Below are 114,138 nucleotides of genomic sequence, written 5' to 3' on the forward strand. Positions count from 1 at the left end.
GAGACGAAGCATTCTTCGCCCAGCTCAACGAAGGTGCCAGCAACGGTGACGACGGAGGCTGGGGCACCTTCGAGAGCGGCTGGGATGCCATGTCCTTTGATGCGGCGATGCTGGAGGCGCCCAACGGTGAGGAGCGGTCGCGCCTCGTGGGCGACCTGATCACGCAGTTCTTCTCGGCCTATCGCAGCCTGGCGGGCAGCGGCGAATCTTTCGTGTCGCTCGACGATGGATTAAGCATCATGAGCCGGCATGCCCAGGCGCTGGGCTACGATGCCGTGATCCTGTTCCTGGACGAACTGGTGCTGTGGCTGGCCAGCCATGCCGCTGACGTCAACTTCGTCAGCCGTGAGGGCACGAAGCTGGTCAAGCTAGTGGAAGCAACCAACGCCGACCGGCCCGTCCCGCTGATTAGCTTCGTGGCCCGGCAGCGCGACCTGCGCGACCTCGTCGGCGAGAATCTGGCCGGCTCCGTACAAGTGCAGTTCAGCGACGTGCTCAAGCACTGGGAGGCACGCTTTCACCGCGTTACGCTGGAAGACCGCAACTTGCCGGCCATCGCCGAGAAGCGAGTGCTGCGCCCGGTGGACGAGGCCGCGCGGCAGGTCTTGCAGGGCACGTTCGACGATCTGCTGAAGATGCGCAAGGACGTGCTGGACACGTTGCTGACCACGACGGCGGACCGGGATATGTTCCGCAAGGTGTACCCGTTCTCGCCGGCCCTGGTCCAGACCTTGATTGCAGTGTCGGCTGCCCTGCAGCGGGAGCGCACCGCGCTCAAGCTGATGCTGCAGTTGCTGGTGGACCGGCGCGAGGATCTCGAGCTTGGCCAATTGATCCCCGTGGGCGATCTTTACGATGCCATCGCCGAGGGCGATGAGCCGTTCAGCGAAGGCATGCGCCTGCACTTCGAGAACGCGAAGCGTCTGTACAACCAGCGCTTGCTGCCGATGCTGGAGCGCCAGCACAACGTCACGTGGGAGGCCATCAAACTGGGGCAGGCCGACCCTGCGGCGGCCCGGAACCTGCGTAACGATGCCCGTCTGCTCAAGTCGCTGTTGCTCGGTGCGCTGGTGCCCGAGGTCGAGTCACTCAAGGCCCTGACTGCGCCACGGCTGGCGGCCCTGAATCATGGCACCTTCCGCTCGCCGATTCCCGGGCGCGAGGCGCAGGACGTGCTACGCAAGTGCCGTGACTGGGCCAGCGAGATCGGCGAGATCAAGATTACTGAGGACCAGAATCCGATTATCTCCATCCAGGTTACGGGTGTGGACATCGAGCCCATCCTCCGGGCGGCCGAGGCTAACGACAATCCGGGTAACCGCCGCAAACGGATTCGCGAGGCGCTGTTCAAGGAACTGGAGATCGAGGACACGGGCGATCTGTTCAACACCTATGCGTTCAACTGGCGCGGCACCCGGCGTGAGATCGAGATGCTGTTCGAGAACGTCCGCGAGATGACCGATGATCGCCTGCGTGGGCGTTCCGGTACATGGACTGTGGTGCTGGACTTCCCTTTTGACGATGCGCACTTCGGCCCGGCTGATGACCTGGCCCGGCTGACGGAATACCGTGGCGGCGACACCCGAACACTGGTTTGGATTCCTTCCTTCCTGAGCAACAAGGCACTCGCCGATCTGGGCCGGCTGGTGGTGCTGGACTTCATTCTCCAGGGGGAACGGTTCGACACGTATGCGGGCCACCTGTCGTTCGTGGATCGCGTACAGGCCAAGGCACTGGCCCGCAACCAGCTCGATCAGCTACGCATCAAGCTGCGCTCACAACTGGAGGTGGCCTATGGCATTAACACCGAGCCTCGCGATGCGGTCAGCAACCCGCTGACTGCGGATCAGCAATTCCGATCGCTCGATCCGACGTTGTCGCCGAGGCCACCTGTGGGAGCGGACTTCAAGGTAGCGTTCGAGAATCTGCTGGGCCAGTTGTTTGCACACCAGTATCCCGCCCACCCCGATTTCGACACCGAGATCAAGCCTGCCGTCATTCGCAAGATCTGGCCGGAGGTGCAAAAGGCCATCGAGGCCCCGGGACAGCGCGGGCTGGTGCAGGACGCCAGCATCCGCAAGCTGGTACGGGCGGTGGTTAATCCCTGCAAGCTGGGCCAGATGTCGGAGACCCACCTGCTGATCGAGCCGCATTGGCAATCGCGCTTCTCGCAATGCCATGCCCGTGACGGCGGTGGCCCGATAACCGTTGCCAGGCTGCGGCAGTGGATCGATACACCACAGCCCATGGGCTTGCCACTCGAACTGCAAAACCTGATCATCCTTGCGTTTGCCGCGTCCACCAACCGCCGGTTCACGATGCGGAACGGGCCGTATGAGCCGTCGGTAGACAGCTTGCCTGACGAACTGGAACTGCGCGAGCAATCATTGCCCGATCCTAGTCATTGGGAGATTGCGCTGCTGCGTGCGTCCAGCCTGTTTGGGCTAACCTTGGGTCAGACGCTCAATGCGGCCAACGTAGGCAAGCTGGTCGCAGAGATGAAGCAGAAGGCGGCCGAGAAGCGGGATGTGGTGACGCGGTTGGTGGTCAGTGTGCGAGATCGCGCTGGCCGCTACGCGGCCGGCGCGACGGGGGCTCGCCAGCAGACCGCCGAGTCTGCGCAGGCATTGTTGGCCGCTCTCGCCCAGGCCGCCGAGTCCGAAGTTGTCGCAACGCTAGCGACGGCGGATCTGCAAACCTCGGAGGCTGCGGTCGGGCGTACTTTGGGACAGGCGAAGGCATGTGCCGATGCACTGGATACGGGCAACTGGCAGCTCTTCGACGTGGTGCGGGAACTGGGCGATCACCGGGCTGATGCTGCGCAGATCATCGCGAAGCGCCTGGCCGAAGGCCTGACCAGCGATGAGCATGTGGTGGGCCTCAAAAGCAGGCTCGATGAGCTCCAGCGTGATGCCCTGCGGCTGCTGGCTGCGGCCGCAGCGGCGCCGGCGGCGGCTCCGGTTCCGGTTCCGGCTCCAGCGTCCGGCGGCGCACCAACGCCTGGCGGGCAGGCGCCTGCGCCGGCGCCCGTGGCGATGCCGGCTGTGCCTGGCAACCTCGCCCCGGAAGTCATCGCCGAGAAGCAGCAGTTGAACCTGATGGGCGATGCTGCAGTGGCGGCGCTGGAAGAATTGAAGGCGCGTGTCACTAGCGAGCGTGATCTGGAATTGACGCTCAGTTGGCGCCTCCAGCGCAAGGGCACCCGTCTATGAGCCTGTCGACGCCGCAGATAACGGCACAACTCGACCGGGTGCTGGCAAGTGACGTGACGGCACAGGCCGTTGCGATTCGCGCGGCCACCCGACAGGTATGGCCCGATGCCGTAACCCAACACGGGCGTCAGTTCCAACTGCGCTGGTGCGAGTCGTCGTTGGCCATCCGTGAGGCCCTGTGCGACATGGAGCAGCATGACCCCGCTGTTTCCGGCTTGGTGGTCCTCACGCCGTTGTCGACCCACGAGATCGCTGAGGACATCGCTGCGCGGCTAGCTCGGGCGCGCGTGTTCCAGCCGGAAGGTTGGGACATCGTTCGCCTAATGTTTGAGGCCAAGGAAACCGATGCTCGCTTAGGCAAGTATGCGTGGATGCCCCAGGCGTTGATCGATGGCGCATCGCAGGGGCCCTACCAACCCGTTGCCAACGGGTTCCTGGATCTGGAGACGGCCTGGCGGGAAGTCCTCACGCGGTTCCTCGGCATCGAGGCCGCGCGGCCCGACGCGGTGGCGCTGTTGCGGTGGTCGATAACGCCGGACGCCGCCGCGCGCCTGGGCCCGCTGCCCGCCGCAATGAGGTCGGACATTCTGGCCTGGCTGGCAGAAACCGCTGGTATGGCGGGAGCCATGGTGCTCGGTTGCGTCGAGGTCGGCCGTACCAGCGACGCATTGCCGTTGGGGTTGGTCAGCGGCGTGGTCTTTGCCGCCGATGGCGAGGGGCAGGCTGCACTGGGACAAGCCGCGATCCGCCTGGAGCGGTTCGTCAACGACAAGCATGTTGGCGTGACGGAGGGCCGCGCATGGGCAGCGGCGGCAGGGCAGGTTGTGCGAAGCCAGGGTCTTGAGACGTGCCGCCCAATGCTTGAGCGCGCGGACGGCTTGTTGCGTGATCTTCGCGTCCCGGAGTTCGCGCAACTGAGCGACGTGCTGCCGTCGGCGCTGGATCAACGCCTGAGGGCCTTTGCGCGGGCTTTGAGCGCGCACTCGGTCGAGCCGAGCGAGGTCAATCTCCGGCAGGTCGAAGCCCACGCCGACCGGGCACTCGGGCATGCGCTGCTGAACGACCAGAAGGCACGCATGGAGCGCGTCGAGATGGCACGTCGTTTGGCGCGCTGGCTGCTCGGCCCAATGCGCTCCGGTGCTTTACTGTCAGATTCGGTCGAATGGCAGGCTGATGAGGGCGCCTATGTCGACTGGGCCAGGTTCAGGCTTCTCGGCGGCGATGAACTGACTGAACTGTCCGAGGCCTATATTGAATGCCGCAAGGCGGTCATCGCCCGACGCAATGCATTTGCCAGACCATTTGCCAATGCCCTCGTTCAATGGAACGCAAATACTCCGGAGGACACCGGGCGCATCGTGCCCCTCGAGCGCGTTCTGGACAAGGTGTTGAGCCCTATTGTGGCAGCCCAGCCGACGCTATTGCTGGTGATGGACGGCCTGAGTAACAGTATCTTCCGCGAACTGTTCTCGCGCGTGGCCGGACAGGGGTGGCAGGAGTTGGTCCCCGAGGCATTGGGTAAGCCATTTGTCGGTGTCGCAGCGATTCCCACCATTACGGAAGTGAGTCGTGCCACTCTGCTGTGCGGCCGCCTGACGGTTGGCACGCAGGTGCAGGAAAGGCAGGGCTTCGCTGCCCATGCAGGCTTGCTCGCGCACAGCCGTGCCGAGCGTCCACCCAGGGTCTTTCACAAGGGAGATCTTTCCGATGCCGGCAGTCTGGCGCCAGAGGTTCGGGCAGCTCTCGCGAATCAGCACCAGCGCGTGGTGGCCGTGGTCTACAACGCGGTCGACGACCACCTCAGCGGTCCTGACCAGCTTAACCAGCGATGGGCGCTGGAAGACCTGCGGCTTCTGCTGCCTTTGTTGCGGGAGGCGCGGGAAGCCAGGCGCGCAGTGGTGATCACGGCGGATCACGGTCACTTGCTGGAAGATGGGACGACGCAAGTGCCTGGCGGCGAGAGTGACCGTTGGCGTTTGAGTAAGACAGCCGAGTCGCCCCAGGAAGTGGCGATCAGCGGGGGGCGTGTGGTGACCAGTGACGGTACCAACGCCGTGGCCTGCCTGTGGGGAGAGAGCAGTCGCTACGCAGGGCGCAAGAACGGTTACCACGGCGGACTTTCACCCCAGGAAATCACCGTGCCACTGAGCGTCTTCGTCCCGTTGGGGGCGAGCCTTTCGGGGTGGATACCCGCTCCCCCGAACCAGCCGGAGTGGTGGGAGCTGCCGCCGATTCTACCCACGCAAAAGCCGGCATCCGTGGTGCCGCCCCAACCGAGGCCTGCCCGCAAGAAGCCAGTGCAGACAGAAGCTCAGCCCGGGCTTTTTGCGCCGGTCGATTTGCCGCCTCTAACGCCCGAACCAAGGGAAGTGGACGCCAATGACTGGATCGGTGGGCTGCTGTCCAGCCCGATTTATGCGTCCCAGCGGCAACTGGCCGCGCGGGTGGCATTGCCGGACGAGAAGATGCGACTGCTGCTTCAAGCGCTTGCCGCACGGGGAGGAAAGCTATCGCGATCGGCACTGGCAAATCGCCTGGCGCTTGCGGAGGTGCGCATCGGCGGGCTGCTGAGTGCGGTTCGTCGCGTGCTGAACGTGGACCAGGCGGCGGTACTTACCGTCGATGAGACGGCTGGCTCGGTCGATCTCAATATTGCGTTGCTGCAGCAGCAGTTCAAGTTGCCCCGTCAGGGAGAGAGCCGATGATCAGTGCGGCACGCAGGGAGGATATCGTTGGCGCGCTGCGGCGCGGCACGGTACCAAACAATGGTCTGGATGTACTTGCCGTAGGCATCGACACGTTTGAGCCCACACTGACCGCGGAGCTCGATATCGTGGCCTCAGGCCGCGGCGGATTCAAGGCGGTACGCGGTGAATATGGCACCGGCAAGACGTTCTTCGGCCGCTGGCTGCAAGAGCGCGCTCGCACCCGCGGTTTCGCAGCGACCGAAGTTCAGATCAACGAAACCGAGACACCGCTTCATCGGCTGGAGACCGTCTACCGGCGCCTGGTGGAACACCTAGGTACGGCGGACATGGCCAGCGGCGCTTTCCGAGGTGTGATCGACGGATGGTTCTATGCTCTGGAGCAGGATGTCCTGGCTGATCCGGCGGTGAATTCCGACGATGCCCAGGGCTTGCTACAGCGCACGGATGCGCTGATGGAAGCGCGGCTTAGCGCCGTCAGCAAGACGGCTCCCGCCTTCTCGGCAGTGCTGCGCACCTATCGGCAGGCACTCACCGACAACGATGCCATGCTGGCGGACGGCCTGATCAGTTGGCTGGCCGGCCAGCCGAACGTGGCGGCCAGCGTGAAGCGCGCTGCAGGCATCAAAGGCGATCTGGATCATTTTGGTGCCAGCAACTTCCTGGTGGGCTTGCTGACCATTCTGCGAGACAGCGGCTACGCTGGCCTCGTGATGGTGCTCGATGAGGTGGAAACGCTCCAGCGCATGCGTACCGATACTCGCGAGAAAGGCCTCAATGCCTTGCGGCAATGGATTGACGAGATCGATGCGGGCCGGTACCCGGGTCTTTATCTCGTCATCACCGGCACGCCCGCGTTTTTCGATGGTCCCCAAGGTGTCCAGCGCCTCGCCCCGCTGGCGCAACGGCTGCACGTGGACTTTGGTACAGATCGCAGATTTGACAACCCAAGGGCGGTGCAAATCCGATTGGCGCCTTTCGATCATGGCTCTTTGCTAGCAGTGGGGCGCCGCGTGCGTGACATCTATGCGGATGGCCGCGAGAACGAGCAGCGCCTTCGGACTGTGGTCGATGACAGTTACGTGGACGTTTTGGCGCGGGCTGTGGCGGGAGGCCTCGGGGGGAAGGTTGGCGTTGCGCCGCGCCTGTTCCTGAAGAAGCTCGTTGCTGATGTTCTTGATCGCGTGGACCTGCACAAGGACTTCGACCCACGCCAGCACTACTCGCTGACCTTGGCGGAATCCGAAATGTCTGCCATCGAGCGGGCTGCGGCGAGCGCGAATTCCGTGGACGACATCGAGCTGTGAGCGAGTTCGAACAATTGCATCCGTCCCTCCAGTACCACGTGGTCAACACGTTGGGCTGGAGCACTCTGCGCCCCACGCAGTTGGCTGCAATTCCCGCAATTCACGCCGGCTCGCATTGCCTGCTGTTGGCACCGACGGCAGGCGGCAAGACCGAAGCGGCTGCCATTCCCATCCTGTCGCGCATGCTGAAGGAGTCCTGGTCCGCGACGAGTGTCTTGTACATCTGCCCCATCAAGGCGCTGCTGAACAATCTTGAGCATCGGCTGAGCCACTATGCGGGACTGGTCGGTCGCACGGTGGAGGTCTGGCATGGCGACATTTCGCAGTCGCGCAAGAGTAAGGCGCTAAAAGAGGCGCCTGACATCCTGCTGACGACTCCGGAGTCTCTCGAGGCGATGCTAATTTCCATCCGGGTGGACCGTCCCAGGTGGTTTGGTAACCTGCGCGCGGTCATCGTCGATGAGTTGCACGCCTTCGCCGCGGACGACCGTGGCTGGCACATGCGCTCGGTCCTGCAAAGGCTGGATCAATACCTCGAGCGACCGCTCCAACGAATCGGCCTGTCAGCGACTGTGAGCAATCCGGCGGAGTTGCTGGATTGGTTCGCGCCTGTTGGCGAACGGTGTGTGGTCGGCAGTGCCTCGGTGAGCACCGACGCCGATGTGACGATCGACTATGTCGGCAACCTCGAGAATGCCTCGACCGTTATCTCGCGCCTCCACCGCGGCGAAAAGCGCCTTGTGTTCTGCGACTCGCGCAGCAGCGCGGAGCAACTGAGCAGCATGCTGCGATCGAAGCAGGTGAGAACCTTTGTCAGCCATGCATCGCTCAGCGCATCGGAGCGCAGGCAGGCGGAAGCGGCGTTCGGCGAAGAGAAGGACTGCGTGATCGTGGCGACGTCGACACTGGAACTGGGCATTGACGTCGGTGACCTGGATCGCGTGATTCAGATTGACTCCCCATCGACCGTTTCATCGTTCCTGCAACGGATGGGGCGTACCGGCCGGCGGACGGGCAGCCGGCGCAACTGCCTGTTCCTCACCACGAACCGGGATGCCTTCCTGTTGGCGCTAGGTGTTACCCATCGCTGGTCTCAAGCCTGGGTGGAAGCCGCGCGGCCGCCCGAAGAGCCGTGGCCCATCGCTGCACAGCAGATTATCGCGGCTACGCTGGAACGCGGCGAGTGGCCCCTGAATGAAGCGATCGCACTGCTGACACGCTGCTTTCCAGAACTCCCGCGGGACGGGCTTGCGTCGTTGATCGAGTACATGATCCAGCAGGGCTATCTGGATGGTGCGGACGGTCTGGTCCGCCTCGGCTTGCGAACAGAGCACGAGTTTGGCCGTGGCCACTATCGAGATCTGCTGGCCTCATTCAGCGGTGCTCAACTTCTGACCGGGCGGCATGGCAGTGCGGAGATCGGCTACATCGACCCGACGGTACTGACGGGTGAGGATCGTCAGCGTCTGCTCCTGCTTGCCGGTCGCAGTTGGCTCGTCAAGGAGATCGAGTGGCCCAAACGCACGGTCTGGCTAGAGCCTGCAAAAGAGGGCGGCAAGGCGCGATGGATGGGTGGTGCGCGCAGCTTGAGTCGCTCGGTGTGTCAAGGTATCCGTGCTGCACTGTTCGACGGAACATCGCCTGCCGTTCACTTATCTCAGCGGGCGCGGCTTGAGTTCTCGGCCTTGGCCGAAGAGCTGGCTATCTCGGCAGGTGCCAGTTTCATGTCAAAGGTTGATGGGGGGCAAGTGCGTACCTGGACGTTTGCGGGTACGAAGGAAAACCGCACCTATGCCCGCACGGCTGCCAATGGCGGCGCACGCGTCAAGTTTGATGCCTTGAGTGTTCAGGCATCCGCAGCAGCTTTGGACACTGCGCTTCGCGGCGGCACGATCTCGGACCTGACAATCGAGGAGCAAAAAGCCTTTGCCGAAGGAATCAAGTTCGCGTCCGTTGTCACACCACAATTGCTTTGCCGGACGATATTTGCACGAAATTTCGCGCAAGTCCCTGCGTCTGGGTGAACCATCGACTTTTTTCATGGACTCTGCTGAGCCCAACCGGGGTGCCGAGAGGTGGCCTGTGCCGGTCCGTCGCCGATTCGTCGTTGGTCCGTCAACGCACTCGGTATCGCCCCCGCTCGATTCGGTCGAAAATTCTGCCTTCGGTTCCAGCACAACTGCACGGACATTGATTCCCTTCCGCGTGATCGTTCGGGAGGACGCTTCCAACTGAGAACTCCGGAAATTGTGCGAGGACGATCCGCCGAATCTCCGAGGTTGTTAATTCCCGCCCCTGGTAGTCGCGCATCGCCGCTGCGAGCATTCCATGGTTGCTGAGCTTCATGGCAGTTCTTCTGAAAGGCTCGCTCACCCGATCCGAAGTGCTTGCGGACCGAGCGCTTAACGAGAATTGCGCCGCATTAGGGATATGTATCGCGAATCGGCACGCCGGATGAAGTAGGTCGCGTGAGGGAAAACGTGACCGGCGTGTTGCGTTGGGAAGTAAATCCACCATTCGTCATCCCGTGCCACCAATTCATACAACTGCATTCCTAGGACTTGGGACGGCCTGGAAGCAAATCGCTCATTGAACTGGCGATGAAAATTGTGCGTTGATCCGAACGCGGTCAAGATTCTTGAGACGGCTTGCTGGGCGTCCAGGTAAGGGCTGACCATGACTCGAGCGCGGTCGATCTCTGCCCGAAGTGCATTCTCCGAGCGCGCATGCAAATCCGGGGCGTCGCTAGCAAAGGAGAAATACTCGCTCCAGTAAGGCTTGAGGATTGCTCGATCCAGATCAGGGCCGACTTCTGACCGGCATTCGATGTCGGTGATCATGTTCGCTCCATTTGCTAGAACTGCCGGCAGTCGCGCAGCGAGGCATCCATCGCCTCGCTAGAAAGGACTGCGGTATGGCAATAGAGGGATTTGACAGGTCCTCTCGAAAGATTTCTGTGCCCTAGAGCACCATTTTTGCATATTGGGGTCCGCTTCCCTAGCGCAAGGGTGGGGTGGCGAGCGTGCTGGAAACGCCTATGAAAACGCTCGTTCCGACCGCATCGGAATCGTGTCAACTAAGCAAACCGAAGCCATTGAAGCTGGCGCGGACGGCTCTAAAGTCGAGAAGACATCCCGTGTAAGACGTGATTGGTATGTAAAGGTGTCCATGTCGATGGGGCTAGCTACAGGTTTCGATTTACGAGGGATTGATTAGCGACGGGAGTGAACGTAGAGACTCGCCTCAATATGTCAGTGGGGTAGATTACTTTGGCCCATGGGTTTGACGGCCGGTCTTGTAGTGCCGCATACATCACATATAAGTCTGGCCACCAGGCTGACGGTTCATGAGGTCAACGGAGCGAAAAGCTTCTAATAAATAGGCGCTCGCTTCCTTGCAACCCGCACCACTACGTGCCTAGATCTTAAGCATTTTATTAGAAGCCATTCCCGGAAACCCGCGCCAGCATTGGCTTTCCGGGTGATTGCCGACCTGCATGGGGTGCAGGTGGTCGGAGGTTCAAATCCTCTCGCCCCGACCAAACAAGAAACCCGCGTAACTGGCAACGGTTACGCGGGTTTTGTCATTTTCGTGCACCGCGCAGAGATGCACGGTTGTGCTGGAAGCCTTTGAACGGCTAGCGGCTGTTGCGGTCCTTGTGCACGTGCTGCAGTCGCTTCAATCGGCAAGCGGAAATCCGAACGTGTCAGCAGCAAGGTCACGCTCAAAGGAAGCAATCCATGCCGCTCCATCAGCTGTCGCATATCGCTCGAACTCGCTTCCGACAACGCGTCCGACGCTGATGGTCCGTTGTGCATTAACCCCGCCATTTTCCACGTTCACTTCGAAGTCTTCCGCAACAAATCCATGTCGCGCGCAGGCGGCTTCGAAGGCGTCCCGTTCTTCGGCGGGCAGTTCGTGGTAGCGCTTCATGACCATGGGCGTCTCCCGGGCTCTTTCAGGCATCGTAGCACGCAGGCGCGGGTTTTCAGTCAGCCCCGCGAGCGTTCATGCGTTGCGGCGCGAGAGACGATGGACCAGTTCGGCATGGTCGGGAAAGCTTGCGGCCAGCCTGGAAGCATCCGCCAGTTCGAATTCGCTGAACTCGAACCCTGGCGCAACAGTGCAGCCGAGCAGGGAAAAATCATCACGCGCCGATGCCACGCGTTCGGCGGCGAACCAGTGGTTGGCGGGCACCATGGCCTGGAACACGGCGCCGGGATGTTCGAGCGGATTGCCGAGGCGATGGGTGACAAGCTGGCCGTTGCCCGTCAGTACATGCACATCCAGCGGCGCGCCGGCGTGGAAGTGCCATAGTTCGTCCGAGCGGATGCGATGCCAGGCAGAGAAGTCATTGCCGCGCAGCAAGTAGTAGATGGCGGTTGACGCGGCGCGCTGCCGGTCATCGCTACACCGGATGGCCTCCGTGCTTCGGTAGGTTTCGCGAAAATAGCCGCCTTCAGGATGGGGTTGCAGGCCTAGTGCGTGGATCAGTCGGTCGGCGGTGGTGTCGGCTTGCATGTTGTCGGCGCAGCGGGCGCGGGAGGGAACGTTCAGAGCAGGGCGAACTGTGCGCGGTCGGGGCCGATGAAGGCTGGTCGGCCGACCGGGTATCGGTAGTGGTTGCCGCTTGCATCGAACGACAGGAAATCCGGCGTCCAGCGCAGGCCTTGAAGGTGTCGCAGTTCGACGCCCTGCACGACGATGGCGCCGTTTCCGACGCTGACCTGCGCGCAGGGCAGGCGCATGAACTCGGCATCGTCACCGAAATAGTGCGCTTCCAGCAAGATGGAATCCGATTGATAGAGCGGCATGGCAGCGCCTCTTCGAATACTGTATGGATGTCCAGTATAAATGCCGTGCTGGCCTGCGTCATCTCCCTCGCCGATGATGGGTCCGGTGTGACAGACCCTGTCGTTGCGGCAACCGTGGCGGCGGCTGCGACTGCATTTCCGCCTTTGGTATAACCTGAACCAGATGCCGGCAGGAATGCCGCTCCACGTCGCTCTATGTACCGAGGGGGCTGCCATGGCGCATTGTCAAAGCAGGGCGTGCTGGTTTGGGCTGGGCTTGCTGTCCGGCGCTGTGGCGGCATGCCTGTATGCGTGGCTGGCGCAGGGTGTGCGCCGGGATGCGGGGACGTGTGCGGCTGCGGCCGGCCGGGCTGACCGGGAGTACGCGCTGGACACTGACCCACTAGCTGAAGCTGAAGCGGCGACGGACATCATCGAATATCGTGGCTTCGTGATTCATGTGTTCTGCCGTGCGTTGGGAGGCGGGCGCTTCAGGGCAGTGTGCGATATCTGGGATTCCGGGGCTGTCGCGCTGGAAGGCGGGTCGCCGCCGTCCACTTATCCCACGCCGGAGGAAGCGCGCGTGGCTACCATCGCCTGGGCACGCCAGTGGGTGCAGCACAATGGCTGAGACGTTGCATGCTGCCGGCGTGGGCGTGGCGATAACGGGAGATTCCGATGCATGCCTGTGATCTTTGCCATCAGCTTGTGGGCGAGCCTTCCACCGTGCCGCCTCACGAGAACCTGGCAGCCTCCGGCATCGGCGCCAGGAGCAACCGCTGCAAGGTGGACAGCCGCTGGCGCTGCACCGGCTGCGGCGCGTGGATGTACCAGAGCACGGCGCTGGGGGAGCCGCCCAATATGTGGCGCATGGGACGGCCGCCGGCCGATCTGACGGAAAGCTGCGGCTGAGTCCGGCCGGGGCGGCATGCCTGCCGGTTGCGCTGGCGGTGGCATTGCAGGCGATGAATGGATTGAACCCCTCGCATGTAGGGTCATTGCGGCGTCACTTTGCGCTCAAGTCACCACGCCACAGGCCGTTAGACAGGGCATGGAAATTCCCGACCTCCCTACCAAGTCAGCCGCCAACGCCGAACGGATCGGCTGGGCAGGGGCGTCGCCCCAGGTGATTGCCATGGTGCTGAATTCCGCGCTGGCCTCCCAGGACCTCTCCGGCTTTGCGGCGCTGCTTTCGGATATCGCCCGGGACCGGGGCCTGAAGGGCCAGCGTGCATCGCACCAGTCGATCTACGACATGCCCTACGCCAGCCTGCTGCCGCGGCAGAAGCACTTGCTCTCGGATGCATTCGAGCTGATGGTGCTGCTCGGGCTCGAGTTCCGCCCCCGCGAGCCTGACGCGGAAGCGGACTGAGCGAGCGGGCCCGCGGGCTTCAGCTGCGTTCCAGCATGCCGATCTCGCGGATGGCCACCGACAGCATCGACAGCCCCGTGGCGCCCGATGCACGCTGATCGGTCAGCATGCGGGTGAAGCGCTCCAGCGCGGTTTGCCGGCTGCTACGCCAGGCATCGATCAGCGGCTCGGCCCGATCGTAGTCGCCGGACTGCGCCAGCACGCTGGTCATCAGGGCGCGCTTCAGGCGGCCAAGATCATCGAGCGTGGTGGTACGGGCCAGCAGGTCCCAATGCGTATCGGAGGGCAGGGCCTGCGCGCGCTCCCGCAGCCAGTTGAAGCTGAGCTGGGTGTCGAGCGCGAAGTAGACGGCTGCCACCAGTTCCAGCGGACGATTGCAGGAAGCGGCCACTTCGGCGATGTCGAGCGCGGCTGCGGCGATGTCGCTGCTGGCCACCTTCTGGGCCAGCGCTGGCTCTGCGCCGGCATCGGTCAGCACCCGCGTACGCTCGGCCAGCGCCGCTGCATCAGCCTGCGGCAGCAGGGCCGGCAGCTGCGGCGTGAGCCATTGGGCCGCCTGCGTGAAGCGCGCCATGCCGGCTTCGGCACTGCCGCCGGTGCGCAGGTAGCGGATGAACCAGAGGCAGGCCCGCTCGAGCAACTGGCCGACAGCGCTGAACATCCGCGCCTGCTCCGCATCGGCCACGCGGTTGTCCAGTGCATCGATGTCCTGCCACAGGGTAGTCAGCCCGAACACGTCGCGCGCGATCAGGCAGGCACGCACGATATCGGCCGGCCGGGCATCCGTTTCCTCCATCATGCGATGCACGAACGTCGCGCCGATCCGGTTGACGAGCAGGTTGGTCAGGTGTGTGGCCAGGATCTCGCGGCGCAGCGGGTGGCGCTGCATGGCATCGCCGTAGCGCTGGCGCAGCGGCACCGGGAAGTAGTCGACCAGCAGCCCTGCCACCAGCGCGTCTTCAGGCACGTCGGACGCGAGCAGTTCATCGTAGAGCCACATCTTGCTGTAGGCCAGCAGCACCGCGCGCTCCGGCGAAGTCAGCCCGTCGCCTGCAGCCTTGCGCTCGGCAATCTCTTCATCGCCCGGCAGGAATTCCAGCGCGCGGTTGAGGCGGCCGGCACGTTCCAGCCAGCGGATCTGGCGTGCCTCGCCATCGAGCAGCGCGGCGCTGCTGCGGCCAGCCACCGACAAGGCCTGTGTCTGGAAGTAATTGTCCTGCAGCACCAGCAGTCCGACTTCATCGGTCATCTCGGCCAGCAGCTTGTTGCGTTGCTTCTCCGTCATCTCGCCTTCGGCCATGACCTGCCCGAGCAGGATCTTGATGTTGACTTCATGGTCCGAGCAGTCCACGCCGGCCGAGTTGTCGATGGCGTCGGTATTGATGCGTCCGCCACGGCGCGCGAACTCGATCCGGCCAAGCTGCGTGAAACCGAGGTTGCCGCCTTCGCCCACGACCTTGCAGCGCAGTTCGGCGCCATTGACGCGCACGGCGTCGTTGGTGCGGTCGCCGGCCTGCTGGTGGGTTTCCTGGCTGGACTTGACGTAGGTGCCGATGCCGCCGTTGTACAGCAGGTCCACGGGCGCCATCAGGATCGCGTGGATCAGCTCGGCCGGCGACAGTGTGCTTGCCGTGATGCCGAGCACCGCCTGCACCTGTGGCGACAGCGCGATGGTCTTGGCCGTGCGCGGGAACACGCCGCCGCCCGCCGAGATCAGCTTGGTGTCGTAGTCGGCCCAGCTCGATCGCGGCAGCGCGAACATGCGCGTGCGTTCCTGCAGGCTGGACGTCGGGTCCGGATTGGGATCGAGGAAGATATGGCGATGGTCGAACGCCGCCACCAGCCGGATATGCGGCGACAGCAGCATGCCGTTGCCGAACACGTCGCCCGACATGTCGCCGACCCCGGCCACGGTGAAGTCGGTGGTCTGCGTGTCGATGCCCATTTCGCGGAAATGCCGCTTGACTGATTCCCACGCGCCGCGCGCGGTGATGCCCATCTTCTTGTGGTCATAGCCGACCGATCCGCCCGACGCGAAGGCATCGCTTAGCCAGAAGCCATATTCGGCGGAAATCGCGTTGGCAAAATCGGAGAAGGTAGCCGTGCCCTTGTCGGCGGCGACGACCAGGTACGGGTCGTTGTCGTCGTGGCGAACCACGTCGGGCGGCGGCACGAGCGAGCCGGCCACCAGGTTGTCGGTCAGGTCGAGCAGGCCGCGCAGGAACGTCTGGTAGCAGGAAATGCCTTCCTGCAGGAAGGCATCGCGGTCCGCCGGCGGCGGTGGACGCTTGACGACGAAGCCGCCCTTGGAGCCGACCGGCACGATCACGGTGTTCTTCACCATCTGCGCCTTCATCAGGCCCAGCACCTCTGTGCGGAAATCTTCACGCCGGTCCGACCAGCGCAGGCCGCCGCGGGCCACGCGGCCGCCGCGCAGGTGGACGCCTTCCACGCGTGGGGAGTAGACCCAGATCTCGAACATCGGGCGCGGTTCGGGCAGGCCGGGAACCTGTGACGGATTGAACTTGAACGAGACGTAGGGGCGCGGCTGCCCATTGGTGTCGCGGTGGAAGTAGTTCGTGCGCACGGTCGCGCTGACCACGCCGAGGAACAGGCGCAGGATGCGGTCCTCGTCGAGGTTCGGGACCTGGTCCAGCGCGGCCTCGATGTCGGCCAGCAATTGCTGGCAGCGCGCGTCACGCGTGGTGGTCAAAGCCGGGTCGAAGCGCGCGATGAACAGCGCCACCAGCTTGGCCGCGATGGCGGGATTGCCGGTCAGCGCGCGTTCGATGTACGCATCGCTGAAGGTCGAGCCGACCTGGCGCAGGTACTTCGCGTACGCGCGCAGGATGGTCACGTCGCGCGCGGCCAGCTCGGCACGCAATACCAGGCGGTTGAGGTCGTCGTTCTCGATCTCGCCGTTCCATGCGCGTGCGAAGGCATCTTCGAACAGCGCCTTGATGCGCTCGATATCGACATCGGCGCCGCTCGTGCTGTCTGCGATCTCCAGCCCGAAGTCATGGATCCAGACCGGCGCGCCGCTGTCGGGCTCGATCAGGTAGGGCCGTTCCTCGTCCACGCGCACGCCAAGGTGCTCGAGCATCGGCAGGCTGAGCGACAGCGCGATCGGCTCGCCGGCACGGTAGACCTTGAAGCGGAAAGCGCCGGGTACCGCCTCGATCGGACGGTACAGGTTCATGGCGATGCCGTTGCGCTGCAGGGCCTGCTCCATCAGTTCGATGTCGCGCACGGCGCTGCGGGCCGGATAGTCCTCGCGATAGCCAGCTGGGAAGGAGCCGCCGTACTGGCGCAGCAGGCGGTTGCCTTGCTCCTCGCCACGGCTTTCGTGCAGTGCGCCGGCCAGGTCATCCTGCCAGCGGCGGCTGGCCTGGACGATGCGCGCTTCCAGTTCCTGCGTGTCGACCAGCGGCATGCTGCCGGGCTCGCCGCGCACGGTGAGCTGGATGCGGGCCAATGGGGATTCCGACAGCAATGGCGTGAACTCGCAGGCGTTGCCGTGGAAAGCGCCCATGAGGATTTTCTGGATCTTCTGGCGCAGGTCGGTGTTGTACTTGTCGCGCGGGACGAACACCAGGCAGGACACGAAGCGGTCGAAGCGGTCGCGGCGCACGAACAGGCGCGTGCGCTGGTGTTCCTGCAGGCGCAGGATGCCGATAGCGATGTCGAACAGTTCGTCTTCGTCGATCTGGAACAACTCATCGCGCGGATACTGCTCCAGGATGGTCGCCAGCGATTTGTACAGGTGGCCCTTGGTCAGGAAGCCTGCGCGCGCCAGGATATTCGCGCACTTGCGCCGCACCTGCGGAATTTCCGCGATCGGCGAGGTGTACGCGGTGGATGTGTACAGCCCGACAAAGCGCCGTTCGCCGAACAGCTTGCCGTCGGCATCGAGCAGCTTCACGCCGATATAGTCCAGGTAACCTGGCCGATGCACGGTGGCGCGCGAATTGGCCTTGGTCAGGAAGATCGGCGAACTGCCCTGGATGATTGACGTGGCGGCGGCCGGCAGCGGTGTCACGTCACCGGCTTCGGGCTGGCGCAGGCTTTCGCGCAGGATGCCGCAGCCGGTGTCCGGTATGCCGCGCAGGAAATAGCGCTGGTCCTGCGAGATGAGCTGGTAGTCGCGCTGGCCGAGGAACGTGAAGTGGTTGTCGAGCATCCATTGCAGGACGGCCCGCCCTTCGGTGCTGTCGGCGCTGTTGGCGTCGGGGGCCTGCGCCATGTTGCCGATGGTGGCCTCCGTGATGTCGCGCATGCGCTGCCAGTCTTCGACGGCGGCGCGTACATCGCCGAGCACCCGCGCAATGCCGCTGCGCAGTGCTTCCAGCCGTGCCGGCTCGCCGGTGCGGTCGACCTCGAAATGGATGAAGGATTCCAGGTGCGATTCGGCGTCGCCGCCGGCGCCGCCGAGTTCGATTTTCTCGATCCCGCCCTTGGCGCCGCGCCATACGCGGAACACCGGGTGGATCGCCGAGTGCAGCGCCAGCCCCAGCCGGTTGATCTCCATGGTCACGGAGTCGACCAGGAAGGGCATGTCGTTGTTGACGATCTCGACCACGGTGTGGTCCGAGTGCCAGCCATGCTCTTCCAGGCTGGGGTTGTACACGCGGATGCGCGCGGCGCCCGATACGAACTTCTGCGCGGTCTGCCAATGCGCCATCACGGCGCCATACATGTCGGCAACTTCCCGATGGATCAGGTCATCGGAATCGGTCTGGTCGTAGTAATGCCGCAGAATCGGTTCGAGCAGATCGAATCCCGCTGCTGGCAGTCGCTCCCGCGCGAATGCCAGCATTTCTTCCAGCAGGTGTGCGACTTTTTCTTCGTTCTCCTGCGGCATGTTGCCTCCTTGCGGTATCAGCGCGGGCGGCCCATGCCGCGCGTCTTCAACGCAGGCGGTGCATGTGCCGGTGCATGCTCATACTTTAGGAAAAAACAGCGCGGTGTGAGGGGAAAGTCAGGGGGAAAGTCGTCGCGGGCGCGAGCCCGTTTGCCGCCGTGGCCCGGCTGGCACCGGGCAGCGCCTTCCGGGGCCCCGGATCAGGCGCACAAGGGTTGGGTAGCGCCGGTGCCGGCAGGGGCCGCGTGGCTCGCACCAGCAGGCACAGCGACCGGCTCCGTTGCCGGGCGGCGGCTGCGGCGAGCAGTGTGATCGCTCAGTGTCAGCTTCATGCGCTGCAGCAGCGTGCCCAGCGCCACGCGCTCCTGGGTATTGAACGGCGATACCGAGACCGAGTGCAGGGCTTTCACCGCCTGCCATACGCGCTCGACACGGTCCTTGGCCCCGGCGCTGATCTGCGGGGCGGTGGTGTCGGAATATTCGACCCAGCCATCGTGCTGCAACTCGCTCAGCAGGCGTTCGGTACACGCGGCATCGATCAGCATGGCCCCCACAAGCGGCTCATGACGCACGAACGCCTTCTGTCGGATGGCACGTAGCAAGAGCCACTTGGCATAGTTGAGGCCGGAGGCCGAAAGGGTTTGTTCCAAAGCACCCTGCCAGGCGGTGACGGCATCCACCAGGGCAAGGACAACCGGCTCGTTGGGTTCGAGTGGTTTGGTTTGCATGAATTGGCGTCTCCTCGGTCTGTTGCCGACATTGCAACGCTCTTGGGCCGGAGCTTGGCCGGCCCGGGCGGCACAGGCGCCGCGCCTCGAAATCAGGGTCAAATCGGGGCGGTCTTTCCTGATGCGGCAGACACTACCAGAAGCGAACGCTTTTTGTATGTTTCCTAGGGTTTCCCCCTGCCGTGCCCGGCCTGACGGGTGCTTCCGCCGGGAATGGAGGCGGCATGGCCGTCACTGCACGTCAGTCCGGCTTCTATGAAAAAACCGACTGATTTCCATGAGTTTAAATCCGTGTGGGAATGTGGTGGCGTGGCTACACTGCCTTTCCAACACCCGACGCCATGAGCGGAGGGGGCGCACGGACGGAGCGGAACCGCCCGGCAACTGGAGATGAAGATGTACAAGGAACGCATTCGCCTGCCGAGGCTGCTCGACAAGGTTGTCTCGGCCGACACGGCAGCCGGGCTCATCCGCGACGGCATGACGGTGGGCATGAGCGGCTTTACCCGGGCAGGCGACTGCAAGGAAGTGCCATTCGCACTGGCGCGCCGCGCCGCCACCGAGCCGCTGCGCATCACGCTGATGACCGGCGCGTCGCTCGGCAACGACATCGACAAGGTGCTGGCACAGGCCGATGTGATCGCCCGCCGCTTGCCTTTCCAGTCCGATGAGACGCTGCGCCGCAAGATCAACGCCGGCGAAGTCATGTTCATCGACCAGCATCTGTCCGAAACCGTCGAGCAGCTGCGCTCCGGCCAGATTGCTCCGGTGGACGTGGCGGTGGTGGAATCGGTCGCGATCACCGAGCAGGGCGGCATCGTGCCGAGCACTTCAGTCGGCAACTCGGCCAGCTTCGCCATGCTCGCCCGCAAGGTGATCGTCGAGATCAACATGAACATGCCGCTGGCGCTCGAAGGCTTCCACGACATCTACTTCCCGGTGCAGCGCCCGTACCGGCAGCCCATCCCGCTGATTTCTGCGGAGCAGCGCATCGGCCTGCCGTATATCCCGATCGATCCGGAAAAGATCGCCGCAATCGTCATCACCGGCAAGGACGACAGCCCGTCCAGCGCGCTGCCGCCTGACGAAGGCACGCGCCAGATCGCCGGCCACCTGAGCGAGTTCCTCGGGCGCGAGGTGCGCGCGGGGCGCCTGTCGCCGTCGCTGCAGCCGCTGCAGGCCGGCATCGGCACGATTTCCAACGCCGTGCTGCATGGGTTGATCGAATCGCCGTTCCATGACCTGAAGATGTACTCGGAGGTGCTGCAGGACAGCACGATCGAGTTGCTCGACTCGGGCCGGCTCGCGTTTGCTTCGGCGTCGTCGGTAACGCTGTCGCGTCCGGTCTACCAGCACTTCCTGGCGAACCTGGAACGGTACCGGTCGCGCCTGGTGCTGCGGCCGCAGGAAATCAGCAACCATCCGGAGATCCTGCGCCGGCTCGGGCTGATCACCATCAACACCGCGCTGGAGTGCGACATCTACGGCAACGTCAATTCCACGCACGTTGGCGGCACGCACATGATGAATGGCATCGGCGGCTCCGGCGACTTCGCCCGCAATGCGCACCTGTCGGTCTTCGTGACCAAGTCGGTGGCAAAGGGTGGGGATATTTCCAGCATCGTGCCGATGGTGGCGCATGTGGACCACACCGAGCACGATGTCGACATCATCGTGACCGAGCACGGCCTGGCCGACCTGCGCGGCCTCGCGCCGCGCGAACGCGCCCGGCAAGTGATCGACAACTGCGCGGATCCGGCTTACCGCGACGTGCTGAACGACTATTTCCGCCGCGCCAGCCGTCTTGGCGGGCAGACGCCGCACCTGCTGGAGGAGGCGCTGTCCTGGCACGTACGCTACCGCGACCAGGGCACCATGCGCGAATCCCGGCCGCAGCATGCGATGGCCGCCTGAACGGCAGCGCCCATCATAAGCAAACAACAAAAACAATAAGCAAACAGCCCGCTCGCGCGGGCTGTTTTTCGTTTGCCGCCCGCTCAGGAGAGCGGGCAGGATGCCTTACTGCGACTTTGCCGCCGGCGCCTTGGCGCCATCGGTGTACGGGTCGTACTTGCCGGCCTTGGCGCCGTCAGTGTACGGATCGAACTTGCCGGACTTGGCACCGTCGGTGTTCGGGTCCACCTTCTTGCCAGCCAGGTCGGCCTTGGTCGACTGCTTGGCGCCGTCGGTGTACGGATCGAATTTGCCCGACTTGGCTGCATTCTGGTTCGGGCTCGCCTTCTTCTTGGCGTGGCTGCCGCTGTACAGGTCGCCGCCCTCCGTGTAGTTCTTCTGCGCGTAGGCAAGCTGGGTTGCACCGAAGGCAGCAAGCGCAGCAACAATCAGGGTCGGAACGGTCTTCTTGAGCATCTTCATCCTCGCGAGTGGCGGTCGCGCAGCGCCTGCGCGATCCGGTTGGGGCCGAGTTTAGCGGATCATCACGGCTACTGTACCGAGTCGGCGCTGGTCCGCAAAGTGAAACTTTCTTCTAAAGGTATTGAACGCCTTCTTGTCCGGGCCCGTCCTGTGCAAGGTCAAGGTTGACGCAGAATAAGTACCGGCACCCTGTCCATTGTGCGTGATGAGATACAAAAAAAGCCGGCTGATTCGCAGCCGGCTTTTTGCTGGGCGGATGCCCTTTTATTCGAGCGTGATGTTCTGGTCATGCGCAATCTTCTTGCGCAGGTCCAGTTCACGCTTGATCTGGGCGGCGTACTGCGCCGACGTGTTGCCGTCGGGGTATGCGCCGCTGTCCGCCAGGCGGCGTTTGACGGCCGGGTCCTGCAGGGCCTTGACGGCGGCATCATGCACGCGCGCGATGATGGCGGCGGGCGTGTTGGCCGGGGCGACCAGTCCATACCATGCCATATTGTTCATATCCTTCATGCCGGCTTCGGCGAAGGTCGGCACGTCGGGCAGGCCTTCCACGCGCTTGGGCGCGGCCACGGCCAGCGCGCGCAGCTTGCCGGCCTGGATGAACGGCATCGAGGACGGCAGGTTGTCGAACTGGACGTTGACCTGGCCGGCCAGCGTGTCATTCAGTGCCGGGCCCGACCCGCGGTACGGGATATGGACCATGTCGGTCTTGGTGATGTCCTTGAACAGCTCGCCATCCAGGTGCGAAATGCTGCCCTTGCCGGCCGACGCGTAGCTGTACTTGCCCGGGCTGGACTTGAGCAGCGCGACAAATTCCTTCAGTGTCTTGGCCGGAACCTTCGGGTTGACCGTCAGTACGTTCGGCACGTTCACCAGGTTGGTGATGGGCGCGAAGTCCTTGATCGGGTCATACGGGTTGCGGGCATTGGTGGCCGGGTTGGTGGCCATCGTGCTCACGGTGGCGATGCCGAGCGTGTAGCCGTCCGGCGCAGACTTGGCGAGCGCATCGGCGCCGATGACACCGCCGCCGCCGCCTCGGTTTTCCACCACGACCGGCTGGCCCAGTTCGCGGCCGAGCGCGTCCGAGACGGCGCGGGCCACGATGTCGGTCGTGCCGCCAGCCGCGAACGGTACGATCAGGCGAACCGGTTTGGTCGGGTAGCTCTGTGCCTGCGCGCCGGCGTGGAACAGGCCAAGGGCCGCGATGCAGGCTGCTGTGCCTGCTTTGAGAACTGCTTTCAAGGAGTGCCTCCGTTCTTCATTCACTGATTGTCGCCGGGGCCGGATACCGGGGGCGTTCTTCGGCGCGATTCTGGTTCGCCTGCGCTTGTCGGTGAATCCTCCGGCTTTGGCTTGGCAGGCTGGTCATCGTTGTGCGAAACCAGCCAACAACGTCGCGAGGATCTGATTCCGCGATGCGGAACTACGTTCCGTGTTGGCGCCGAGGGCCATTCAACAGGGAAAGGATGGCGAGTGGTATCGGGGAGAACCCGCGTATCAAGAAAAGAGGCGGGCTGCCGTATGGGGCGTGGAGCGGTCCGCCATCCATGATTGTGGCAACGCGTGAAAGCAGAAAGGCCAGCCTTGCGGCTGGCCTTGTTAGACAGGGTCTGCGATGCGGGCGAGGCAAAGGCTAATACTCAAGACGGGCATCAACATTCATGCGTTCATGGAGGATTCGTGCCACCCGGATTTCCTGATCGCCAATGGCGTACAGGATGAGATGACGCCCGATGCTGTAGATCCGGCACCCCTCGAACAGATCGTCCCGTGCGTTGCCCAGGTACGGGTTGGCGTGGAGTAAGTGCATTCCATCTTCGAGCTTGGCGGCATAGGCGACCATCTGCGCGTCGCCCCCAGGTCTCCAACGTGTACTGGAGAATGTCTGCCAGGTCTTGCTGGGTCAGTTCCGCAAGGACAATGCTCGCGTTACGGCGCGACAACAGGGTTCACCTTGCGCCCAAGCCTGGCGTTTTCCGCGGCAGCCTTCTTTGCTGCTTCCATATCCAGGGGAGCAGTCTTGCCCTCCTGAAGCTGGGCCATACCTTTATGCGCCTCTTCCCTGAAGAGTTCGTAACGGTCCCGCGCTTCCATGAGGCGCAACGCTTCCCGAACAACCTCGCTCGCGTTGTTATAAAGGCCGTTGGCGACCTTCTCCTTGACCATTTCTTCCAGTCTGGGCGTCAGATTGACGTTCATTGAAGCCTCCGTCACGCTACATATTGTCTTGTTCGAGCATATCAAGGATTGTCATAGATTGACAATCCTGGTCGAAAAGAGTCGTATGCGCCTCCTTGTATCGTCAGCACTGGCACGCTGCCGTCACGTTCCTGTCGCGGCGTGGAAAATGAAAAAGGCCAACCTTGCGGCTGGCCTTTTCTGGAATTCGCTGGTGGGGCGTGAGTGACTCGAACACTCGACCTACGGATTAAGAGTCCGCTGCTCTACCAACTGAGCTAACGCCCCAACGAAGAAAAAGATTCTAGCAAGGTATCTAGTAAGACGCAATAGGGGAGCCCAACTTTCTTTTCCGGCACTCGCGGCTACAATGCCGAGCTTCCCGATGCGCGTCGGATGCTGACGGCGCGACAACCAGACAACCGCCATGCATGCCCGGATCCTGCGCTATCTAGACGAGGTGGTACGCCGCGGTTCTATCCGCAAGGCGGCGGAGCATCTGCACGTGGCGCCAACAGCGGTTAACCGGCAGATCCTCGACCTGGAAGCCGAGCTGGGCGCACCGCTCTTCGAGCGCATCAACCGGCGCCTGCGCCTGACTCCGCTTGGCGAGATGGTCCTCGCGCACGTCCGGCAAACCTTGCGCGAGCACGAGGCGCTGCGCGAACGGATCGAAGAGTTCAAGGGCGCCCGGCGCGGCGAGGTGACGGTGGCGGCTACCGCGGGGCTGGCAGGGTCGTTGATGCCATCGCTGGCGCACGAATTCCGCCAGCGGTATCCGGGCATCGTCGTGCGCGTGGTGGATTTGCCGGTCGCCGAGATTGCTGCGGCCGTGGAGCAGGGCGAGGCCGACCTGGGCCTCGGCTACGACCTGCCCGACGCGCCGGCGCTGCGCGTACTGGCGACGAGCGACTGGCAGATCGGCGCCGTGGTGCCGCCCGGTCATGCGCTGGCTGCGCAACCGTCCGTCCTGCTCAGCGAATGCGTGGGCTATCCGCTGGTCCTGCCGGCGCCACCCCTTTCCATCCGCGCCATTCTTGATGATGCCTTTGCACGCAATGCGATCGACGTGACGCCCGCCGCCGAATCGACCTCGATGGCGCTGATCCAGCGCCTGGTCATGCTGGGCGGCGGCATTGCCTTGCTCAACCCGCTGGACATCATGGAGGAACGCGCGCGCGGTGCGCTGGTGCTGGTGCCGCTGCGCGACCGCTACCTGCGGCGCCAGACGCTTGCGTTGGTGGCTCGCGCGCACGGCGTGCTCAGCCCGGTGGCCGAGCTGATGGCGGGGAGTATCGGCGCAGCGCTGGCGGCGCTGTTCGCGCAGGGGCGCTAGCGATTCCGTTTCCGGCGCGTCATGGGGTGTCCACATTTTGTGGACAAGCCTGGCGAAATTCTGCGCTTTCGGATCAGCGGCACGCGTCTTAGACTCGCGCCATGCCAACCCGCCAGAGAATTGCCGATATGACCCTGATTGCCCTGAATGCCGATGTGCTGGTCACCATGGATGCGCAGCGGCGGGAGATTCCCGATGGCGCGCTGGTTGCCGACGGCCCCGCGGTGCGATGGGTCGGGGCGACGGCGGACTTGCCGCTCCAGTATCGCCGCATAATCGACGACGGCACGGCACAGGTCATCGACATGCGCGGCCACGTGGTGATTCCCGGCCTGGTCAATACACATCATCACATGTACCAGAGCCTCACGCGCGCGGTGCCCGCGGCGCAGGATGCCGAACTGTTTTCCTGGCTGACCAATCTCTACATGCTGTGGTCGCACCTGACGCCGGAGATGATCCGCGTCTCGACGAAGACCGCGATGGCCGAGCTGATGCTGTCGGGCTGCACGACCACGAGCGACCACCTGTATCTCTATCCGAACGGTTCGCGCCTCGATGACTCGATTGCCGCTGCGCAGGAAATGGGCATGCGCTTCCACGCCGCGCGCGGCTCGATGAGTGTCGGCCGCAGCAAGGGCGGCCTGCCGCCGGATGCGGTGGTGGAAGAAGAGGCTGCCATCCTGCGCGACAGCCAGCGCCTGGTGGAGCAGTATCACGACAGTTCGCGCCACGCCATGCTACGCATGGTGCTGGCGCCTTGCTCGCCGTTTTCCGTGTCGCGCGATCTCATGCGCGAATCGGCGGTCATGGCGCGTCACTATGGCGTGTCGCTGCATACGCACCTGGCCGAGAACGACAACGACATCGCCTATTCGCGTGAGAAGTTCGGGCTGACGCCCGCGCAGTACGCCGAAGATCTCGGCTGGGTTGGCCATGATGTCTGGCATGCCCACTGCGTGAAGCTCGACGAGGAGGGGATTGCGCTGTTTGCACGTACCGGTACGGGCGTCGCGCATTGCCCGTGCTCCAACATGCGGCTGGCGTCAGGCATCGCGCCGGTACGTGCGATGCGCGATGCCGGGGTCAAGGTTGGCCTGGGTGTCGATGGCAGTGCCTCGAACGATGGCGCGCACATGCTTGGCGAGGTGCGCCAGGCGATGCTGCTGCAGCGCGTCGGGTTTGGCCCGGCGGCCATGAGTGCGCGCGAGGCGTTGGAGATTGCCACGCTCGGCGGCGCGCGCGTGCTCAATCGTGATGACATCGGTGCGCTGGCGCCGGGCATGTCGGCCGATTTCGTGGCGTTCGACATGTCGGCCGTCGGCTATGCCGGAGGCGGGCATGACCCGGTCGCGTCACTGGTGTTCTGTACGCCTGCCAATGTGGCGACCAGCGTGATCAACGGGCGTGTGGTGGTTCGTGATGGGGAGCTACTGACCACTGACTTGCCGGTCGTGTTGTCGCAGCACCGCCGGCTCGCACGGACGCTGTTCGAGTGCGCTCGCGGCGGTGGCGCCTGAGCGTGCCGCGGCGCCTGTCAGCCGCAGGCGCCGAACAGGAAGTAGCCGGAAGAACAAGAGACCAAAAGACAAAAGGCCGGAAGCATCTGCTTCCGGCCTTTTGCTGTGTATTCGCTGGTGGGGCGTGAGTGACTCGAACACTCGACCTACGGATTAAGAGTCCGCTGCTCTACCAACTGAGCTAACGCCCCAACGAAGAAAAAGATTCTAACATGATTTTTGAATTTGTCAAACACCTGCATGCATCCGAGAGTTCGGGCGCGGACAAGCGCAGAGCTTGCGGCGTCGGCATCGCTCAGTGGGCGAATGGAACCGGCGCACCCATCCGGTGGTCACTCGATTGAGCGCATCTGCGAGGGTCGGCGCATACGATATTGCTCCGGCCATGTTAGGATGTTTCTCCACTTGCATATGGAGGGCTGCACCGATGGATATCAAGTTCCAAGAGCAAGAGCGCTACGACATCAACAATGAAGGCTTGTTGTTCCACGCCATCGTCAATGGCGAAAAGGTAACGTGCGTCGTGACACGCGAAGCACTGTGGGAAGGATTCAGCGCGGACCAGGTCCTGTCGCTGGAAGAAGCCTTCCGCGCCGGCCGCGACACGATCGAGCGTGCGGCGGTGGTGCTGATTGAGCAGGGCGTCCCGCAACCGGTCGTCGTCAAGCGCGCACACGTGGCGCCGGTCTGATCCGGATGGATGCCCCGGCCAGCCGCAGGCAAGCCGCGGGCGCCCATCTCGCATCAGTCGCATTCCGGTAGGGCGCTCTTCGCCACTGCCAACCCGTCTTACCCTGAGGCATCCGGTTATCTCCGGTGCCAGTCTCCCGCCTTCAACAAACCGGATCCTGGTTTTCTGACGCTGCCGTCACAGCGCTTCTGCGTGTGTTTGCGCGCCGGGGCGCTGCGCGCACTCTTCGAAGATGCGCGCGTGGCACTGCGCGCAGATATCGGGGGAAAGTTGCGCGATGATCGTGTGCAGTGCCTGACGCTTGGTCGAGAAGACATGGTCCGGTCCCAGCTTGGCGGTGAACCCGGTTTGTTCCCAAGTCTGCAGCACCTGCGTGCGCGGGCGGTGGAAGTACAGGTCGCCGCCGGCGGCGCGACGCTCGGCCAGTTCGGCTTCCCACATTTCCGCGCCCGCCAGGTCGATGAAGTTCATGCTCTTGGTCATGGCCAGCAGGTGCTTCTGGCTGGCATTGACGGTGCGCAGCCAGTGCAGCCGATCCGTCACGTACTGCACCGCGCCGAAATAGATGGCGCCCTCCATGCGCAGCAGCTTGAGCTGCGGACACTCCGGCTGCGGCCGCTGCAACTCGTCCAGCGGCGTGAAGCGGCGGCCCGGGTCGTCGGCGTCGGGCACGAGGCTGCGCACCGCGGGCCTTGACGTGCGGTACAGGTAGGCGACCAGCGAAAGGATAGTGCCGAGCAGCACCGCCATTTCCAGGCGGATCACCAGCGTGGCGGCGAAAGTGCCCACCGCGATGGCGAATTCGGTACGGCTCAGCGCGGCAATGCGGCGCAAGCGGGCAAAGTCGAACAACCCCCACGCCACGAGCAGCAGCATGGCGGCGATCGCGGCCAGTGGGATCTGCGCGAGCAGCGGTGCGCTGATGGCTACGAGCGCTACCAGCCACAGGGCCGAGAACACGCTCGCCAGCGGCGTCTTCGCGCCGGCTTCGAAGTTGGGCACCGAGCGGTTGAGTGAACCGCACGAGATGTAGCCGGAGAACAGGCCGCCCGCGATATTCGACAGCCCCTGGCCGATGAACTCGCGGTTGGCGTCGATATGCTGGCCCGAACGCAGCGCCACGGCCTTGGCAATCGAGATCGACTGGCCCAGCGCGACGATCGTCAGCGCCGACGCAATGCCGAGCAGGTCCGGCACGCTGCGCCAGGAGATATCGGGTACATGGAAGCTCGGGATGGCCGAGGGGATCGGTCCGACGACATTGACATGGTGTCCGCCACCCCAGCCGGTCCGGTTCAGCAGCAGGGCCACGCAGTATCCGGCCATGAGGCCAAGCAGCATGAACGGCAGCTGTTTGCCCAGGCGCTTGAATGCCAGCGTCGCGCCGAGCGTGACGGCGCCCACGGTGGCGGCGCCCCAGTTGATGGCATCGACGTTGTCGAACAGGAAGCGCAGCACACCGAACGCGCTGGTGCCCGTGGGCACTGCCAGGCCGAACAGGTCCTTGAGCGCATACAGGCCGATCAGCGTGGCCGCGCCGCACGTGAAGCCGAGCAGCACAGAAGGCGAGATGAAGTTGGCGAGCGTGCCCAGCCGCAGCGTGCCGACCGCCAGCTGCATCAGCCCGACCAGGATGGTGACCGCGAGCGCCAGCCCGATATACGCCGGGCTGCCCGCGAATGCCACGGGACTCAGCATGGCGAACAGTGCCAGCGAGTTGGCGTTGGTCGGCCCTGACATCACGTGCCAGCTCGATCCGAACAGCGCGGCGACGATGCATGGCACCACGGCCGTGTAGATGCCGTACTCCGGCGGCAGCCCCGCCAGCGTGGCAAAGGCCACGCCCTGCGGCAACACCAGCACGGCGCCGAGCAGTCCGGCCACCACATCCGCACGCAAGGTGGCTCGGGAGACGCGTTGTGTCCAGGGAAGCAGGTGCTGCAGCCGGGCGGCGGGGCTGGTTGCGGAGGCAGTCATTGGTTGGGCCGGATTTGCTTGCGGGCGTCGGCGGTGTGCTGTGCCGTGGCCAGGCTGGCCGGTACAGCCGTGCAGGCCGGCCACGGCAGGCGGGGGAGGCGGTGATGGCGGGGGCAGGCCAGGGTCATGGCGGCAGTGTAGCCGTCCCCACCGTGCGCCGCGAGCCGGGCTTGCCCGGACTTGCGTGCGCGTGGCAGGCGGTCAGCCGCAGTTGAGCGTGGCCACGACCGGCGTGTGATCGGACGGCTGCTCCCAGGCGCGCGGCACGCGGTCGATCACGCAGGCCGAGCAATTGCCGGCCAGCGCGGGCGACAGCAGGATGTGGTCGATGCGCAGGCCGGCATTGCGCCGGAACGCAAACATGCGGTAATCCCACCAGGAGAAGGTTTTCTCCGGCTGCTCGAACTTGCGGAAGGCATCGGCCAGTCCCAGTTCGACCAGCGCGGCAAACGCCGCGCGCTCCTGCGGCGAGACCAGGTTCTGGCCTTCCCACTTGGCGGGGTCGTGCACGTCGCGGTCTTCGGGCGCGATGTTGAAGTCGCCGAGCAGCGCGAGCCGCGGATACTTCACGAGTTCTTCGCGCAGCCACGCCGTCATGGCTTCGAGCCACTTCAGCTTGTAGACGAACTTGTCCGAGTCCAGTGCCTGCCCGTTCGGGAAATAGGCGCAGACCAGCCGGACGTCGCCGTACGTGGCGGCCACGACGCGCTGCTGCGCATCTTCAAAACCGGGGATGTTGCGCACCACATCGGTCGGGCCTGGCATGCTGGCATCGCGCGCGAGGATGGCAACGCCGTTGTACGTCTTCTGGCCCGTGTAGACGCTGTGGAACCCCGCGTTCTCCAGCTCCGCAAGCGGATACTTGTCGTCGGGCAGCTTCAGTTCCTGCAGGCACAGCGCGTCGATCGGCGCGCCGGCCTGCTCCTGTTCCGTCAGCCATTGCAGCACCTGCGGCAGGCGGACCTTGAGCGAGTTGACGTTCCAGCTCGCGATGCGAAGCGGGCCGGAGGTAGGCAGGGCCGCGCTCATGCCGCCATGCCTCCGTGGCGCAGCAGCGCATCGATCTGCGGCGCGCGGCCGCGGAACGCGACGAAGGAATCCATGGCGGGGCGGCTGCCGCCGACCGACAGGATCTCGCGCTGGTAGCGTGCGCCGGTTTCGCTGTCGAGCACCGTGCCCGAAAGCTGCGCGGCTTCCTCGAAGGCGGCGTACACGTCGGCCGACAGCACTTCTGCCCACTTGTAGCTGTAGTAGCCCGCGGCATAGCCGCCGGCGAAGATGTGGCTGAAGGTATTGGGCCAGCGCGACAGCGGGTATTGCGGCACCACGTGCACGCGGTCGTTGATCTCGCGCGACAGGCCCAGCACGGTCTTCGCGCCCTGCGGGTCGAAGTCGGTGTGCAGGTGCATGTCGAATGACGAGAACACGATCTGGCGCAGCGTCATCATCCCGTTCTGGAAATTCTTGGCCGCCAGCATGCGGTCGAACAGCGCGCGCGGCAGCGGCTCGCCAGAGTCGACATGCTGCGTCATACCGGTCAGCACCTCATATTCCCAGCAGAAGTTCTCCATGAACTGGGACGGCAGTTCCACTGCATCCCACTCCACCCCGTTGATGCCGGACACGCCCAGCTCACCCACCTGCGTCAGCATGTGGTGCAGGCCGTGGCCGAACTCGTGAAACAGCGTGATGACTTCGTCGTGCGTGAACAGCGCTGGCTTGTCGCCAACCGGTGCCGAGAAATTGCACGTGAGGTAGGCCACCGGCGTCTGCACCTTGCCGTCCGCGAGGATCTTGCGGCCCCGCGCGTCATCCATCCATGCCCCGCCGCGCTTGCCTTCGCGCGCGTAGAGGTCGATGTAGAACTGGGCCAGCAGCGTGCCGTCGGCCGCGTTCACGCGGAAGAAGCGCACGTCCTTGTGCCAGGTCTGCGACTGGTCGGGCTGGATCGTTACCGAGAACAGTCGTTCGACGGCGCCGAACAGGCCTTGCAGCACCTTGTGCTCGGGGAAGTACTGCTTCACCTCGTGTTCCGAGAACGCATAGCGCTGCTGGCGCAGCTTTTCGGACGCGTAGGCCACGTCCCAGGGGGCCAGTTCAGCCAGCCCCAGCTCGGCGGCGGCGAAGGCCTTGAGCTCGGTCCAGTCCTGCTCGGCATACGGGCGTGCCTTGACCGCCAGTTCGTCGAGGAACTTCAGCACCTCGGCCGGCGATTCGGCCATCTTCGGCACCAGCGAGACTTCGCCGTAGCACTGGTAGCCGAGCATCTGCGCTTCTTCGCGGCGCAGCGCGAGCTGCTCGCGCATATTGGCCGTGTTGTCCCAGTCGGACTGGCCGCTGCCGTATTGCGGGCCCTGTTCCGACGCACGGGTCACGTTTGCTTCATACAGGGTCTGGCGCAGCGCGCGGTCGTCCGCATACTGCAGCACGGGAAAATAGGACGGGAAGTGAAGCGTGAACTTCCAGCCGGCCTTGCCATCCTTCTCCGCCGCGTGGCGAGCGGCTTCCCTGGCATCCTCGGGCAGGCCGGACAGCCGCACCGGGTCTTCGATGATCAGCGCGTAGGCGTTGGTGGCATCCAGCACATGGTCGGAGAACGCCTTGGACAGCTGCGCCTGCTGTTCCTGGATTTCGGCAAAACGCGGCTTCTTGTCCTCGGGCAGTTCGGCGCCGCCCAGGCGGAAGCCGCGCAGTTCGTTCTCGATGAGCTGGTGGCGCGCGGCGCTCATGCCGGCGAACTCGGGGCTGGCTGCAAGCGCCTTGTACTTTTCGTAGAGTGCCAGGCTCTGGCCCAGTGACGACCAGAACTCGGTCATGCGCGGCAGGTTCTCGGCGTGGGCCTTGCGCAGTTCCGGCGTATCGGCGACCGCGCTCAGGTGGCCGACCACGCCCCAGGCGCGGCCCAGCGGCTCGGTGGCGGCTTCCAGCGCTTCTACGGCATTGGCCCAGTCGGACGGCGTGGCCGGGTCTTCAGCGCGCGCCACCGCCGCTTGCGCACGGTCAAGCAGCACATCCAGTGCCGGGCTGATGTGCTCGGGGCGGATCTCGGAGAAGCGCGGCAGGTCGGTGAAGTCCAGCAGTGGATTGTTGACGGCTTGGTCCATGGCGGTTCTCGGTTGTCTGGCCTGAAGAGGCAATGGCTTGCAGATGGGGGTAGCCCCGGTGCTTTTCCAGTGCCGTTGCGGCGCGTGCCGCAACGGCAGGGTGCCTTAGCCGGCGGCGCGCTCGGCGGCTTCCAGCGTATTGACCAGCAGCATGGTGATGGTCATGGGGCCGACGCCGCCCGGCACCGGCGTGATATAGCCGGCCACTTCGCGCACGCCGGCGAAATCCACGTCGCCGCACAGCTTGCCGTTGTCGTCGCGGTTCATGCCCACGTCGATCACGACCGCGCCGGGCTTCACCATGTCAGCGGTGATCAGGTTGCGCTTGCCCACGGCGGCGACGATCACGTCGGCTTCACGGGTATGCGCGCCGATATCGCGTGTCTTGCTGTTGCAGATGGTCACGGTGGCGCCGGCCTGCAGCAGCAGCATGGCCATCGGCTTGCCGACGATGTTCGAGGCGCCGACCACCACCGCGCGCGCGCCGCGCAGCGGGTAGCCGATCGATTCCAGCATCTTCATGCAGCCATACGGCGTGCACGGGCGGAACAGCGGGGCGCCGGTCATCAGCGCGCCGGCGTTGGCTACGTGGAAGCCGTCCACGTCCTTCTCCGGAGCGATGGCTTCGAGCACCTTGTGGCTGTCGATGTGCTTGGGCAGCGGCAGTTGCACCAGGATGCCGTGGATCTTCGGATCCTTGTTCAGGGCATCGATGCGGGCCAGCAGGTCGGCCTCGGACAGGTCGGCCGGGTAGCGGTCCAGCGACGAATGGAAGCCGTTGTCCTCGCAGGCCTTGACCTTGTTGCGCACATAGACCTGGCTGGCCGGATCCTCGCCGACCAGGACCACGGCCAGGCCGGGCTGGTGGCCGCGTTCGGTCAGGCGGGCGGCGCGGACGGCGGCTTCGGAACGGATTTGTTTGGCAAGGGCGTTGCCGTCGATCAGTTGTGCAGACATGGGGAGAAGGCGGGTTTGTGGCCGGGAGTGAAGGCGCCGTCGCGGGGCGGCGCCCGGCCGGCAGAGCTTAAAGGCGAATTATACGGGGTGACGGGCGACCGTTCCGCCCGCGATGGCCGCGCGGCTGTTTGACCGCTGGCAAGCCGGGGCGCCCAGCGGCACTGGTAGCATCGCGGCATGCACACCGCGCTCCCATCCCTGCTGTCCGATCCGCTGCTCATCTTCGTGGCCGTTGCCGGGCTCGGCTGGGCGTTGAGCCGCCGCCCCTGGCATCTGCTGCGGCGCGATTCCCTGCAGCATGCCTGGCTGGGTGCGATGGTGTTCGTGGCGCTGTTGTGGACGGTCCGCGCGACGCTGGTGGGCGGCCTCGTGATCCAGCTCCTGGGCGCCACGCTGATGGTGACCCTGTTCGGGCTGCCGCTGGCGCTCGTCTCGCTGTTCGTGGTCGACCTGGTATCGATGTTCGGTCTCGAGTACCTGGCCGGTCACAGCTGGGCCTCGTTCGACTGGCCTTCGCTCTGGGTGCGCTACGTCTGGCTGGCGTTGCTGCCGGCGCTGATTTCGGCCGTACTCCAGGGGCTTATGCGGCGCATGCTGCCACGGCATCCGTTCGTGTTCATCCTCGGGCACGGCTATTTCTGCGCGGGCCTGGCCGCCATGGGCGCGGGCGCGGCGGAGGCTGCCTGGCGGCACTGGATGGCACCCGGACTGCCGTTCAGCGCCGTCGACACGCTGGCGGCCATCGTCATCCTCGGCTTTGGCGAGGCGTTCCTGACCGGCATGCTGGTCGCCATCTTTGTGGTGTACCGGCCGCAATGGGTGGTGACGTTCCGCGACGAGGAATACCTGCGGCACTGAGGGCGGTGCGGGAACGGCGGGAACGGCGGGAACGGCAGAGGCGGCGGGAAAAAGGGGAACAGGGCGTGCCCCGGCGGGCGCCGGGGCAGCTTGCCGGATCAGCTGCTGCGCGACAGCGCCAGGCGCAGCAGGTCGGCCACGGTGTTGACGTTGAGCTTTTCCATGATGTTGGCGCGGTGCGCCTCCACGGTCTTGATGGAAATGCCCAGGTCGTCGGCGATCTGCTTGTTCAGGCGGCCGGCCACGATGCGCTCCAGCACCTGCTGCTCGCGCGTCGTCAGCTTGCCCAGCAGGTCCTTGGCGGCGCGCTGCTCGCGGGCGGCCGAGTGGTCCGTGCGGGCCTTCTGCAGCATGCGCTCGACCAGCGCGCGCAGCTCCGACTCGTCGAACGGCTTCTCGATGAAGTCGATCGCGCCGCGCTTCATCGTGGACACGGCCATCGGCACATCGCCATGGCCGGTGATGAAGACGATGGGGATGTCGATATTCTCGGCAATCATGCGTTCCTGCAGTTCCGGGCCGCTCATGCCAGGCATGCGCACGTCGAGGATCACGCAGGAAACCTGGCTGGCGTCATAGGCCGCCAGGAACTGCTCGGCGCTGCTGAAGGCGCGTACCTGGTAGCCATTGCCCTCCAGCAGCCAGGTCAGCGAGTCGCGCATCGCTTCATCGTCGTCGACGATGAAGACGGTCTCGCCGCGGTGAGGGGCAGGGTTTGGCGTTGCGGTCATGAAGTCTCCTGGGACAACCATTCATTTGCGGCAGAAGTGTAACCGGCCGCGGCGCTATGTAACAGATCCGGCACCCCACCGGCGTGGGGTGCCGGCCGTGCCATGATCGGGCGCGCGTGGTTATTGTTCGGACATGGCCGGCTGCAGCGGCAACATGATTTTAAACGTACAGCCGATGCCGTCGATATTGTTCTCGACCCACAACCTGCCCTGGTGGGATTCGATGATCGAGCGGCAGATGTTCAGGCCCATGCCCATGCCATCGGACTTGGTGCTGAAGAAGGGTTCGAACAGGCGCTCCTTGGTGGCTTCGTCCACGCCGGGGCCCTGGTCGATCACGTCGATGTGCACGTTGTTGCCGAACTCTCCCGGCTCCACGCGCGCGTGCAGGCGCACGACACCGCCGGCGCGCAGGGCCGGCAGGCCCGACATGGCCTCCACGGCATTCTTGAGCAGGTTGACCAGCACCTGCTCGATCAGCACCGGGTCCACGTAGATCATCATCGGCGGCGCGGGCAGCCGCGTCAGGATGGTCACGCGCCGGCGCGTGGCCTCCAGGTCGGCCAGGCCCACGGCGTCGGCGACGATGTCATGCAGCGAGGCCTCGCGCCGCTGCGGCTGGCTGCGCTTCACGAAGCCGCGGATACGGCTGATGATGGTGCCGGCGCGCACGGCCTGTGCCGAGGTCTTTTCCAGTACCGGGATCAGGTCTTCGGGCGTGCTGCGGCCTGAATGCAGCCGTGCCACCGCACCCATGCAGTAGTTGTTGATGGCGGCCAGCGGCTGGTTGAGTTCGTGCGCGAGCGACGACGCCATCTCGCCCATGGTGGTCAGGCGGCTCGTGAACTGCAGGCGCTCTTCATGCTGGCGGGCCATTTCCTCGGCGGCCTTGCGCACCGTGATATCGGTCGCGATCTGCATCTGTGCCAGGTGCCCGTCCACCCACTGTATATAGCGGCGGCGCACCTCGAACCACTTCTGCATGTCGGGCACGAACACCTCGCGCGCATCCGACGTATACGGCATCAGTTCGGAGGCGGGCAGGCCCGCGTACGCGTCGACGTAGTCGGTGTTGTCGCTCGAGACCTGGTCCTTGTCGACGTCGTCGCCGGCCAGCTTCAGGTGGCCCTCTGCCTCCCAGCCGAACAGCTGGCGGTAGTAGCGGTTGGCGAACAGCAGCTCGGCCTTGTCGGTGGCCAGCACGGACACCGCGGCGTCCAGGCTTTCCAGCACGGTGGTGAAGCGGTCGTGCGCGGCGGCCAGCTCTTCGCGCGCGCGCTTGGGTTCGGTGATGTCCGTCATCGAACTCATCCAGCCGGTGTGGCGGCCGCGGCTGTCCACCAGCGGCGACACGTACATGCGAGCAAAGAAGCCGGTGCCGTCGCGGCGCATCACGCGCATTTCATAGCCGCCGGCCGGGGACTTGCCCTGCAGCGTCAGGTCGATCTGCTTCTGCATTTCCTGCTGGTCGTTCGGCGGCCAGTAGGGGAAGGGCGGCAGGCGGCCGACCAGGTCGTTTTCCTGCCAGCCGGTCATGCGGCAGAACGCCGGGTTGACATAGGTGATGCGGCCTTTCAGGTCGAGCGCGCGCAGGCCGATCAGCATGGAGTTCTCCATGGCACGACGGAACGAGGTCTCGGCCAGCAGCGCGCGCTGCGCTTCGGAGCGGCGGCTGGTGTGCCGCCACATGCTCCACAGGCTCCACAGCAGGAAGCAGGACAGCCCGACCACCAGCCACAGCAGCATGTTGTTGGGCAGGTTGGACGGCGGCGGGTAGGCGTCGGCGCGCAGCGACAGCGAATGGCCCGGCGGGTCGAGCAGGACTTCGTACGACAGCGCATTGCCAGGCACCGGGCGCAGCGAGGTGCTGGCGCGCGTCTGGTTGTTCTTGTCGATCAGCGAGAAGCGGTAGCGCTCGGTCAGCTCCGGCGGCAGCAGGTGCGTGAGGATGCCGTTGATGGAGTAGAGCGCGCCCAGCGTGCCGAGGAATTCGTTGTCGCGCACGATCGGCACTTCCATCAGCATGAAGCTGTCGCCGCGGTCGTTGGTGAGCGGGCGGGAGTAGACCACGCGCTGGGTCTCTCGCGCGGCGTCGAAGGTGTCGAGCACCTCGGGTTCGAGCGGCTGGTCCTGGTTTTCGCGCAGCCGGGCCGCGAACTCCGAGGTGGACGGCAGCGACCAGCGCCCGCGGCGCGTGGCGTCGAGCCAGTTGATGAAGACGATCTCGGGGTTCTCGCGCAGGATTTCCTGCGCCGCGGTCCGGTATGCGCCCTGTTCGAGCTGCGCGGCGGCAATATCGCGCGCCAGCGAGGCAAGCTGGTCCTGGTTGCTCAGCAGGGACAGCCGTACGCGCTGCTGCGCCCACGCGGCGTCGCGGTACAGGGCGTCGCGCTGCTGCTGGCGCTCGGTCTCGTGCAGCGACCAGAGGATGACGCCCATCGCCGCGCTGAACAGCACGATGGCCACCAGCGGGATGAACATGAACCAGCTGGTGGCAACCAGGTTGCGCCAGCGCAGCCACCAGAGGCCGCGCGGCGGCGCAGCGACGGTGCCGCTGTCATCGGCCGGCGCCAGGGCTTCGATTGTGCCCAGCGTGCCGGCCGGCGGCGTGGCGTGCGCGCCGTCGCCCCCGGCTGCCCTGGCCGTATCGGAGGCGGTAGGGGGGAGGATGGCTGCGCGCAGGCTGGACAGGAAACGATCGAAAAACGACATGACAGGGATTGACGGCTGACCGGCCAGTGTAGCGGGATTATTGCAGTGCGTCGCTTGGGGAAAGCGCCAATGAAATCAAGGAAATGACTGGCGACGCGGCCGGGCTTGACCCGTATGGGCTACCGCAGCGGGGGTGGAGGATGGTGCGCCGCGATAATATTTCACATTATAAAAAACGATATCGCAATTTGAAAATTTAGCTTGTGCTGGCCTTTCGGCTTCCATAGAATCGGTTCGACCAAAAACGCGGGCGGTAACCATGCGCCTGTCGCGCGGAGGGTTCGGAACAGGACTCCCGGCGGCGGCTACCGATGCAAGGCGCTGCGGCGACGCATCCGCACAAGTCATACCCCGTCACCCCCGGGGCCCGAATGCCAACAGCCAGGGCCCGGGAGCAGGAATTCACCAGGAGACAGTCATGTCCGCCGTACCCGAGCAGATTCTCGGCGCTTCCAGCGCCAACGACGCCGATCCCCAGGAAACCCATGAATGGCTGGACGCCCTGCAGGGCGTCATTGCCGCCGAAGGCTCCGAGCGCGCCGCGTTCCTGATCGAAAAGCAGATCGAGTACGCACGCGTGAACGGCGTGAACCAGCCGTTCCACGCCGAAACGCAGTACATCAACACCATCCCGGTCGACCAGCAGGCCCGTATCCCGGGCGACCAGGACATCGAGCACCGCATCCGCTCGTACACCCGCTGGAACGCGATGGCGATGGTGCTGCGCGCCAACAAGCACACCAATGTCGGCGGCCACATCTCGTCGTTCGCCTCGGCTGCCACGCTGTATGACGTCGGCTACAACCATTTCTGGCGCGCCCCGTCGGAGCAGAGCGGCGGCGACCTGGTGTTCGTGCAGGGCCACTCGGCACCGGGCGTGTACTCGCGTGCATTCCTGTTGGGCCGCCTGAGCACCGAGCAGCTCGACAGCTTCCGCCAGGAAGTGGATGGCAAGGGCATTTCGTCGTACCCGCACCCGTGGCTGATGCCGGACTTCTGGCAGTTCCCGACGGTGTCGATGGGCCTGGGCCCGATCATGGCCATCTACCAGGCCCGCTTCATGAAGTACCTGGACAGCCGCGGCCTGGCCAAGGCAGGCGACCGCAAGGTCTGGGCCTTCCTGGGCGACGGCGAGACCGACGAGCCGGAATCGCTGGGCGCGATCGGCATGGCCGGCCGCGAAAAGCTGGACAACCTGGTCTTCGTCATCAACTGCAACCTGCAGCGCCTGGACGGCCCGGTGCGCGGCAACGGCAAGATCATCCAGGAACTGGAGTCCGAGTTCCGCGGCGCTGGCTGGAACGTGATCAAGGTGGTATGGGGCAGCAAGTGGGATTCCCTGCTGGCGCGCGATACCAAGGGCCTGCTGATGAAGCGCATGATGGATTGCGTGGACGGCGAGTACCAGACCATGAAGGCCAAGGACGGCGCCTACGTCCGCGAGCACTTCTTCAACTCGCCTGAACTGAAGGCGATGGTTGCCGACTGGTCCGACGACGACATCTGGCGCCTGAACCGCGGTGGCCATGACCCGCACAAGATCTACGCGGCCTACAAGGCCGCCAGCGAGCACAAGGGCCAGCCCACGCTGATCCTGGCCAAGACCATCAAGGGCTATGGCATGGGCGATGCCGGCCAGGCCATGAACGTGGCCCACCAGCAGAAGAAGATGCCGGTGGACGCGATCCGCAAGTTCCGCGACCAGTTCAATATCCCGGTATCGGACGACAAGCTCGCCGAAGTACCGTATCTCACCTTCGAGGAAGGTTCGAAGGAACTGGAATACATGCGCCAGGCGCGCATGAACCTGGGCGGCTACCTGCCGGCCCGCCGCCGGAAGGCCGAAGCCCTGCAGGTGCCGCAGCTGTCCGCGTTCGACGCGCTGCTCAAGGCCACCGGCGAAGGCCGCGAAGTGTCCACCACCATGGCCTTCGTGCGGATCCTGAACACGCTGCTCAAGGACAAGCAGATCGGCAAGCACGTGGTGCCCATCGTGCCGGACGAGTCGCGCACCTTCGGCATGGAAGGCCTGTTCCGCCAGATCGGCATCTGGAACCAGCAAGGCCAGAAGTACGTGCCGGAAGACCATGACCAGCTGATGTTCTACAAGGAATCGCAGACTGGCCAGGTGCTGCAGGAAGGCATCAACGAAGCCGGCGCCATGTGCGACTGGATTGCCGCCGCCACGTCGTACTCGACGCACGGCGTGCAGATGATTCCGTTCTACATCTACTACTCGATGTTCGGCATCCAGCGTATCGGTGACCTGTGCTGGGCGGCTGCCGACATGCGCTCGCGCGGCTTCCTGCTGGGCGGCACGGCTGGCCGTACCACGCTGAACGGCGAAGGCCTGCAGCACGAAGACGGCCACTCGCACGTGTTCCACGCCGCGATCCCGAACTGCATCTCGTATGACCCGACCTTCCAGTACGAGCTGGCGGTCATCATGCATGACGGCCTGCGCCGCATGTATGCCGAGCAGGAAGACGTCTACTACTACCTGACGGTGATGAACGAGAACTACGAGCATCCGGAAATGCCGGCTGGCGTAGAGAAGGACATCGTCAAGGGCATGTACCAGTTCCGCAAGGGCGTGGAAAACAGCAACGCACCGCGCGTGCAGCTGCTGGGCTCGGGCACGATCTTCCGCGAGGTGATCGCCGCCGCCGAACTGCTGAAGAAGGACTGGGGCGTGGAATCCGACCTGTGGAGCTGCCCGAGCTTCACCGAGCTGGCCCGCGAAGGCCAGGAAGCCGAGCGCTACAACCTGCTGCATCCGGCTGAGCCCCAGCGCGAGTCGTTCGTCGCGCAGAAGCTCAAGTCGGCCCGCGGCCCGGTCATTGCCTCGACCGACTACGTGCGTGCGTTCGCCGAACAGATCCGTCCGTTCGTGCCGCGCCGCTACGTCGTGCTGGGCACCGACGGCTTCGGCCGCTCGGACACCCGCGAAAAGCTGCGCCACTTCTTCGAGGTGGACCGCCACTGGGTCACGCTGGCCGCGCTGAAGGCGCTGGCCGACGAGGGCGCCATCAGCCGCGACAAGGTGGCTGAAGCGATCAAGAAGTACAACCTCGACCCCAGCAAACCGAACCCGATGTCGGTCTGACCGGCTTCCAGCACCAACCCCCGCAGTACGGCAACGCCGTGCCGCGGGCGCCCCGGGACACCCCGGCCGGCGCCTTGCGGCACAGCGGCGTGACAGAAGCGGGCGGCGAAGGTAATCTCGCCGCTTGCGGATGCGCGCGCGTGCCGGCCTGCCCAGGAGACACTGAATGAGTCAAGCGATTGAAATCAAGGTGCCGGACATCGGCGACTATGACGCCGTTCCCGTCATCGAAGTGCATGTGAAACCCGGCGACAGCATCAACGCGGAAGACGCGCTGGTGACGCTGGAATCGGACAAGGCCACCATGGACGTGCCCTCGCCGCAGGCCGGCGTGGTCAAGGAAGTCCGCATCAAGGTGGGCGACAACGTGTCCGAAGGCTCCGTGCTGGTGATGCTGGAAGCCGCCGGCGCAGCCGCTCCGGCCCCGGCCCCGGCTCCGGCAGCCGCGGCGCCGGCTCCCGCACCGGCACCGGCCGCTGCCCCGGCACCTGCCGCCGCGCCCGCCGCGGGCGGCACCATTGAAGTCAAGGTTCCCGATATCGGCGACTATGACGCGGTCCCCGTGATCGAAGTCCACGTCAAGCCGGGCGATACCATCAACGCCGAAGATGCCGTCGTCACGCTGGAATCGGACAAGGCCACCATGGACGTGCCGTCTCCGCAAGGCGGCGTGGTCAAGGAAGTCAAGGTCAAGGTGGGCGACAACGTGTCCGAGGGCACGCTGCTGATCCTGCTGGAAGGCGCCGCCGGCGCTGCCGCACCGGCTCCGGCTGCGGCGGCGCCTGCGCCGGCCCCGGCTGCTGCGCCTGCCCAGGCTCCGGCCCCGGCGCCTGTTGCCGCCGCGCCGGCTCCCGCAGCGCCGGCCGCAGCCCCGGTCGGCGCGACCGGCAAGGCCGCGCACGCGTCGCCGTCGGTGCGCAAGTTTGCGCGCGAACTGGGCGTGGATGTTTCCCGCGTGCCGGGCACGGGCCCGAAGGGCCGCATCACCCAGGAAGACGTGCAGGGCTACGTCAAGGGCGTCATGACCGGCCAGGCCGCGGTGCCGGCACAGGCTGCCGCGGCCGGCGGTGGTGGTGGTGAGCTTGGCCTGCTGCCGTGGCCGAAGGTCGACTTCACGCGCTTCGGCGAGGTCGAAAGCAAGGCCCTGTCGCGCATCAAGAAGATCTCGGGCGCCAACCTGCACCGCAACTGGGTCATGATCCCGCACGTCACCAACCATGACGAAGCGGACATCACCGACCTGGAGGCCTTCCGCGTCCAGCTGAACAAGGAAAACGAGAAGTCTGGCGTCAAGGTCACGATGCTGGCGTTCATGATCAAGGCCACGGTCGCGGCGCTGAAGAAGTTCCCGAACTTCAACTCGTCGCTCGACGGCGACAACCTGGTGCTGAAGAAGTACTTCAACATCGGTTTCGCGGCTGACACGCCGAACGGCCTGGTCGTGCCGGTCATCAAGGACGCCGACAAGAAGGGCGTGCTCGAGATCAGCCAGGAAATGAGCGAGCTGGCCAAGCTGGCGCGCGACGGCAAGCTCAAGCCTGACCAGATGCAGGGCGGCTGTTTCTCGATCTCGTCGCTGGGCGGCATCGGCGGCACGTATTTCACGCCGATCATCAACGCGCCGGAAGTGGCCATCATGGGCGTGTGCAAGTCGTACCAGAAGCCGGTTTGGGACGGCAAGCAGTTCGTGCCGCGCCTGACGCTGCCGCTGTCGCTGTCGTGGGACCACCGCGTGATCGACGGCGCCGAGGCGGCCCGCTTCAATACGTACTTCGGGCAGTTGCTGGCGGACTTCCGCCGCATCCTGCTGTAAGGCTGCCGCGGCCATGTCCGTGACGGGCATGGCCATGGTGCCTGCAGCCCCGGGAGGCGAGCCATGACTACCTGTGTCGTCGTCAAGAAGGGTGCCGAGGTGGCGATTGCGGCCGATGCGCTGGTCACGTTCGGTGATACGCGCCTGTCGCGCGCCTACGAGCGCAACCAGAAGGTGTTTCCGGTCGGCGACAGCTTTGTCGCCCTGGCCGGCACCACGGCGCACTTCCCGGTCATGCGCGCCTTGCTGGCGGGGATGGGCGAGGAGTGCCGGCTCGGTTCGCGCGATGACGTGTTCCGGACTTTCCTGAAGGTGCATGAGAAGCTCAAGTCCGAGTACTTCATCAACACCAAGGAAGACGAGGATGATCCGTACGAGTCGTCGCAGATCGTCTGCCTGATCGCCAACCCGGCTGGGATCTTCGGTGTCTATTCGTACCGCGAGGTGTTTTCGTTCGACCGTTTCTGGGGCATCGGCTCGGGCCGCAACTATGCGCTGGGAGCCATGCATGCGGTCTACGACAAGCCCGAGCTGGATGCAGCCGCCATCGCACGCATCGGTGTCGATGCCGGTATCGAGTTCGACAAGAGTTCGGCAGGCCCGATAGAAGTCCATACCGTAAGGCTGCACGAGGCCGGCGCCGCCGGCGCAGCGGCAACCAACAACGACGGCGCGCCCTGAGGCCACGCAGGCCGGCGCGCATAGAGGAGCAAACATGAGTGTGATCGAAGTCAAGGTGCCGGATATCGGCGATTTCGACGCGGTGGAAGTGATCGAGGTCCTGGTCAAGGCGGGCGACACGGTCGAGCAGGAACAGTCGCTGATCGTGCTGGAGTCGGACAAGGCCAGCATGGAAGTGCCGTCGTCGGCGGCCGGCAAGGTGGTCGACGTGCGCGTGAAGGTCGGCGACAAGGTCGGGCAGGGCACGGTGATCTGCACGGTGGAAGCGCAAGCTGCCGCCCCGGCGCCGGCCCCTGCGCCCGCCGCAGCGGCACCGGCCCCGTCGGCCGCGCCGGCGCCGGCTCCGGTGGCGGCCAGCCACGCCGGTGGCGCCGATATCCAGTGCGACATGCTGGTGCTGGGCGCCGGTCCCGGCGGCTACTCGGCGGCCTTCCGTGCCGCTGACCTGGGCATGAATACCGTGCTGGTGGAACGCTATGCCACGCTCGGCGGCGTCTGCCTGAACGTGGGCTGCATCCCGTCCAAGGCGCTGCTGCACAACGCCGCGGTGATCGACGAAGCCAAGGCGCTGGCCGCGCACGGCATCCTGTTCGGCGAAGCCAAGATCGACCTGGACGGCCTGCGCCACTACAAGAACCAGGTGGTCGGCAAGCTGACCGGCGGCCTGGCCGGCATGGCCAAGGCACGCAAGGTGCAGGTGGTGCGCGGCATCGGTACTTTCCTCGATCCGCACCACCTGGAAGTGGATGCGACCGAGGGCGAGGGCAAGCAGGCCACGGGCAAGAAGACCGTGATCCGCTTCGAGAAGGCCATCATCGCGGCCGGCAGCCAGGCGGTGAAGCTGCCGTTCATCCCGGAAGATCCGCGCATCGTCGATTCGACCGGCGCGCTGGAACTGCCCGAGGTGCCCAACAAGATGCTGGTCATCGGCGGCGGCATCATTGGCCTGGAAATGGCCACGGTGTACAGCACGCTGGGCGCGGACATCGACGTCGTCGAAATGCTGCCGGGCCTGATGAACGGCGCCGACCGCGACTTGGTCAAGGTCTGGGAGAAGAAGAACAAGGACCGGTTCGGCAAGGTCATGCTGAACACGAAGACCGTCGCGGTGGAGGCCAAGCCGGACGGCATCTACGTGAAGTTCGAAGGCGAGCAGGCGCCGGCCGAGCCGCAGCGCTACGACCTGGTACTGGTGTCGGTGGGCCGCTCGCCCAACGGCAAGCGCATTGGCGCCGAAAAGGCCGGCGTGGCCGTGACGGATCGCGGCTTCATCAACGTCGACCAGCAGATGCGCACCAATGTGCCGCACATCTTCGCGATCGGCGACGTGGTCGGTCAGCCGATGCTGGCCCACAAGGCGGTGCACGAGGCCCACGTGGCCGCGGAAGCCGCCCACGGCGAGAAGGCCTACTTCGATGCCAAACAGATCCCGTCGGTGGCCTTCACCGATCCGGAAGTGGCCTGGGCTGGCCTGACCGAGGACCAGTGCAAGGAGCAGGGCATCAAGTACAGCAAGGGCGTGTTCCCGTGGGCTGCCTCGGGCCGTGCCATTGCCAACGGCCGCGACGAGGGCTTCACCAAGCTGATCTTCGACGAGGAAACCCATCGCGTCATCGGCGGCGGCATCGTCGGCACGCATGCCGGCGACCTGATCAGCGAAGTCTGCCTGGCCATCGAGATGGGCGCGGACGCTGTGGATATCGGCAAGACCATCCATCCGCACCCGACGCTGGGCGAGTCGATCGGCATGGCCGCGGAAATCTACGAAGGCACCTGCACCGACGTGCCGCCGCCGCGCAAGCGCTGATCGGCTGCAGAGCATAGGCAAGCAAACCCGCCCTTGTGGCGGGTTTCTTCTTGTTCAATTACGCAATTAACCGACAGAAATTTCCAGCACCTACTAAATTTGCCTGCACGGGGAGGGCGGGAAAGTCAGAGGGCGGGTCAATCCGGCTGTTGGGGCGTGGACTGGATGATGTCTTCCAGTTGCGCGCTCATGGGAATGCCAAGGCGTTCGCCAGTGGGCAGGCGGTTCATGAACCACTGCTTGTACAGGCGCTCCAGTTCGCCGGTGGTGATCAGGTCGCGCACCGCCTTGTCGACGACTGCGGCAAATTGCGGATCGTCCTTGCGCAGCATGATGCCGTAGGGATCGTAGGACAGGAAGTCGCGCGTCACGTCATACTTCTTGCCGAGTCCATACTTGGCCAGGAAGCCGTATAGCAGGACGTCGTCCCCCGCGTAGGCGTCGGCGCCGCCGTGGCGCAGGACTTCGAAGGCATCGGCATGGTCGCGGGCGCGGATGATGGTCACGCCGAGATTGAAGCGCGTGGACAGCCGCTCGATCGCTTCCACATTGGTGGTGCCGGCCGTGGCCACCACCGTCTTGCCTTTCAGGTCGCGGAAGGTACGGATGGGCGAGCCATGCGGCACCATCAGCTTGGTGCCCGCGACGAAGATCACCGGCGAGAAGGCCACCCGCTGTTGCCGTTCGGCATTGCGCGTGGTCGATCCGCACTCCAGGTCGATCTTGCCCGACGTCATCGCATCAATGCGGTTCTCGGAGGTGACCGGGACCCAGTTGATGGTCAGGTCGCGGCCTACCTCATTGCCTGCTTCCTGCACGATGGCCGTGCAGATGTCGATCGAGTAGCCGATCGGCCGGCGGATCTGGTTCAGGTATGAAAAGGGCAGCGAGGATTCCCGGTAGCCGATGATCAGGATGCCGGATTCCTTCGCCTTCTTCAGCGTGCCCGAGAGGGCGATCGGCTCCTGGGCCAGCGCAACGCCGGCAGCCAGTGCCAGGCATAGCGCCACGACTTGCCACCACACATTGCGGCCACGCCGGGCAACAGTGCAAGACATGCGTCGCTCCTCTGCGGTCTGCGAACCACCGCTCATGCACGCGCGGCCTCGGGTTTGGACAACGGCTCGCGTTCGTCGCCCATGCCACCCATGCCGCCCTCGTCGCCGGTATCGAGCGTCGATTCGCTGGCCAGTTGGCCTTCCCACTTGGCGACCACGGCGGAGGCAATCGAGTTGCCCACGGCGTTGGTCGCGGAGCGGCCCATGTCGAGGAACTGGTCCACCCCCATGATCAGCAGGAGGCCGGCCTCCGGCATATTGAACTGGTTCAGCGTGGCGGCAATGACTACCAGCGACGCCCGCGGCACGCCCGCCATGCCCTTCGACGTCAGCATCAGCAACAACAGCATCGTGATCTGCGTGCCTAGCGGCAGGTGGATGTCATAGGCCTGGGCGATAAACAGCACGGCGAACGTGCAGTACATCATCGACCCGTCCAGGTTGAACGAATAGCCCAGCGGCAGCACGAAGCTGGAGATCTTGCGGTTGACGCCGAACTTGTCGAGCGCATCGAGCAGCTTCGGATAGGCGGCTTCGGAGCTCGCGGTGGAGAAAGACAACAGGAACGGCTCGCGGATCAGCTTGATCAGTGTGACGATCCGCCTGCCCAGGAACACAAAGCCGGCCAGCGCCAGCAATGCCCAAAGCACGAACAGGGCAAGGTAGAAGCTGCCCATGAACTTGGCGAAGGTCAGGAGGATGCCAAGGCCTTGCGTCGTCACCGTCGACGCTATGGCGGCGAACACCGCAACCGGCGCCAGCCACATGACCGCACCGGTGATCTTCAGCATGATCTGCGCGAGATCCTCGATCACGCCGGCCATGCGCTTGCCATGTTCGCCCAGTGTGGCAATGGCGGTGCCGAAGAAGATCGAGAAGACCACGATCTGCAGGATCTCGTTGTTGGCCATGGCCTCGGCCACGGACTTGGGCACCAGGTGGGCGACGAAATCCTTCAGCGTGAAGGCGTTGGTTTTCAGGTTGGTGGCGGAGCCGACATCGGGCAGGGGCAGGCCGATGTTGACGCCTGGCTGCAGCATGGTGGCCATGATCAGGCCCAGCGTCAGCGACACGAGCGAGGCCGTGATGAACCACGCCATCGCCTTGATGCCCACGCGGCCGACGGTGCTGGCGTCTCCCATATGGGCAATGCCGATGACCAGCGTCGAGAAGACCAGGGGTGCGATGATCATCTTGATCAGCCGCAGGAAGACATCGGTGATGATCGAGATGTAGCCTGCGATCTCCTTCGCCAGCTTTGGATCGGGGAATGCGACATGACAGGCGTAGCCGACCACGCCGCCAAGGATCATCGCGATGACGATGTAGGTCGTGATATGGCTCTGCGTCTTCATGGCATCTCCTTGATGCTGTTGCGTTGCGCAAGCGCTGCGCCACGCATGCCCGGCATGGCCTGGTGTTGCACCGCGCCATGTCAATCCGGGGGAGGCCCAGGCACGCCAGAATGCCGCGGGCTGCACCTTGCTAACGATAGTCGCCCGCTCCGGCATTGGGCAAGGAGAACGCTTGCGGGCGTGCTTTGCGAGGCAGCGGCGCGGCAAGGACGCGGGCGGCGGAAAGCAAAAAAGCCCGACCAAAAAAAACCCGACCTGTAGGGTCGGGCTTAACGATACCTTTGGACAAGGAGACCGCGGTACCGAGGAGACACCGGCACGCGATGCGGCAAGTCTGCGTTGTGTGCTGCCGCAATCATCGTTAGCAAAACGCGCCGTCCAGCGGTGCGCTTTGCCAACGGACCGGCGCGGAGCCGGTCGTTGGTACTACCTTTCAGACGTGCCGGCGATCAGGCAGCGGTCGTCTTCTTGGCGGCGGCGCTGCGGGCCGTGGCGCTGGCCTGCTGGGCAGCCTTGCTGGCGGCGGTGGCGGCAGCCTGGAAGTTGCTTTCGGCGATTTCAACAGCCTGCTTGGTGGCCTTCTGGACCGACTCGTAGGCGTTGTTGGCAGCCGAGATGGCCGACTTCACGATGGCCACGGTCGATTCCGAACCGGCCGGTGCGTTCTTGGCGAGGTTGTCGACCAGAGCCTGCACGTTCTTCGAGCCTTCGGCCAGTTGGGCTTCGGCGACCTTGGTGAACTCGCTCTGGGTTTCCGAAGCGATTTCGTACAGGTGACGGGTGTAGGCCAGGGTCTTTTCCGCGACCGGCTGCACCAGCGAAGCCTGGATGGCCAGCAGTTCCTGGGCATCCTTGGCGGACAGCGCCTTCTTGGCGTTGTCGATGTTTTCGGCGAAGGTGGTCTTGACGACCTGCAGGTTCAGTTCGACGAGCTTCTCGACGCCTTCGAAAGCCTTGGTGGTCAGGCCAAACAGCGTTTCCAGGTTTGCCTTTTGCGCTGCTGCGACTTGTTCCGGGGTGAGGATCATTGCTGGTCTCCAGTGGTGAACTTCAAGGTCAAGCAAATTAAACCGCCTGGATGTCAGGATCGTGACGGATATCGTTCCGTGCCGTCCAGCCCAGGCGTAGGGATTGGGTCAGGGCGCTTGCGCTGTTGCTTTGGTGCGCCGCAACAATTGCAATTCTAGGGAATGAAAAGCCTGTGTCAAGCAGTTTTTGTGCGTCGCACAAAAAGAACGCGGCAACCGCCTCGAAATGTGCCGTGGGCGTCATGAACCAGGCGTGACACGCGGGTTTTCCAGCAGTGCTACCATCGCAGGCTGCCAATGCTTGACCACGCAAGCGTTGCGCCCGACAACAAGAATGATCGCCTCGTCACACCATGCTCGCCTTCTACGCCGACCATTTTGTACTGCCGCTGCCACCGGGCCATCGCTTCCCGATGCGCAAGTACAGCATGCTGCGGGAAGCCGTCGCCTGCGTACCGGGGCTGATGTTTCGCGAGGCGCCGCGTGCCGGGGACGACGCGCTCCTCCTTGCCCATACGCCGTCCTATGTGGCTGACGCTTCCTCCGGCCTGCTCGACGCGGCGCGCCAGCGCGAGATCGGATTCCCCTGGTCCGAGGCGATGGTCGAGCGCTCGCGCCGCTCGGCCGGCGCGACCATCGAGGCCTGCCGCACGGCACTGGGCGAGGGCATTGCCGTGAACCTGGCGGGCGGCACGCACCATGCCTATGCCGACAAGGGCGGTGGTTTCTGCTTCAATGACGCAGCCATCGCAGCGCGCGTATTGCAGCGCGACGGCCGGGTCCGGCATGTGGCGGTGATCGATCTCGACGTGCACCAGGGCAATGGCACGGCTTCCATCCTGCAGTCGGACCCGACCATCTTCACCCTGTCGCTGCATGGGGAGAAGAACTATCCCTTTCGCAAGGAAGCGAGCGACCTCGATGTCGGGCTGCCGGATGGCTGCGGTGACGACGCCTATGCCGAAGCACTGCAGGTTGCGCTGGATACGCTGTTCGACCGCTTTGCCCCGGACCTGCTGATCTACCTCGCGGGGGCGGACCCGCACGAGGGCGATCGCCTCGGCCGGCTGAAGCTGTCCATGGATGGCCTGGCCCGGCGTGACACCATGGTGTTCGAGGCTGCGCTGTCGCGCCGGCTCCCGGTCGCAGTGGCCATGGCCGGCGGCTACGGTAACCGGATCGAAGATACGGTTGCGGTGCATGCACAGACCGTCGGCCTCGCTGCGCGCTACCACGCACGCTACGCGCTGGATAGCATCACGCCTGTGCGGGCGGTGGCGGCATGAGTACCGCATGACGCATGCCGATCCGATGACGTTCCTGCGGTTCGTGGGCGTCCTGGTGCCAATACTAATGGTGCCCTTCGTGTGGCTGGCGTGGCGCTGGTCATTCGCCGTTAGCCGCTTTCGCGACTTCCCTTCATTCCTGTTCCGCAACGTCCCATGAAACCGCAAGCCGAGCACCGCAGTGCCTATCCGCACTTCCAGGCCATCACGACGCGTTGGATGGATAACGATGTCTATGGCCACGTGAACAACGTTGTCTACTACAGTTATTTTGACACCGTCGTGAACACGTACCTGATCCGGCAGGGCGTGCTCGACCTCGAAGCGGGCGGCACGATCGGGCTGGTGATCGAGACGCAGTGCAACTACTTCTCGTCGCTGAGCTTTCCGGACACGGTCATGGCGGGCTTGCGCGTGGCGCGGCTGGGTACGTCCAGCGTGCGCTATGAGGTGGGGCTGTTCAGCGGGGACAGCGAGATCGCGGCGGCACAAGGGCACTTTATCCACGTCTATGTCGATCGCGTCACACGCCGCCCGGTGGCCTTGCCCGAGCCGCTGCGCCGCGCGTTGCAGCCCCTGACGGTTCCCTGTGTGCAGGCGCGGGGCGAGGCGTGATGGAGGAAGGCAAGATGTCGCAGGACATGCAAGCAGGCACGCAAGTAGCCGCCGGGGCTGTTTCGCGGCACGCGGTCGACTGCGTCGACCGCGCCATCCTGACGCGCCGTTCGGTCCGGGCATTCCTGGATACGCCGGTGCCGCGCGAAACGGTCGAAGAGATACTCGCCGTTGCCAGCCGCGCGCCATCCGGCACCAACACGCAACCGTGGCGCGTCTATGTGCTGGCCGGGGACGCCAAGGCCAGGCTGTGCGCCGACTTGATGGCTGCGTATGAAGACCCGGAGCGCGACACCAAATACCTGGAAGAGTATCCGTACTACCCGCGCTCATGGGTGAACCCCTATCTGGAGCGCCGCCGCAAGGTGGGCTGGGATCTCTATGGCCTGCTGCAGATCAGCCGCGAGGACAAGTCGCGCATGCACGAACAGCACGCACGCAACTTTCGCTTCTTCGACGCACCGGTTGGCATGATTTTCACGATCGACCGGATCATGGAGCTCGGTAGCTGGCTCGACTATGGCATGTTCCTGCAGAGCATCATGATCGCCGCCAGGGCGCGTGGCCTCGACACCTGCCCACAGGCGGCGTTCACCCAGTTCCACAAGGTCATTGGCGATCACCTGCGCCTGCCCGGCGAAGAAATGGTCGTCTGCGGCATGTCGCTTGGCTATGCGGATCCAGAGGCCATCGAAAACCGGCTCAGCACGGAACGTGAACCGGTAAGCGGGTTTGCGCGTTTCCTCTCATAGTGAGATATGTATCAATATGTAACGATACGCGCCGACATACAAGGAAGATTGCTGCAGCGGCGAAGCCATTGCGGTGTTGTGGCTTACGGAGATCGATGATGACGAACGTGACGAATAATCAACAATTTCCGCAATGTGGAAATGTTTGCAAATCGAACTTTAACTTGCTTCCGTAAGTCTTTAATCTTGCTAACAATTTCTTAATTTCCTACACTAGCGCCATCCTGATGCGCTGAACGAATCATGTTTCGGTCTGATTCCATTTTTTCCAGATTCTTCGGCTTTACGCCCCTGAGTGCCATAGCCGTTGCTGTGCTGGCATCCGCGTCGATGCTGGCCGCACCGTTGGCTGAGGCGGCCACCAAGTCGACATCTACCCAGAAGTCTGTCAAAAAACAGGCAAAATCGTCCAAAATCGAGAAAAAGGCCAGTTCAAGCAGTAAGCGCACGACGGCCAAGGCTTCGTCTTCTCGCAAGGTGGTCGTCCTGAAGAACGGCAGACGGCAGGTTGTGGCGTCGCATCGGGCTGCACCGGTGCGTGCCGTGTTCACGCCGGCCAAGCCGTCACTCGGCGAGGCCATGGGGCTGCGCGATACCGAAGACGCGCTGGCCCTGCGCTCGAGCGTTGCGCTCGTGATGGACCAGAACACCAATGAGGTGCTGTTCCAGAAGAATCCGAGCGCGGTCCTGCCGATTGCCTCGATCACCAAGCTGATGACCGCGCTGGTGGTGACGGACGCGCGCCTGCCGATGGACGAGGTGCTTACCATTACGGAAGAGGACAAGGACACCGAAAAGCACAGCAGCTCCCGCCTGCGCTTCGGTACCCAGCTCACGCGCCAGGAACTGCTGCTGCTGGCGCTGATGTCGTCGGAGAACCGCGCCGCTTCGGCGCTGGGCCGGAACTACCCGGGCGGCCTGCCGGCATTCGTCCAGGCGATGAACCGCAAGGCCCGCGAACTCGGCATGAACGACAGCCACTTCGTGGATTCGAGCGGCCTGTCGAGCAGCAATGTGTCGAGCGCCATGGATCTGGCGCGCATGGTCAATGCCGCTTACCGCAACCCGACCATCCGCGAGTTCTCGACCCAGACCGAGCATGAGGTGAACGTGCTGGGCCGCACACAGCACTACGTCAGCACCAACCGCCTGGTGCGTGGCGGCAACTGGGAGATTGGCCTGCAGAAGACTGGCTTCATCTCCGAAGCTGGCCAGTGCCTGGTCATGCAGGCCCGGGTCAACGGCCGCAATGTGGTGATGGTGTTCCTGGATTCCGTGGGCAAGCTTTCGCGCTTTGCGGACGCCACGCGCGTCCGGGACTGGCTGGAACACTCTTCGCCGCCGGCACCCCAGCCGCACACGTTCCCGTCCTCGCCGAACCTGACGCAGACGCCTGGCGGCGCACATGCGATCCTGGCTTCGCAGCAGTCGCACGGAACCTGAGCTCAGCCTGACCCAAAAAACGCGCCGATCATGGCGCGTTTTTTTATGGGGCTTCGCCGCTTCAGAGCAGCTTGCCCGGATTCATGATGCCGGCCGGATCGAAGGCGCGCTTGATCTCGCGCATCAGCCGCAGTTCCAGCGGGTCCTTGTACTGCAGGAATGCATGGCGCTTGAGCTGGCCAATGCCATGTTCCGCACTGATGCTGCCACCGTAGCGCATCACTTCATCGAGCACGGTGCCGGTCACAGCGTCTTCGTGCTTCGCCGCCCAGTCCTTCGGCGCACCCGCCGGGCGCGACAGGTTGTAGTGCAGGTTGCCGTCGCCGAAGTGCCCGAAGATGAACGGCCGGATGGCCGGGTCCAGCGTGCGCAGGCAGGCTTCCATCGACACCATGAACGCCGGGATCTGTTCGATCGGCAGGGAAACGTCGTGCTTCAGGTGCGGCCCGTCCGCGCGCTGCGCTTCCGAGATTTCCTCGCGCAGTTTCCACAGGGCCTGCAGCTGCGCCAGCGACGCGGATACTGCAGCATCCTGGCACAGGCCGCGTTCCAGCGCCTCGCCAATGACGCGCTCCAGCAGTGCGTTGAGCGCGTCTTCCTCCGCAGTGTCGGCCAGCTCCACCAGCACGTAGGCGGAATGGCGCTGTGCAAAAGGCTCCTGCACGCCTTCGGCATGGGTGAGGACCAGGTCCAGGCAAGCGCCGGTGAAGAATTCGAAAGCCTGCAGCCGCGCGCCGCATTGCTCGAACAGCAGCGCGTAGAGTTCCAGCGCCTGCTGCGGCGACTCCACTGCAGCCAGCACGACACTGCGTGTGTCGGTGCGCGGGAACAGGCGCAATGCCGCGGCGGTGATGACGCCGAGCGTGCCTTCCGAGCCGATCAGCAGCTGCTTGAGGTCATAGCCGGTGTTGTCCTTGCGCAGCGCGCGCAGGCCATGGAAGACCTCGCCATTGGGCAGCACGGCTTCGACACCGAGCACCAGTTCGCGCGTCATGCCATAGCGCACGACGTTGACGCCGCCTGCATTGGTCGCCAGGTTGCCGCCGATCTGGCACGAATCCTCCGCCGCCAGGCTCAGCGGCAGCAGCCGGTTAGCGTCGGCCGCGGCGCGCCGCAGGTTCCCCAGGATGCAGCCGGCTTCGGCCACCATGGTGTTGGCAATGGTGTCGAGCGAGCGGATCGCGTGCATGCGGTCCAGGCTCAGCACCACGTTCCGCGGCTGGCTGTCGGGCGTGGCCGCGCCGCACAGGCCGGTGTTGCCGCCGCGCGGCACGACCGGTACCGCAGCCTGCTGGCATAGCGCGAGGCAGCGCGAGACTTCGTCAACCGTGCGCGGGCGGACCACTGCCTGGGCCTGGCCGCGGTAGATGCCCCGCCAGTCCGACAGCCACGGCGCGATGTCGTCGGGTTGTGTGAGCACGGTGTCGGGGCCAAGGATTTCGGTGAGACGCTGGGGCAGGTTGGCGGCTTGCATGAGTGGATCGCTTTCAGCTTTCAGCTTTCAGGGCAGGGGATCGTCGGTGCGTGCGCGCAGGGCCAGGCCCAGGCGCTGCGCGGCGCATTGCAGGTGGTGGGTGGTGGCCCGGCGTGCCGCGTCGGCAGCGCCTTCGCGGATCGCTTCGAAGATGGCTTCGTGTTCCTTGTGCACCGCCTCGGGCAGGCGCGCTTGCTGCAGCGTGTTGGCGCGCGCGGTGGCGACAGCCTGGTGCAATTGCAGGTTCATGTACTGCAGCAATTGCCGGTAATACGGGTTATGCGTGGCGCTGGCAATGCCGATATGGAAGGCGGCATCCAGGTCGACCGCCGGCTGCGCATCATAGAGATGCGCCTTCAGCCGTTGCAGCAGTCCGGAAAGGCTCTCCAGGTCGTCGGCGCTGCGCCGCACGGCGGCCAGTGCGGCGGCAGCGCTTTCCAGGTCAATGCGCAGGTCATACAGGTCGGCCAGCTCGGCACGGCCCAGATCGGGCTCGCGCGGCAGCTGGAAACCGGCGGAGCCCGTGCGCGAACGCACGGTGCAGCCCACGCCCTGGCGGGACTCCACCAGTCCCTGCGAGCGCAGGTGTTCCGTGACTTCGCGGATCACGGCGGCGCTGACGCCGTATTGCCCGGCCAGTTGCTTGCCCGTGGGCAGGCGGCTGCCAACGGGATAGATCCCGTTCTCGATGTCGGTACGCAGCTGACGGGTGACCTGCTCGGTCAGGGTGATTGCTCGGGTTCGCATGGCGGCCCGATTATATGGTTTACAGGTTATCTGAAAACTAAGCGTAAACCCTTGAGTGATGTGTCCATGCTTCGTTGAACCGGCGGCAGGGCCTCAATTTGCCCGGCGCCGCCGGCAAGAACCGGATCAGGCGGCTTCGGACTCGGTCACGTAGCCCATGCCGCGCGAGATCTGCAGCGCGGTGTCCTTCAGGTTCTGGAGCCAGCTGTCCTGCAGGCGGTCGGCGGGCGCCGACAGCGACAGGCCGGCCACCAGGCGGCGCGAATCATCGTAGATGCCGGCGGCGATGCAGCGCACGCCCAGTTCCAGCTCTTCGTTGTCGCGCGCGTAGCCGTTGGTGCGAACCCAGTTGAGTTCGCGCTCGAGCTTGGTCACGTCGGTGATCGAGGTTCGCGTATGCCCGGCCAAGCCGGTGCGCGTGGCATAGCTGCGTACGCGCGTGGCTTCATCGGCGGCCAGGAACAGCTTGCCGACGGAGGTCAGGTGCAGCGGGGCGCGTCCGCCGATGGCGCGCACCACCTGCATGCCTGAGCGCTCGCTGTAGGCGCGCTCGATATACACGATCTCGTCACCCTGGCGTACCGACAGGTTGACCGTTTGCCCGGTCACGCGGTGCAGTGCACGCATCGGTGCCAGCGCCGCGTCGCGTACCGACAGGCGTGCCTTGACCAGGTTGCCGAGTTCCAGCAGGCGCATGCCGAGCCGGTAGCTGCCGGGGTCGGAGCGGTCGACGAAGCGGCATGCCACCATGTCGTTGAGGATGCGATGGGCCGTGGAGGGGTGCAGTCCGGTAGCGATCGACAGCTCTTTCAGGCTGACCGGGTCGGCGTGCTGGGCCAATGCGTCCAGCAGCGTCATCATGCGTTCAATAACCTGGATCGAAGTCTTTCCGGGCGACTTGTCTGCGTCTGACATAGGAAAATGTTGCCCTGCGGCAAATTAAGCATTTGCCTGATTCTATCTCGCATCGTGAAAATTTCAATAGGTGAAATGACATTTCAGTAAGAATCTTCTAGTCCGGTGACCTGCACAGAAGTGATGCGACCTGAACTGCATTCACAGCGCGCTTGAATGGTTTGTGCGCCACTCGCGGCGCAAACGCGCATAATTGCGGGGTTTCGGGGTCTGGAGAAGAAAGCAAATGCGAGTTGGCCTGTTCGCCACCTGCCTGGTGGACCTCATGCGCCCGGAGATCGGCTTCTCCGTGCTGAAGCTGCTGGAAGGCGCCGGCTACGATGTGATGGTGCCCGAGGCCCAGACCTGCTGCGGCCAGCCGGCTTACAACTCGGGCGAGCGCGCCGTGTCGCGCGACCTGGCCGAGAAATTCCTGCGAGAGTTCGAGATGTTCGACTATGTGGTGGTGCCGTCGGGCAGCTGCGGCGGCATGATCCGCCATCACTACGCCGACCTGCTGCGTGACGATCCCGAACTCAACGGCCGTTACGAACGCCTGCGCGAACGCGTGTTCGAGCTGACCGATTTCCTCGTCAACGTCGCGAAGATCGAACACCTCGATTCGAACTTTGCCGGCCACGTCACCTACCACGATTCCTGCTCGGGCCTGCGCGAGCTGGGCGTTAAGGTGCAGCCGCGCGAACTGCTCGGCAAGCTGCCCGGCGTGCAGCTGACCGAGATGAAGGACTGCGAGGCCTGCTGCGGCTTCGGCGGTACCTTCTCGGTCAAGTACGGCAATATCTCGACGGCCATCGTCGACGAGAAGTGCGCGAACATCAAGGCCAGCGGCGCCGATGCGGTCGTGCTGGGGGACCTGGGCTGCATGCTCAATATCGAAGGCCGCCTGCGCCGCAGCGGCGACAGGCAGACGCGCGTGCTGCATATCGCGCAGGTACTGGCTGGCGACGCCTGAGCACCGGAGACGCGACGATGCAAGTCCACAGCATGGAATTCAAGGCGCGTGCCGGCCAGAAGCTGGCTGACCAGCGCCTGCAGCAGAACCTCAAGAAGCTCTCCACCAAGTTCGTCACCGCGCGCGCCGATGCTATCCGCGACATAGACTTCGACGCCACGCGTGCCGCGCTCAAGGAACGGCGCAACCGCGCGCTGGAAAACCTGGACGTATGGCTTGCCACGTTCGAGGAAAACGCCACGCGCCGCGGCGCCACCGTTCTGTTTGCCGAGACCACCGCCGACGCGGCGCGCCTGGTCGCGGAGATCGCGCAGAAGCACGGCGTGAAGAAGGTCATCAAGAGCAAGTCGATGGTGACCGAGGAGATGCGGCTCAACCAGGTGCTCGGCGAGATGGGCGTGCAGAGCATCGAGACCGACCTGGGCGAGTACATCCTGCAGATCAACGACTCGGAGCCGCCTTCGCACATCATTGCGCCGGTGGTGCACAAGGACAAGGACGAGATCGCGGACCTGTTCGCCAGGGTCCACCACAAGCCGCGCCTGACCGACATCCCGGAAATGACGCGCGAAGCGCGAGAGGTGCTGCGCCCCGAGTTCTTGTCCGCCGACATGGGCGTGACCGGCGGCAACTTCATCATTGCCGAGACCGGTTCGGTGGCGGTCGTCACCAACGAAGGCAACGAAGGCATGTGCACGGTCATGCCGCGCGTGCATGTGGCCGTCACCGGCATCGAGAAGGTGCTGCCGACACTGGAAGACCTGGCGACCGTGATGCGGCTGCTGCCGCGTTCGGCGACGGGGCAGGCGATCTCGAACTATTTCTCGCTGCTGACCGGCCCGCGTGCCGAAGGCGAGCGCGATGGCCCCGAGCACATGTACTTCGTGCTCGTCGACGGCGGCCGCAGCGGCCTGATCGGCGGGGAGTTTCAGGAGATGCTGCGCTGCATCCGCTGCGGCGCTTGCATGAACCATTGCCCGGTCTACCAGAAGATCGGCGGCCATGCCTATGGCTGGGTCTATCCGGGCCCGATGGGCAGCGTGCTGACGCCGAGCTATGTTGGCCTGGCCAACGCCCTGGACTTGCCGCAGGCGGCCACGATGTGCGGCGAGTGCAACCGCGTGTGCCCGGCATCGATCCCGCTCTCGGACCTGCTGCGCAAGCTGCGCGAAAAGCAGATGGAACGCGGCCTGCGGCCCTGGCAGGAGCGTTTCGCGCTGCAGGCGTGGGGCTTCGTGGCACGGCGCCCGGCACTCTATGCGCTGGCCAGCCGTCTCGGCGCGCGCGTGCTCGCGCGCATGGGCGGCAGCAACCGGCTGATCGCCAGTCTGCCTATGGCGGGCAAAGGCTGGACCCAGACGCGGGACATGCCCGCACCGTCGGGGCGAACGTTCCGCGAGCTATACAAGGAAAGGAGGGCACGCACATGAGCGCCGCCAATACGGACACGCTGGCGCGCATGCGTTCGGCACTGGACCAGCACACTGGCGGCTCGCTGCCGGCGGCTGAACTCGTGAAGGCATGGCGCGAGGCAGCACCCGCGCTGACGCTGCCGCCGGTGTTTGGCCAGGCGATGGAAGAACTGCTGCGCCGGCTGGAGATGTCGGCGGTGTTCGCGCAGGACAGCTGTTCGTTTTCGAGTACGGCGGTGACGGATCAGCTCGGGCGGTGGCTGGACAAGGCGGCTACGGCCTGACAGAAAGAAAAAAGGGAGCGGCAAGGCTCCCTTTCTTCATGCCTGCCACAGGCAGATCAGCCCAGCAGCAACGCATCATCATCCAACTGCTCATGCCTCGTCTGCTCGAACATGCGCAGCAGATCGGGCACATCCAACCCTTTGCGCTTGTCGCCGGACACATCCAGCACGACCTGGCCCTGGTGCAGCATCACCGTGCGCTGGCCATAGTCCAGCGCTTGTCGCATGCTGTGCGTGACCATCATCGTCGTCAGCTTGCTTTCCTCGACGATGCGCGCGGTCAGTTCCAGCACGAACGCGGCGGTCTTCGGGTCCAGCGCGGCGGTGTGCTCGTCGAGCAGCAGGATGCGCGATGGCTGCAGCGAGGCCATCAGCAGGCTCACGGCCTGGCGCTGGCCGCCGGAGAGCAGGCCGATGCGGTCGGTCAGGCGGTTTTCCAGGCCCAGGTTCAAGAGGCGCAGCTTCTCGCGGAACAGTTCGCGCGAGGCGCGGTTCAGCGCGGGGCGGAAACCACGCTTCGTGCCGCGGGCCATCGCCAGCGCCATGTTCTCTTCGATCGTCAGCGCCTCGCAGGTGCCGGCCATCGGGTCCTGGAACACGCGTGCGACCAGGTGTGCGCGGTCCCAGGCGGGCTTGCGCGTCACGTCTGTTTCATCGATCGTGATGCGTCCCGAGTCGACCATCTGGTCGCCGCTGATCGCGTTCAGGAAGGTCGACTTGCCGGCGCCGTTGGAGCCGATCACGGCCACGAACTGGCCGCTGGGGATCTCCAGGCTCAGGCCGCGCAGCGCGCGGGTCTCGATCGGCGTGCCCGGGTTGAAGGTGAGCTTCAGGTCTTGTGCGCGCAGCATCTCAGGCACCTCCGTTCTTGCGGGCAAACAGCTTCTTGCGGGTGGCGGGCAGCACCAGGGCGATCGTCACCAGCGCGGCGGTGACCAGGTTCAGGTCCTGCGCCTTGAGGCCGATGAAGTCGCTGTTCAGCGCGAGCGCAATGAAGAAGCGGTAGAGGATCGCGCCGATCACCACGGCGAGCGTGGCCCATACCAGGCGGCGTGCCGGCAGGATAGTTTCGCCGATGATCACCGCGGCCAGGCCGATCACGATGGTGCCGATGCCCATCGAGATATCGGAGCCGCCCTGGGTTTGCGCGAACAGCGCGCCGGCCAGTGCCACGAGCCCGTTGGACAGGGCCATGCCGGCCAGCGTGGCGCGGCCCGTAGCGATGCCCTGCGAGCGCGCCATGCGCGGATTGGCGCCGGTAGCGCGCATGGCCAGGCCGAGCTGCGACGAGAAGAACCAGTCCAGGCCAACTTTGGCGACGACCACGACGACGAACAGCACCAGCGGTCGCAGCACATAGTCGGGCAGCCATTCGGGCTGCAGGATGGTGAACATCGTCGGCTCGGTGATCAGCGGCACATTGGGACGGCCCATGATGCGCAGGTTGACCGAGTACAGCGCGATCATCATCAGGATACTGGCGAGCAGGTCCATGATCTTGAGCCGCACATTCAGCCAGCCAGTGATGAAGCCAGCCAGGGCGCCGGCCACGATGGCGACGGCGGTGGCGACAAACGGATCCTGCCCGGCGGAGATCAGCGTCGCGGCCACGGCGCCGCCCAGCGGGAAGCTGCCGTCAACGGTCAGGTCGGGAAAATTGAGGATGCGGAAGGAAATCAGCACCCCAAGGGCAACCAGGCTGAAGATCAGGCCGATCTCCAGGGCACCCAGAAGGGAAAAGAGGGACATGGTGAATCCTGTTGACAGCTGGCGCGGCCCGCCCGGATAAGGCCGGTCGGCTCGCCGTCTCGTTCAGGGGGCGGGCCCGGGTAGGGTAATCCGGATCTTGTACTGTAGTGGGCTGGCGGATGCGCGGCCGTCCGCACGGCGCGGACGGCACAGCTCAGACTTTCTGCTTACTTGATGACGGTCTTGGCTTCCTTGACCAGGTCCGGCGACAGCGTCACGCCTTGCTTCTGCGCGGCGCCGGTGTTCACGAACAGTTCCAGGTTGCTGCTGGTTTCGGAGGCAATCGTGCCCGGCTTCTCACCCTTCAGGATGCGCACCACGACCTTGCCGGTCTGGTGGCCCAGGTCCAGGTAGTTGATGCCCAGCGCGGCGATGGCGCCACGCTTGACGCTGTCGGTGTCGGCAGCGACCAGCGGAATCTTCGATTCATTGGCAACCTTGACCAGCGCTTCATAGGCCGAAACCACGTTGTTGTCGGTGTTGGTGTAGATCACGTCCACCTTGCCGGCCAGGCTCTTGGCGGCGGCACCGATGTCGACCGTGCGCGGCGCGGCGGCTTCCTTCAGGGTCAGGCCCTGCTTGGCCAGCAGTTCCTTCAGTTCCTTGACCACCACGACCGAGTTGGCTTCGCCAGGGTTGTAGACCATGCCGACGGTCTTGGCCTTCGGCACCACGCGCTTGATCAGGGCGACCTGCTTGTCCAGCGGCAGCTTGTCCGACACGCCGGTCACGTTGGTGCCCGACGGGGCCCAGCTCTTGACCAGCTGCGCGGCGACCGGATCGGTCACGCCCGAGTACACCACCGGCACGCTCTTGGTGGCGGCCACCACGGCCTGGGCCGATGGCGTGGCGATGGCGACGATCGCGTTCGGGTTGTCGCCGACGAACTTGCGGGCGATCTGGGCTGCCGTGCCGGTATTGCCCTGGGCGCTCTGGTATTCCCACTTCAGGTTCTTGTCGGCGTCATAGCCGGCGGCCTTCAGCTCCTCGCGCACGCCGTCGCGGATGGCATCCAGCGCGGGGTGGTCCACGATCGACAGGACCTTGACGGTCTGGGCGTGCACGGCGCCGCCGCACAGCAATGCCAGCGCGACTGCGCCGCCGAGGATGGACTTGGTTGCCTTGAGACCCTTCATTTTGATCTGTTCTCCTCCGAGTGACTCGGTTCTGGATGGTACGGCCGCGCACAAGCTTGGTTTCGCTGCCCGGGCCGCCACGACTAGCGTGGACAGCCCTGCGTATGGCGTGAGCGGCACTTCCGGCGGCTGATGGACGTGCGCGCATGCGCGGATAGCAAGACAGCGATAAGCCTGCGAGGATACCACTTCTCGCGCACGAAATGCGAAGTCTCGGAGGGGATGCGGGGCATCCGATGCTGCCGGAGCCCCGTTATTTGCCATCCGGGCGCAGATTATTGCGCCGGATTGCAGATTTGCTTGTGGATTACCCCGATTGCGGCAATCACGTCTTCATGCAATTGCGTTTGCCACGCGTCGATGTTTTCCTGCAGTTGATCCAGCGACGTGGCGCCGATGATGGTGCTGGCGGCGAACCAGCGCGAATAGCACCAGGCCAGGGCCAGTGCCGCCGGCGACAGTCCGGCCTTGCGGGCCAGTTCGACATAGCGGCCCGAGGCCGCCATCGTCTCTGGCCGCATGTAGCGCGGGCTCCAGTCGGCGCCGAAGCGCGTCAGCCGGCCGATCGCGGCATCGTTGAACACGGGATTTGCCGGATCGCCGCTCAGGTACTTGCCCGTGAGCTGGCCGAACGCGAGCGGGCTGTAGACCAGCAGGCTCACGTTGCTGTGGTAACAGGCTTCGTCCAGGCCCTGCTCGAAGCTGCGGTTGACCAGGTTGTACGGATTCTGGATGGTCGCGATGCGCGGCAACCCGTGCTGCTCGGCCAGCCTGACGAATTCGGTCACGCCCCACGGTGTTTCATTGGAAACGCCGACATAGCGGATCTTGCCTGCCTGCACCAGTTCCGCCATGGTTTCGAGCTGCGCCTGGATCGAGGTGCAGGCCCGCTCCTTGGCCGGATCGAAGCTGGTCTGGCCGAAGATCGGCACGTTGCGTGCGGGCCAGTGGATCTGGTACAGGTCGATATAGTCGGTCTGCAGCCGCTGCAGCGAAGCATCCACCGCGGCACGGATGCCCGCGGGCGTGAAATCGTCGCCATTGCGGATCCACGGCATCCGGCCCGGCCCGGCGACCTTGGTCGCAAGCACCACGCGGTCACGCGGCTGGCGCTTTAGCCAGTTGCCGATGATCTGCTCGGTCCGGCTGTAGGTTTCGGCGCGCGGCCTGACCGGGTACATCTCGGCGGTATCGATGAAGTTGATCCCGCGCGAGACGGCGTAGTCGAGCTGGCTATGGCCTTCGGCTTCGGTGTTTTGCTCGCCAAAGGTCATGGTGCCCAGGCAGATGCGGGATACCTGCAGGTCGCTGCGGCCGAGGCGGATGGTTTCCATGTGCTTCTCCTTGACGTCCTGCGGCGGCTTCAGGCGCGCAGCGCGGCGGCGCAGTCGCGCACCAGCGTCGGGCCGCGGTAGATCAGGCCGCTGTAGACCTGCACGAGCTTTGCGCCTGCATCGATCTTGGCGCGCGCATCGGCGCCGCTGAAGATGCCGCCCACGCCGATGATCGGCACCGCGTCGCCGACGACCTGGCGCAGCGCGCGCACCACGCGCGTCGACGGCTCGAACACCGGCCGGCCGGACAGGCCGCCGGCTTCTTCCGCATGCGGCAGGCCTTTTACGGCGTCGCGCGAAATCGTGGTGTTGGTGGCGATCACGCCGTCGATCTTGTGGCGTACCAGCGCGTCGCCGATATTGCCGATCTGGTCGGCATCGAGGTCCGGCGCAATCTTCAGCGCCAGCGGCACATAGCGCTTGTGCTGGTCGGCCAGGCGCTGCTGGGCGGTCTTGAGCATCGACAGCAGGCTGTCGAGTTCGCTGGCGCCTTGCAGCTGGCGCAGGTTCTTGGTGTTCGGCGAGGAGATGTTGACTGTCACATAGCTCGCGTGCGGATAGACGCGCTCAAGACAGTACAGGTAGTCGTCGGCCGCACGTTCGATCGGCGTGTCCGCGTTCTTGCCGATATTCAGGCCCAGCACGCCGCCCTCGGCCTTCCAGCGCGAGGCCGTGACGTTGGCAACAAAGGCATCGACGCCGCCGTTGTTGAAGCCCATGCGGTTGATCAGCGCATCGGCCTGCGGCAGCCGGAACATGCGCGGGCGCGGGTTGCCCGGCTGGGCGCGCGGCGTGACCGTACCCACCTCGATGAAGCCGAAGCCGAACGCCGCCAGCCCGTCGATATAGGCGCCATCCTTGTCCAGCCCGGCGGCCAGGCCCACCGGGTTCGGGAAGCGCATGCCCATCACCGTGCGCGGGTCGTTGGCGATCCGGTTGCCGATGCATCCGGCCAGGCCCAGGCGCTGGGCGCGCAGGAGGTTGTTCAGGGTGAAGTGGTGGGCGTCCTCCGCGTCCATCGAGAACAGGGCGGGGCGGAGCAGGGGATAGAGCGCGTTGAGCACGGGGACAGGCGACCGGACAGCCGGTGCAGAGTGAAAACCAAGCCGGCATTGTAGCGGCTGGGGCGCTTGCCCGCGCGCCGTGCGGCCCTGCCTGCTTGCCGTTGTCCCTATCGTTGCCCGCTATTCCTGAGCGGGGCCTGGGCCGTCTGCCTGCGCATCAGGCACGTCGCCACGCGCATCGTCTTCGAAGGCGTGCCACTGGTTGCCGGTCAGCACCTGCAGCGGGTGGAAGCGTGCCTTATAGGCCATCTTCCGGCTTTCCGCGATCCAGTAGCCGAGATACAGGTGCGGCAGGCCCAGTTCGCGCGTCTGGCGGATCTGCCAGAGGATGTTGTAGGTGCCGTAGCTGGCGTTGCGCTCGAGCGGGTCGTAGAAGGTGTAGACCGACGACAGTCCGTCATCGAGCACGTCGATCATGCTGACCATGCGCAGCTTGCCGGCTTCCGGCGAGCCCGGCGGCTCGCGGAACTCCACCAGGCGTGAATTCACGCGGCTCTGCAGCAGGAACTGCTCGTACTGGTCGCGGCTGTCCTGATCCATGCCGCCACCGGCGTGGCGCATCGACTGGTACAGCAGGTATAGCGCGTAGTGTTCTTCGACGTACGTCAGCGGCGCCACAAGCGCCTGCAGGTGGCCGTGCCTGCGCCAGGCCCGGCGTTGCGAACGGTCCGGCTCGAACTGGTCCACGAGCACGCGGCATGGCGTGCACGCGTGGCATTCGTCGCAGTAGGGGCGGTAGGTGAAGATGCCGCTGCGGCGAAACCCTGCGCGCACCAGCCGCGAGTAAACGTCGGCGTTGATCAGGTGGGCCGGTGTCGCCACTTGCGAGCGGGCCATGCGGCCATCGAGATAGCTGCAGGCATAGGGTGCCGTTGCATAGAACTGCAGCGCGGAAAGCGGAAGCTCCTTCAGCTTGCTCATGGCTCAGGACTTGGGGCGTGTGATGCAGCCAGCTTGTCAGACGGCCGGAGCGGCGGGCGTGGCGGTCCACCGTTCCAGCACCGATTTGTCGAACCGCCAGGGCGTGATTGCCGGTTGTGCCGCGGCGGTCCTCACATGGGCCAGGAACTTCGCACGCGCGATGGGGCGCGCGCCAAGCGAGGCCAAATGGTCGGTTTCCTGCTGGCAGTCTATCATCGGCACGCCGTGGTTGCCGAGGAATGCGCACAGCGCCGCCAGCGCCATCTTGGAGGCGTCGGTGCGGTGCGCGAACATCGATTCGCCATAGAACATGCGGCCCAGCGCCACGCCGTAGAGCCCGCCCACGCGCTCGCCCCGATACCAGGCCTCTACCGAATGCGCCATGCCGCTGCTGTGCAGCGCGCCATAGGCCTCGATGATCTCCCGGGTGATCCACGTGCCGTCCTGCCCCTGGCGCGGCGTCAGCGCACAGGCCCGCATGACGGCCAGGAAATCATCGTCGACGCGGATTTCCCAGTCCGGGTCGCGCAGCACGCGGCGCAACGTCTTGCGGAATGTGGCGGAAATCTTCAGTGCCTGCGGCGCCAGCACCATGCGCGGATCGGTGCTCCACCACAGCACCGGCTGGCCCACCGAATACCAGGGGAAGATGCCCTGGCGATAAGCCAGCAGCAGGCGCTGGGGCGACAGGTCGCGGCTGGCGGCGAGCAGGCCTGGCGCTTCCGTGGCAGGCCCGAGCGCACGCTCCACCGGCGGAAACGGATCCTGTGGGTCCAGCCAGGCAATCATGCGGGCCGCCGTCGCGGAAGAGGTCAGGGCGTGACGGTCGCCCGGCTGGTCAGCGGGCGCATGGGCTTGTCGATATCCAGGCTGTGCAGCCGGAAGCTGCTGTCCTGCAACCGGCCGGCCGCGCGGTCGGCAAAGAAGCAGCGCAGGGTATGGATGACCGTGGGGAAGGCGAGTTCGTCCCACGGCACGTCGGCTTCTTCGACCAGCTTCACTTCGAGGCTTTCCTCACCGGGGGCAACATCCAGGTCATCCAGCGTGGCCAGGTAGAAAAGATGCACCTGGTGCACGTGCGGCACGTTCAGGATCGAGAACAGTTCGCCGACCTGCACGCGGGCGCCGGCTTCCTCCAGCGTTTCGCGCGCAGCAGCCTGTGCCGTGGTCTCTCCGATCTCCATGAAGCCGGCCGGCAGCGTCCAGAAGCCGTAGCGCGGCTCGATCGCGCGCTTGCACAGCAGGATCTTGTCTTCCCAGACCGGGATCGTGCCGACCACGTTACGGGGATTGACATAGTGGATGGTGCCGCAGTTGTCACAAATGCTGCGCGGGCGGTTGTCGCCGTCAGGTACGCGCAGCACGACCGCATGGCCACAGTTCGAGCAGAATTTCATGAGGGGCGTCCGGGAGGAATGGGGCAAAGTGTATCACCGCGCGGCCGGGCTGCCTGAGGGTGCGAAGGCGCCAATGCGTGCGCCGGGCCCGGAAAGCAAAAAGCCCGCGATTGCGGGCTTTGCGGTGAACTGCCAATGAAGTGTTGGCGAATCCGGCATCGACGTGTTGATGCGTTGGTTGCGGGGGCAGGACTTGAACCTGCGACCTTCGGGTTATGAGCCCGACGAGCTGCCAACTGCTCCACCCCGCGTCCGTCGAAGCAATAATTATAGCGTAGCGGCTTCCGCATTGCAACACTTGTATTAGGAAATTATGTACAAGCGTGCCGGTCGGCCTGCCATGACCATTAGACGATGATTGCTCAGGCGAGGTTCAGCCTTCTTTGGGGGCTTCGCTTGTGCGCTGCCACAGCGATGCGGCGAACTCGAAGCTGTCACGCTGCTGCAGGTCGTCCCGTTGCCAGATCACCCGGTCGCGGCGCACCGTCAGCATCCATGTGGTGGTGGCCAGTGGCTGCGGGTGTGCAAACGCCCGCGGTGTCATCACGGCGCCACACGGTCCGTGCTCAGGATCACGCACCGATGTGTAGCGGATCAGGCCGATGCCGGCTTCGCGCGCGACGCGGCCAAAGGCCTGGCAGGCTTCATGGCTGTCGGGATTGGTCCATTGCGCGCTGTCCCGGTCGAAGGGCGGCGTATCCAGGGCCACGCCGTCGGTGCGCACGCTGACCTGGAACAGCGTCTGGGCGCGCGCGTCGATGCGAGGCAACACGGGGCTGTCATTCAGGAAGCGCCAGCGCCAGTAGCCCAGTTCGGCGCAGGCTGTGCGGATTTCTTCGGCGCCGTAGAACACTCCCGGTTCATGCTCGGCGCGAAAGCGCGAGCCCCAGGGCGACGGCGGGTAACGGAACGGCGTGAAGAGCAGGTAGTGGAGATGACGGGCTTCCGCGGGAACAGCGGGCTTGCCGGCATCGAGCACGGCTTCCAGCACCGCTTGCTCTTCCAGGCTGTCGACCAGTGGCATGGTCGAAACCACGTGCTGGGCTTCCACCGCACGCCAGAGGCTGAGCGCGAACGGCCGGCGCTCAGATGCGACCGCGGGTGGCGTCCAGGTAGTGAACGACACGAACCAGACCTTCGGTAGTGCGGATCATTTCGAGGGGTTTGCCGCCAAGCGCCAGGTTTTCGTTGGTCAGCCAGAGCCGGGCCTGCTCCCCATGCCCGAGGATGGCATCGAGCGAGCGGAACAGGCGCACGAACAGTACGCCGAATTCCCATTCCTTGCGGTGCTTGTCGAGGATGTACAGGCCGGAAGCCATGCGCGACACCGAAGCTGTGCTGATACCGAGCACGCTGGCCACTATCGCCTGGCTGATGCCCAGGAAGCCGGCCGCGCGCATGACGGCCTTGGTCAGCGTCGTGCCAGGGTCCGGACCGCTGGCGGGTTCTGCCTCCGGAATTCGCCTCGATTGCATCGCCTCTGCTCCTGTTTCTTGAGAAACATTATAGGCGAGTCATTTCAGAAGGGAAGCGACAGATGCATGAAGCCGCCCGCCGCGCGGCGGCGAGGCGGCAGGCGAGGCGAAAGAGCGTTGGCGGGTTTCAGTAAGTTTCGATATGCAGCCGGCCTTCGGCTTTCATGCTGGCCTCCAGTTCCGGCCAGGACAGCCCGGCGGCGGCGCAGACGTCGCCAAAGGCGGCCAGCACACCTTCTTCCATGCCCTTCAGGCCGCAGATGTAGATATGGCCGTGCGGGTTGCCCAGCAGGGCTGCGACGCCGTCGGATGCTTCACGGATGGCGTCCTGCACGTAGCGTCGCGGCACCTCGGCATCGCGCGAGAAAGCAAAGTGGATATCCAGGAAGTCCCTGGGCAGCTTCAGCAGCGGCCCGAAGTAGGGCAGCTCGCGCGAGTTGCGTGCCCCGAAGAACAGCATGCGGTGGCCGCTGAAGTGGTCCATGTTGCGGCGCATGCGCTCGGTCATGGCGCGCATGGGCGCGGAGCCGGTGCCGGTGCACACCATCATGATGCTGGCTTCGCGGTGATTGGGCATCAGGAAGGTGGCGCCGAACGGCCCCACCACCTGGACGGTGTCGCCCTTGGCCAGGTCGCACAGGAAGTTCGACGCCACGCCGCGCACCGGGTTGCCGTCGTGATCTTCCTCGACGCGCTTCACGGTCAGCGCCAGGTTGTTGTACCCCGGGCGCTCGCCGTCCCGAGGGCTGGCAATCGAGTACATGCGGATGTAGTGCGGCTTGCCGGCGGCGTCGGTGCCTGGCGGCACGATGCCGATGGCCTGACCTTCCAGTACCGGGAAGAAGTGCGTGCCGAAGTCCAGCACGATGTGGTGGATATCGCTGGAGGCGTCCTCCGCGGTCAGCCGGTAGTTGCCGGCCACCGTGGCTGTCACCGGTGCGCGCACGCCATGCAGGTTAACGTAAGGGTGTGCCGCCGACCATGGCGCCCGGGACGAGGTATGGCGGCTGGTTTCCACGGCCTGCACCGTCACGCCGTCTTCTACGGCCGCGGCGGCGGTGTCGGCGCGTACCGCCTCATCGGTGCCGGCGGCATCGAGGTCGGCGGCAGGCAGCGGCACCTCGGCCGGCAGTTCGTCCCACAGGAGCTGTTCCTCGATCGGGTAGGCCTGGCCTTTGAGCATGGTGCGCCAGTTGTCGATGGCGCCGGTGGGGCACGGCGACAGGCAGGCGTTGCAGGCGTTGCAGACGTCGGCCTTCACCACATAATTGCGCTCGTCATGGGTGATGGCATCGATCGGGCACGTGTCCTCGCAGGTATTGCAGCGGATGCAGATTTCCGGATCGATCAGGTGCTGCTTGATGATTTCGGGGGCGCCCATGGTATGTCTCCATGTGGGGCGGGGCCTGATGCGGCCCCGGGCTGACAGTCCTGTCTTTCTTGTGATGTCTTGCTGGCGAGGCGGCCGTTCAGTTGAACCGCACGTACTCGAAGTCCATCGGCTGGCGGTTGATGCCGACGGCCGGCGGCGCGATCCAGTTGGCGTATTTGCCCGGCTCGGCTACGCGCCCCATCAGCGAGGCGACATAGGTGCGGTCTTCCTCCGTGGCCAGCCACTTGGGTGCATTGGCCTGCCACTGCGCTTCGGACAGCACCTCTCCGGTCGGCGACACGTGAACATTGGACAACGTGCCGATCTTGCGGTTAAAGGCCTTGTGCGGCACCGTCAGCTTGAACGGGATGCCGTGCTTCTCGATCACCTTGTTCCAGCGCGCCACGCCGCCGATCGAATCGCGGATGTAGTCGTCGCGCAGCACCTCGTTGAGCGCGTTGAGCATCGGCACTTCGCGCTCGCCGAGCTGGCCGTCCCGCACTTCCAGCACGCGGTAGACGTCGCCCTTGAGTACGTGGTCGTCGGTGCGCTTGCCTTCCTCGAAGCGGCCCTTGAGTCCGGCGCTGTAGAACGTTGCGGCATTGGATGACTGGTCCGCCCCGAACAGGTCGATGGTCACGCTGTAGTGGAAGTTCAGGTAGCGCTGGATGGTCTCCAGGTCAATGACGCCGGCGGCGCGCACGTCAGCGGGGTCACGGATATCGCGCTCGCGCATGACTTCGCAGGTACGCTGGATCACGCGCGACACGCCCGATTCGCCCACGAACATATGGTGCGCTTCCTCGGTCAGCATGAAGCGCGTGGTGCGCGCCAGCGGATCGAAGCCCGATTCGGCCAGCGCGCAAAGCTGGAACTTGCCGTCGCGGTCGGTGAAGTAGGTGAACATGAAGAACGACAGCCAGTCCGGCGTGCGTTCATTGAACGCGCCGAGGATACGCGGGTTGTCCTGGTCACCAGAGCGGCGGTCGAGCAGCGCCTCGGCTTCTTCGCGCCCGTCGCGGCCGAAATAGCGGTGCAGCAGGTATACCATGGCCCACAGGTGGCGGCCTTCCTCCACATTGACCTGGAACAGGTTGCGCAAGTCGTACAGCGACGGGCAGGTCAGGCCCAGGTGGCGCTGCTGCTCGACCGAGGCGGGTTCGGTATCGCCCTGTGTAACGATGATGCGGCGGAGGTTGGCGCGGTGCTCGCCCGGAACATCCTGCCACGCGGCTTCGCCCTTGTGCTCGCCGAAATGGATCTGGCGCGCCGGGTCGGCCGGCTGCAGGAAAATGCCCCAGCGGTAGTCGGGCATCTTCACGTAGTCGAAATGCGCCCAGCCCGACGGGTCGACCGACACCGCAGTGCGCAGGTACACGTCAAAGTCATGCGAGCCTTCCGGCCCCATGTCGCGCCACCAGTCCAGGAACGCCGGCTGCCAGTGCTCCAGTGCGCGCTGCAGTGCGCGGTCGTCCGCCAGGTTGACGTTGTTGGGGATCTTCTGGCTGTAGTCGATGCTCACGGGGTGTCTCCTTGTCGGGTCGTTTGGCGTCAGACGCGGTTCCAATCAAAGCGGGCTTTGTTGCCGGTACCGAACACCTTGAGCGCGCCGTTCTCGCCCACCGCGTTGGGGCGGTTGAAGATCCAGTTCTGCCACGCCGTCAGGCGGCCGAAGATGCGGGTTTCCATGGTTTCACCGGGGCCGAAGCGCAGGTTCGCTTCGAGACCGGTGAGCGCATCGGGCGACAGGCTGGCACGTTCTTCCACGGCAATGCGGATCTCGTCTTCCCAGTCCATGTCGTCGGGTGCGGCGGTGATCAGGCCCAGCGAATCCGCACTGAGCGCATCCAGCGGCGCGCCGATGTGCTCGCGCGCGGCGGCGATGGCGGCTTCGTCTTCGTAGAAACGCGCGGCCAGCCTGGACAGGCCGTTGGGCATCGGGTAGCGGCCGAAATTGGCTGCGCTGAGAAACACGCGCGGCGCGTCATCGGGTGCGTCCGGCAGGTGCAGCATGTAGCTGCGGTCCGCCGCCAGTGCCAGTTCCAGCAGCGTGCCGGCGAAGCAGGAATCCTGCTCGATCAGTGCGAACTGGCTGCGTGAGGACACATCCAGCCGCGCGAGCGTACGGCGCAGCATGCCAATGGTCTCGCGCACGAACCAGTGGCTGGCGTGCGCTTCCATCAGCGCGTCGGCGGCCAGCACGGCGGCGGGGTCGCCGTCGGTCTTCATGACCCACATGCCGATATCGAGGTGATTGGTCCGCAGCGTCAGGATGGCGTCGTCGAGTTCGCGTGCCATCTTGAGCGGCCACCACTGCACGCCGGCGGACACGATGCCTGCCAGGTCCGCCGGCTGGTGGCGGTCTGGCCCGAATACCGTGATGGTGGCCTTGCGCGCGGCGCGGTCGAGGTGGACACGCACGGTGTCATAGCGATAGCCGTCATCTTCGACGCTGCGCGATAGTGGCGTGAGTTCGACCCCGTGGTGGCCCTGCGGGCGGTCGCTGGTGGCGGCCAGCGCGGCGGCGCGTTCGGCAACGTATTCGGCAAAACGTGCGGGTTTGACCACTTCATCCACGAGCTTCCAGTCCTTGGCGCGCTGCCCGCGCACGCCTTCGGTGGTGGTGCAGAAGATGTCGGCGTGGTCGCGGCGCACGCGGCGCTTGTCGGTCACGCGGGTGAGCCCGCCGGTGCCCGGCAGTACACCCAGCAGCGGCACTTCCGGCAGGCTGACCGCAGAGGAACGGTCGTCGACCAGCACGATCTCGTCGCAGGCCAGCGCCAGCTCGTAACCGCCGCCGGCCGTAGTGCCGTTGCAGGCGGCAATAAATTTCAGGCCCGAGTGGCGGCTGGCGTCTTCGATGCCGTTGCGCGTCTCGTTCGTGAACTTGCAGAAGTTCACCTTCCATGCATGCGTCGACTGGCCAAGCATGAAGATGTTGGCGCCCGAGCAGAAGATGCGGTCGCGCGCGCTGGTCATTACCACCGTGCGGACTTCCGGATGCTCGAAGCGGATGCGCTGCAGGGCGTCGTGCAGTTCGATGTCGACGCCCAGGTCATAAGAGTTCAGCTTAAGGGTATAGCCAGGCCGCAGCCCGCCTTCTTCGTCGACGTCCATCGCCAGCGTGGCGACAGGCCCGTTGAAAGTGAGCTTCCAGTGGCGGTACTGCTCGGGGTGGCGTTCAAACGTGACGGGTTCGGCGGATGCTTGTGTGGGGGCGGTTGCCGGCGCGGACATGGCTGTCTCCTTGATGCACTATAGTGCCTTGCGGCTTTTAATGAAATATAGTGCATTGAGAAGGGCGATGCAATCCCTTTCTGCGCGCTCTCACGGGGCGCGGTGTGCGGGCTCAGGCGGTAACGTGGGAAAGTTGGGCGCGCAATGCCTGCAGCGACGTGTTGGCGTCCTGGCCGCTGGTGTCGAGCGCCATGTCGGCGCGGGCGTAAAGCGGCATGCGCGCCTGCAGGATGCGGCGCAGGTCCGTCATGGCTTCGCGGTTTCCCTGCATGGGTCGCATGTCGCCCTGCGCCACCACGCGGGCCATATGTTCTTCCGGCGAGGTCTTGACCCATACCGTATAGCAGCGTGACAGCAGCAGGTTGAAGGTGGCTGGTTCCGACACCAGGCTGCCGGGGGTGGCCAGCACCATGCTGTCGTGCTCGCGCAAAACGCGTTCCAGCGCGCGCATCTCGTAGCGACGGTACGCGGCCTGCCCGTACAGCGAGTGAATTTCCGACAGGCTCGCGCCGGCTTCCTGCTCGATCACATTGTTGAGCTCGACGAACGGTAGATCCTCGGCAGCCGCCAGGGCGCGGCCAAGCGTGGACTTGCCGGCGCCGCGCAAGCCGATCAGGGCGACGCGGCGGTGGCGGGTGTCGCGCGATTCGGCGGGCGCCAGCGCGTGGCGGCATGCGTCGCGCACGCGGGCCAGGTCGCCGGTGGGCAACTGTGCCAGCCACTGCACGAGCTGCGCGAACTCGGTGGCCTGCTGGCCGTTGAGCCCGTCCACTTCCGCCAGCACGACCGGCAGCGGCACATCGAGCGCGTGCGCCACCTGGCGCAATAGCAGCACCGAGGCATTGCCCGTGCCGGTCTCCAGGTTGGCCAGATAGCGTTCCGAGACATCCGCGCCGCGCGCCAGGTCCTTGCGCGACATGCCGCGCGCGGCGCGCAGCGAGCGGATGCGCTCGCCCAGCTGCGTGAGATAGGGATCGCGTTCGCCATTGGCGCCGCTGGCGCGGACGTCGGGCGAGGGGAGCGGTTCGGGGTCTCGGCGCATGGCGGACAGGCGTATCAAACGTATCAGGCAGTTTGGGCCGGCCTTTGTGCGGTATCCGGCCGGAAAAGGAGGCGAATTATAAGGCAGTCCCGCAGGGTAGCCGGCCGTGTGGTGTCATATAGTGCATCTACTAACTTGCATGATAGGCGATATGAAATAAAATGCATCAACAAGCCGATGCGTTCGCCTGTGCGCACCGGCATTCCAAGAGCGACCGGCCTGACGCCGTCACGCTGCCGGGCACGTCTGCCGGCAACTGGCGACACCAAGGAGTGGAGACATGACGCCCCCCAATACCGCTGCCGGTTCGCCGGCGGGTGTATCGCTTTCGCCCGGAACTGCCGAATCCGACATCACCGCGCTGCCCGCCCGGTACAACGCCGCCGCCGACCTGCTTGGCCGCAACCTGGCAGCTGGCCGCGGCGACAAGATCGCCTATATCGACGATGCCGGCACGCTGACCTTTTCCGAACTGGAGACACGTTGCCGCCGCTTTGCCGCAGCGTTGCACGATGCCGGCTTCCGGCGCGAAGAGCGGCTGCTGCTGTGTGCGCTCGATACCATCGACTTTCCCACCGTATTCCTTGGCTGCCTGCTGGCAGGCGTGGTGCCGGTTGCCGTGAATACGCTGCTGACGGCCGACGACTACGCCTACATGCTCGGCCACTGCGGCGCGCGCGCCGTAGTAGTGTCTGAGGCTTTGCTGCCCACCATGAAGACGGCGATTGCGGGCAGCGGCCTTTCCCCGCTGGTGATCCAGGCCGGCCCGCACCAGGACGCGGCACCCAGCTGCAGCGTGGAGGCGGTCGTGGCGCGTACGCGCTCGACGGCGCCGGCAGTCAGTACCGGGCCGGATGACATGGCGTTCTGGCTCTACTCGTCCGGCTCGACGGGCCGGCCCAAGGGCACTGTGCATACCCACGGCAACCTGTTCCATACGGCCGACCTGTACGCGCGCCGCGTGCTGGGCATGCGCGAAGACGACGTGGTGTTCTCGGCGGCGAAGCTCTTCTTTGCCTATGGGCTCGGCAATGCGCTGACGTTCCCGCTGTCGGTGGGCGCCACCACGGTGCTGATGGCGGAACGGCCGACGCCGGCAGCGGTGTTCCGGAGACTGTGCGAGCATCGTCCCACTGTGTTCTGCGGGGTTCCCACGCTGTTTGCCGGCATGCTCGCCGCGCCGAACCTGCCGCCGCGCAGCGACGTGGCCCTGCGCGTCTGCACATCGGCAGGCGAAGCCTTGCCCAGGGATATCGGCGAACGCTTCCTGGCACACTTCGGCTGCGACATCCTGGATGGCATCGGCTCGACGGAGATGCTGCACATCTTCCTGTCGAACCGGCCTGGAGAAGTGCGCTACGGCACTACAGGCAAGCCGGTGCCCGGCTATGAACTCAAGCTGCTGGACGAGCTTGGCGAGCCCACCCGGCCCGGCGAGATCGGCGATCTGTATATCAGGGGGCCGTCGGCGGCGCTGATGTACTGGAGCAACCGCGACAAGAGCCGCGATACCTTCGTCGGCGCCTGGACGCGCAGCGGCGACAAGTACCTGCAGGATGCCGACGGCTACTACATCTATGCCGGGCGCAGCGACGACATGCTCAAGGTGGGCGGGATCTATGTCTCGCCATTCGAGGTCGAGGCTGCACTGGCGCAGCACCCGGCCATCCTGGAGGCGGCGGTGATCGGCGTGGCCGATGCCGACGAACTGGTCAAGCCGAAGGCCTTCGTCGTGATGCGGCCGGGCCAGCAATGGCATGCGGGCATGGCTGCCGAGCTGCAGGCCTTCGTCAAGTCGCGGCTGGCGCCGTACAAGTATCCGCGGCAGATCGAATGCGTGGAGGAACTGCCCAAGACCGCCACGGGCAAGATCCAGCGCTTCCGCCTGCGCCAGCGCGAAGAAGCCGCGCGGCAGGCTGGCGCGGCCACTGCAACCGCAACTGTTTCCGCCAATGCCTGAGGACAAGGCCTGCATGCACAGCGAGTGGGTGGACATTCCGTTCGACGGCCGGCGCATCCGGATCGAGTACCAGTGGCTGCGCCCCGAGCGCACGCAGCGTCCGCTGGTGGTGTTCCTGCATGAAGGGCTGGGCTCGGTCAGCATGTGGCGGGATTTCCCGCGCAGCTTCTGCGAGGCCGGCGACTTCCGCGGACTGGTGTTCTCGCGCTACGGCTACGGGCGCTCCACGCCGCGGCCGCACGAGGAGAAGTGGGGTGTCGATTTCATGCACCGGCAGGCGCGCGAGGCGTTGCCGGCGCTGTTCGATGCACTGGATATCGGCCCGGGCCGCAGCCGTGGCAAGCCATGGCTGTTCGGTCACAGCGACGGCGCCTCCATTGCGCTGATCCACGCCGCCAGCTTTCCCGATTCCGTCGATGGCATCACCGTGCTGGCGCCCCATATCCTCGTCGAGGAGCTGTCCGTGCGCAGCATCGAAGCCACGCGCCGGGCCTACCTGGAGACGGATCTGCGCAGTCGCCTGGCGCGCTACCACGACGACGTGGATTCGGCCTTTTGGGGCTGGAATGACATCTGGCTTAACCCCGCCTTCCTCCAATGGGATCTGCACGCACTCCTGCCGCAACTGCGCTGCCCGGTGCTGGCGGTGCAGGGTGAAGACGATGAGTACGGCACCATGGCGCAGATCGAGGGTATCCATCGATATGCCCCACAAACCGCCTTGCTTAAACTCGCGCGGTGCGGTCATTCGCCACATCGCGACCAGCCGGGACCGTTGACGCAGGAGGCGGTACGGTTTATAACGGCACATACTTCATACCTAAAATAATTCGTTGCCCGCCCCCGCGTTCGCATCCTGGCATGCGTCCGGATATGCATCCGAACCTGGGGCAGGGACCGATCACGGTTCCACGAACCGCCGGCTTGACCACCAGGAGACATCATGCACCGCTTCACATCGCGCAGGCTCGCGCCTGCCTGCCTTGCCGTTGCTGCAATGCTTGCCACCACCGGGGCCGTCCATGCGCAAAGCGCGCAGGGCGGGAAGATCAAGGTAGGGTTCATGCTGCCCTACACGGGCACGTATGCGGCACTGGGCACGGCCATCGAGAACGGCTTCCGCATGTACGTGCAGCAGCAGGGCGGCAAGCTGGGCGGGCGCGAGATCGAGTACTTCAAGGTCGATGACGAATCCGATCCTGCCAAGGCGCCCGAGAATGCCACCAAGCTGATCAAGCGTGACCAGGTCGATGTGGTGGTGGGCACCGTGCATTCGGGCGTGCAGATGGGCATCGTCAAGGTGGCCAAGGAAAACAATACGCTGCTGATCATTCCGAACGCCGGCGTGGATGAAGCCACTGGTCCGCTGTGCGGCCCCAACATCTTCCGTTCCTCGTTCTCCAACTGGCAGCCCGGCTATGCCATGGGCCACGTGCTGGCCGAGCGCGGCATGAAGAAGGTCGTCACGCTGACCTGGAAATACGCGGCCGGCGAGCAATCCGTCAAAGGCTTCAAGGAAGCCTTCGAAGGCAAGGGCGGCAAGGTGGTGAAGGAACTGAGCCTGCCGTTCCCCAACGTGGAATTCCAGGCGCTGATCACCGAAGTGGCGGCGCTCAAGCCTGATGCGGTGTTCGTCTTCTTCGCGGGCGGCGGCGCCGTCAAGTTCGTCAAGGACTGGGCCGCGGCCGGCCTCAAGGACAAGATCCCGCTCTATGGCTCGGGCTTCCTGACCGACGGCACGCTGGAGGCGCAGGGCAACGCCGCGCAGGGTCTGGAGACCACGCTGCACTATGCCGACGGACTGAGCAACGCGCGCGACAAGGGTTTCCGCCTGGACTACGCCAAGATGTACAAGCTGCAGCCGGACGTGTACGCCGTGCAGGGCTACGACGCGGCGCAACTGCTGGCCGCCGGTGCGAACGCGGTGAAGGGCGACATGTCGCGCAAGGCTGATGTCTACAAGGCCATGGAAACGGCCAGGGTGGACAGCCCGCGCGGCGCCTTTACGCTGTCCAAGGCGCATAACCCGGTGCAGGATTTCTATCTGCGCAAGGTGGACGGCCGCGAGAACAAGGTGAGCACGGTGGCGGTGAAGGCGCTGGCCGATCCGGCGCGCGGGTGCAGGCTGTAAGGCCTGCGGTGGCGCACGGTTTGCTCCCCTATCCCGCGCGCGATAGAGGGGAGCCTGTCACCGGCGTGTGTGGCGCAATCGGTTCTGTTTGATGCATTGCCAGCATGGACATCGTCTCTTTCCTGATCCAGTGCCTGAACAGCGTGCAGTACGGGCTGCTGCTGTTCCTGGTCGCAAGTGGCCTGACGCTGATCTTCGGCATCATGGGCGTCATCAACCTGGCACATGGCAGCTTCTACATGCTCGGCGCCTACCTGGCGTTTGCGCTGGCCAGCCTGACAGGCAACCTGCTGATTGCTCTGCCGCTCGGCATCGTGCTGGCCGTGGCATTCGGCTACGTGCTCGAGTGGGTGTTCTTCAGCTTCCTCTATGAGCGCGACCACCTCCAGCAGGTGCTGATGACCTACGGCCTGATCCTGGTGTTCGAAGAGTTGCGCAGCATCCTGGTCGGCGACGACGTGCACGGCGTGCCGGTGCCGGCGCTGCTCGACGGCGCACTGCCGATCGGCAACGACATGACCTATCCGGTCTACCGCCTGTGCATCTCGGCAGTCTGCCTGCTGGTGGCGGCGGCCATGTACTTCGTGATCCGGCGCACGCGCCTGGGCATGATGATCCGTGCCGGCGCCACCAATCGCGAAATGGTGCAGTCGCTGGGCATCAACGTGACAGTGCTGTACCGCGTGGTGTTCGCGCTCGGCGTGGCGCTGGCGGTGCTCGCGGGCATGATTGCCGCGCCGGTGTCGTCCGTGTATCCGGGCATGGGTGCGCAGGTGCTGATCGTATGCTTCGTGGTGGTGGTGATCGGCGGTATCGGCTCGGTGAAAGGCGCACTGGTGGCATCGCTGCTGCTGGGCTTTGTCGATACCTTCGGCAAAGTCTTCTGGCAGGAAGCATCGGGCGTGCTGATCTACCTCCTGATGGCGGTGATCCTGTTGTGGAAGCCGCAAGGCCTGTTCAAGGCGGGTTGACATGGATACCAAGCTTTCCCTGGCGCCTTCGCATGGCGGTGCACGCGCCGCCCTTGCGTGGCTGGTTGCGCTTGCCGTGCTGGCAAGCCTGCCGCTGCTGCTGACCGCCGACAGCCACAAGTTCTATATCGAGCTGCTCAGCAAGGTCATGATCATGGCCATCTTCGCGCTCTCGCTGCAGCTCCTGATCGGCTATACCGGCCTGGTGAGCCTGGGCCACGCCGCCTACTTCGCGGCAGCGGCCTATGCCACGGCCATACTGGCGCCGGAATCCGGGCCTGGTAACGGCTGGCTGCTGCTGGCGGGGGCGCTGGGTGCGGCGGCGGCGCTGGCCATGGTGGTCGGCATGCTGGTGCTGCGCACGCGCGGGGTGTACTTCATCATGGTCACGCTGGCGTTCGCGCAAATGGCGTATTTCGTCTTCCACGACACCAAGATTGCCGGCGGCAGCGATGGCACGTACATCTACTTCCGCCCGGAATTTCCGGTGCCGGGCGTGCAGCAATTGACCGTCAACGATCCCAGCCACTTCTACTGGATGGTCTGGGCCGCAATGGGCCTGACTGTGGCCGTGCTGGCGCTGCTGCTGCGTTCGCGCTTCGGGCACGCACTGGTTGGCATCCGGCACAATGAGCAGCGCATGCGCGCCGCGGGCTATGCCACGTACCGCTACCAGCTCGGCGCTTTCGTCGCGGGCGGCATGCTGGCGGGCCTGGCGGGGTTCCTCTATGCGATCCAGTTCGGCTTCGTCAACCCGGAGATCGCTTCCTGGCACCAGTCGGGCAATGCCATGCTGATGGTCATCCTGGGCGGGGTGGGCAGCTTGGCGGGCGCCGTGCTGGGCGCCTTTTCCTTCGTGCTGCTGGCCGAGTGGTTCAGCACCATGACCAAGCACTGGCAGTTGCTGATGGGCGGTTTCATCATCGTGGCGGTGGCGCTGCTGCCGCGCGGGCTGGTGAGCCTGCCCGCGGTGCTGCGCCAGAAGCAGGGCGCCCCGGGCGTGCGCAACGGCGGTACCTCGGGCGATGACGACGACACGGCGCAGGAGGCGGGCGGCGAGAACCGCAGCAACCGCCACCGCAACACGGAGGCCGCATGAGCACACCGGTATTGCAGGCCACGAGGCTGACGCGGCGTTTTGGCGGGCTGACCGCCGTGGCGGAGGTGGACCTGTCGCTGGCGCTGCACGAGATCCATGCGGTGATCGGCACGAATGGCGCTGGCAAGTCCACGCTGATCAACATGCTGTCCGGCGAACTGCCGCCTTCCGACGGGCGGCTGCACCTGCAAGGGCACGACGTGACCGGCTGGTCCCAGCCGCGACTGGCACGGCATGGGATCGGCCGCAGCTACCAGCGCAACAACATCTTCCTGCCGCTGACCGTGCGGGAGAACTGCCGGCTGGCGGCCCAGTCGCGTGCCCAGCGCGCCTGGCGGCTGTGGGAAGGCGCCGGCAGCTGCCGCATGAGCGGTGCGCTGGCCGACGAGGCCATGGAACGTGCCGGGCTGGCGGCGCATGCCGGGCGGCTGGCCAGCGAACTCGCACATGGCCAGAAGCGCCAGCTTGAAGTCGCCATGTGCCTCGCCACGCAGCCCGTGGCCCTGTTGCTGGACGAACCGCTGGCGGGCATGGGCGCGGAGGAGTCGTCGCGCATGCTGGCGCTGCTGCGCGGCCTGCGCGAAGGCCACGCGATCCTGCTGGTGGAACACGATATGGACGCCGTGTTCTCCGTGGCCGACCGCATTACCGTGATGGTCAACGGCGCGGTCATTGCCAGCGGCACACCCGAGGAAATCCGCGCCAACCGCGAAGTCCAGCTTGCCTACCTGGGCGAGGCGGAAGACAGCGAGGTGCCGGCATGACCGCGGCCATGATCGAAGCCAGCGGCATCAACGCCTGGTACGGCTCCAGCCACATCCTGCGCGACGTGGAGTTCAGCGTCGGTACGGGCGAGACCGTGGGCCTGCTCGGGCGCAATGGCATGGGCAAGAGCACGCTGTTGCGGACCCTGCTGGGGCACGTGCGCCAGCGCAGCGGCAGCATCCGCGTGGCCGGGCGCGACGTCTCGCGCGCGCAGCCCTACGAGGTGGCTCGCCTTGGCGTGGCCTACGTGCCCGAAGGGCGGGGCATCTTCCCGAACCTGTCGGTGCGCGAGAACCTGGTCATGGCCGCCCGCAAGGGCTGCAACGGCCGCCACGACTGGGACGAGGCCCGCGTACTTGACCTGTTCCCGCGGCTCAAGGAGCGTTTGGGCCATGGTGGCCAGCAGTTGTCCGGCGGCGAGCAGCAGATGCTGTCGATCGGCCGCGCGCTGATGACCAACCCGGACTGCCTGGTGCTGGACGAAGCCACCGAAGGCCTGGCGCCGCGCATCGTGCGCGAGATCTGGGAGGTCATTGCCACCGTGCGGGCCACTGGCATCGCCTCCGTGGTGGTGGATCGCAACTTCCGGTCCGTGCTCGCCCACGCGGACCGCGTGGTCGTGCTGGAGAAGGGGCGTGTCGTCCTGACCGGCCCTGCAGCAGACCTTGCCGGCAAGCCTGAGGCGCTCGATCGCTATCTTGGCGTGTAAGACAATCGCGCCTGAGAAAAAAGAGACTTAAAAATCTCATTTTGTGGTGGCATGGCAACGTAGCACCAGGGCAGGCATCGCCACCGCGATTTGCTGCCAGGACTTGACCATCCGCCGCTTCCCTCCCATGCTTGATGCGTTCCGCCTGCGGTATCGGGGGCATCGTCAGTGGCCGGCGCGCCACAGTTCATCTAGAATTGCGGCCGTTTGTGCAATGCAATAGAACACCAAAAGAGGGAGGCGGCCGATCCACGGCTGCTGTGTCGGGCCGGACTCCGGGTAGAGCCGTCTACCGCCCGCGATCCGGTCGTCAAGACCAGAATTCATGACCACCCAATCCGCAACCACTAGCCACTACTTTGTCGAAAGCCCGAGCACGCGCGCCCTGGTAATGGGCGCCATCGGTGTCGTGTTCGGCGACATCGGCACCAGCCCGCTATACGCCCTCAAGGAGTGCTTCAGCAAGGAGCACGGCATTCCGTTCAGCCCTGACGCCGTGCTGGGCATCATTTCGCTGCTGTTCTGGGCCATGATCATCGTGGTCTCGATCAAGTACGTGGTGTTCGTGATGCGCGCCGACAACGACGGCGAGGGCGGCGTGCTGGCGCTGATGGCGCTGGTGCTGCGCACGGCGGCGCCACGCTCGCGCTGGGCCAAGCTGCTGATGATGCTGGGCATCTTCGGGGCCTGCATGTTCTATGGCGATGCGGTGATCACGCCGGCCATCTCGGTGCTCTCGGCGGTGGAAGGCCTGGAGATTGCCGCGCCGCAGCTCTCCCACTACGTCATCCCGATCACGCTCGTGATCCTGGTGGGGCTGTTCCTGATCCAGCGCCATGGCACGTCGGCGGTGGGCAAGCTGTTCGGCCCCGTCATGGTGGCCTGGTTCCTGACGCTCGGCCTGCTCGGCGTGTACAACCTGGCTCAGGCGCCGGGAATCCTCAAGGCCGTCAACCCGTACTACGGCATCTCGTTCCTGATCGAGCATTCGCTGCAAGCCTTTATCGTGCTGGGCTCGGTATTCCTGGTGCTGACCGGGGCCGAGGCGCTATACGTGGACATGGGCCATTTCGGCGCGCGGCCGATCCGCTATGGCTGGTTCATGCTGGTCATGCCGTGCCTGATGCTGAACTACTTTGGCCAGGGCGCCATGCTGCTGACCAACCCGGCCGGCGCCGAGAACCCGTTCTACCTGATGGTGCCCGAGCCGCTGCTGATCCCGATGGTGCTGCTGGCGACCTGCGCCACGGTGATTGCCTCGCAGGCCGTGATATCGGGTGCGTTCTCGCTGACCAGCCAGGCCATCCAGCTCGGCTTCGTGCCGCGCATGCGCGTGCGCTACACCTCGGCGGCCGAGATCGGCCAGATCTACCTGCCGGTGATCAACTGGATCCTGCTGGTCCTGGTCGTGGCGGTGGTCATCTCGTTCAGGAAGTCCGAGAACCTGGCCGCGGCGTATGGCATCGCCGTGACCACCACCATGGTCATCACGACTTTCCTGTCCGCGGTGGTGATGCGCAACGTCTGGAAATGGAATCCGGCCCTGGTGACGCTGATCGGACTGTCCTTCCTGCTGGTGGATCTGGCGTTCTTCGCCGCCAACCTGCTGAAGATTGCCGAGGGGGGCTGGTTCCCGCTGCTGCTCGGCAGTTCGGCGTTCTTCCTGCTGATGACCTGGTACAGCGGCCGCAAGCTGCTGCGCGCGCGCAGCCTGGAAGACGGCATTCCGCTCGAGCCGTTCATTGCCGGCCTGCTGGCGCACCCGCCGCACCGCGTGGAGGGCACGGCCGTATTCCTGACCGGCAATACCGAGTCGGTGCCGGTGTCGCTGCTCCACAATCTCAAGCACAACCGCGTGCTGCACGAGCGCGTGGTCTTCCTCAGCTTCGTCACGCGTGACATTCCCTATGTCGATGACGAGCAGCGCCTGAGCTGCAAGGACCTGGGCGGCGGCGTCTATATCCTGAAGTCGGACTACGGCTTCAAGGAAACCCCGGACGTGCACAGGGTGCTGGACCTGGCGCAGCGCAAGCTGGGCATGCAGTTCGAGCTGATGGAGACGTCCTTCTTCATCGCGCGCGAGTCGGTCATCCCGTCCAAGCTGCCGGGCATGTCAATGTGGCGCGAAAGCCTGTTTGCGTGGATGCACCAGAACGGCGCCAAGCCGTCGGACTTCTTCCAGATTCCGGCCAACCGCGTGGTGGAGCTCGGTACCAAGGTAGAGATCTGAGCCGCGATCGGCAGCGCGAAGCCCCCGCCGGCACAAGCCGTGCGGGGGCTTCGTCTTTTCGGCAGCGTCAGGCCGCCATGGCGGGGGATGGCTGGCCGGCAGCAGGCATCGCGTACATAAGCGGCGCCATGGCGGCGTCGATGCGCGCGGCCTGCGCTGGGTTGATCATGTCGCCCAGCAGCTTGCCGAAGCGCGGCTCCAGCGCGCCGGTAACGATGTAGGTCCACCGGTAGGCCTTGAGCAACAGCTCGCGCACCTGCGTAGCCTGGGCCGAGTCCTCCGGCTTGCCGGTCACGCGCAGGAAGTAGTCGGCGTCGGCACGCGCCTGCGCCTGCAGGATCTCATCCATGCCGGCCACCAGCGCGATCATGTCGTCCACCGCGGCATCGCGCTCGGCGGCATCGATGCGCAGGTCTTCGCGCTTCCATTCCAGTTCGTCGAGGATGGCATGCTGCGATTCCTCGCGCCAGTGGAACAGGAACACGTCCTTGTACAGATCGGACAGGCCCGGCGCCATGCCGATGCTGGCGCGGTAGTGCGCCTGCGAGAACAGTTCCAGCTGACAGGTCATGGCCAGCACGGCCCAGGTCCGCTTGCCCAGCACGAAGGCGGCTACATCGTTCGGCGCGGCATCGAAATGGTAGCCGGCGGGCATGTGCACCGCGATCAGGCGCTCGATGCGGCGGAACAGTTCCTGGTGCTTCAGCTCTTCGTCGGTGAAGCGGATCAGCGCTTCCAGCGCGGTCTGGTCGCCGAAGCGGTGGTCCTGCGTCAACTCCAGCACCTTGGCGCTGACGAAGCGCTCGACCAGCCCGAACATGTTGGCGTACGTACGGCCTTGCACCTGGCTCAGGAAGCGTTGCTCGTCAGGCGTCAGGAAGGTGAGCTCGTCGACCAGCGACAGGCCGTCCGGCAGGAACTTGTGGTGCATGTCGAAACTGCGGTCGCGGATCACGTCGCGGTCGATATCCCAGCGAATGCGGCGGGATGTGGCGATGCAGCGGGCGTAGCGCTGTGTGTCGGTAGTCGAGGCGGGGTCTTGCATGGCAACTCCTGAGGGGATGGCACCGTCGCGATTGACGGTGAGCGAATCTTTCCCGCATCGGGCCGGCACGGCATGAGGCCCTTGTCCCGGTTGGGCCGTACGGCGCGACATGATCGCTGCCGGCTGGCGGGACATCAGTCCCGATGCCCGGGTTGGGGTTCACTAGCGGCCACTGTTTGCCGTTTAGCCGGATACAGGCTAGCGACAGGTGCCGGGAGCGCGCGACGGGGCAGACGCCGCGGTGCGCAGTGCGCCTGCGTATGGCCGCCCCGGAACCGATCTCGGGGCGGCTGTCCCGGAATCCCGACCGTCCGGCGAGCCCGGAAGGCCGGAACCGGGACACGCGCCTCAGGCACTGGCTTGCCGTACGGCCGGACAATGCGTTCCTCTGCTTGCACCCGCGGGACCTTGCAGCCATTGCAGGGATGCTGCGATAGCTGCACTGAGACACACGACGCATTGACACGGTAGTCAGGCGCCCTGGCGCTGCCACGATGGGATGGCGGCAGACGGGCACCGCACTCGGCCAGGCACGGCAAAGGCGATCCCGTGCGGCCCCGCATTGAAGGCGCTCATCGAGCGAGATCGCCTGTACAAGGCCATGCCGCGCCCCGGTCCCGTACCTGGCGGTCCGGCGGGCCCTGTTGGAGTCATCCATGCGTATGAACCTTGCCAAGACCATGCTTGCCGCTGCCGCACTCGCCGCCGGGCTTTGCAGCATGGCCCACGCCGACGTGCGTGGCGAAGCCCCACGGGCAACTGCCGCGCCGGGCCATAACGGCCCGCGCGATCCCTTCACCGATGGCGCCCGCGGCGCAGCACAGGCCGATTCGCTAAGGAATGCACCGGCTGTCATCGCGCGTCAGGGCATGTCCGTGTGCGCGGTCGATGGCTCGGGCGCTGACCAGGGCGTCATGCGCATGGGCAAGCCTGATCCTTACACCGACGGCAGCCGCATGGGCGGCCGCTATGACCCCTTCACCGACGGCGCCCGCGCGCAGCAGGGAGACGGGCGTGGCGGCGCGTGCCTGACTGCCGGCCCAGCGCAGGAGGCACTGCACACATAGTGGCGATCACCAGCCCCAGGGCAACCCTCCGCCTTCCTGCCTGCTGATCCTGCGCCTCGCGGCGTGTGCGCCATGACCGCCACATGCACCGCGCTGGCGCAAGCCTGACGCCAGGTGGGACAGGCCCGGTTTTCGCCGGGCCTGGCAGCGCTTTGCCATCTCGGCAAGCGGATTCCTTTGCTAATCTAGGTAAGTCACGTAGCGCGCCAATCGCGTGGGCCGGTTGCTGCCCGCGCCGGCAACCTGTGCCGCGTGAGCCGAGATGCCGATGCTCAAGCAGCAGATCCGCCTGTGCACCAGCCGCGATGGCGTGCGGCTGGCGTATGCCATCACCGGCAGCGGTCCGCCGCTGGTCAAGGCGGCGAACTGGATGAGCCATCTGGAGTTCGATGTCGGCAGCCCGGTGTGGAGCCACATGCTGGCGGCATTGTCCAGCGACCATACGCTGATCCGGTATGACGAGCGCGGCTGCGGGCTTTCCGATCGCGAGGTGGAAGACCTGTCCTTCGACGCCTGGCTGCGCGACCTGGAAACCATTGTCGACGCCACGGGCGTGGACCATTTCCCCTTGCTGGGTATCTCGCAGGGCGCATCGATCGCCGTGGCGTACGCCGTGGCGCACCCGCGGCGGGTCAGCCATCTGATCCTGCACGGCGGCTACGCGCGCGGGCGGCTCAAGCGCGATTTGCACCTGAACCCGCACCTGCGTGACGAAGCCGAGCTGATGAACAAGCTGGCCGAACTTGGGTGGGGACAGGAGAACCCGGCCTTTCGCCAGTTCTTCACGACGCAGTTCATCCCCGGCGGCACGGCCGAGCAGCACCGGTGGTTCAACGAACTGGAACGGGTCTCGACCTCACCGGTGAATGCGGCGCGCTTCATGCGCGTATTCAACGAGATCGACGTGGTGGCGCTGCTGCCCCTGGTGTCCTGCCCGACGCTGGTGCTGCATGCCGTGCATGATGCGCGGGTGCCGTTCGACGAAGGGCGCCTGATTGCCAGCGAGATTCCCGGCGCACGTTTCGTACCGCTGGAAAGCGGCAATCACCTGCTGCTGGAAACCGAGCTGGCCTGGCGCCGCTGGCTCGACGAGATCCACAATTTCCTGCCGGCCCCTGCTGCGGCGGCCGACCCGGCGTTCATGGCGCTCACGCGCCGCGAGCGGGATATCGTCGAGCTGATCGCGCAGGGGCGCGACAACGCACAGATTGCCGCCCACCTGGACCTGAGCGAGAAGACGGTGCGCAACCACATCACCAGCATCTTCTCCAAGCTGGAGGTGGAAAACCGGGCCCAGGCCATTGTGCTGGCCCGCAAGGCCGGCTTCGACCGGGCGGATGCGTAGTCGCGCTCAGGGCTTAGTCGTTGACCAGGGTACGTGCGTCGACCACGTGGTCGCGGTAAGCCTCGAAGATCCGGCGCAGTGCCTGCTCCATCGTCACCTCGGGCTTCCAGCCCAGTTCCTGCATGGTGTTGTCGATCTTCGGCACGCGGTGCTGCACGTCCTGGTAGCCCTTGCCGTAGAAGTCGCCCGAGGAGGTCTCGACGATCTGCGTCTTGCGCGCTTCCTCGGCGTACTCGGGGTAGTCGGCGGCCATCTTCAGCATCATCTCGGCCAGCTCGCGCACCGAGTGGATATTGGCCGGGTTGCCGATGTTGAAGATCTTGCCCGTGGCCACGCCGTTGGGGTTCTCGATGATGCGCATCAGCGCCGAGATACCGTCCGAGATATCGGCGAACGCGCGCTTCTGCGCGCCGCCGTCGACCAGCTTGATCGGCTCGCCGCGCACGATATGGCCGAGGAACTGCGTGACCACGCGCGAGGAGCCTTCCTTCGATTCGAAGATCGAGTCGAGCCCGGCGCCGATCCAGTTGAACGGGCGGAACAGCGTGTAGTTCAGGCCTTGCTCCATGCCGTAGGCGTGGATGACGCGGTCCATGAGCTGCTTGGAGCAGGCGTAGATCCAGCGCGGCTTGTTGATCGGGCCGTAGATGAGTGGCGACGACTCGGGATCGAACTCGTCGTCGGCGCACATGCCGTAGACCTCGGAGGTCGACGGGAAGACGAGGTGCTTGCCGTACTTGACCGCGGCGCGCACGATCGGCAGGTTGGCTTCGAAGTCGAGCTCGAACACGCGCAGCGGCTGGCGCACGTAGGTGGCCGGGGTGGCGATGGCCACCAGCGGCAGGACCACGTCGCACTTGCGGATGTTGTACTCGATCCACTCCTTGTTGATGGTGATGTCACCCTCGAAGAAGTGCATGCGCGGATGGTTGACCAGGTCACCGAGGCGGTCGGACGACATGTCCATGCCGTAGACCTCCCACGGTGTGGTTTCCAGGATGCGGCGCGTCAGGTGGTGGCCGATGAAGCCGTTGACGCCAAGGATGAGGACTTTCTTGCCTTGCATGGAGATGGGTTGTTGCATGGGTTAAGCGTAAGGGTGCGCCGGGCCTGGGGCCGGGCTAGCGTTGTTGCGGCGGAGCGCTCACGGCAAAGTTGGCCACGGCGACGCGGCGCCAGTCGCGTGCCACCACGTACATGGGCGCGCGCTGGCTGAGTTCGGCAAAGGTCTGCGGCGACATGATCGCGATGGCCGGCTGTCCGTCCTGCCACGCGGCAAGGAACGCCGCAGTGGTCGGCAGCCATTTCTGCGGCTCCTGGGTGACGCCGAATTCCAGCTCGTCGGCGTGCTCGACCATGACCAGCGGATGGCGCAGGTAGAACGGCAGCGTATGGTCCAGCACGCGCACGCCATAGAGCTTCATGTCGGGGCGCAGCACGCGCGCAACCGGCGCGATCATGTCGACACCCGATGCGGAGCGGCCGATGACTTCATGCCCCAGCAGCGCTGCCGTGAATGCCGTGCACATGCCCAGCGCGTAGACCGTGATGCTTGCCAGCAGCCCGCGTCGCGGCAGCAGCCAGCGCGCCGCCAGCGTGCTGGCAATGACCAGCCCGAAGGCAACGGCGGCCCAGACCGCATAGGCCCGATACAGCGCATTGGGCGTGTTGTTCGAATTCAGGGTGGCGACGATCGGGCTTGCCAGCAGCCCGATAGCACCGATTACCACGCCGGCCACGAGCTGGCGGCGCCAGGACCGTTCGGAGATCGAATCCAGTGCCACGCCGCCAAGCATGCCCAACGCCGGGAAGATCGGCAGAATATAACCGGGCAGCTTTGAGTGCGACAGGCTGAAGAAGACAAAGATGGCGACCGCCCAGATGGCGGCGAGCAGCGCGGGCTGGAACGGTCGCGGCCCACTGCCGTCCGCCACGCCGGCGCACTCGCGCACCGCGCGCCACATGCGCGGAAACAGGCCCAGCCATGGCAGGAAGCCTGCAATCACGAGCGGTACGAAGTAAAGCAGCGGGCCTTTGCGCGAATGCACGGTCGACGTGTAGCGCTGCCAGTGCTCGTGGATGAAGAAGAAGCGCAGGAACTCCGGATTGCGCTCGGACACCAGCCAGAACCACGGCACCGCGACCAGCAGCATCAGTGCAATGCCGCTCGCCAGATGCAGGCGGCGCCACAGGGCAAGGTCACGCGTGACAAGCGTGTAGATCACCAGCACCATCCCGGGCAAGGCGATACCAACCAGTCCCTTGGTCAGGATGGCAATGCCCATGGTCAGCCAGCATGCCAGCATCCAGTTGCGGCGCGCGGACGGGCTGGCCAGCGGGTGCTGGGCCAGCAGCATGAACGCCAGTACGCAGGCCATGGCGCCGGACAGCGTCATGTCCAGCGTGTTGAAGTGTGCCGCGACGCTCCACATCGGCGCCGCTACCAGTACGAGTCCCGTGAGCAGCGCGGTGCGGGCGCCGAACCAGCGGTGCGCCGCCAGCATGGACGCCAGCAGTCCGATGGCGCCGGCCAGGGCGACGCACAGGCGCGCCTGCCAGTCGCCAATGCCGAACAGCGCATAGGACAGCGCCGTCACCCACATATGGAACGGCGGCTTTTCGAAGTACTTCAGTTCGTTGTAGCGAATAGTCACCCAGTCGCCGCTGAGGAACATCTCGCGGGCGATTTCGGCATACCGGCCTTCATCGGGGCCGATCAGGTGGCGCATGCCAAGCGTGCCGAACCATAGCAGCGCAACCACCACGCAGACGCCTGTCAGCACAATCAGCGGAACACCGCCGAAGCTTCGCCTGTGCCACGGGTGTGCAGCTTGCGCGGCAAGCACGTCGTGCTCGCCCGTCAGGCGGTCGGAACCTTGAAACATGAAGGAGGAAGCTGGCGTGGCGGTATTGGGTATCGGGCCGGAAACCGGGTAATGCCGTGCGGCAACGGTTGTCGGAGGGAATGCGGACAAGCGGCTGGTTCAGGGCAACGCCGAAGGATAAGTGACGAACCTTAATGGCAGATTAAGGAAGTTTGGGCAGAATGGCGGTTGCGCGACTTACCGCGGCTTTATTGCCCTTCATTGGCCTATATCGCTAAAAATCGGGCCTGGAAATGAGAATTCTTATTGTTGAAGACGACCCCATGCTGGGCGACGGCTTGCTGCATGGGCTGCAACTGATGGGATATGTCGTCGACTGGTTCACCACCGGCGCCGAGGCGGACCATGCGCTTGGCGTGGTGCACTACGATGCCGTGGTGCTGGACCTGGGGCTGCCGGGCGAAGACGGCATGACGTGGCTCAGGCGCTGGCGCGAGCGTCGCTGCCAGATTCCGGTGCTGGTGCTGACAGCGCGCGACGCCATCGAGAGCCGCATCAGCGGACTGGACGCCGGTGCCGACGACTACCTCGTCAAGCCGATCTCGCTCGATGAATTGGCAGCCCGGCTGCGTGCCATGACGCGCCGCGCGGCGGGCAACTCGGCACCGGTCTGGCGGCATGGGGCGCTGGAGTTCCACCCGGCGGCCAGGCAGGCCTTCTGGCACGGCAAGCCCGTGGACCTGACCAGCCGCGAGGCCATGCTGCTCGAACTGCTGCTGGCGCACCCGAACCGCCTGCTGACGCGCGATTTCCTGCGCGACAAGCTCTATGACTGGCAGGCGGGCCTGGAAAGCAACACGCTCGAGGTGCATATCCATCACCTGCGCCGCAAGATCCATCCGAAGATCGTCCGCACCTTCCGCGGGGCAGGCTACACGCTCGGTGCCGCCGAGGACTGCGCATGACGCTGCAGCGGCGCCTGATCCTGGCCGTGCTGATCGCGGCCCCGGTGGTGTGGCTGTTGACCATTGCCATGACCTACGTGCGCGCGCGGCACGAGATCAACGAGCTGTACGACACCGACATGGTCCGCATGGCGATGCAGATGCACTCGCTGGTGCCGCTGGTCGACATCACGGCGGCGCCGTCGCGGGCCCGGCTGCCGACGATTGCCGAGGGGGACCAGGGAGATGCGGGCCTTGGCGACCTGGCGATTGCCGCCTGGCTGCCGGACGGCACGCCCATGCATATCGATCCGGACGGAGACCGCCTGCCGAGGGCGCGGGGCGTCAAGGGTTTTACGGATCAGCGCATCGATGGCCACCACTGGCGGCTGTATTACCTGGACGATGACGCCACCGGGTGGCGCGTGTGCATCGGGCAGAAACTGGGTGAGCGCAATGAGCTGATCCTGTCCTATATCGCTGCGCAAGTGCTTCCATGGGCCGCCGGCCTGCCTGTGCTGATCGGGCTGCTGATCTGGTTCATGCGACGTGCGATGGCACCGGTGCGCGAACTCTCCGCAGATATCGAGCGCCGTTCCCCGCATGACCCGGAGCCACTGAGCCTGGCAGCGGTGCCCGGCGAACTGGTACCGCTGGTCAACGCCATGAACCGGTTGCTGGTCCGCGTATCAGACTCGATCGAACATGAGCGGCGCCTGACAGCGGATGCCGCGCACGAAATGCGCACGCCGCTGGCTGCGCTGAAGGCGCAGTGGGAAATCGCGCAGCGCTCGCCGGATGAAGGCGAGCGCGCCAGGGCACGCGCCAATGTGGAGTCGGGCATCGACCGCATGAGCCGGCTGGTGTCGCAACTGCTGACCATGAGCCGGCTCGAGGATGCGCCGGCACTGGCCTTGCTGGAGGATGTGAACTGGCAGCCGATCGCGCAGCGGGCACTGTCGGATTGCCTGGCGCTGGCGCAGCGCAGGAAGGTCGACGTGGAACTGATCTGGCCATCGGACGACATGATGCCCTTGCCGCTGGCCGGTGACCCGAACCTGCTCGGGCTGATGCTGCGCAACCTGCTGGACAATGCGATCCGCTACAGCCCCGCGGGCGCGATGGTCACCATGGATTTCCGTGCCGATGCCATCGTGGTCTGCGATGAAGGGCCGGGTGTGGCGCCAGAGGTGCTGGAAAGGCTTGGCGACCGCTTTTTCCGCGGTGGAGGTCAGCGCGAACAGGGGCATGGGCTTGGCATCTCGATCGCCCAGCGCGTTGCGAGGCTCCACGGGCTGGGGATTGCGTTCGCCAACCGCGCCGACGGCCGTTCGGGCCTGACGGTACGCATTTTCCGCTGCGGCGAACAGCGATGAAAAAAAGCCCCGCGCGGCAATCGCGTGGGGCATCTTTCATACAGCGCGGGCCAGTGGGATCAGCGCTTGAGCTTGGCGAACGCCGCAGCCATGGCGCCGGCCGGCTCCGCCTCGCGGCGACCGCCGCCGTTGCCAAAGCCCTTGCCGCCCTGGCGCTGGCCGCCACGGTCACCTGAAGGGCGCGACGACGGCTGTCCGGGCTCGTCATCGAGCCGCATGCTCAGGCCGATGCGGTTGCGCTTGACGTCCACTTCCATCACCTTGACCTTGACGATCTGGCCGGCCTTGACCACTTCGTGCGCGTCCTTGACGAACTTGTTCGACAGCGCGGAGATATGCACCAGGCCGTCCTGGTGAACACCGATGTCGACGAACGCACCGAACGCTGCAACGTTGGTGACCACGCCTTCCAGGATCATGCCAGGCTGCAGGTCCTTCACGTCCTCGACGCCGTCCTGGAAGGTGGCGGTCTTGAACTCTGGACGCGGGTCGCGGCCCGGCTTTTCGAGTTCGGTGAGGATGTCGCGCACGGTCGGCAGGCCAAACGAATCGTCGGTGAACTGCGTCGGCGACAGGCCGCGCAGCGCGTCGCGGTTGCCCATGACGTCCGGCAGGCCCTTCTTGATATGGTCCAGGATGCGCTTGACCACCGGATAGGCTTCCGGGTGCACCGAGGAGCGGTCCAGCGGGTTGTCGCCGTTGTTGATGCGCAGGAAGCCGGCGGCCTGCTCGAAGGTCTTGTCGCCGAGGCGCGGTACCTTCTTCAGCGCATCACGGTTGGCGAAGGCGCCGTTGGCATCGCGGTACTCGACGATATTGCGCGCCAGCACCGTGTTCAGGCCGGACACGCGCGCCAGTAGCGGCGCCGACGCGGTGTTCACGTCCACACCCACGGCGTTCACGCAGTCCTCGACCACGGCGTCGAGCGTGCGGGCCAGCTCGCGCTGGTTGACGTCGTGCTGGTACTGGCCCACGCCGATCGACTTCGGATCGATCTTCACGAGTTCGGCCAGCGGGTCCTGCAGGCGGCGCGCGATCGACACCGCGCCGCGCAGCGACACGTCCAGCTCCGGGAATTCCTTGGCCGCCAGTTCCGACGCCGAGTACACCGACGCGCCGGCTTCGCTGACGACGATCTTGGTCAGCTTCAGGTCGGGCGCCTGGCGCATCAGGTCCTGCACCAGCTTGTCGGTTTCGCGGCTCGCGGTGCCGTTGCCGATCGAGACCAGCGCGACGCCGTGCTGCTTGGCCATGCGCGCCAGCGTGGCGAGCGAACCGTTCCAGTCGCGGCGCGGCTCATGCGGGTAGATCGTCGCAGTTTCCAGCAGCTTGCCAGTGGCATCCACCACGGCCACCTTGCAGCCGGTACGGATACCCGGGTCGACGCCCATCACGGCCTTGGGGCCGGCCGGCGCGGCCAGCAGCAGTTCGTGCAGGTTGCGGCCGAAGACCTTGATGGCTTCGCCTTCCGCGGTTTCGCGCAGCTGGGTCAGCAGTTCGGTTTCGAGATGCGGTTGCACCTTCACGCGCCAGCACCAGCGGCACACATCGCCGAGCCACTTGTCGGCGGGACGGCCCTGGTTCTGGATGCCCACGTGGCGCGCGATCATGCCTTCGCACGGGTGCGGCACCAGCGCATCCTGCTCTTCGCCCAGGCCCAGCTTGACCATCAGCACGCCCGCATTGCGGCCGCGGAACAGGGCCAGCGCGCGGTGCGACGGCACGGTGCGGATGGTTTCGCTGTACTGGTAGTAGTCGCGGAACTTTTCTTCCTCGGCCGTTTCCTTGCCGTCCATCACTGTGGAGCTGACCACGCCGTTGTTCCACAGGTGCTCGCGCAGCTTGCCCAGCAGCTCGGCGGTTTCGCCAAACTGCTCGGAGAGGATGTCGCGCGCGCCGTCCAGTGCGGCCTTGACGTCCGGCACGCCGCCGTCGGCAGTCGGGTTGCCGTTGACGTACCTGGCCGCCTCGGCCTGCGGGTCCAGCGTCGGGTCGGCCAGCAGCGCCTGGGCCAGCGGCTCCAGCCCGCATTCGCGCGCGATCTGGGCGCGCGTGCGGCGCTTGGGCTTGTAGGGCAGGTAGAGGTCTTCGAGCGCCTGCTTGGTCTCGGCGGCCTCGATGGCCGTGCGCAGTTCCGGCGTGAGCTTGCCTTGCTCCTCGATCGAGGCAAGGATCGCCAGGCGACGGTCTTCCATGTCGCGGAGGTACAGCAGGCGCTCTTCCAGCGTACGCAGCTGGGTGTCGTCCAGGTTGCCGGTCACTTCCTTGCGGTAGCGCGCGATGAACGGGACGGTCGCGCCTTCATCGAGCAGCGCCACGGCAGCCGCCACCTGGCGGGGTTGAACGGTCAGTTCAGCCGCGATGAGCGACACAATCTTTTGCGAAACGGATGCGGGCAGATTGGACATCGGGAGATCGGTCTGTCGAAAGCTGTCAGTCGAAAGCGGGGCATTTTGCCACAAGCGCGGCAGCTGTCCCCATGGAAGTGGCCCTGGAGATGGGCCTGTTTCGGTGCGTGTATCTTGCGGCACGCCGCCCGGCGGCCCCGCAAGGCACAGGGCAGGCCGGGTGCTAGAATTCGGGCATGACCTTCAAGCCCCATCCGGCCGCCGCGCCTGCCATGCCGATGGCCGTGCGCGACACGGCAACGCCGGCCATGTCTCCGGCCGCACAACTGTCCCGCTCCGTCCCGCACCGTGCCGGGCGAATGATGCCGCATGCACGCCTGTTTGCTACCGCGGCATTGTGGCTGACCGTGGTCGGCGCCGGCACGCTGGGGCCGCTGTCGGACAGCGCCGCGCAGGCCTCCGCGCCGGAAGCCGCGGGCGCCGGTGCGGCCCCGCGTGATTTCGCCGCCGAACGCAAGGCGATCGGCGATTCACGCGCGTGGACCAACTACCGCTTCGCCACAGCGGAACACGCCTGTTACGACAAGTTCTTCGTTAACCACTGCATCGACAAGGCGAAGGAGATCCAGCGCCAGGAGTTGCAGGTACTGCGCCAGCGCGAGCTGGAGGTGGGAGATGCCGAGCGCGCCCAGCGCGCCGCCGACCGTGATCGCGAGCAGGCCTTGCGCAGGGCCGAATACGAGGCCAGCCAGCCGAAGCGCAGCGCGAACGAGCAGGCCAGCCGTGAAGCCTTCGAGAAGAAGCAGCAGGACCAGCAACTGCGCGACGCGCAGCGCCAGGCCGATGCGCCCAAGCGCTCGGCCAATGCGCAGGCCTACCAGCAGAAGCAGTCCGACTTCGACGCCCGCATGCGCGAGGCGCAGAGCAAGGGCGCCGAGCAGGCGCGCCAGCGCGAGGAGAATGTGAAGGCGTACGAGGCCAAGCAGCGCGAGGCCGCGCAGCGCCAGAAGGATCTGGAAGAGCGGCGCGCCAAGGCGAAGGAACAGCAGGGGCAGGCGTCGGCGCCGCGTCCCTTCGGCTTTTGAGCCGGCCAGGGCCACGCCAGCCTGATTTGGGGAGATGCGGTGGAGGTGCGGTGGAGATGCGAATGGACAGTAACCTGAACACCCTCGAACGGCAGATCATGGATCTGCAGATCGAGCACCGCGACCTGGATTTCCTGATCGACCGGCTGGCGGAGGATCCGACCCACGACGAACTGCAGCTCAGGCGGCTGAAGAAGCGCCGCCTCAAGCTGAAGGACGCCATTACCCTGCTTCAACTACAGCTCGAACCCGACGTGCCGGCCTGAGTGCAGCGGGCGCCGATACTGCCAGCGCCACATGGCGCGATACCCAAGCCTTACCAGCCTTGACCATCCTGACCGATCCGACCGACCTGCCAGAACCGGACGCAGACACCGAAAGCCCGGCCCCGGCGCAGGCGGAGCTGGTTCCCGCGTCCGCGGTGCCTGCCGACCACGCCAGCGAACTGGCCAAGATCTTTGCCGACACCGGTACCCTCGCCCAGGGCATTCCGGGTTACCGCCCGCGCGCCTCACAGCAGAAGATGGCCGAGGCCGTGGCAGGCGCGATCGAGCGCAGCGACACCGTGATCGTCGAAGCGGGGACAGGCACGGGCAAGACCTTCGCCTACCTGGTTCCCGCGATGCTGTGGGGCGGAAAGGTGGTCCTGTCCACCGGCACCAAGAACCTGCAGGACCAGCTTTTCCTGCGCGACATTCCCACCGTGCGGCGCGCGCTGAATGTGCCGATCTCGGTATCGCTGCTCAAGGGCCGTGCCAACTACGTCTGCCACTATCACCTGGAGCGCGCGGAGGCCAATGGCAGGCTCGCTTCCAAGCAGGATGCGGCGTGGCTGCGCGAGATCTCGCGCTTTGCCAAGACCACATCTTCAGGCGACAAGGCCGAACTGGCCGCGGTGCCCGAAAACGCTCCGGTATGGCAACTGGTGACCTCCACGCGGGACAACTGCCTGGGCTCGGAGTGCCCGAACTACAAGGATTGCTTCGTCATGCGGGCCCGCAAGGAAGCCCAGCAGGCCGACGTGGTGGTGGTGAACCACCATCTCTTTTTCGCCGATGTCGTATTGCGCGACACCGGCATGGCCGAGCTGCTGCCTGCGGCGAACACGATCATCTTCGACGAGGCACACCAGCTGCCCGATACGGCGACACTGTTCTTCGGCGAGACGCTGTCGACCAGCCAGTTGCTGGAGATCTGCCGCGATACGGTGGCCGAAGGGCTGTCGCATGCGCGCGACGCCGTCGACTGGGTAGGCATCGCGGCGCCGCTGGAACGCGCCACGCGTGACCTGCGCCTGGCGTTCGGCAAGGAGAATGCGCGCCTGGCGCTGGGGCAGATCGAGGCCGACCGGCGCATCGGTGAACCGTTCTTCGATACGCTCGATGCGCTGGAAGAGGCGCTGTCAACCTTCGTCGAACATCTTGAAAGCCAGGCGGAGCGGGCCGAGACGCTGCAGCAATGCCACCGGCGCGCGGTGGAACTGCAGCAGCGACTGGAAGCGTGGCGGGACGAAGGCAAGGCTTTTGAAGCGCCCGAACCGCAGGCGCCGGACGCTGGCGATGAAACGGCGCAGGAGCCAGATGCGCCGCTGCCGGCCGCACCGGCACAGTTCGGCCCTGACACGGTGCGCTGGGTGGAAGTGTTCTCGCACACCGTGCAACTGCACCGCACCCCGCTGTCGATCGCGCCGATCTTCACGCGGCAGCGCGAAGGGCACCCGCGTGCCTGGGTCTTCACGTCGGCTACGCTGTCGGTGAAGGGCAACTTCACGCACTATGCCGCGCAGCTGGGCCTCAACAAGGACAACTCGCTGACGCTGCCGAGCCCGTTCGACTACGGCAAGCAAGGCCTGCTCTATGTGCCGCGGGACATGCCGCCGCCGAACTCGCCGCAGTTCACCGATGCGGTGGTGGCGGCGGCGCTGCCGCTGATCGAGGCTGCCGGCGGGCGCACTTTCCTGCTGTGCACTACGTTGCGTGCAGTGCAGCGCGCGTCCGACCTGCTCTACGATGCCTTTGCCGAACGCGGGCTCGAACTGCCTCTGCTGGTGCAGGGACAAGCCAGCCGTACGGAACTGCTCGACCGTTTCCGCGAACTGGGCAATGCCGTGCTGGTCGGCAGCCAGAGCTTCTGGGAGGGCGTGGACGTGCGTGGCGAAGCCCTCTCGCTCGTGATCATCGACAAGCTGCCGTTTGCGCCGCCCGATGACCCGGTGCTCGCGGCGCGCATGGAAGTGCTGCAGAAGAAGGGCCTGAGCCCGTTCGCGGTACACCAGTTGCCGCATGCGGTGATCACGCTGAAGCAGGGTGCCGGTCGCCTGATCCGCTCGGAATCCGACCGGGGCGTGCTGGCCATCTGCGATACGCGGCTGGTCGAGAAGCCCTATGGCCGCCAGATCTGGCAAAGCCTGCCGCCGTTCACGCGTACGCGCGAGGCGCAGACCGTGGTGCGCTTCCTGGAATCGTTGCGGGACGGGCGGCAGCCGGGTGGCGCACAGCAGGACTGAGCCGCTGCTCTGATCCGGCCGGCCAATGACAAACGAGGCAGATCCTTGCGGATCTACCTCGTTCCGGTGCGCAGTTGCGGGGTCAGTGCCCCGCGTCGCCGCCAATCAGAACACTTCCCACCAGGCCTTGTCCTTGCGGCGTTCGCCGTACTTGATGTAGTCGCTGTTCGGGAAATTGCGCTCCATCACGCGTGCGGTATCGTCGCGCAGGTCCTTCATGCCGAGCGAGTCGTACGAACGGATCATGATGTACAGCGCTTCCTCGTTGGCGGGAGCGCCGTCGTAGTCCTTGAGTGCCTGCTGGGCGCGATTGACCGCTGCCAGGTACGCGCCGCGCTTGTAGTAGTAGCGGGCGGCATGCACCTCGTGCTGGGCCAGCGAGTTGACGATGTACTGCATGCGCGCGGCGGCGTCAGGCGTGTACTTGCTGTCCGGGTAACGCGTGACCAGCGTGTTGAAGGCGTCGTACGCCGCGCGGGCCGCCTTCGGGTCGCGCTCGCTCAGGTCCTGGCCGGAAAAGCGGCCCAGCCAGCCCAGGTTGTCGTTGAAGTTGATCAGGCCCTTGAGGTAGTAGGCGTAATCGATATTGGGATGGCTCGGGTGCAGCTGGATGAAGCGATCCACCGCGGCCAGTGCCGCTGCCGTCTCGCCGTCCTTGTAGCTGGCGTAGGCGGTGTCGATCTGGGCTTGCTGCGCGTAGCGGCCGAACGGATAGCGGCCTTCAAGCTTTTCGTACAGCTTCACGGCGCGCGTGTAGTCGCCGCCGTCGAGGGCGTCCTTGGCTTCCGAATATAATTTGTTGGCCGACCAGCCAGCGGTTTCGTCGGGCTGGTCAGCAAGCAGGCCGCATGCCGACAGCATGACGCAGCCGCCTGCGAGCAGAATCGCTCCAAATCGCGCGCGCCAATTTGCGCGCTTCATGCTCAGCAATTGCATGGGCAACGTATCCCGGATGAAGAAAAATAGCGTCAAGCATTATAGCCCAAGCCCCCAGCCAGAATCCGGCAAGGGGGGACTGCCGCCTGAACAGGTGCGCGTCCAGGCATCCCAGGCGGACAATGAGGAAATCGAAGACTTCGCGGACGAGGTGCAGGCAGCATCCGTCACGGATCTCGCAGTGCCGCTGACCCTTGAAGTCGACAGCGCCGCACATGGTGAACGGCTGGACAAGCTTCTGGCACGGCATTTCAGCGAGTTCTCGCGCAGCCGGCTGCAACAGTGGATCGAAAGCGGAGCCGTGCGCGTCGACGGCGAAGTGCGCCGGCCCCGCGATGCGGTGCAGATGGGCAACCGCATCGAGGTACAGCCGCAGGCCGCGCCGGAGTCGCAGGCGTTCGCACCCGAAGACGTGCCGCTCGACGTGGTGTACGAGGACGAAACGCTACTGGTCATCGACAAGCCCGCCGGGCTGGTCGTGCATCCGGCAGCAGGTAACTGGAGCGGTACGGTCCTCAACGGCCTGTTGCATCGTGATCCCGCTGCCGCGGCGCTGCCGCGCGCCGGCATTGTGCACCGGCTCGACAAGGAAACCTCGGGGCTGATGGTGGTGGCGCGCACGCTGACAGCGCAGACCGACCTTGTGCGCCAGCTGCAGGCACGCACCGTCAAGCGCACGTATATCGCGCTGGTGTGGGGGCGCACGTACGACGAGGGCACGATTGATGCGCCGATCGGCCGCGACCCGCGCGAGCGCACGCGCATGGCCATCGTCCATACCAGCAGCGGCAAGCCTTCGCGCACGCATTTCCGCACGCTGGCCACGGTACCGCTCGGGCGCAGCTTCGTATCGATGGTGCGATGCCAGCTCGAAACCGGGCGCACGCACCAGATCCGCGTGCATTTCGAGTCGATCGGCCATCCGCTCTTGGGCGACCCCGTCTACTACCGCGCCACGCAACGCGGGCAGCGGCCCGCCGTGCGCGTGCCGCTGCCGGTGCCGTTCGAGCGGCAGGCCCTGCATGCCTACAAGCTGGGGCTGGTGCACCCGGCCACCGGCAAGACCGTGTCGTGGACCGCGCCGCCGCCGGAGGATCTCCAGGCGCTGATCGATGCGCTTGATTTCTCCTCCGGCGAAGCTGAAGCTGAGGAAGAAGACTGGGACGAAGATTGGGAAGACGGCCCCGAAGTCATCTGGGGTGACGGGGAGGGTGGCGATGACGACGATGACGACTGACATCGCGTGGCTGCGGCCGGACTGGCCGGCACCTGCCTCGGTGCGCGCGCTGTCCACCACGCGCGCGGGTGGCGTGAGCGATGGCGTCTATGGGTTGGACGGCGGGGAGCCGGGCGGGCTCAACCTCGGCACGCATGTCGGCGATGACCCCTTGCATGTGGCCGAGAACCGCGCGCGGCTGGCCGCGCACCTGCCCGCCATGCCGTTGTGGCTGGAGCAGGTGCACGGTTGCGCCGTGGCCACGGTGGACCATCTCGCAAGCCCGGACGCGGCGCCGCCGCGCGCCGACGCGAGCGTGACCGTCGTGCCCGGGCAGGTGTGCGCGATCATGACAGCGGACTGCCTGCCGGTGCTGCTGTGCGACGTGGAAGGGACCGTGGTCGGCGCTGCGCATGCGGGATGGCGTGGCCTGTGCAACGGCGTGATCGAAGCCACGCTGGCGCGCATGCAGGCTGCACGCGGAAAGCGCTCGTCACGCTGGCTCGCCTGGCTTGGGCCCGCGATCGGACCCGATGCCTTCGAGGTCGGCGCCGAAGTTCGCGAGACCTTCCTGGCTCAGGCCCGTGCCGGCGAGCACGCGGCTGTGAAAGCGGCATTCCGGCCCGGCGCCGAAGGCAAGTACATGGCCGACCTCTACGCACTGGCTCGCACGCGCCTGGCCCGTGCTGGCTGCACCGACATCTACGGCGGCGATGCCTGCACCGTATCCGACCCGCAGCGCTTCTATTCGTATCGGCGCGACGGCGTCACCGGCCGCATGGCCAGCCTCGTCTGGCTGGCAAGCTGAGCCGGAAGCGGGCGGGTCACTGCGGCCCGCTCCCGCCGCGCCCGGCGTTTTCCTCCGCGCGAGAACGCTCGGCGCGCGCTTCCGCTGCCTTGCGGCGCTGCCGCCTGCCTGGCGTCCCCATGATGTAGAGCACCAGCGCCACCGGGCCGGCACCATACAGCAGGAACGTGGCGACACCGGCAACGACGTTGCTCTCGGTGATCGCCATCATCAGTGCCACGTAGAGCCATCCGATGGCTACGATGTACATGAAACTTTCATCCTTCGCAGATAGCCTTTCGCGCTGGTCATTGTTCGCGCGGAGCCCTACCGCGAGGTAGGTTTTCCGGGCGGGTGCGCCGATGCAGTTTTCCGCATTGACAGCGCGTACATTGCAAGGCAACAATGACCTCGAATGTTGCGGAATCTCTCGTAGATTCCTTTGTTTTTGCCGGCAAGCATACCGCATGGCGTTGCCAGCCAGATTGTGGTGCGGGCCGGGCAGGGGACGTTATCCAGATGGAAGGGATAGCTGCATGCGGCAGTCCTGGATGCCCTGGTCGGGGGGCGATGCGCCAGGTCCATCCGGATTGCGTCTCCAGATGCATAAGTGCCGGCCAGGGCAATGTCCCGGGAGCCGGTCTGACATAGTGACGGCAGAGAGACAATTACATCATGGCGACCGGCAAAGGTGCGGCAGCTTCCACATCGGAAGGCAAGTCCCAACCGTTCAAGTTCCCGCCGGGGCCATTGGATCCAGCAACGTGGCTGGAGTGGTCCCGTCAGTGGCAAGGCCCTGAGGGCAACGGCTCGGCGATTCCTCCGGGCTTCCCCGGATTCCCGGGATTCCAGGCGTTCGCGGCGAGTCCGCTGGCGGGCGTCAAGATCGACCCGGCCCAACTCACGGAAATCCAGCAGCGCTACATGCGCGACTTTGCCGAGCTGTGGCGTGGCCTGGCGGGAGGCGATACCGAGTCCGCCGGCAAGCTGCACGACCGGCGCTTCGCCAGCGAAGCGTGGCACAAGAACGCGCCGTATCGCTACACCGCTGCGTTCTACCTGCTCAATGCGCGCGCGCTGACGGAGCTGGCGGAGGCAGTCGAGGCAGATCCCAAGACTCGCCAGCGTATCCGCTTTGCCGTATCGCAATGGGTTGATGCGATGTCGCCCGCAAATTTCCTGGCCACCAATCCCGACGCCCAGCACCGCCTGATCGAGTCGGGCGGCGAATCGCTGCGCGCCGGTGTCCGCAACATGCTGGAAGACCTGGGCCGCGGAAAGATTTCGCAGACGGACGAGACAGCGTTCGAAGTTGGCCGCAACGTGGCGGTTACTGAAGGTGCGGTCGTTTATGAAAACGAATTCTTCCAGCTCCTGCAGTACAAGCCGTTGACCGACAAGGTCTATGCGCGCCCGCTGCTGCTGGTGCCGCCGTGCATCAACAAGTTCTACATTCTCGACCTGCAGCCGGAAAGCTCGCTGGTGCGGCATGCGGTGGAGCAGGGCCATACGGTGTTCCTGGTGTCGTGGCGCAATCCCGATGCCACCATGGCAGAGCGCACGTGGGACGACTACATCGAGCACGCGGCCATCCGTGCTATCGAAGTGGCACGCGACATCAGCGGCCAGGACAAGATCAATGTGCTCGGCTTCTGCGTGGGCGGTACCATCCTGTCGACCGCGCTGTCCGTGCTGGCATCGCGCGGCGAGCACCCCGCAGCCAGCCTGACGCTGCTGACCACGCTGCTGGACTTTGCCGATACCGGCATCCTTGACGTCTTCGTCGACGAAGCCCACGTCCAGTTGCGCGAAGCCACGCTAGGCGGCGCGGCCGGCGCGCCCTGCGGCCTGCTGCGTGGCGTGGAACTGGCCAATACGTTCTCGTTCCTGCGTCCGAACGACCTGGTCTGGAACTACGTGGTCGACAACTACCTGAAGGGCAATACGCCGGTGCCGTTCGACCTGCTGTTCTGGAACGGCGATGCGACCAATCTGCCGGGGCCGTGGTATTGCTGGTACTTGCGCCACACCTACCTGCAGGACGAGCTGAAGGTGCCCGGCAAGCTGGCCGTGTGCGACGCGCCGGTCGACCTGGGCGCCATCGACGTGCCGACCTATATCTACGGCTCGCGCGAAGACCACATCGTGCCGTGGACGGCAGCGTATGCATCGACCGCCTTGCTCAAGAACAAGCTGCGGTTCGTGCTCGGGGCTTCCGGGCACATCGCCGGCGTCATCAACCCGCCGGCCAAGAACAAGCGCAGCCACTGGACCAATGATGCACTGCCCGCTTCGGCCCACGACTGGCTCGCCGGCGCCGAGGAGCACCACGGCAGCTGGTGGCCGGACTGGATGACGTGGCTCGGCAAGCAGGCCGGTGCCAAGCGTGCCGCGCCGACCAGCTATGGCAATGCCCGCTACGCCGCCATCGAACCCGCGCCCGGCCGTTACGTCAAAGCCAAGGCATGACTCTTGCGGGCGGTCCCGGCGTTACGGGACCTGCCCGCTGACCACCCCAGATACCCATTGAGAGGACTGCAAATGACCGATATCGTCATCGTTTCCGCCGCCCGTACCGCCGTAGGCAAGTTTGGCGGCTCGCTTGCGAAGATTCCGGCCCCGGAACTGGGCGCCATCGCCATCAAGGCCGCGCTGGAACGCGCAGGCGTGAAGCCGGACCAGGTCAGCGAAGTGATCATGGGCCAGGTGCTGGCGGCCGGTTCGGGCCAGAACCCGGCACGCCAGGCATCCATCAAGGCGGGCCTGCCCGCGTCGGTGCCGGCAATGACCATCAACAAGGTGTGCGGCTCCGGCCTGAAGGCCGTGATGCTGGCGGCCAATGCCATCGCCGCCGGCGATGCCGAGATCGTGGTTGCTGGTGGACAGGAGAACATGAGCGCCGCGCCGCACGTGCTGCCGGGCTCGCGCGATGGCTTCCGTATGGGGGACACCAAGCTGGTCGACACCATGATCGTGGATGGCCTGTGGGACGTGTACAACCAGTACCACATGGGTATCACCGCCGAGAATGTGGCCAAGGAATACGGCATCACCCGCGAAGCGCAGGACGAGTTCGCCGTGGCTTCGCAGAACAAGGCCGAGGCTGCGCAGAAGGCCGGCAAGTTCAATGACGAGATCGTCCCGGTGATGATTCCGCAGCGCAAGGGCGACCCGCTGGCCTTCGACAAGGACGAGTACGTCCGCCAGGGTGCCACGCTGGACAGCATGGCCGGCCTGAAGCCTGCCTTTGACAAGGCCGGCACGGTGACCGCCGCCAATGCGTCGGGCCTTAACGACGGTGCTGCCGCCGTGGTGGTGATGTCAGCCGCCAAGGCGAAGGAACTGGGCCTGACGCCGCTGGCGACGATCAAGGCCTACGCCAATGCCGGCGTGGACCCGAAGGTCATGGGCATGGGCCCGGTGCCGGCGTCCAAGCGTTGCCTGTCGCGCGCGGGTTGGGGCGTGGGCGACCTGGACCTGATGGAAATCAACGAAGCCTTCGCCGCGCAGGCGCTGGCCGTGCACCAGCAAATGGGCTGGGATACGTCCAAGGTCAACGTGAACGGTGGTGCCATCGCCATTGGCCACCCGATCGGGGCATCGGGCTGCCGTATCCTGGTGACGCTGCTGCATGAGATGAAGCGCCGCGACGCGAAGAAGGGTCTGGCCTCGCTGTGCATCGGCGGCGGCATGGGCGTGGCGCTGGCGGTCGAACGCAATTAATGGGTGTACCTGGGCGCGCAGCGGTTCGCGCGGCCCAGGCAAAGATAACGAAGAGCCAATCAAGGAGTGGACATGACTCAGCGCATTGCATATGTGACCGGCGGTATGGGCGGCATCGGGACCGCGATCTGCCAACGTCTCGCCAAGGATGGCTTCCGCGTGGTGGCCGGCTGCGGCCCCAATTCGCCGCGTCGCGAGCGGTGGATCGAGCAGCAGAAGGCGCTCGGCTTCGACTTCGTTGCCTCCGAGGGCAACGTGGCTGACTGGGATTCGACCAAGGCTGCGTTCGACAAGGTCAAGGCTGAAGTCGGCGAGGTGGATGTGCTGATCAACAATGCTGGCATCACGCGCGACGTGGTGTTCCGCAAGATGACCCGCGCCGACTGGGATGCGGTGATCGACACCAACCTGACCTCGCTGTTCAACGTGACCAAGCAGGTCATCGATGGCATGGTCGATCGCGGCTGGGGCCGCATCGTGAACATCTCGTCGGTGAACGGGCAGAAGGGCCAGTTCGGCCAGACCAACTACTCGACCGCCAAGGCCGGCCTGCATGGTTTCACCATGGCGCTGGCGCAGGAAGTGGCGACCAAGGGCGTGACGGTGAACACCGTTTCGCCGGGCTATATCGCCACGGACATGGTCAAGGCCATCCGCCAGGACGTGCTGGACAAGATCGTCGGCACCATCCCGGTCAAGCGTCTGGGCGAGCCGTCGGAAATCGCGTCTATCTGCGCGTGGCTGTCTTCGGAAGAGTCGGGCTTCTCTACTGGTGCCGACTTCTCGCTGAACGGCGGTCTGCACATGGGCTGATCGGGCCCTGCTTGCTGCTCGGGCGCACTGTTTTTGCGGTGCAGCCAGCGCGGCGCACAAGCTGATGCCGAGAACGATCTGCGGGCCCTTCGGGGCCCGCAGATCGTTTGTGCGTGCGGGTTTTCCTTAAGCCGCCCGGCTTTTCTTAGTGCTTTGTTGGGCATAGAATCAGGTCAGCGGCACGGTCGGCACCATTGTCGTGCAACGTGCGGCCTTCGCGGGGGCGAAGGCGACAAGGCACTGGCGGCAATGCCCGCGAGTGCGCACATAGTATCTTTTCACGACCTTTCAGATGGCCCGGCAGTACCGGTTTGCGCACTGCACCGCATGCGGTGCAGCAGCGCCCATCAGCGACGACAAGAGGACAGAGTACCGATGGCCACGAGCAAAAAAGGCGCAGAGCGACTGATCAAGAAATACCCCAATCGCAGGCTCTACGATACCCAGACCAGCACCTACATCACGCTGGCCGACGTGAAGCAACTGGTCATGGATTCCGAAGACTTTAAGGTCGTCGACGCCAAGTCCGGTGACGAGCTGACGCGCAGCATCCTGCTGCAGATCATCCTGGAAGAAGAGACCGGCGGCGTGCCGATGTTCTCCAGCGCCATGCTGTCGCAGATCATCCGTTTCTACGGTCATGCCATGCAGGGCATGATGGGCACCTACCTGGAAAAGAACATCCAGGCCTTCATCGACATCCAGAACAAGCTGGCCGAGAACTCCAAGGGCCTGTACTCCGGCGAAGCCTTCAGCCCTGACATGTGGTCCCAGTTCATGAACATGCAGGGGCCGATGATGCAGGGCATGATGAGCAACTACATCGAACAGAGCAAGAACCTGTTCGTGCAGATGCAGGAGCAGATGCAGAACCAGGCCAAGAATATGTTCGGGACGTTCCCGTTCAATCAGCCGGACAAGAAGTAGGGCGCCAGGCTCTTACAACGGCGGGCCTGCGCTAGCCCGCTGCTCAGGGTAAAATCGCGGTCGTTTATGGCGGCGGGCCAATCATGGCTCGGTCGCCTTTATTCATTGTGGCGTGCCGGCTTGCGGACTCGCCCAGATACCGCGTGTCCCCCATGTCGTCTGAATCCAATTTGTCTACGTCTGCACCGAAAGTCGGTTTTGTATCACTTGGCTGTCCCAAGGCTCTTGTCGACTCCGAACAGATCATCACCCAGCTGCGCGCCGAGGGCTATGCCATCAGCGGCACTTATGACGGTGCCGACCTGGTCGTGGTCAATACCTGCGGCTTTATCGACGAGGCCGTCCAGGAAAGCCTGGATGCCATCGGCGAGGCGCTGACCGAGAATGGCAAGGTCATCGTGACCGGTTGCCTGGGGGCCAAGAAGGATGCGGCGGGGCACGACATCGTATCGTCGGTGCACCCGAAGGTCCTGGCCGTGACCGGCCCGCATGCGCTGGGAGAGGTCATGCAGGCGGTGCACACGCACCTGCCCAAGCCGCATGACCCCTTCACCGACCTGGTGCCGGCGGCTGGCATCAAGCTCACGCCCAAGCATTACGCCTACCTGAAGATCTCCGAGGGCTGCAACCATCGCTGCTCGTTCTGCATCATCCCGTCGATGCGTGGCGACCTCGTGTCGCGCCCCGTGGCCGAGGTCATGCTGGAAGCCGAGAACCTGTTTAAAGCTGGCGTCAAGGAGCTGCTGGTGATCTCGCAGGACACCAGCGCCTACGGCGTGGATGTGAAGTACCGTACCGGCTTCTGGAACGGCCGTCCGCTCAAGACCCGCATGACCGAACTCGTGGCGGCGCTGGGCGAACTGGCGGCCCAATACGGTGCCTGGGTGCGCCTGCACTATGTGTACCCATACCCGCACGTCGACGAGATCATTCCGCTGATGAACGGCGGCCATGTGCTGCCGTATCTGGACGTGCCGCTGCAGCACGCTCACCCGGACGTGCTCAAGCGCATGAAGCGCCCGGCCAATGCCGAGAAGACCCTGGACCGCATTCGCGCCTGGCGCGAGGTATGCCCGGACCTGACGATCCGCAGCACGTTTATCGCCGGCTTCCCGGGCGAGACCGAGGCCGAGTTCCAGACCCTGCTGGATTTCATCGCCGAGGCCGAACTGGACCGCGTGGGCTGCTTTGCCTATTCGCCGGTGGAAGGCGCCACTGCCAACGACCTGCCGGGCGCGCTGCCGGACGAAGTGCGCGAGGAACGCCGTGCGCGCTTCATGGAAGTGGCCGAGGCAGTCTCCGCGCGCCGCCTGCAGCGCAAGGTCGGTCAGACGCTGCGCGTGCTGGTGGACGAGGTGAACCAGGACGGCGGCATCGGCCGCTCGTCGGCCGACGCGCCGGAAATCGACGGCCTGGTCTATATCGCGCAGCCGGCCAAGCCATCGCAGCGATATCGCGCCGGCGATTTCGTCCAGGTGAAGATCACTGGCGCGGACGGCCATGACCTGTGGGGTGAAATATGACGCAGCCTGCGTTGGCTGCCCTTAGGTAAAAGTACGATCGTTCGATTCCGTCGCGATGCACGCTATACTGTGCACCGCAACATAACCTCATGGAGACGAGACATGACGCGTGAAGTCGTAGTGGTGAGTGGCGTACGTACCGCAATCGGGACCTTCGGCGGCAGCCTGAAGGATATGGCACCTGTCGATATGGGCGCGCTCGTGGTGCGAGAGGCACTGGCGCGTGCCCAGGTATCCGGCGATGATGTCGGCCATGTCGTATTCGGCAATGTGATCCAGACCGAGCCGCGCGACATGTACTTGGGCCGTGTGGCAGCCGTCAACGGCGGAGTCTCGATTAACGCCCCCGCGCTGACCGTGAACCGCCTGTGCGGCTCGGGCCTGCAGGCCATCATCAGCGCATCGCAGAGCATCCTGCTTGGTGATACCGATATCGCGATCGGCGGCGGAGCCGAGAGCATGAGCCGTGCGCCATACCTGGCGCCGGCGGCACGCTGGGGCGCCCGCATGGGTGATGCCAGTATGGTCGACATGATGCTGGGCGCGCTGCACGACCCGTTCCATCGCATCCACATGGGCGTCACGGCCGAAAACGTGGCCAAGGAATACGACATCAGCCGCACCCAGCAGGACGAGGCCGCCCTGGAGTCGCACCGCCGCGCTTCGGCAGCCATCAAGGCCGGCTACTTCAAAGACCAGATCGTTCCGGTGACGCTCAAGAGCCGTAAGGGCGAAGTGAGCTTCGATACCGACGAGCACGTGCGCCACGACGCCACCATTGACGACATGACCAAGCTCAAGCCGGTCTTCGCCAAGGAGAACGGCACCGTGACCGCGGGCAATGCGTCGGGCCTGAACGATGCCGCCGCCGCGGTCGTCCTGATGGAGCGCGCCGAAGCCGAGCGCCGCGGTCTGAAGCCGCTGGCACGCCTGGTGTCATACGGCCACGCGGGCGTAGACCCGAAGACCATGGGCATTGGCCCGGTTCCGGCCACGAAGATTGCGCTGGAGCGCGCCGGCCTGTCGGTGTCCGATCTGGACGTGATCGAAGCCAATGAAGCGTTTGCCGCACAGGCCTGCGCAGTAACCAAGGCGCTGGGTCTTGACCCGGCCAAGGTCAACCCGAACGGCTCCGGCATTTCGCTGGGCCACCCGATCGGGGCTACTGGCGCGCTGATTACGGTCAAGGCCGTCTACGAGCTGCAACGCGTGCAGGGCCGCTATGCGCTGGTGACGATGTGCATCGGCGGCGGCCAGGGCATTGCTGCCATCTTCGAGCGCATCTGAGTTTGCCGATGCGTCGTCGCACCCCTTCGCGGCGCCTGTCGTCCGTCAGCCTGGCTGCGGCGCTGGCGTTGGCGCTTGCGGGTGCGATGCCGGCGCGGGCTGCGGTCGACAACGTGTTGTCGACCGGCCCGGCAGCCAGTGCAGGAGACCTGGGCCTGAACGAGGCCATCCGCCAAGGCGAGGCGCGCCGCGCGACGGCGCCTTCCGCCGACGTACCCGCCGGGCCGCTGGCGCCGCGCCAAGAATACGCGAAGCTGCCCGTGTATGTCGGCAAGGTCGGCGACAAGCCGGTGCGGCTGCGCATCGGTCCGAAGCCGGACGAGCGCGACAGCCTGCGCGGTGAGTACACGGCCAACGGCGTACCCGGCGTGCGGTTGCTGGCGGGAGAGTGGGAGGACGGCACCTTTCTGATGGAAGAGTCCGATGACGGCACCCGCGTCTCCGGCAACTGGGAAGGCACCATCGATGCCAGCGGTGCGGTGCGCGGCACCTGGACCGATGCGTTCAGCCCGGCTGTCGTGCTTCCGTTCTTCATCCGCCCGCTCGGTAGCGTGCTGGTGATCCCGCCCTTCGATATGACGCCCGGCAGCGGCGTTACCTACGCACCTCCGCCGCCCAGGTCGAGCATCCAGGGCTGGTGAGTACGGCTCCCGGTGGCGTCACCGGCATTTGCTGGTAAGCTGGGACGTATATCGCGTCTCGTTCATGCCCGCCGCGCAACGCGGAAGGGTATGCCAGCCATCAAGGAATCCGCCGTGTCCGATCCGACTTCCGACAAGCCCGCGTCGAGCCCTGCCTCCTCCTCCCATTACCTGCAGACCGTCGCCGTACAGCCCGAACTGGATATCGCGCCCGGCTTCGACTCGTTTTCTCCCGCCACGCATCGCGGTTCCACCGTGGTCTTCCGCAATCTGGCCGAACTGCGCGCGTACGGCGACCGCGGCACCACGTACTGGCGCTACGGCCTGCATGCCACGCCCACCAGCGAAGCGCTGTGCCAGCATCTGGCCTTGCTCGAAGGCGCGCGCCACACGCTGCTGCTGCCGTCCGGGCTGGCCGCGATCTCGCTGGTCTACTTTTCGCTGCTCAAGAGCGGCGACGATGTGCTCGTGCCGGACAACGTCTATGGCCCCAACCGCGACCACGGCGAGTGGCTGGCCCGCGATTTCGGCGTGACGGTGCGCTACTACGATCCGATGATCGGCAGTGGCATTGCCAGCCTGATCCAGCCCGATACGCGCCTGATCTGGATGGAGTCGCCCGGCTCCGTGACCATGGAGGTGCCGGACAGCAAGGCGATCGTTGCCGCGGCGAAGGCCCGTGGCGTGCTCACCGCTATCGACAATACCTGGTCAGCCGGCCTCTACTTCCGGCCGTTCGACATGGGTATCGACATCTCGGTGCAGGCGCTGACCAAGTACCAGTCGGGCGGCAGCGATGTCCTGATGGGTGCCGTGCTGACCCGCGACGACGCCGTGCAGGCCCGCCTGAAGCGCACGCGCATGCTGATGGGGTGGGGCGTTTCCGCGGACGACTGCCACCTGGTGCTGCGTTCGCTGCCGAGCCTGCCGGTGCGCCTGGCGGCGCATGACCGCGCCGCGCGCGAGGTGGCGGAGTGGCTGCACCAGCGTCCGGAGGTCGTGCGCGTGCTGCATCCAGCGCTGCCGGACTGCCCCGGCCACGCCAACTGGCGACGCGACTTCAGCGGTGCCAGCGGCCTGTTCGCCATCATCCTGCACGAGAAATACTCGCGCGAGCAGGTCGACGCTTTCGTCGAAGCGCTGCGCCTGTTCGCGATCGGCTGGTCGTGGGGCGGCGCGCACAGCCTGGCCGTGCCATACCACGTGCCGACCATGCGTCCTCCAGGCAGCTGGCCGCCAGCGGGCTGGCAGCATACCGGCGAACTGGTGCGCCTCTACATTGGCCTGGAGGACACGCGTGACCTCATCGCGGACCTGCGCCAGGCCATGGAGCAGGTACTCAAGGGCTGATCAGTGCCGGGCGGCTAGCCCGCCCGCAGCGCGACGTTGAGCTGGTCGACCACTTCGGCCCAGTCGGCATCGTCTGCGATCTCGTCGCGCAGCATGGCTGCCTGCGCGGGCGTCCAGAACGGCGCGTCGGCCAGTTCGACGTCGCCTGGCAGCGGGGCGTGCGTCGAGATGAACTGGCGGATGCCAGGCTCATCGCTGGGTAGCCCCAACTGGGCAAACAGCTCGGAAAAGCGGTGAAAGGCCTGTTCCATGATAAGGGTGCTCCGCTTCTGGGGTTGTCACTCAAGGTAGTGTAGGGCATGGTGGCGACCAGAGCGCCCGCGAAAAAACGGACGCCAAGCGTCCGTTTCACATGCAGCGGGAATCCCTACATCAGAAGCTCGCCGTCACGCTCGCGCGCACTGTGTGCGGCGCCCTGTGCGCTGCGCAGGGCCCATACCGATTCCGCCGGGCCGTTGCGCGCACGCCGCTGTGTCGCGCGTGCCAGCACGGAAAAGCCGATGGCCAGTGCGATGGCGCCGATGTCGAAGCCGGCGATGATCCAGTGCCCGTCCGGTATCGAGCGCAACAGGTGGTCACCGGTCAGGATGGCGTTGGCAAGCGGGACGGTCAGCGAGGCAAGCGCAGCCGCATAGAGCAGTTCAATCGCGGCACGCACGGGCGGCCGCAGCAGTGCCCATGCGCAAGCGGCGAAGAAGACCGGGAAGTAGGTGTAGCTGACCGCGCGCCCGGGCCACAGCAGCGCCGCCGGGAAACACAGCGCCACGCCGACGCAGCACCCGATGCAGACGCCCACCGTGGCCTGCGCCAGCAGCCGGTGCACGCGCGGCTGTTCCGCCTGGCGCAGCTTGCGGCGCGATTCGATCCAGAGCAGGTTGCCCGAGTAGAACAGAAAGGCGCCGGCCAGGCCAGCCAGCACGTAGCCAAGTCGCAGCGGCAGTTCGCCATAGGTGCCGAAATGCAGCGCGTACATTGCGCTGTAGAGACCGTGGTTGCCATCGCGTGCGCCCGCAGTCTGATTGGCGATCACCGTGCCGGCATTGGCTTTGCCAGAGGCCGCATGGATGCCGACGGAGCCCAGGTTGCCCAGCGCACGCGTGCTGGTGCCTCGCACCTCCACGACGGCATTTGCGTCGCCGTAGCGCTGGTAACGGAACGACTCGGCGGCAAATCGCTCGCCCGCCGCTTCCTGTGCAATGCGGACCAGCTCGGCCGCCGGCAACGTGGGCGCCGCACGGCCGGCGGCCATGACTTCGGGCACGGCGGTGGTCACGCGCGGGACCACCGGGAACAGCTTGCCATCGAAGGTCAGCGTGTTGAAGACCATCAACAGAACCAGCGACAGGCAGAACAGAGCGCCGGTGGTCGCGATCATCAGGTGGAACGGCAGGCTGAACAAGCCGATCACGTTGTGCGAATCCATCCAGAAGCGCTTGAGGTTGCGCCCGGGCCGCACGGCAAACAGGTCCTTCTTCAGGCGGGGCAGGTGCAGGAGCACGCCCGAGACCAGTGCCAGTCCATACAGCACCGAGATCGCGCCCATGAAATAGATGCCGACCTCCGGAATGCCAAGCGAATAGTGCAGGCTGTTCAGGAAGGCCGACAGCTCGCCGATGACCTGGTCGCGCGAGGTGTCCTGCTGCCTGGCGCGGTCGCCGGCCAGGCGGGCGTCGGTGGTCATCTGCCATTCACCGGCCTTGTCCTGCCAGTAGGCGCTGATATGGGGCTCGCCTGCCGCCGGCATGATGACGTAGGCGCTGGCGGCGGCGTCGGGATAGCGAGCGACCAGCTTCTGCATGAAGTGGTCCACGACGGCTGGGTTCGCGACCGTCTCGGTCTGCGTATTGCCCTTGAGCCGTTCCGGAGATTGCCAGACGTGCAGTTCGTGGTGGAACACCGTCACGGCGCCGGCAAAGAAGGCGATGAACAGCGCCCAGCCGGCCATCAGGCCAACCCAGGTGTGAAGCGTCTGGTAGAGCCGGAGTGTGGTGGATTTCATGGTGGCGGCCTCAGGAAACCGGCAGCGAGGCGAGGGCGGCCGAAGGCGCCACGTGCAGCAGGCGCAACGCCCACAGCAGGCCGAAGCACAGCAGGTTCGCGCCGGCCAGCCACAGCCATGCCGCACGGCTGGAGTGGAACAGCAGGCTGCAGCAGATGATCGCGACCCAGACAGGCAGGCAGGCCACTACCGCGGCAACCACACCGCTTTCCCAGCCGCCTGGCAGCCCGAGGATCACGAACGTGCACAGCGCGACAGCCAGCGGCAGCCCGAGCAGCGTGCCGGCGAGCCATTTCGTACCCATGCCGTTCATGCCTGCCCCTTTGCTGCTGGCCGCTTGTGGTTCACGTAGGTGCCGATAAAGGGCCACAGGGACAGGCCCGTGGGAATGATCGCCAGGTTCGCGGCAATGGCCACAGGCCAGCCCTGCGCCTGGCTCCACAGCCAGGTGCTCAGGAGTGTTAGCGCTAGCCCCAGCCAGCCGAAAAGCCATGCCGCCGGCCGCCGGACGGAGCCGGGAGGCAGTGACGGCAGCAGGACCTGGTTGGGCGCCGCCAAGTACAGGCAGGCCGCCGCAACGAGTCCGAGCAGGACCGTGAAGGCTTCCATAGGAAAAGCGGAAAACAAAAACGCAAGTATAAATGAGAATGATTAGTATTTGTGATGACGAGTCACTCTACTTGCATACTTGGGCCACGCGTGCGGAGGGCGGCGTAGCGCTGCGGCGGAGGGGCGGGAAGCGGGGAAAGCTACTTACTGACAGCGGCAGGCGTGCGCCGCTGTCAGTGCAAGGGGAGTCAGTGCGGGAACAGCGCCAGGAGGCCGTCCAGCCCCACATGGTTGAACGCGACGCTGGCCTGTGCCCGGACAATCGGCTTGGCACGGAAGGCTACCGACAGGCCGGCCACGGCCATCATCTTCAGGTCGTTGGAGCCGTCGCCCATGACGATGGCCTGATCAGGCCTGGCGCCGATCTGCGTGCAGACTTCCTGTACGGTGCGCGCCTTCACGTCGGCATTGACGATCTCGCCCACTACATTGCCAGTGAGCTTGCCGTCGACGATTTCCAGCGTGTTGGCGCGCGTCACGTCGAGCTTCAGGCGTGTCTTGAGCTTCTCGGTGAAATGGACAAAGCCGCCGGACACCAGCAGCGTGCGCAGGCCCAGCGCCTGCACGGTCTGCAGCATGCGTTCGGCACCCGGTGACAAGCGCAGGCGCTCTTCGTAGACGCGGTCTAGCACACTGGCGTCCAGGCCCTTGAGCAGGGCGACGCGGCGCCGCAGGCTTTCGTTGAAGTCCGTGATCTCGCCGCGCATGGCGGCTTCGGTGATGGCGGAAACCTCGGCTTTCAGTCCGCAAAAATCGGCGATCTCGTCAATGCACTCGATCGTGATCAGCGTCGAATCCATGTCCATCGCCACCAGGCGGAAGTCCGACAGGCGGCGGCCGGCCGGCACGACGGCCCAGTCGATCGCGCGCGGTCCGCAGTAGCCGTCCAGCATGTCGCGCAGCGCCGGGGTGAGCGGGGCGCAGTCTTCGGCGGCCGCCACGGTTTCGCTGCGCAGCACGGGCTCGGAAGCGCGGGCGAGGGCGCGGATGGCGGTCAGGTCGTCGGAAGCGAGCGGGCGGGTACTCTGGAGAATCAGGGGCATGACAG

The 114,138-nt window shown here is 65.2% G+C and carries 96 protein-coding genes and 3 tRNA genes (1 of these 99 cut by a window edge); 49 read left to right on the top strand and 50 right to left on the bottom strand.

Annotation, left to right across the window (positions count from 1 at the left end; translation table 11 throughout):
* The 4 genes in view from LDO29_RS11410 to LDO29_RS11425 are tightly spaced (each overlapping or abutting the next) and all read left to right on the top strand, a layout consistent with a single transcriptional unit that may run on beyond the window.
* A protein-coding gene (locus LDO29_RS11410; RefSeq protein WP_224079890.1) for a phage resistance protein crosses the window boundary here: on the top strand, positions 1-3,212 show its 3' portion. The gene continues 505 nt to the left of window position 1, outside the view; only the last 3,212 of its 3,717 coding nucleotides appear in the window; its start codon lies off the left edge, out of view; its stop codon occupies positions 3,210-3,212.
* A complete protein-coding gene (gene pglZ / locus LDO29_RS11415; RefSeq protein WP_224079891.1) occupies positions 3,209-5,917 on the top strand; it encodes a BREX-2 system phosphatase PglZ in 2,709 nt (902 codons plus the stop codon). Before LDO29_RS11410 ends, pglZ begins: the two co-directional genes overlap by 4 nt.
* Positions 5,914-7,224: a BREX system ATP-binding protein BrxD gene (gene brxD, locus LDO29_RS11420; RefSeq protein ID WP_224079892.1), complete on the top strand. Its 1,311-nt coding sequence runs from the start codon at positions 5,914-5,916 to the stop codon at positions 7,222-7,224. Before pglZ ends, brxD begins: the two co-directional genes overlap by 4 nt.
* A complete protein-coding gene (locus LDO29_RS11425; protein ID WP_224079893.1) occupies positions 7,221-9,248 on the top strand; it encodes a DEAD/DEAH box helicase in 2,028 nt (675 codons plus the stop codon). Before brxD ends, LDO29_RS11425 begins: the two co-directional genes overlap by 4 nt.
* Positions 9,249-9,626: 378 nt before the next feature.
* Here LDO29_RS11425 and LDO29_RS11430 read toward each other — a convergent pair whose 3' ends face one another.
* The 4 genes from LDO29_RS11430 to LDO29_RS11445 all read right to left on the bottom strand — a co-directional run bounded on the left by LDO29_RS11430 (position 9,627) and on the right by LDO29_RS11445 (position 12,038).
* Complete coding sequence (locus LDO29_RS11430) at positions 9,627-10,064, bottom strand: hypothetical protein (protein ID WP_224079894.1); 438 nt, start codon at positions 10,062-10,064, stop codon at positions 9,627-9,629.
* Positions 10,065-10,902: 838 nt separating this feature from the next.
* The gene (locus LDO29_RS11435; RefSeq protein ID WP_224079895.1) at positions 10,903-11,163 is read right to left on the bottom strand and encodes a hypothetical protein; all 261 of its coding nucleotides are present in this window, start codon (positions 11,161-11,163) and stop codon (positions 10,903-10,905) included.
* A gap of 69 nt (positions 11,164-11,232) precedes the next feature.
* A complete protein-coding gene (locus LDO29_RS11440; RefSeq protein WP_224079896.1) occupies positions 11,233-11,745 on the bottom strand; it encodes a cupin domain-containing protein in 513 nt (170 codons plus the stop codon).
* A 32-nt stretch (positions 11,746-11,777) separates the two neighbouring features.
* Positions 11,778-12,038, bottom strand: coding sequence for a hypothetical protein (locus tag LDO29_RS11445; protein WP_224079897.1), 261 nt, complete (start codon positions 12,036-12,038; stop codon positions 11,778-11,780).
* Positions 12,039-12,252: 214 nt separating this feature from the next.
* Between LDO29_RS11445 and LDO29_RS11450 the strand changes: the two genes are divergently transcribed.
* From LDO29_RS11450 to LDO29_RS11460, 3 genes are all read left to right on the top strand, one after another.
* Entirely contained in the window at positions 12,253-12,648 is a 396-nt protein-coding gene (locus tag LDO29_RS11450) for a hypothetical protein (RefSeq protein WP_224079898.1), read from the top strand.
* A gap of 47 nt (positions 12,649-12,695) precedes the next feature.
* On the top strand, positions 12,696-12,929 hold the full coding sequence (locus LDO29_RS11455) for a hypothetical protein (protein WP_224079899.1): 234 nt from the start codon (positions 12,696-12,698) through the stop codon (positions 12,927-12,929).
* A gap of 139 nt (positions 12,930-13,068) precedes the next feature.
* Positions 13,069-13,389, top strand: a complete 321-nt coding sequence (locus LDO29_RS11460) for a hypothetical protein (protein ID WP_224079900.1) — start codon at positions 13,069-13,071, stop codon at positions 13,387-13,389.
* Positions 13,390-13,408: 19 nt separating this feature from the next.
* On the opposite strand, the gene LDO29_RS11465 is transcribed toward LDO29_RS11460, so the two are convergent.
* Positions 13,409-18,250, bottom strand: coding sequence for an NAD-glutamate dehydrogenase (locus tag LDO29_RS11465; RefSeq protein WP_224079901.1), 4,842 nt, complete (start codon positions 18,248-18,250; stop codon positions 13,409-13,411).
* Between the two features lie 200 nt (positions 18,251-18,450).
* The gene (locus LDO29_RS11470) at positions 18,451-18,978 is read right to left on the bottom strand and encodes a MarR family transcriptional regulator (RefSeq protein WP_224079902.1); all 528 of its coding nucleotides are present in this window, start codon (positions 18,976-18,978) and stop codon (positions 18,451-18,453) included.
* Positions 18,979-19,374: 396 nt separating this feature from the next.
* Between LDO29_RS11470 and LDO29_RS11475 the strand changes: the two genes are divergently transcribed.
* The gene (locus tag LDO29_RS11475; RefSeq protein ID WP_224079903.1) at positions 19,375-20,892 is read left to right on the top strand and encodes an acetyl-CoA hydrolase/transferase family protein; all 1,518 of its coding nucleotides are present in this window, start codon (positions 19,375-19,377) and stop codon (positions 20,890-20,892) included.
* Between the two features lie 105 nt (positions 20,893-20,997).
* On the opposite strand, the gene LDO29_RS11480 is transcribed toward LDO29_RS11475, so the two are convergent.
* The 5 genes from LDO29_RS11480 to LDO29_RS11500 all read right to left on the bottom strand — a co-directional run bounded on the left by LDO29_RS11480 (position 20,998) and on the right by LDO29_RS11500 (position 23,820).
* Entirely contained in the window at positions 20,998-21,348 is a 351-nt protein-coding gene (locus LDO29_RS11480; protein WP_224079904.1) for a hypothetical protein, read from the bottom strand.
* Between the two features lie 270 nt (positions 21,349-21,618).
* The gene (locus tag LDO29_RS11485; protein WP_224079905.1) at positions 21,619-22,596 is read right to left on the bottom strand and encodes a Bug family tripartite tricarboxylate transporter substrate binding protein; all 978 of its coding nucleotides are present in this window, start codon (positions 22,594-22,596) and stop codon (positions 21,619-21,621) included.
* Positions 22,597-22,987: 391 nt separating this feature from the next.
* Complete coding sequence (locus LDO29_RS11490) at positions 22,988-23,197, bottom strand: type II toxin-antitoxin system RelE/ParE family toxin (RefSeq protein ID WP_224079906.1); 210 nt, start codon at positions 23,195-23,197, stop codon at positions 22,988-22,990.
* A gap of 86 nt (positions 23,198-23,283) precedes the next feature.
* Positions 23,284-23,553: a type II toxin-antitoxin system ParD family antitoxin gene (locus LDO29_RS11495; protein ID WP_224079907.1), complete on the bottom strand. Its 270-nt coding sequence runs from the start codon at positions 23,551-23,553 to the stop codon at positions 23,284-23,286.
* Positions 23,554-23,744: 191 nt separating this feature from the next.
* Positions 23,745-23,820, bottom strand: a tRNA-Lys gene (locus tag LDO29_RS11500).
* A 139-nt stretch (positions 23,821-23,959) separates the two neighbouring features.
* On the opposite strand from LDO29_RS11500, the gene LDO29_RS11505 reads away from it, so the two are divergent.
* Together LDO29_RS11505 and LDO29_RS11510 are read left to right on the top strand one after the other, a co-directional pair.
* Positions 23,960-24,868, top strand: a complete 909-nt coding sequence (locus tag LDO29_RS11505; protein WP_224079908.1) for a LysR family transcriptional regulator — start codon at positions 23,960-23,962, stop codon at positions 24,866-24,868.
* Positions 24,869-24,996: 128 nt separating this feature from the next.
* Positions 24,997-26,388, top strand: coding sequence for an 8-oxoguanine deaminase (locus LDO29_RS11510; protein ID WP_224079909.1), 1,392 nt, complete (start codon positions 24,997-24,999; stop codon positions 26,386-26,388).
* A 115-nt stretch (positions 26,389-26,503) separates the two neighbouring features.
* On the opposite strand, the gene LDO29_RS11515 is transcribed toward LDO29_RS11510, so the two are convergent.
* Positions 26,504-26,579: transfer RNA gene (locus tag LDO29_RS11515), tRNA-Lys, on the bottom strand.
* Between the two features lie 236 nt (positions 26,580-26,815).
* Here LDO29_RS11515 and LDO29_RS11520 point away from each other — a divergent pair.
* A complete protein-coding gene (locus LDO29_RS11520; RefSeq protein WP_224079910.1) occupies positions 26,816-27,079 on the top strand; it encodes a DUF1488 family protein in 264 nt (87 codons plus the stop codon).
* Between the two features lie 177 nt (positions 27,080-27,256).
* On the opposite strand, the gene LDO29_RS11525 is transcribed toward LDO29_RS11520, so the two are convergent.
* The 4 genes from LDO29_RS11525 to folD form a co-directional block, all read right to left on the bottom strand.
* On the bottom strand, positions 27,257-29,056 hold the full coding sequence (locus LDO29_RS11525) for a SulP family inorganic anion transporter (RefSeq protein WP_224079911.1): 1,800 nt from the start codon (positions 29,054-29,056) through the stop codon (positions 27,257-27,259).
* Between the two features lie 201 nt (positions 29,057-29,257).
* Positions 29,258-30,085, bottom strand: a complete 828-nt coding sequence (gene xth, locus LDO29_RS11530; protein WP_224079912.1) for an exodeoxyribonuclease III — start codon at positions 30,083-30,085, stop codon at positions 29,258-29,260.
* Positions 30,082-32,160 carry a M3 family metallopeptidase gene (locus LDO29_RS11535; protein ID WP_224079913.1) on the bottom strand — a complete coding sequence of 693 codons (2,079 nt, stop codon included), beginning with the start codon at positions 32,158-32,160 and terminating at the stop codon, positions 30,082-30,084. The genes xth and LDO29_RS11535 overlap by 4 nt, the downstream gene beginning before the upstream one ends.
* A 105-nt stretch (positions 32,161-32,265) precedes the next feature.
* On the bottom strand, positions 32,266-33,117 hold the full coding sequence (gene folD, locus LDO29_RS11540) for a bifunctional methylenetetrahydrofolate dehydrogenase/methenyltetrahydrofolate cyclohydrolase FolD (protein ID WP_224079914.1): 852 nt from the start codon (positions 33,115-33,117) through the stop codon (positions 32,266-32,268).
* 177 nt (positions 33,118-33,294) lie between these two features.
* On the opposite strand from folD, the gene LDO29_RS11545 reads away from it, so the two are divergent.
* Positions 33,295-33,975 (top strand): energy-coupling factor ABC transporter permease, encoded by a 681-nt coding sequence (locus tag LDO29_RS11545; RefSeq protein WP_224079915.1) that lies wholly within the window; start codon positions 33,295-33,297, stop codon positions 33,973-33,975.
* A 98-nt stretch (positions 33,976-34,073) separates the two neighbouring features.
* Here the strand turns inward: LDO29_RS11545 and LDO29_RS11550 are convergent, their stop codons facing one another.
* Both LDO29_RS11550 and LDO29_RS11555 read right to left on the bottom strand, forming a co-directional pair.
* Positions 34,074-34,706 (bottom strand): response regulator transcription factor, encoded by a 633-nt coding sequence (locus LDO29_RS11550; RefSeq protein ID WP_224079916.1) that lies wholly within the window; start codon positions 34,704-34,706, stop codon positions 34,074-34,076.
* 120 nt (positions 34,707-34,826) lie between these two features.
* On the bottom strand, positions 34,827-37,418 hold the full coding sequence (locus LDO29_RS11555; protein ID WP_224079917.1) for a PAS domain S-box protein: 2,592 nt from the start codon (positions 37,416-37,418) through the stop codon (positions 34,827-34,829).
* A 418-nt stretch (positions 37,419-37,836) separates the two neighbouring features.
* Here LDO29_RS11555 and aceE point away from each other — a divergent pair, with 418 nt between their 5' ends.
* From aceE to lpdA, 4 genes are all read left to right on the top strand, one after another.
* Entirely contained in the window at positions 37,837-40,524 is a 2,688-nt protein-coding gene (aceE, locus tag LDO29_RS11560) for a pyruvate dehydrogenase (acetyl-transferring), homodimeric type (protein ID WP_224079918.1), read from the top strand.
* A gap of 166 nt (positions 40,525-40,690) precedes the next feature.
* Positions 40,691-42,337: a dihydrolipoyllysine-residue acetyltransferase gene (gene aceF / locus LDO29_RS11565; RefSeq protein WP_224079919.1), complete on the top strand. Its 1,647-nt coding sequence runs from the start codon at positions 40,691-40,693 to the stop codon at positions 42,335-42,337.
* Positions 42,338-42,400: 63 nt separating this feature from the next.
* Entirely contained in the window at positions 42,401-43,018 is a 618-nt protein-coding gene (locus LDO29_RS11570) for an Ntn hydrolase family protein (RefSeq protein ID WP_224079920.1), read from the top strand.
* A gap of 34 nt (positions 43,019-43,052) precedes the next feature.
* On the top strand, positions 43,053-44,825 hold the full coding sequence (lpdA, locus tag LDO29_RS11575) for a dihydrolipoyl dehydrogenase (RefSeq protein WP_224079921.1): 1,773 nt from the start codon (positions 43,053-43,055) through the stop codon (positions 44,823-44,825).
* Between the two features lie 137 nt (positions 44,826-44,962).
* On the opposite strand, the gene LDO29_RS11580 is transcribed toward lpdA, so the two are convergent.
* From LDO29_RS11580 to phaP1, 3 genes are all read right to left on the bottom strand, one after another.
* Complete coding sequence (locus LDO29_RS11580) at positions 44,963-45,883, bottom strand: amino acid ABC transporter substrate-binding protein (RefSeq protein WP_224079922.1); 921 nt, start codon at positions 45,881-45,883, stop codon at positions 44,963-44,965.
* Positions 45,884-45,915: 32 nt separating this feature from the next.
* Entirely contained in the window at positions 45,916-47,238 is a 1,323-nt protein-coding gene (locus tag LDO29_RS11585; protein WP_224079923.1) for a dicarboxylate/amino acid:cation symporter, read from the bottom strand.
* Between the two features lie 449 nt (positions 47,239-47,687).
* Positions 47,688-48,266: a TIGR01841 family phasin PhaP1 gene (phaP1, locus tag LDO29_RS11590; RefSeq protein ID WP_224079924.1), complete on the bottom strand. Its 579-nt coding sequence runs from the start codon at positions 48,264-48,266 to the stop codon at positions 47,688-47,690.
* Positions 48,267-48,619: 353 nt separating this feature from the next.
* Here phaP1 and LDO29_RS11595 point away from each other — a divergent pair, with 353 nt between their 5' ends.
* The 5 genes from LDO29_RS11595 to pbpG all read left to right on the top strand — a co-directional run bounded on the left by LDO29_RS11595 (position 48,620) and on the right by pbpG (position 52,362).
* Positions 48,620-49,552 (top strand): histone deacetylase family protein, encoded by a 933-nt coding sequence (locus LDO29_RS11595; protein ID WP_224079925.1) that lies wholly within the window; start codon positions 48,620-48,622, stop codon positions 49,550-49,552.
* Between the two features lie 7 nt (positions 49,553-49,559).
* Complete coding sequence (locus tag LDO29_RS11600; protein WP_224079926.1) at positions 49,560-49,712, top strand: hypothetical protein; 153 nt, start codon at positions 49,560-49,562, stop codon at positions 49,710-49,712.
* On the top strand, positions 49,709-50,167 hold the full coding sequence (locus tag LDO29_RS11605; RefSeq protein ID WP_224079927.1) for an acyl-CoA thioesterase: 459 nt from the start codon (positions 49,709-49,711) through the stop codon (positions 50,165-50,167). The genes LDO29_RS11600 and LDO29_RS11605 overlap by 4 nt, the downstream gene beginning before the upstream one ends.
* Positions 50,168-50,193: 26 nt before the next feature.
* Positions 50,194-50,919 (top strand): nitroreductase, encoded by a 726-nt coding sequence (locus tag LDO29_RS11610; protein ID WP_224080046.1) that lies wholly within the window; start codon positions 50,194-50,196, stop codon positions 50,917-50,919.
* 243 nt (positions 50,920-51,162) lie between these two features.
* A complete protein-coding gene (gene pbpG, locus LDO29_RS11615; RefSeq protein WP_224079928.1) occupies positions 51,163-52,362 on the top strand; it encodes a D-alanyl-D-alanine endopeptidase in 1,200 nt (399 codons plus the stop codon).
* 61 nt (positions 52,363-52,423) lie between these two features.
* On the opposite strand, the gene LDO29_RS11620 is transcribed toward pbpG, so the two are convergent.
* From LDO29_RS11620 to LDO29_RS11630, 3 genes are all read right to left on the bottom strand, one after another.
* The gene (locus LDO29_RS11620; RefSeq protein ID WP_224079929.1) at positions 52,424-53,836 is read right to left on the bottom strand and encodes an FAD-binding oxidoreductase; all 1,413 of its coding nucleotides are present in this window, start codon (positions 53,834-53,836) and stop codon (positions 52,424-52,426) included.
* 27 nt (positions 53,837-53,863) lie between these two features.
* Complete coding sequence (locus LDO29_RS11625) at positions 53,864-54,583, bottom strand: FadR/GntR family transcriptional regulator (RefSeq protein WP_224079930.1); 720 nt, start codon at positions 54,581-54,583, stop codon at positions 53,864-53,866.
* Between the two features lie 126 nt (positions 54,584-54,709).
* Entirely contained in the window at positions 54,710-55,498 is a 789-nt protein-coding gene (locus tag LDO29_RS11630; protein WP_224079931.1) for an IclR family transcriptional regulator, read from the bottom strand.
* Between the two features lie 226 nt (positions 55,499-55,724).
* Between LDO29_RS11630 and LDO29_RS11635 the strand changes: the two genes are divergently transcribed.
* The 3 genes from LDO29_RS11635 to LDO29_RS11645 are packed head-to-tail and all read left to right on the top strand — an operon-like array spanning position 55,725 to position 58,146.
* Positions 55,725-56,450, top strand: coding sequence for a (Fe-S)-binding protein (locus LDO29_RS11635; RefSeq protein ID WP_224079932.1), 726 nt, complete (start codon positions 55,725-55,727; stop codon positions 56,448-56,450).
* 17 nt (positions 56,451-56,467) lie between these two features.
* Positions 56,468-57,880, top strand: a complete 1,413-nt coding sequence (locus LDO29_RS11640) for a LutB/LldF family L-lactate oxidation iron-sulfur protein (protein ID WP_224079933.1) — start codon at positions 56,468-56,470, stop codon at positions 57,878-57,880.
* Positions 57,877-58,146 carry a hypothetical protein gene (locus tag LDO29_RS11645; RefSeq protein ID WP_224079934.1) on the top strand — a complete coding sequence of 90 codons (270 nt, stop codon included), beginning with the start codon at positions 57,877-57,879 and terminating at the stop codon, positions 58,144-58,146. The genes LDO29_RS11640 and LDO29_RS11645 overlap by 4 nt, the downstream gene beginning before the upstream one ends.
* Positions 58,147-58,202: 56 nt before the next feature.
* On the opposite strand, the gene LDO29_RS11650 is transcribed toward LDO29_RS11645, so the two are convergent.
* The 15 genes from LDO29_RS11650 to LDO29_RS11720 all read right to left on the bottom strand — a co-directional run bounded on the left by LDO29_RS11650 (position 58,203) and on the right by LDO29_RS11720 (position 72,873).
* A complete protein-coding gene (locus LDO29_RS11650) occupies positions 58,203-58,997 on the bottom strand; it encodes an ABC transporter ATP-binding protein (protein WP_224079935.1) in 795 nt (264 codons plus the stop codon).
* Position 58,998: 1 nt separating this feature from the next.
* The gene (locus tag LDO29_RS11655) at positions 58,999-59,895 is read right to left on the bottom strand and encodes an ABC transporter permease (RefSeq protein ID WP_224079936.1); all 897 of its coding nucleotides are present in this window, start codon (positions 59,893-59,895) and stop codon (positions 58,999-59,001) included.
* A 167-nt stretch (positions 59,896-60,062) separates the two neighbouring features.
* Positions 60,063-61,031 carry an ABC transporter substrate-binding protein gene (locus LDO29_RS11660; RefSeq protein WP_224079937.1) on the bottom strand — a complete coding sequence of 323 codons (969 nt, stop codon included), beginning with the start codon at positions 61,029-61,031 and terminating at the stop codon, positions 60,063-60,065.
* A gap of 275 nt (positions 61,032-61,306) precedes the next feature.
* A complete protein-coding gene (locus LDO29_RS11665) occupies positions 61,307-62,365 on the bottom strand; it encodes an aldo/keto reductase (protein WP_224079938.1) in 1,059 nt (352 codons plus the stop codon).
* Positions 62,366-62,394: 29 nt separating this feature from the next.
* Positions 62,395-63,429: a quinone-dependent dihydroorotate dehydrogenase gene (locus LDO29_RS11670; RefSeq protein WP_224079939.1), complete on the bottom strand. Its 1,035-nt coding sequence runs from the start codon at positions 63,427-63,429 to the stop codon at positions 62,395-62,397.
* Positions 63,430-63,549: 120 nt separating this feature from the next.
* On the bottom strand, positions 63,550-64,350 hold the full coding sequence (locus LDO29_RS11675) for an arginyltransferase (protein ID WP_224079940.1): 801 nt from the start codon (positions 64,348-64,350) through the stop codon (positions 63,550-63,552).
* Between the two features lie 36 nt (positions 64,351-64,386).
* Positions 64,387-65,139, bottom strand: coding sequence for a leucyl/phenylalanyl-tRNA--protein transferase (gene aat, locus LDO29_RS11680; protein WP_224079941.1), 753 nt, complete (start codon positions 65,137-65,139; stop codon positions 64,387-64,389).
* A 23-nt stretch (positions 65,140-65,162) separates the two neighbouring features.
* Positions 65,163-65,747 (bottom strand): NUDIX hydrolase, encoded by a 585-nt coding sequence (locus LDO29_RS11685; RefSeq protein WP_224079942.1) that lies wholly within the window; start codon positions 65,745-65,747, stop codon positions 65,163-65,165.
* Positions 65,748-65,922: 175 nt separating this feature from the next.
* Positions 65,923-65,998: transfer RNA gene (locus LDO29_RS11690), tRNA-Met, on the bottom strand.
* A gap of 122 nt (positions 65,999-66,120) precedes the next feature.
* Entirely contained in the window at positions 66,121-66,873 is a 753-nt protein-coding gene (locus LDO29_RS11695) for an RES family NAD+ phosphorylase (RefSeq protein ID WP_224079943.1), read from the bottom strand.
* Positions 66,833-67,222 carry an MbcA/ParS/Xre antitoxin family protein gene (locus tag LDO29_RS11700; protein WP_224079944.1) on the bottom strand — a complete coding sequence of 130 codons (390 nt, stop codon included), beginning with the start codon at positions 67,220-67,222 and terminating at the stop codon, positions 66,833-66,835. Before LDO29_RS11700 ends, LDO29_RS11695 begins: the two co-directional genes overlap by 41 nt.
* 127 nt (positions 67,223-67,349) lie before the next feature.
* Positions 67,350-68,603 carry a benzoyl-CoA 2,3-epoxidase subunit BoxA gene (boxA, locus tag LDO29_RS11705; RefSeq protein WP_224079945.1) on the bottom strand — a complete coding sequence of 418 codons (1,254 nt, stop codon included), beginning with the start codon at positions 68,601-68,603 and terminating at the stop codon, positions 67,350-67,352.
* 88 nt (positions 68,604-68,691) lie between these two features.
* Entirely contained in the window at positions 68,692-70,116 is a 1,425-nt protein-coding gene (boxB, locus tag LDO29_RS11710; protein ID WP_224079946.1) for a benzoyl-CoA 2,3-epoxidase subunit BoxB, read from the bottom strand.
* A gap of 29 nt (positions 70,117-70,145) precedes the next feature.
* Positions 70,146-71,831 (bottom strand): 2,3-epoxybenzoyl-CoA dihydrolase, encoded by a 1,686-nt coding sequence (gene boxC, locus LDO29_RS11715; RefSeq protein WP_224079947.1) that lies wholly within the window; start codon positions 71,829-71,831, stop codon positions 70,146-70,148.
* Between the two features lie 112 nt (positions 71,832-71,943).
* The gene (locus LDO29_RS11720) at positions 71,944-72,873 is read right to left on the bottom strand and encodes a helix-turn-helix transcriptional regulator (RefSeq protein ID WP_224079948.1); all 930 of its coding nucleotides are present in this window, start codon (positions 72,871-72,873) and stop codon (positions 71,944-71,946) included.
* Positions 72,874-73,153: 280 nt separating this feature from the next.
* Here LDO29_RS11720 and LDO29_RS11725 point away from each other — a divergent pair, with 280 nt between their 5' ends.
* From LDO29_RS11725 to LDO29_RS11760, 8 genes are all read left to right on the top strand, one after another.
* Positions 73,154-74,833: a benzoate-CoA ligase family protein gene (locus tag LDO29_RS11725; protein WP_224079949.1), complete on the top strand. Its 1,680-nt coding sequence runs from the start codon at positions 73,154-73,156 to the stop codon at positions 74,831-74,833.
* Between the two features lie 13 nt (positions 74,834-74,846).
* Positions 74,847-75,662, top strand: coding sequence for an alpha/beta fold hydrolase (locus LDO29_RS11730; protein ID WP_224079950.1), 816 nt, complete (start codon positions 74,847-74,849; stop codon positions 75,660-75,662).
* A 114-nt stretch (positions 75,663-75,776) separates the two neighbouring features.
* On the top strand, positions 75,777-76,964 hold the full coding sequence (locus LDO29_RS11735) for an ABC transporter substrate-binding protein (protein WP_224079951.1): 1,188 nt from the start codon (positions 75,777-75,779) through the stop codon (positions 76,962-76,964).
* A 104-nt stretch (positions 76,965-77,068) separates the two neighbouring features.
* Positions 77,069-77,935 (top strand): branched-chain amino acid ABC transporter permease, encoded by an 867-nt coding sequence (locus tag LDO29_RS11740; protein ID WP_224079952.1) that lies wholly within the window; start codon positions 77,069-77,071, stop codon positions 77,933-77,935.
* A 1-nt stretch (position 77,936) separates the two neighbouring features.
* Positions 77,937-79,034, top strand: a complete 1,098-nt coding sequence (locus LDO29_RS11745) for a branched-chain amino acid ABC transporter permease (protein WP_224079953.1) — start codon at positions 77,937-77,939, stop codon at positions 79,032-79,034.
* Positions 79,031-79,798 carry an ABC transporter ATP-binding protein gene (locus LDO29_RS11750; protein ID WP_224079954.1) on the top strand — a complete coding sequence of 256 codons (768 nt, stop codon included), beginning with the start codon at positions 79,031-79,033 and terminating at the stop codon, positions 79,796-79,798. The genes LDO29_RS11745 and LDO29_RS11750 overlap by 4 nt, the downstream gene beginning before the upstream one ends.
* Positions 79,795-80,508: an ABC transporter ATP-binding protein gene (locus LDO29_RS11755; protein WP_224079955.1), complete on the top strand. Its 714-nt coding sequence runs from the start codon at positions 79,795-79,797 to the stop codon at positions 80,506-80,508. The genes LDO29_RS11750 and LDO29_RS11755 overlap by 4 nt, the downstream gene beginning before the upstream one ends.
* 325 nt (positions 80,509-80,833) lie before the next feature.
* Positions 80,834-82,738: a potassium transporter Kup gene (locus tag LDO29_RS11760; RefSeq protein ID WP_224079956.1), complete on the top strand. Its 1,905-nt coding sequence runs from the start codon at positions 80,834-80,836 to the stop codon at positions 82,736-82,738.
* A gap of 67 nt (positions 82,739-82,805) precedes the next feature.
* Here LDO29_RS11760 and LDO29_RS11765 read toward each other — a convergent pair whose 3' ends face one another.
* A complete protein-coding gene (locus tag LDO29_RS11765) occupies positions 82,806-83,783 on the bottom strand; it encodes a hypothetical protein (RefSeq protein WP_224079957.1) in 978 nt (325 codons plus the stop codon).
* 656 nt (positions 83,784-84,439) lie between these two features.
* On the opposite strand from LDO29_RS11765, the gene LDO29_RS11770 reads away from it, so the two are divergent.
* Together LDO29_RS11770 and LDO29_RS11775 are read left to right on the top strand one after the other, a co-directional pair.
* Positions 84,440-84,850 carry a hypothetical protein gene (locus LDO29_RS11770; protein ID WP_224079958.1) on the top strand — a complete coding sequence of 137 codons (411 nt, stop codon included), beginning with the start codon at positions 84,440-84,442 and terminating at the stop codon, positions 84,848-84,850.
* 262 nt (positions 84,851-85,112) lie between these two features.
* The gene (locus LDO29_RS11775; protein ID WP_224079959.1) at positions 85,113-86,195 is read left to right on the top strand and encodes an alpha/beta fold hydrolase; all 1,083 of its coding nucleotides are present in this window, start codon (positions 85,113-85,115) and stop codon (positions 86,193-86,195) included.
* 13 nt (positions 86,196-86,208) lie between these two features.
* Here LDO29_RS11775 and LDO29_RS11780 read toward each other — a convergent pair whose 3' ends face one another.
* Together LDO29_RS11780 and LDO29_RS11785 are read right to left on the bottom strand one after the other, a co-directional pair.
* Positions 86,209-87,261, bottom strand: coding sequence for a bifunctional UDP-4-keto-pentose/UDP-xylose synthase (locus tag LDO29_RS11780; RefSeq protein ID WP_224080047.1), 1,053 nt, complete (start codon positions 87,259-87,261; stop codon positions 86,209-86,211).
* Between the two features lie 55 nt (positions 87,262-87,316).
* On the bottom strand, positions 87,317-89,080 hold the full coding sequence (locus tag LDO29_RS11785; RefSeq protein ID WP_224079960.1) for a glycosyltransferase family 39 protein: 1,764 nt from the start codon (positions 89,078-89,080) through the stop codon (positions 87,317-87,319).
* Positions 89,081-89,313: 233 nt separating this feature from the next.
* Here LDO29_RS11785 and LDO29_RS11790 point away from each other — a divergent pair, with 233 nt between their 5' ends.
* Together LDO29_RS11790 and LDO29_RS11795 are read left to right on the top strand one after the other, a co-directional pair.
* Entirely contained in the window at positions 89,314-89,985 is a 672-nt protein-coding gene (locus LDO29_RS11790; RefSeq protein WP_224079961.1) for a response regulator, read from the top strand.
* Positions 89,982-91,340 carry an ATP-binding protein gene (locus LDO29_RS11795; RefSeq protein ID WP_224079962.1) on the top strand — a complete coding sequence of 453 codons (1,359 nt, stop codon included), beginning with the start codon at positions 89,982-89,984 and terminating at the stop codon, positions 91,338-91,340. The genes LDO29_RS11790 and LDO29_RS11795 overlap by 4 nt, the downstream gene beginning before the upstream one ends.
* Before the next feature lie 59 nt (positions 91,341-91,399).
* Here LDO29_RS11795 and LDO29_RS11800 read toward each other — a convergent pair whose 3' ends face one another.
* Positions 91,400-93,748, bottom strand: a complete 2,349-nt coding sequence (locus LDO29_RS11800; RefSeq protein WP_224079963.1) for a Tex family protein — start codon at positions 93,746-93,748, stop codon at positions 91,400-91,402.
* Between the two features lie 176 nt (positions 93,749-93,924).
* Here LDO29_RS11800 and LDO29_RS11805 point away from each other — a divergent pair, with 176 nt between their 5' ends.
* The 3 genes from LDO29_RS11805 (at position 93,925) to LDO29_RS11815 (ending at position 97,279) form a co-directional block, all read left to right on the top strand.
* Positions 93,925-94,773 (top strand): hypothetical protein, encoded by an 849-nt coding sequence (locus LDO29_RS11805; RefSeq protein ID WP_224079964.1) that lies wholly within the window; start codon positions 93,925-93,927, stop codon positions 94,771-94,773.
* A 62-nt stretch (positions 94,774-94,835) separates the two neighbouring features.
* Positions 94,836-95,039 (top strand): DUF465 domain-containing protein, encoded by a 204-nt coding sequence (locus LDO29_RS11810; protein ID WP_224079965.1) that lies wholly within the window; start codon positions 94,836-94,838, stop codon positions 95,037-95,039.
* Between the two features lie 68 nt (positions 95,040-95,107).
* Entirely contained in the window at positions 95,108-97,279 is a 2,172-nt protein-coding gene (locus tag LDO29_RS11815) for an ATP-dependent DNA helicase (RefSeq protein WP_224080048.1), read from the top strand.
* A gap of 105 nt (positions 97,280-97,384) precedes the next feature.
* Here the strand turns inward: LDO29_RS11815 and LDO29_RS11820 are convergent, their stop codons facing one another.
* Positions 97,385-98,215, bottom strand: a complete 831-nt coding sequence (locus LDO29_RS11820; protein WP_224079966.1) for an outer membrane protein assembly factor BamD — start codon at positions 98,213-98,215, stop codon at positions 97,385-97,387.
* Positions 98,216-98,231: 16 nt separating this feature from the next.
* On the opposite strand from LDO29_RS11820, the gene LDO29_RS11825 reads away from it, so the two are divergent.
* Both LDO29_RS11825 and pgeF read left to right on the top strand, forming a co-directional pair.
* The gene (locus LDO29_RS11825) at positions 98,232-99,452 is read left to right on the top strand and encodes an RluA family pseudouridine synthase (protein ID WP_224079967.1); all 1,221 of its coding nucleotides are present in this window, start codon (positions 98,232-98,234) and stop codon (positions 99,450-99,452) included.
* Positions 99,442-100,239: a peptidoglycan editing factor PgeF gene (gene pgeF / locus LDO29_RS11830; RefSeq protein WP_224079968.1), complete on the top strand. Its 798-nt coding sequence runs from the start codon at positions 99,442-99,444 to the stop codon at positions 100,237-100,239. Before LDO29_RS11825 ends, pgeF begins: the two co-directional genes overlap by 11 nt.
* Before the next feature lie 16 nt (positions 100,240-100,255).
* On the opposite strand, the gene LDO29_RS11835 is transcribed toward pgeF, so the two are convergent.
* The gene (locus tag LDO29_RS11835) at positions 100,256-100,489 is read right to left on the bottom strand and encodes a hypothetical protein (protein ID WP_224079969.1); all 234 of its coding nucleotides are present in this window, start codon (positions 100,487-100,489) and stop codon (positions 100,256-100,258) included.
* 404 nt (positions 100,490-100,893) lie between these two features.
* On the opposite strand from LDO29_RS11835, the gene phaC reads away from it, so the two are divergent.
* From phaC to LDO29_RS11875, 8 genes are all read left to right on the top strand, one after another.
* Positions 100,894-102,687 (top strand): class I poly(R)-hydroxyalkanoic acid synthase, encoded by a 1,794-nt coding sequence (gene phaC / locus LDO29_RS11840; protein WP_224079970.1) that lies wholly within the window; start codon positions 100,894-100,896, stop codon positions 102,685-102,687.
* 72 nt (positions 102,688-102,759) lie between these two features.
* Positions 102,760-103,941, top strand: coding sequence for an acetyl-CoA C-acetyltransferase (locus tag LDO29_RS11845; RefSeq protein WP_224079971.1), 1,182 nt, complete (start codon positions 102,760-102,762; stop codon positions 103,939-103,941).
* A 72-nt stretch (positions 103,942-104,013) separates the two neighbouring features.
* The gene (locus tag LDO29_RS11850) at positions 104,014-104,754 is read left to right on the top strand and encodes a 3-ketoacyl-ACP reductase (protein ID WP_224079972.1); all 741 of its coding nucleotides are present in this window, start codon (positions 104,014-104,016) and stop codon (positions 104,752-104,754) included.
* Positions 104,755-105,129: 375 nt separating this feature from the next.
* Entirely contained in the window at positions 105,130-105,681 is a 552-nt protein-coding gene (phaR, locus tag LDO29_RS11855) for a polyhydroxyalkanoate synthesis repressor PhaR (protein ID WP_224079973.1), read from the top strand.
* A gap of 152 nt (positions 105,682-105,833) precedes the next feature.
* Positions 105,834-107,204, top strand: a complete 1,371-nt coding sequence (rimO, locus tag LDO29_RS11860) for a 30S ribosomal protein S12 methylthiotransferase RimO (protein WP_224079974.1) — start codon at positions 105,834-105,836, stop codon at positions 107,202-107,204.
* Positions 107,205-107,306: 102 nt separating this feature from the next.
* A complete protein-coding gene (gene bktB, locus LDO29_RS11865; RefSeq protein WP_224079975.1) occupies positions 107,307-108,491 on the top strand; it encodes a beta-ketothiolase BktB in 1,185 nt (394 codons plus the stop codon).
* Between the two features lie 8 nt (positions 108,492-108,499).
* Entirely contained in the window at positions 108,500-109,132 is a 633-nt protein-coding gene (locus tag LDO29_RS11870; protein ID WP_224079976.1) for a hypothetical protein, read from the top strand.
* A 90-nt stretch (positions 109,133-109,222) separates the two neighbouring features.
* Positions 109,223-110,482, top strand: coding sequence for a cystathionine beta-lyase (locus LDO29_RS11875; RefSeq protein WP_224079977.1), 1,260 nt, complete (start codon positions 109,223-109,225; stop codon positions 110,480-110,482).
* A gap of 14 nt (positions 110,483-110,496) precedes the next feature.
* Here LDO29_RS11875 and LDO29_RS11880 read toward each other — a convergent pair whose 3' ends face one another.
* From LDO29_RS11880 to serB, 5 genes are all read right to left on the bottom strand, one after another.
* Positions 110,497-110,733 carry a DUF2789 domain-containing protein gene (locus LDO29_RS11880; protein WP_224079978.1) on the bottom strand — a complete coding sequence of 79 codons (237 nt, stop codon included), beginning with the start codon at positions 110,731-110,733 and terminating at the stop codon, positions 110,497-110,499.
* A 116-nt stretch (positions 110,734-110,849) separates the two neighbouring features.
* Positions 110,850-112,481, bottom strand: coding sequence for a PepSY-associated TM helix domain-containing protein (locus LDO29_RS11885; RefSeq protein ID WP_224079979.1), 1,632 nt, complete (start codon positions 112,479-112,481; stop codon positions 110,850-110,852).
* Positions 112,482-112,491: 10 nt separating this feature from the next.
* Positions 112,492-112,785, bottom strand: coding sequence for a hypothetical protein (locus LDO29_RS11890; protein ID WP_224079980.1), 294 nt, complete (start codon positions 112,783-112,785; stop codon positions 112,492-112,494).
* A gap of 5 nt (positions 112,786-112,790) precedes the next feature.
* A complete protein-coding gene (locus tag LDO29_RS11895; protein WP_224079981.1) occupies positions 112,791-113,090 on the bottom strand; it encodes a hypothetical protein in 300 nt (99 codons plus the stop codon).
* A gap of 188 nt (positions 113,091-113,278) precedes the next feature.
* Positions 113,279-114,133, bottom strand: a complete 855-nt coding sequence (gene serB, locus LDO29_RS11900) for a phosphoserine phosphatase SerB (RefSeq protein WP_224079982.1) — start codon at positions 114,131-114,133, stop codon at positions 113,279-113,281.
* Between the last annotated feature and the right edge of the window lie 5 nt (positions 114,134-114,138).

The sequence above is a fragment of the Cupriavidus laharis genome, assembly GCF_914271435.1.
Taxonomy (GTDB): domain Bacteria; phylum Pseudomonadota; class Gammaproteobacteria; order Burkholderiales; family Burkholderiaceae; genus Cupriavidus; species Cupriavidus laharis.

What these genes read in the sequence shown, in the direction of transcription:
- LDO29_RS11550 (WP_224079916.1), bottom strand. Translation starts at nt 34,706, where the DNA reads ATGACCGCAACGCCAAACCCTGCCCCTCACCGCGGCGAGACCGTCTTC.
- boxC (WP_224079947.1), bottom strand. Translation starts at nt 71,831, where the DNA reads ATGTCCGCGCCGGCAACCGCCCCCACACAAGCATCCGCCGAACCCGTC.
- LDO29_RS11480 (WP_224079904.1), bottom strand. Translation starts at nt 21,348, where the DNA reads ATGCTCAAGAAGACCGTTCCGACCCTGATTGTTGCTGCGCTTGCTGCC.
- LDO29_RS11770 (WP_224079958.1), top strand. Translation starts at nt 84,440, where the DNA reads ATGCGTATGAACCTTGCCAAGACCATGCTTGCCGCTGCCGCACTCGCC.
- LDO29_RS11635 (WP_224079932.1), top strand. Translation starts at nt 55,725, where the DNA reads ATGCGAGTTGGCCTGTTCGCCACCTGCCTGGTGGACCTCATGCGCCCG.
- LDO29_RS11650 (WP_224079935.1), bottom strand. Translation starts at nt 58,997, where the DNA reads ATGCTGCGCGCACAAGACCTGAAGCTCACCTTCAACCCGGGCACGCCG.
- LDO29_RS11800 (WP_224079963.1), bottom strand. Translation starts at nt 93,748, where the DNA reads ATGTCCAATCTGCCCGCATCCGTTTCGCAAAAGATTGTGTCGCTCATC.
- LDO29_RS11835 (WP_224079969.1), bottom strand. Translation starts at nt 100,489, where the DNA reads ATGTACATCGTAGCCATCGGATGGCTCTACGTGGCACTGATGATGGCG.
- LDO29_RS11435 (WP_224079895.1), bottom strand. Translation starts at nt 11,163, where the DNA reads ATGGTCATGAAGCGCTACCACGAACTGCCCGCCGAAGAACGGGACGCC.
- LDO29_RS11820 (WP_224079966.1), bottom strand. Translation starts at nt 98,215, where the DNA reads ATGCAATTGCTGAGCATGAAGCGCGCAAATTGGCGCGCGCGATTTGGA.
- LDO29_RS11805 (WP_224079964.1), top strand. Translation starts at nt 93,925, where the DNA reads ATGACCTTCAAGCCCCATCCGGCCGCCGCGCCTGCCATGCCGATGGCC.
- bktB (WP_224079975.1), top strand. Translation starts at nt 107,307, where the DNA reads ATGACGCGTGAAGTCGTAGTGGTGAGTGGCGTACGTACCGCAATCGGG.
- LDO29_RS11430 (WP_224079894.1), bottom strand. Translation starts at nt 10,064, where the DNA reads ATGATCACCGACATCGAATGCCGGTCAGAAGTCGGCCCTGATCTGGAT.
- LDO29_RS11605 (WP_224079927.1), top strand. Translation starts at nt 49,709, where the DNA reads ATGAAACCGCAAGCCGAGCACCGCAGTGCCTATCCGCACTTCCAGGCC.
- LDO29_RS11765 (WP_224079957.1), bottom strand. Translation starts at nt 83,783, where the DNA reads ATGCAAGACCCCGCCTCGACTACCGACACACAGCGCTACGCCCGCTGC.
- LDO29_RS11625 (WP_224079930.1), bottom strand. Translation starts at nt 54,583, where the DNA reads ATGCGAACCCGAGCAATCACCCTGACCGAGCAGGTCACCCGTCAGCTG.
- serB (WP_224079982.1), bottom strand. Translation starts at nt 114,133, where the DNA reads ATGCCCCTGATTCTCCAGAGTACCCGCCCGCTCGCTTCCGACGACCTG.
- LDO29_RS11580 (WP_224079922.1), bottom strand. Translation starts at nt 45,883, where the DNA reads ATGTCTTGCACTGTTGCCCGGCGTGGCCGCAATGTGTGGTGGCAAGTC.
- LDO29_RS11790 (WP_224079961.1), top strand. Translation starts at nt 89,314, where the DNA reads ATGAGAATTCTTATTGTTGAAGACGACCCCATGCTGGGCGACGGCTTG.
- LDO29_RS11470 (WP_224079902.1), bottom strand. Translation starts at nt 18,978, where the DNA reads ATGCAAACCAAACCACTCGAACCCAACGAGCCGGTTGTCCTTGCCCTG.
- LDO29_RS11685 (WP_224079942.1), bottom strand. Translation starts at nt 65,747, where the DNA reads ATGAAATTCTGCTCGAACTGTGGCCATGCGGTCGTGCTGCGCGTACCT.
- LDO29_RS11535 (WP_224079913.1), bottom strand. Translation starts at nt 32,160, where the DNA reads ATGGACCAAGCCGTCAACAATCCACTGCTGGACTTCACCGACCTGCCG.
- LDO29_RS11595 (WP_224079925.1), top strand. Translation starts at nt 48,620, where the DNA reads ATGCTCGCCTTCTACGCCGACCATTTTGTACTGCCGCTGCCACCGGGC.
- LDO29_RS11870 (WP_224079976.1), top strand. Translation starts at nt 108,500, where the DNA reads ATGCGTCGTCGCACCCCTTCGCGGCGCCTGTCGTCCGTCAGCCTGGCT.
- LDO29_RS11490 (WP_224079906.1), bottom strand. Translation starts at nt 23,197, where the DNA reads ATGGTCGCCTATGCCGCCAAGCTCGAAGATGGAATGCACTTACTCCAC.
- LDO29_RS11875 (WP_224079977.1), top strand. Translation starts at nt 109,223, where the DNA reads ATGCCAGCCATCAAGGAATCCGCCGTGTCCGATCCGACTTCCGACAAG.
- LDO29_RS11495 (WP_224079907.1), bottom strand. Translation starts at nt 23,553, where the DNA reads ATGAACGTCAATCTGACGCCCAGACTGGAAGAAATGGTCAAGGAGAAG.
- xth (WP_224079912.1), bottom strand. Translation starts at nt 30,085, where the DNA reads ATGAGCGCGGCCCTGCCTACCTCCGGCCCGCTTCGCATCGCGAGCTGG.
- phaP1 (WP_224079924.1), bottom strand. Translation starts at nt 48,266, where the DNA reads ATGATCCTCACCCCGGAACAAGTCGCAGCAGCGCAAAAGGCAAACCTG.
- LDO29_RS11775 (WP_224079959.1), top strand. Translation starts at nt 85,113, where the DNA reads ATGCCGATGCTCAAGCAGCAGATCCGCCTGTGCACCAGCCGCGATGGC.
- LDO29_RS11585 (WP_224079923.1), bottom strand. Translation starts at nt 47,238, where the DNA reads ATGAAGACGCAGAGCCATATCACGACCTACATCGTCATCGCGATGATC.
- LDO29_RS11525 (WP_224079911.1), bottom strand. Translation starts at nt 29,056, where the DNA reads ATGACTGCCTCCGCAACCAGCCCCGCCGCCCGGCTGCAGCACCTGCTT.
- LDO29_RS11795 (WP_224079962.1), top strand. Translation starts at nt 89,982, where the DNA reads ATGACGCTGCAGCGGCGCCTGATCCTGGCCGTGCTGATCGCGGCCCCG.
- LDO29_RS11645 (WP_224079934.1), top strand. Translation starts at nt 57,877, where the DNA reads ATGAGCGCCGCCAATACGGACACGCTGGCGCGCATGCGTTCGGCACTG.
- folD (WP_224079914.1), bottom strand. Translation starts at nt 33,117, where the DNA reads ATGTCTGCACAACTGATCGACGGCAACGCCCTTGCCAAACAAATCCGT.
- LDO29_RS11505 (WP_224079908.1), top strand. Translation starts at nt 23,960, where the DNA reads ATGCATGCCCGGATCCTGCGCTATCTAGACGAGGTGGTACGCCGCGGT.
- LDO29_RS11700 (WP_224079944.1), bottom strand. Translation starts at nt 67,222, where the DNA reads ATGCAATCGAGGCGAATTCCGGAGGCAGAACCCGCCAGCGGTCCGGAC.
- brxD (WP_224079892.1), top strand. Translation starts at nt 5,914, where the DNA reads ATGATCAGTGCGGCACGCAGGGAGGATATCGTTGGCGCGCTGCGGCGC.
- LDO29_RS11520 (WP_224079910.1), top strand. Translation starts at nt 26,816, where the DNA reads ATGGATATCAAGTTCCAAGAGCAAGAGCGCTACGACATCAACAATGAA.
- LDO29_RS11785 (WP_224079960.1), bottom strand. Translation starts at nt 89,080, where the DNA reads ATGTTTCAAGGTTCCGACCGCCTGACGGGCGAGCACGACGTGCTTGCC.
- LDO29_RS11660 (WP_224079937.1), bottom strand. Translation starts at nt 61,031, where the DNA reads ATGAAGGGTCTCAAGGCAACCAAGTCCATCCTCGGCGGCGCAGTCGCG.
- LDO29_RS11510 (WP_224079909.1), top strand. Translation starts at nt 24,997, where the DNA reads ATGACCCTGATTGCCCTGAATGCCGATGTGCTGGTCACCATGGATGCG.
- boxA (WP_224079945.1), bottom strand. Translation starts at nt 68,603, where the DNA reads ATGGGCGCCCCCGAAATCATCAAGCAGCACCTGATCGATCCGGAAATC.
- lpdA (WP_224079921.1), top strand. Translation starts at nt 43,053, where the DNA reads ATGAGTGTGATCGAAGTCAAGGTGCCGGATATCGGCGATTTCGACGCG.
- LDO29_RS11665 (WP_224079938.1), bottom strand. Translation starts at nt 62,365, where the DNA reads ATGGAAACCATCCGCCTCGGCCGCAGCGACCTGCAGGTATCCCGCATC.
- rimO (WP_224079974.1), top strand. Translation starts at nt 105,834, where the DNA reads ATGTCGTCTGAATCCAATTTGTCTACGTCTGCACCGAAAGTCGGTTTT.
- LDO29_RS11895 (WP_224079981.1), bottom strand. Translation starts at nt 113,090, where the DNA reads ATGGAAGCCTTCACGGTCCTGCTCGGACTCGTTGCGGCGGCCTGCCTG.
- LDO29_RS11610 (WP_224080046.1), top strand. Translation starts at nt 50,194, where the DNA reads ATGCAAGCAGGCACGCAAGTAGCCGCCGGGGCTGTTTCGCGGCACGCG.
- pbpG (WP_224079928.1), top strand. Translation starts at nt 51,163, where the DNA reads ATGTTTCGGTCTGATTCCATTTTTTCCAGATTCTTCGGCTTTACGCCC.
- aceE (WP_224079918.1), top strand. Translation starts at nt 37,837, where the DNA reads ATGTCCGCCGTACCCGAGCAGATTCTCGGCGCTTCCAGCGCCAACGAC.
- LDO29_RS11735 (WP_224079951.1), top strand. Translation starts at nt 75,777, where the DNA reads ATGCACCGCTTCACATCGCGCAGGCTCGCGCCTGCCTGCCTTGCCGTT.
- LDO29_RS11460 (WP_224079900.1), top strand. Translation starts at nt 13,069, where the DNA reads ATGGAAATTCCCGACCTCCCTACCAAGTCAGCCGCCAACGCCGAACGG.
- LDO29_RS11845 (WP_224079971.1), top strand. Translation starts at nt 102,760, where the DNA reads ATGACCGATATCGTCATCGTTTCCGCCGCCCGTACCGCCGTAGGCAAG.
- LDO29_RS11600 (WP_224079926.1), top strand. Translation starts at nt 49,560, where the DNA reads ATGACGCATGCCGATCCGATGACGTTCCTGCGGTTCGTGGGCGTCCTG.
- LDO29_RS11880 (WP_224079978.1), bottom strand. Translation starts at nt 110,733, where the DNA reads ATGGAACAGGCCTTTCACCGCTTTTCCGAGCTGTTTGCCCAGTTGGGG.
- LDO29_RS11465 (WP_224079901.1), bottom strand. Translation starts at nt 18,250, where the DNA reads ATGCCGCAGGAGAACGAAGAAAAAGTCGCACACCTGCTGGAAGAAATG.
- pglZ (WP_224079891.1), top strand. Translation starts at nt 3,209, where the DNA reads ATGAGCCTGTCGACGCCGCAGATAACGGCACAACTCGACCGGGTGCTG.
- LDO29_RS11780 (WP_224080047.1), bottom strand. Translation starts at nt 87,261, where the DNA reads ATGCAAGGCAAGAAAGTCCTCATCCTTGGCGTCAACGGCTTCATCGGC.
- LDO29_RS11730 (WP_224079950.1), top strand. Translation starts at nt 74,847, where the DNA reads ATGCACAGCGAGTGGGTGGACATTCCGTTCGACGGCCGGCGCATCCGG.
- LDO29_RS11825 (WP_224079967.1), top strand. Translation starts at nt 98,232, where the DNA reads ATGAAGAAAAATAGCGTCAAGCATTATAGCCCAAGCCCCCAGCCAGAA.
- LDO29_RS11750 (WP_224079954.1), top strand. Translation starts at nt 79,031, where the DNA reads ATGAGCACACCGGTATTGCAGGCCACGAGGCTGACGCGGCGTTTTGGC.
- LDO29_RS11555 (WP_224079917.1), bottom strand. Translation starts at nt 37,418, where the DNA reads ATGTCGTTTTTCGATCGTTTCCTGTCCAGCCTGCGCGCAGCCATCCTC.
- phaR (WP_224079973.1), top strand. Translation starts at nt 105,130, where the DNA reads ATGGCCACGAGCAAAAAAGGCGCAGAGCGACTGATCAAGAAATACCCC.
- LDO29_RS11445 (WP_224079897.1), bottom strand. Translation starts at nt 12,038, where the DNA reads ATGCCGCTCTATCAATCGGATTCCATCTTGCTGGAAGCGCACTATTTC.
- LDO29_RS11620 (WP_224079929.1), bottom strand. Translation starts at nt 53,836, where the DNA reads ATGCAAGCCGCCAACCTGCCCCAGCGTCTCACCGAAATCCTTGGCCCC.
- LDO29_RS11440 (WP_224079896.1), bottom strand. Translation starts at nt 11,745, where the DNA reads ATGCAAGCCGACACCACCGCCGACCGACTGATCCACGCACTAGGCCTG.
- aat (WP_224079941.1), bottom strand. Translation starts at nt 65,139, where the DNA reads ATGATTGCCTGGCTGGACCCACAGGATCCGTTTCCGCCGGTGGAGCGT.
- LDO29_RS11755 (WP_224079955.1), top strand. Translation starts at nt 79,795, where the DNA reads ATGACCGCGGCCATGATCGAAGCCAGCGGCATCAACGCCTGGTACGGC.
- LDO29_RS11640 (WP_224079933.1), top strand. Translation starts at nt 56,468, where the DNA reads ATGCAAGTCCACAGCATGGAATTCAAGGCGCGTGCCGGCCAGAAGCTG.
- aceF (WP_224079919.1), top strand. Translation starts at nt 40,691, where the DNA reads ATGAGTCAAGCGATTGAAATCAAGGTGCCGGACATCGGCGACTATGAC.
- LDO29_RS11570 (WP_224079920.1), top strand. Translation starts at nt 42,401, where the DNA reads ATGACTACCTGTGTCGTCGTCAAGAAGGGTGCCGAGGTGGCGATTGCG.
- LDO29_RS11630 (WP_224079931.1), bottom strand. Translation starts at nt 55,498, where the DNA reads ATGTCAGACGCAGACAAGTCGCCCGGAAAGACTTCGATCCAGGTTATT.
- LDO29_RS11475 (WP_224079903.1), top strand. Translation starts at nt 19,375, where the DNA reads ATGTACAAGGAACGCATTCGCCTGCCGAGGCTGCTCGACAAGGTTGTC.
- LDO29_RS11850 (WP_224079972.1), top strand. Translation starts at nt 104,014, where the DNA reads ATGACTCAGCGCATTGCATATGTGACCGGCGGTATGGGCGGCATCGGG.
- LDO29_RS11655 (WP_224079936.1), bottom strand. Translation starts at nt 59,895, where the DNA reads ATGTCCCTCTTTTCCCTTCTGGGTGCCCTGGAGATCGGCCTGATCTTC.
- LDO29_RS11455 (WP_224079899.1), top strand. Translation starts at nt 12,696, where the DNA reads ATGCATGCCTGTGATCTTTGCCATCAGCTTGTGGGCGAGCCTTCCACC.
- LDO29_RS11675 (WP_224079940.1), bottom strand. Translation starts at nt 64,350, where the DNA reads ATGAGCAAGCTGAAGGAGCTTCCGCTTTCCGCGCTGCAGTTCTATGCA.
- LDO29_RS11720 (WP_224079948.1), bottom strand. Translation starts at nt 72,873, where the DNA reads ATGCGCCGAGACCCCGAACCGCTCCCCTCGCCCGACGTCCGCGCCAGC.
- LDO29_RS11885 (WP_224079979.1), bottom strand. Translation starts at nt 112,481, where the DNA reads ATGAAATCCACCACACTCCGGCTCTACCAGACGCTTCACACCTGGGTT.
- phaC (WP_224079970.1), top strand. Translation starts at nt 100,894, where the DNA reads ATGGCGACCGGCAAAGGTGCGGCAGCTTCCACATCGGAAGGCAAGTCC.
- LDO29_RS11810 (WP_224079965.1), top strand. Translation starts at nt 94,836, where the DNA reads ATGGACAGTAACCTGAACACCCTCGAACGGCAGATCATGGATCTGCAG.
- LDO29_RS11745 (WP_224079953.1), top strand. Translation starts at nt 77,937, where the DNA reads ATGGATACCAAGCTTTCCCTGGCGCCTTCGCATGGCGGTGCACGCGCC.
- pgeF (WP_224079968.1), top strand. Translation starts at nt 99,442, where the DNA reads ATGACGACTGACATCGCGTGGCTGCGGCCGGACTGGCCGGCACCTGCC.
- LDO29_RS11450 (WP_224079898.1), top strand. Translation starts at nt 12,253, where the DNA reads ATGGCGCATTGTCAAAGCAGGGCGTGCTGGTTTGGGCTGGGCTTGCTG.
- LDO29_RS11725 (WP_224079949.1), top strand. Translation starts at nt 73,154, where the DNA reads ATGACGCCCCCCAATACCGCTGCCGGTTCGCCGGCGGGTGTATCGCTT.
- LDO29_RS11760 (WP_224079956.1), top strand. Translation starts at nt 80,834, where the DNA reads ATGACCACCCAATCCGCAACCACTAGCCACTACTTTGTCGAAAGCCCG.
- LDO29_RS11890 (WP_224079980.1), bottom strand. Translation starts at nt 112,785, where the DNA reads ATGGGTACGAAATGGCTCGCCGGCACGCTGCTCGGGCTGCCGCTGGCT.
- LDO29_RS11740 (WP_224079952.1), top strand. Translation starts at nt 77,069, where the DNA reads ATGGACATCGTCTCTTTCCTGATCCAGTGCCTGAACAGCGTGCAGTAC.
- LDO29_RS11545 (WP_224079915.1), top strand. Translation starts at nt 33,295, where the DNA reads ATGCACACCGCGCTCCCATCCCTGCTGTCCGATCCGCTGCTCATCTTC.